89 protein-coding genes, 1 tRNA gene and 1 other RNA gene are annotated in these 97,026 nt (G+C 58.3%); 53 read left to right on the top strand and 38 right to left on the bottom strand.

All coding sequences use genetic code 11. The features are described from left to right. On the bottom strand, positions 1-247 hold a 247-nt coding region (locus tag B9Z45_RS09745; RefSeq protein WP_146180858.1), incomplete at its 3' end, for a transposase. 29 nt (positions 248-276) lie between these two features. Here B9Z45_RS09745 and B9Z45_RS09740 point away from each other — a divergent pair. The 3 genes from B9Z45_RS09740 to B9Z45_RS09730 all read left to right on the top strand — a co-directional run bounded on the left by B9Z45_RS09740 (position 277) and on the right by B9Z45_RS09730 (position 7,531). Beyond that, positions 277-4,041 (top strand): Ig-like domain-containing protein, encoded by a 3,765-nt coding sequence (locus B9Z45_RS09740; protein ID WP_199221877.1) that lies wholly within the window; start codon positions 277-279, stop codon positions 4,039-4,041. A gap of 635 nt (positions 4,042-4,676) precedes the next feature. Next, entirely contained in the window at positions 4,677-5,420 is a 744-nt protein-coding gene (locus B9Z45_RS17610; RefSeq protein ID WP_370445826.1) for an efflux RND transporter periplasmic adaptor subunit, read from the top strand. Between the two features lie 11 nt (positions 5,421-5,431). Then, positions 5,432-7,531, top strand: a complete 2,100-nt coding sequence (locus tag B9Z45_RS09730) for an HlyD family efflux transporter periplasmic adaptor subunit (protein ID WP_233252154.1) — start codon at positions 5,432-5,434, stop codon at positions 7,529-7,531. 11 nt (positions 7,532-7,542) lie between these two features. On the opposite strand, the gene B9Z45_RS09725 is transcribed toward B9Z45_RS09730, so the two are convergent. Then, a complete protein-coding gene (locus tag B9Z45_RS09725; RefSeq protein ID WP_108407016.1) occupies positions 7,543-8,481 on the bottom strand; it encodes an inositol monophosphatase family protein in 939 nt (312 codons plus the stop codon). Positions 8,482-8,629: 148 nt separating this feature from the next. Between B9Z45_RS09725 and B9Z45_RS09720 the strand changes: the two genes are divergently transcribed. Both B9Z45_RS09720 and cysE read left to right on the top strand, forming a co-directional pair. Continuing rightward, positions 8,630-9,361, top strand: a complete 732-nt coding sequence (locus B9Z45_RS09720) for an RNA methyltransferase (RefSeq protein WP_108407032.1) — start codon at positions 8,630-8,632, stop codon at positions 9,359-9,361. Positions 9,362-9,372: 11 nt separating this feature from the next. Next, positions 9,373-10,140, top strand: coding sequence for a serine O-acetyltransferase (cysE, locus tag B9Z45_RS09715; protein ID WP_108407015.1), 768 nt, complete (start codon positions 9,373-9,375; stop codon positions 10,138-10,140). Between the two features lie 3 nt (positions 10,141-10,143). On the opposite strand, the gene dnaG is transcribed toward cysE, so the two are convergent. Next, positions 10,144-12,252, bottom strand: a complete 2,109-nt coding sequence (gene dnaG, locus B9Z45_RS09710; RefSeq protein ID WP_108407031.1) for a DNA primase — start codon at positions 12,250-12,252, stop codon at positions 10,144-10,146. 147 nt (positions 12,253-12,399) lie between these two features. On the opposite strand from dnaG, the gene B9Z45_RS09705 reads away from it, so the two are divergent. Beyond that, positions 12,400-14,058 (top strand): acyl-CoA synthetase, encoded by a 1,659-nt coding sequence (locus B9Z45_RS09705; protein ID WP_108407030.1) that lies wholly within the window; start codon positions 12,400-12,402, stop codon positions 14,056-14,058. A gap of 45 nt (positions 14,059-14,103) precedes the next feature. On the opposite strand, the gene B9Z45_RS09700 is transcribed toward B9Z45_RS09705, so the two are convergent. From B9Z45_RS09700 to B9Z45_RS09690, 3 genes are all read right to left on the bottom strand, one after another. After that, complete coding sequence (locus B9Z45_RS09700) at positions 14,104-14,652, bottom strand: NUDIX hydrolase (protein ID WP_108407014.1); 549 nt, start codon at positions 14,650-14,652, stop codon at positions 14,104-14,106. A 120-nt stretch (positions 14,653-14,772) separates the two neighbouring features. Beyond that, the gene (locus B9Z45_RS09695; RefSeq protein WP_108407013.1) at positions 14,773-16,089 is read right to left on the bottom strand and encodes a TRAP transporter large permease; all 1,317 of its coding nucleotides are present in this window, start codon (positions 16,087-16,089) and stop codon (positions 14,773-14,775) included. After that, on the bottom strand, positions 16,086-16,514 hold the full coding sequence (locus tag B9Z45_RS09690; RefSeq protein ID WP_233252153.1) for a TRAP transporter small permease: 429 nt from the start codon (positions 16,512-16,514) through the stop codon (positions 16,086-16,088). The genes B9Z45_RS09695 and B9Z45_RS09690 overlap by 4 nt, the downstream gene beginning before the upstream one ends. Between B9Z45_RS09690 and B9Z45_RS17390 the strand changes: the two genes are divergently transcribed. Next, on the top strand, positions 16,513-16,692 hold the full coding sequence (locus B9Z45_RS17390) for a hypothetical protein (RefSeq protein ID WP_233252152.1): 180 nt from the start codon (positions 16,513-16,515) through the stop codon (positions 16,690-16,692). The two genes, B9Z45_RS09690 and B9Z45_RS17390, sit on opposite strands and share 2 nt — an antisense overlap. A 7-nt stretch (positions 16,693-16,699) precedes the next feature. Here B9Z45_RS17390 and B9Z45_RS09685 read toward each other — a convergent pair whose 3' ends face one another. Continuing rightward, the gene (locus tag B9Z45_RS09685) at positions 16,700-17,731 is read right to left on the bottom strand and encodes a TRAP transporter substrate-binding protein (RefSeq protein WP_108407029.1); all 1,032 of its coding nucleotides are present in this window, start codon (positions 17,729-17,731) and stop codon (positions 16,700-16,702) included. Positions 17,732-17,878: 147 nt separating this feature from the next. Further along, on the bottom strand, positions 17,879-18,574 hold the full coding sequence (locus B9Z45_RS09680; RefSeq protein WP_108407011.1) for a fumarylacetoacetate hydrolase family protein: 696 nt from the start codon (positions 18,572-18,574) through the stop codon (positions 17,879-17,881). A gap of 123 nt (positions 18,575-18,697) precedes the next feature. On the opposite strand from B9Z45_RS09680, the gene B9Z45_RS09675 reads away from it, so the two are divergent. Next, positions 18,698-19,135, top strand: coding sequence for a MarR family winged helix-turn-helix transcriptional regulator (locus tag B9Z45_RS09675; RefSeq protein ID WP_108407010.1), 438 nt, complete (start codon positions 18,698-18,700; stop codon positions 19,133-19,135). Between the two features lie 31 nt (positions 19,136-19,166). On the opposite strand, the gene B9Z45_RS09670 is transcribed toward B9Z45_RS09675, so the two are convergent. The 6 genes from B9Z45_RS09670 to trxA form a co-directional block, all read right to left on the bottom strand. Beyond that, positions 19,167-19,469 carry an antibiotic biosynthesis monooxygenase gene (locus B9Z45_RS09670; protein WP_108407009.1) on the bottom strand — a complete coding sequence of 101 codons (303 nt, stop codon included), beginning with the start codon at positions 19,467-19,469 and terminating at the stop codon, positions 19,167-19,169. 95 nt (positions 19,470-19,564) lie between these two features. Further along, complete coding sequence (locus B9Z45_RS09665) at positions 19,565-20,926, bottom strand: MATE family efflux transporter (protein WP_108407008.1); 1,362 nt, start codon at positions 20,924-20,926, stop codon at positions 19,565-19,567. 3 nt (positions 20,927-20,929) lie between these two features. Further along, a complete protein-coding gene (locus tag B9Z45_RS09660) occupies positions 20,930-22,672 on the bottom strand; it encodes a hypothetical protein (RefSeq protein WP_108407007.1) in 1,743 nt (580 codons plus the stop codon). A 156-nt stretch (positions 22,673-22,828) separates the two neighbouring features. Beyond that, on the bottom strand, positions 22,829-23,089 hold the full coding sequence (locus B9Z45_RS09655; RefSeq protein ID WP_108407006.1) for a type B 50S ribosomal protein L31: 261 nt from the start codon (positions 23,087-23,089) through the stop codon (positions 22,829-22,831). Positions 23,090-23,174: 85 nt separating this feature from the next. Beyond that, the gene (gene rho, locus B9Z45_RS09650) at positions 23,175-24,437 is read right to left on the bottom strand and encodes a transcription termination factor Rho (protein WP_108407005.1); all 1,263 of its coding nucleotides are present in this window, start codon (positions 24,435-24,437) and stop codon (positions 23,175-23,177) included. 245 nt (positions 24,438-24,682) lie between these two features. Continuing rightward, on the bottom strand, positions 24,683-25,015 hold the full coding sequence (gene trxA, locus B9Z45_RS09645) for a thioredoxin TrxA (protein ID WP_108407004.1): 333 nt from the start codon (positions 25,013-25,015) through the stop codon (positions 24,683-24,685). 104 nt (positions 25,016-25,119) lie between these two features. On the opposite strand from trxA, the gene B9Z45_RS09640 reads away from it, so the two are divergent. Both B9Z45_RS09640 and B9Z45_RS09635 read left to right on the top strand, forming a co-directional pair. After that, positions 25,120-26,436 (top strand): TIGR03862 family flavoprotein, encoded by a 1,317-nt coding sequence (locus B9Z45_RS09640; protein ID WP_108407003.1) that lies wholly within the window; start codon positions 25,120-25,122, stop codon positions 26,434-26,436. 86 nt (positions 26,437-26,522) lie between these two features. Then, positions 26,523-26,816 carry a hypothetical protein gene (locus B9Z45_RS09635; protein ID WP_108407002.1) on the top strand — a complete coding sequence of 98 codons (294 nt, stop codon included), beginning with the start codon at positions 26,523-26,525 and terminating at the stop codon, positions 26,814-26,816. Positions 26,817-26,894: 78 nt separating this feature from the next. Here the strand turns inward: B9Z45_RS09635 and ffs are convergent. Continuing rightward, positions 26,895-26,991: signal recognition particle sRNA small type (gene ffs, locus B9Z45_RS09630), an RNA gene on the bottom strand. A 140-nt stretch (positions 26,992-27,131) separates the two neighbouring features. Here ffs and dnaX point away from each other — a divergent pair. The 4 genes from dnaX (at position 27,132) to B9Z45_RS09610 (ending at position 31,324) form a co-directional block, all read left to right on the top strand. After that, entirely contained in the window at positions 27,132-29,120 is a 1,989-nt protein-coding gene (gene dnaX / locus B9Z45_RS09625) for a DNA polymerase III subunit gamma/tau (protein WP_108407001.1), read from the top strand. Between the two features lie 41 nt (positions 29,121-29,161). After that, entirely contained in the window at positions 29,162-29,485 is a 324-nt protein-coding gene (locus B9Z45_RS09620) for a YbaB/EbfC family nucleoid-associated protein (protein ID WP_108407000.1), read from the top strand. Between the two features lie 18 nt (positions 29,486-29,503). Next, the gene (recR, locus tag B9Z45_RS09615; protein ID WP_108406999.1) at positions 29,504-30,094 is read left to right on the top strand and encodes a recombination mediator RecR; all 591 of its coding nucleotides are present in this window, start codon (positions 29,504-29,506) and stop codon (positions 30,092-30,094) included. Positions 30,095-30,283: 189 nt separating this feature from the next. Continuing rightward, positions 30,284-31,324: an ABC transporter substrate-binding protein gene (locus B9Z45_RS09610; protein ID WP_233252151.1), complete on the top strand. Its 1,041-nt coding sequence runs from the start codon at positions 30,284-30,286 to the stop codon at positions 31,322-31,324. Positions 31,325-31,363: 39 nt separating this feature from the next. Here the strand turns inward: B9Z45_RS09610 and B9Z45_RS09605 are convergent, their stop codons facing one another. Continuing rightward, the gene (locus B9Z45_RS09605) at positions 31,364-32,950 is read right to left on the bottom strand and encodes a transglycosylase SLT domain-containing protein (protein ID WP_108407028.1); all 1,587 of its coding nucleotides are present in this window, start codon (positions 32,948-32,950) and stop codon (positions 31,364-31,366) included. Then, positions 32,950-33,720, bottom strand: coding sequence for a hydroxyacylglutathione hydrolase (gene gloB, locus B9Z45_RS09600; protein WP_108406997.1), 771 nt, complete (start codon positions 33,718-33,720; stop codon positions 32,950-32,952). Before gloB ends, B9Z45_RS09605 begins: the two co-directional genes overlap by 1 nt. On the opposite strand from gloB, the gene B9Z45_RS09595 reads away from it, so the two are divergent. From B9Z45_RS09595 to B9Z45_RS09580, 4 genes are all read left to right on the top strand, one after another. Continuing rightward, positions 33,719-34,549, top strand: a complete 831-nt coding sequence (locus B9Z45_RS09595; protein WP_108406996.1) for a class I SAM-dependent methyltransferase — start codon at positions 33,719-33,721, stop codon at positions 34,547-34,549. The two genes, gloB and B9Z45_RS09595, sit on opposite strands and share 2 nt — an antisense overlap. Then, positions 34,536-34,982 carry a ribonuclease HI gene (rnhA, locus tag B9Z45_RS09590; RefSeq protein WP_108407027.1) on the top strand — a complete coding sequence of 149 codons (447 nt, stop codon included), beginning with the start codon at positions 34,536-34,538 and terminating at the stop codon, positions 34,980-34,982. The genes B9Z45_RS09595 and rnhA overlap by 14 nt, the downstream gene beginning before the upstream one ends. 155 nt (positions 34,983-35,137) lie before the next feature. Then, positions 35,138-36,469 (top strand): efflux RND transporter periplasmic adaptor subunit, encoded by a 1,332-nt coding sequence (locus tag B9Z45_RS09585; protein WP_108406995.1) that lies wholly within the window; start codon positions 35,138-35,140, stop codon positions 36,467-36,469. After that, positions 36,456-39,536 (top strand): efflux RND transporter permease subunit, encoded by a 3,081-nt coding sequence (locus B9Z45_RS09580; RefSeq protein ID WP_108406994.1) that lies wholly within the window; start codon positions 36,456-36,458, stop codon positions 39,534-39,536. Before B9Z45_RS09585 ends, B9Z45_RS09580 begins: the two co-directional genes overlap by 14 nt. An 89-nt stretch (positions 39,537-39,625) precedes the next feature. Here the strand turns inward: B9Z45_RS09580 and glp are convergent, their stop codons facing one another. From glp to B9Z45_RS09555, 5 genes are all read right to left on the bottom strand, one after another. Continuing rightward, positions 39,626-40,924, bottom strand: a complete 1,299-nt coding sequence (gene glp, locus B9Z45_RS09575) for a gephyrin-like molybdotransferase Glp (RefSeq protein WP_108406993.1) — start codon at positions 40,922-40,924, stop codon at positions 39,626-39,628. Positions 40,925-40,977: 53 nt separating this feature from the next. Beyond that, positions 40,978-41,601, bottom strand: a complete 624-nt coding sequence (mobA, locus tag B9Z45_RS09570) for a molybdenum cofactor guanylyltransferase MobA (protein ID WP_108406992.1) — start codon at positions 41,599-41,601, stop codon at positions 40,978-40,980. Between the two features lie 5 nt (positions 41,602-41,606). Next, positions 41,607-42,749 (bottom strand): GTP 3',8-cyclase MoaA, encoded by a 1,143-nt coding sequence (gene moaA / locus B9Z45_RS09565; RefSeq protein ID WP_108407026.1) that lies wholly within the window; start codon positions 42,747-42,749, stop codon positions 41,607-41,609. Positions 42,750-42,836: 87 nt separating this feature from the next. Next, on the bottom strand, positions 42,837-44,270 hold the full coding sequence (locus tag B9Z45_RS09560; protein ID WP_108407025.1) for an aldehyde dehydrogenase family protein: 1,434 nt from the start codon (positions 44,268-44,270) through the stop codon (positions 42,837-42,839). 130 nt (positions 44,271-44,400) lie between these two features. Further along, positions 44,401-46,470 carry a sodium-translocating pyrophosphatase gene (locus B9Z45_RS09555; RefSeq protein ID WP_108406991.1) on the bottom strand — a complete coding sequence of 690 codons (2,070 nt, stop codon included), beginning with the start codon at positions 46,468-46,470 and terminating at the stop codon, positions 44,401-44,403. A 216-nt stretch (positions 46,471-46,686) separates the two neighbouring features. Here B9Z45_RS09555 and ppa point away from each other — a divergent pair, with 216 nt between their 5' ends. Continuing rightward, positions 46,687-47,223 (top strand): inorganic diphosphatase, encoded by a 537-nt coding sequence (gene ppa, locus B9Z45_RS09550; protein ID WP_108406990.1) that lies wholly within the window; start codon positions 46,687-46,689, stop codon positions 47,221-47,223. A 129-nt stretch (positions 47,224-47,352) separates the two neighbouring features. Here ppa and B9Z45_RS09545 read toward each other — a convergent pair whose 3' ends face one another. After that, entirely contained in the window at positions 47,353-48,552 is a 1,200-nt protein-coding gene (locus tag B9Z45_RS09545) for a GNAT family N-acetyltransferase (RefSeq protein ID WP_233252150.1), read from the bottom strand. A gap of 4 nt (positions 48,553-48,556) precedes the next feature. Between B9Z45_RS09545 and B9Z45_RS09540 the strand changes: the two genes are divergently transcribed. Together B9Z45_RS09540 and B9Z45_RS09535 are read left to right on the top strand one after the other, a co-directional pair. Beyond that, entirely contained in the window at positions 48,557-50,230 is a 1,674-nt protein-coding gene (locus B9Z45_RS09540) for an NAD+ synthase (RefSeq protein ID WP_108406989.1), read from the top strand. A gap of 35 nt (positions 50,231-50,265) precedes the next feature. After that, complete coding sequence (locus B9Z45_RS09535; protein ID WP_108406988.1) at positions 50,266-50,604, top strand: P-II family nitrogen regulator; 339 nt, start codon at positions 50,266-50,268, stop codon at positions 50,602-50,604. Between the two features lie 54 nt (positions 50,605-50,658). Here B9Z45_RS09535 and B9Z45_RS09530 read toward each other — a convergent pair whose 3' ends face one another. The 6 genes from B9Z45_RS09530 to B9Z45_RS09505 all read right to left on the bottom strand — a co-directional run bounded on the left by B9Z45_RS09530 (position 50,659) and on the right by B9Z45_RS09505 (position 53,953). Continuing rightward, positions 50,659-51,258, bottom strand: a complete 600-nt coding sequence (locus B9Z45_RS09530; protein WP_108407023.1) for a TIGR00730 family Rossman fold protein — start codon at positions 51,256-51,258, stop codon at positions 50,659-50,661. 5 nt (positions 51,259-51,263) lie between these two features. Beyond that, positions 51,264-51,668 carry a diacylglycerol kinase gene (locus tag B9Z45_RS09525; protein WP_108406987.1) on the bottom strand — a complete coding sequence of 135 codons (405 nt, stop codon included), beginning with the start codon at positions 51,666-51,668 and terminating at the stop codon, positions 51,264-51,266. Positions 51,669-51,690: 22 nt separating this feature from the next. Further along, complete coding sequence (locus B9Z45_RS09520; RefSeq protein WP_233252149.1) at positions 51,691-52,161, bottom strand: RDD family protein; 471 nt, start codon at positions 52,159-52,161, stop codon at positions 51,691-51,693. 62 nt (positions 52,162-52,223) lie between these two features. Next, positions 52,224-52,910 (bottom strand): DUF3106 domain-containing protein, encoded by a 687-nt coding sequence (locus B9Z45_RS09515; protein ID WP_233252148.1) that lies wholly within the window; start codon positions 52,908-52,910, stop codon positions 52,224-52,226. A 33-nt stretch (positions 52,911-52,943) separates the two neighbouring features. Next, a complete protein-coding gene (locus B9Z45_RS09510; protein ID WP_108406984.1) occupies positions 52,944-53,390 on the bottom strand; it encodes a DUF3619 family protein in 447 nt (148 codons plus the stop codon). Continuing rightward, positions 53,387-53,953, bottom strand: coding sequence for an RNA polymerase sigma factor (locus tag B9Z45_RS09505; RefSeq protein WP_108406983.1), 567 nt, complete (start codon positions 53,951-53,953; stop codon positions 53,387-53,389). Before B9Z45_RS09505 ends, B9Z45_RS09510 begins: the two co-directional genes overlap by 4 nt. Between B9Z45_RS09505 and B9Z45_RS17385 the strand changes: the two genes are divergently transcribed. The 7 genes from B9Z45_RS17385 (at position 53,947) to B9Z45_RS09470 (ending at position 61,476) form a co-directional block, all read left to right on the top strand. Next, positions 53,947-54,243, top strand: a complete 297-nt coding sequence (locus tag B9Z45_RS17385) for a hypothetical protein (protein ID WP_108406982.1) — start codon at positions 53,947-53,949, stop codon at positions 54,241-54,243. The genes B9Z45_RS09505 and B9Z45_RS17385 overlap by 7 nt on opposite strands. Positions 54,244-54,266: 23 nt before the next feature. After that, a complete protein-coding gene (locus tag B9Z45_RS09495; RefSeq protein ID WP_108406981.1) occupies positions 54,267-56,030 on the top strand; it encodes an acetolactate synthase 3 catalytic subunit in 1,764 nt (587 codons plus the stop codon). A gap of 2 nt (positions 56,031-56,032) precedes the next feature. Further along, on the top strand, positions 56,033-56,524 hold the full coding sequence (gene ilvN, locus B9Z45_RS09490) for an acetolactate synthase small subunit (protein ID WP_108406980.1): 492 nt from the start codon (positions 56,033-56,035) through the stop codon (positions 56,522-56,524). A 39-nt stretch (positions 56,525-56,563) separates the two neighbouring features. Then, a complete protein-coding gene (gene ilvC, locus B9Z45_RS09485; protein WP_108406979.1) occupies positions 56,564-57,580 on the top strand; it encodes a ketol-acid reductoisomerase in 1,017 nt (338 codons plus the stop codon). A 120-nt stretch (positions 57,581-57,700) separates the two neighbouring features. Next, a complete protein-coding gene (gene pssA / locus B9Z45_RS09480) occupies positions 57,701-58,516 on the top strand; it encodes a CDP-diacylglycerol--serine O-phosphatidyltransferase (RefSeq protein WP_108406978.1) in 816 nt (271 codons plus the stop codon). 198 nt (positions 58,517-58,714) lie between these two features. Further along, positions 58,715-60,253 carry a 2-isopropylmalate synthase gene (locus B9Z45_RS09475; RefSeq protein ID WP_108406977.1) on the top strand — a complete coding sequence of 513 codons (1,539 nt, stop codon included), beginning with the start codon at positions 58,715-58,717 and terminating at the stop codon, positions 60,251-60,253. Between the two features lie 125 nt (positions 60,254-60,378). Continuing rightward, a complete protein-coding gene (locus B9Z45_RS09470) occupies positions 60,379-61,476 on the top strand; it encodes a serine hydrolase (protein WP_108407022.1) in 1,098 nt (365 codons plus the stop codon). A gap of 56 nt (positions 61,477-61,532) precedes the next feature. Here the strand turns inward: B9Z45_RS09470 and B9Z45_RS09465 are convergent, their stop codons facing one another. The 3 genes from B9Z45_RS09465 to aat are packed head-to-tail and all read right to left on the bottom strand — an operon-like array spanning position 61,533 to position 63,863. After that, a complete protein-coding gene (locus B9Z45_RS09465) occupies positions 61,533-62,312 on the bottom strand; it encodes an IclR family transcriptional regulator (protein ID WP_108406976.1) in 780 nt (259 codons plus the stop codon). Positions 62,313-62,361: 49 nt separating this feature from the next. Further along, positions 62,362-63,099, bottom strand: coding sequence for an arginyltransferase (locus B9Z45_RS09460; RefSeq protein WP_108406975.1), 738 nt, complete (start codon positions 63,097-63,099; stop codon positions 62,362-62,364). After that, a complete protein-coding gene (gene aat / locus B9Z45_RS09455) occupies positions 63,096-63,863 on the bottom strand; it encodes a leucyl/phenylalanyl-tRNA--protein transferase (RefSeq protein ID WP_108406974.1) in 768 nt (255 codons plus the stop codon). The genes B9Z45_RS09460 and aat overlap by 4 nt, the downstream gene beginning before the upstream one ends. A gap of 136 nt (positions 63,864-63,999) precedes the next feature. Between aat and pgeF the strand changes: the two genes are divergently transcribed. The 4 genes from pgeF to phbB all read left to right on the top strand — a co-directional run bounded on the left by pgeF (position 64,000) and on the right by phbB (position 68,878). Further along, a complete protein-coding gene (pgeF, locus tag B9Z45_RS09450) occupies positions 64,000-64,788 on the top strand; it encodes a peptidoglycan editing factor PgeF (RefSeq protein ID WP_108406973.1) in 789 nt (262 codons plus the stop codon). 307 nt (positions 64,789-65,095) lie between these two features. Continuing rightward, positions 65,096-66,814 (top strand): alpha/beta hydrolase, encoded by a 1,719-nt coding sequence (locus B9Z45_RS09440; RefSeq protein WP_108406971.1) that lies wholly within the window; start codon positions 65,096-65,098, stop codon positions 66,812-66,814. A gap of 25 nt (positions 66,815-66,839) precedes the next feature. Beyond that, positions 66,840-68,021 carry an acetyl-CoA C-acetyltransferase gene (locus B9Z45_RS09435; RefSeq protein ID WP_108406970.1) on the top strand — a complete coding sequence of 394 codons (1,182 nt, stop codon included), beginning with the start codon at positions 66,840-66,842 and terminating at the stop codon, positions 68,019-68,021. 119 nt (positions 68,022-68,140) lie between these two features. Next, the gene (gene phbB / locus B9Z45_RS09430; protein WP_108406969.1) at positions 68,141-68,878 is read left to right on the top strand and encodes an acetoacetyl-CoA reductase; all 738 of its coding nucleotides are present in this window, start codon (positions 68,141-68,143) and stop codon (positions 68,876-68,878) included. A 108-nt stretch (positions 68,879-68,986) separates the two neighbouring features. Here phbB and B9Z45_RS09425 read toward each other — a convergent pair whose 3' ends face one another. Beyond that, positions 68,987-69,907: an SPFH domain-containing protein gene (locus B9Z45_RS09425; protein WP_108406968.1), complete on the bottom strand. Its 921-nt coding sequence runs from the start codon at positions 69,905-69,907 to the stop codon at positions 68,987-68,989. 36 nt (positions 69,908-69,943) lie between these two features. Then, complete coding sequence (locus B9Z45_RS09420; RefSeq protein WP_108406967.1) at positions 69,944-70,363, bottom strand: NfeD family protein; 420 nt, start codon at positions 70,361-70,363, stop codon at positions 69,944-69,946. Positions 70,364-70,475: 112 nt separating this feature from the next. Here B9Z45_RS09420 and dusA point away from each other — a divergent pair, with 112 nt between their 5' ends. After that, the gene (gene dusA / locus B9Z45_RS09415; RefSeq protein ID WP_108406966.1) at positions 70,476-71,477 is read left to right on the top strand and encodes a tRNA dihydrouridine(20/20a) synthase DusA; all 1,002 of its coding nucleotides are present in this window, start codon (positions 70,476-70,478) and stop codon (positions 71,475-71,477) included. 46 nt (positions 71,478-71,523) lie between these two features. Here the strand turns inward: dusA and B9Z45_RS09410 are convergent, their stop codons facing one another. Continuing rightward, positions 71,524-72,159: a GntR family transcriptional regulator gene (locus B9Z45_RS09410; protein ID WP_108406965.1), complete on the bottom strand. Its 636-nt coding sequence runs from the start codon at positions 72,157-72,159 to the stop codon at positions 71,524-71,526. Positions 72,160-72,347: 188 nt separating this feature from the next. On the opposite strand from B9Z45_RS09410, the gene scpA reads away from it, so the two are divergent. The 7 genes from scpA to B9Z45_RS09375 all read left to right on the top strand — a co-directional run bounded on the left by scpA (position 72,348) and on the right by B9Z45_RS09375 (position 81,783). Then, complete coding sequence (scpA, locus tag B9Z45_RS09405) at positions 72,348-74,525, top strand: methylmalonyl-CoA mutase (RefSeq protein ID WP_108406964.1); 2,178 nt, start codon at positions 72,348-72,350, stop codon at positions 74,523-74,525. Next, entirely contained in the window at positions 74,522-75,547 is a 1,026-nt protein-coding gene (gene meaB / locus B9Z45_RS09400; protein WP_233252147.1) for a methylmalonyl Co-A mutase-associated GTPase MeaB, read from the top strand. The genes scpA and meaB overlap by 4 nt, the downstream gene beginning before the upstream one ends. A gap of 33 nt (positions 75,548-75,580) precedes the next feature. Continuing rightward, positions 75,581-77,113: an acyl-CoA carboxylase subunit beta gene (locus B9Z45_RS09395; RefSeq protein WP_108406963.1), complete on the top strand. Its 1,533-nt coding sequence runs from the start codon at positions 75,581-75,583 to the stop codon at positions 77,111-77,113. Between the two features lie 20 nt (positions 77,114-77,133). Then, positions 77,134-79,182 carry an acetyl/propionyl/methylcrotonyl-CoA carboxylase subunit alpha gene (locus B9Z45_RS09390; protein WP_108407020.1) on the top strand — a complete coding sequence of 683 codons (2,049 nt, stop codon included), beginning with the start codon at positions 77,134-77,136 and terminating at the stop codon, positions 79,180-79,182. Beyond that, positions 79,183-79,659, top strand: coding sequence for a VOC family protein (locus B9Z45_RS09385; RefSeq protein ID WP_108406962.1), 477 nt, complete (start codon positions 79,183-79,185; stop codon positions 79,657-79,659). A 136-nt stretch (positions 79,660-79,795) separates the two neighbouring features. Next, positions 79,796-80,011, top strand: a complete 216-nt coding sequence (locus B9Z45_RS09380; protein WP_146180906.1) for a hypothetical protein — start codon at positions 79,796-79,798, stop codon at positions 80,009-80,011. Next, complete coding sequence (locus B9Z45_RS09375; protein ID WP_146180905.1) at positions 80,008-81,783, top strand: response regulator; 1,776 nt, start codon at positions 80,008-80,010, stop codon at positions 81,781-81,783. The genes B9Z45_RS09380 and B9Z45_RS09375 overlap by 4 nt, the downstream gene beginning before the upstream one ends. Before the next feature lie 65 nt (positions 81,784-81,848). On the opposite strand, the gene rsxB is transcribed toward B9Z45_RS09375, so the two are convergent. From rsxB to B9Z45_RS09360, 3 genes are all read right to left on the bottom strand, one after another. Then, on the bottom strand, positions 81,849-82,547 hold the full coding sequence (gene rsxB, locus B9Z45_RS09370) for an electron transport complex subunit RsxB (protein WP_108406959.1): 699 nt from the start codon (positions 82,545-82,547) through the stop codon (positions 81,849-81,851). A gap of 5 nt (positions 82,548-82,552) precedes the next feature. Continuing rightward, a complete protein-coding gene (locus tag B9Z45_RS09365; RefSeq protein ID WP_108406958.1) occupies positions 82,553-84,061 on the bottom strand; it encodes a polyhydroxyalkanoate depolymerase in 1,509 nt (502 codons plus the stop codon). Positions 84,062-84,220: 159 nt separating this feature from the next. Beyond that, entirely contained in the window at positions 84,221-85,417 is a 1,197-nt protein-coding gene (locus tag B9Z45_RS09360; RefSeq protein WP_108406957.1) for an amino acid aminotransferase, read from the bottom strand. A 117-nt stretch (positions 85,418-85,534) separates the two neighbouring features. On the opposite strand from B9Z45_RS09360, the gene uvrB reads away from it, so the two are divergent. The 13 genes from uvrB (at position 85,535) to B9Z45_RS09295 (ending at position 96,839) form a co-directional block, all read left to right on the top strand. Continuing rightward, positions 85,535-87,661 carry an excinuclease ABC subunit UvrB gene (gene uvrB, locus B9Z45_RS09355; protein WP_108406956.1) on the top strand — a complete coding sequence of 709 codons (2,127 nt, stop codon included), beginning with the start codon at positions 85,535-85,537 and terminating at the stop codon, positions 87,659-87,661. 113 nt (positions 87,662-87,774) lie between these two features. Next, positions 87,775-88,311: a Fe-S cluster assembly transcriptional regulator IscR gene (iscR, locus tag B9Z45_RS09350; protein ID WP_108406955.1), complete on the top strand. Its 537-nt coding sequence runs from the start codon at positions 87,775-87,777 to the stop codon at positions 88,309-88,311. Between the two features lie 19 nt (positions 88,312-88,330). Continuing rightward, positions 88,331-89,548 carry an IscS subfamily cysteine desulfurase gene (locus tag B9Z45_RS09345; protein ID WP_108406954.1) on the top strand — a complete coding sequence of 406 codons (1,218 nt, stop codon included), beginning with the start codon at positions 88,331-88,333 and terminating at the stop codon, positions 89,546-89,548. 62 nt (positions 89,549-89,610) lie between these two features. Beyond that, a complete protein-coding gene (gene iscU / locus B9Z45_RS09340; protein ID WP_019429402.1) occupies positions 89,611-89,997 on the top strand; it encodes a Fe-S cluster assembly scaffold IscU in 387 nt (128 codons plus the stop codon). A gap of 1 nt (position 89,998) precedes the next feature. After that, on the top strand, positions 89,999-90,322 hold the full coding sequence (iscA, locus tag B9Z45_RS09335; RefSeq protein WP_108352478.1) for an iron-sulfur cluster assembly protein IscA: 324 nt from the start codon (positions 89,999-90,001) through the stop codon (positions 90,320-90,322). Further along, the gene (gene hscB, locus B9Z45_RS09330; RefSeq protein ID WP_199221878.1) at positions 90,322-90,837 is read left to right on the top strand and encodes a Fe-S protein assembly co-chaperone HscB; all 516 of its coding nucleotides are present in this window, start codon (positions 90,322-90,324) and stop codon (positions 90,835-90,837) included. Before iscA ends, hscB begins: the two co-directional genes overlap by 1 nt. A gap of 16 nt (positions 90,838-90,853) precedes the next feature. Further along, a complete protein-coding gene (hscA, locus tag B9Z45_RS09325) occupies positions 90,854-92,719 on the top strand; it encodes a Fe-S protein assembly chaperone HscA (protein WP_108406952.1) in 1,866 nt (621 codons plus the stop codon). A gap of 33 nt (positions 92,720-92,752) precedes the next feature. Then, on the top strand, positions 92,753-93,091 hold the full coding sequence (fdx, locus tag B9Z45_RS09320; protein WP_108406951.1) for an ISC system 2Fe-2S type ferredoxin: 339 nt from the start codon (positions 92,753-92,755) through the stop codon (positions 93,089-93,091). Positions 93,092-93,110: 19 nt separating this feature from the next. After that, positions 93,111-93,827 carry a DNA polymerase III subunit epsilon gene (gene dnaQ, locus B9Z45_RS09315; protein WP_108406950.1) on the top strand — a complete coding sequence of 239 codons (717 nt, stop codon included), beginning with the start codon at positions 93,111-93,113 and terminating at the stop codon, positions 93,825-93,827. 77 nt (positions 93,828-93,904) lie between these two features. After that, positions 93,905-93,979: transfer RNA gene (locus B9Z45_RS09310), tRNA-Val, on the top strand. Positions 93,980-94,464: 485 nt separating this feature from the next. Beyond that, complete coding sequence (locus B9Z45_RS17605; protein WP_108406949.1) at positions 94,465-94,665, top strand: transposase; 201 nt, start codon at positions 94,465-94,467, stop codon at positions 94,663-94,665. A 167-nt stretch (positions 94,666-94,832) separates the two neighbouring features. Then, entirely contained in the window at positions 94,833-95,168 is a 336-nt protein-coding gene (gene tnpB, locus B9Z45_RS09300; RefSeq protein ID WP_146180904.1) for an IS66 family insertion sequence element accessory protein TnpB, read from the top strand. An 81-nt stretch (positions 95,169-95,249) separates the two neighbouring features. Continuing rightward, positions 95,250-96,839, top strand: a complete 1,590-nt coding sequence (locus tag B9Z45_RS09295; protein WP_108406947.1) for an IS66 family transposase — start codon at positions 95,250-95,252, stop codon at positions 96,837-96,839. Positions 96,840-97,026: the final 187 nt, after the last annotated feature.

Here is a 97,026-nt window from a genome sequence, read left to right as displayed (position 1 = left end):
CCTCGCAAGCCTCGTCGGCCAAGTTGAACCAGTGCTGCACAAAGTACATGCGCAACATACGCTCAAGTCCCACCGGCGGGCGACCATTGCCCGGCTTGGGGTAATGCGGCTCGATCACTTCGCATAGCGCATGCCACGGAACGATCTCATTCATTGTGGAGAGGAACACGTCGCGCCTGGTTGCGCGACGGTATTGTTCGAATCCGGCTCCTGCATCGGCCGCTAGGGCAAGGGTCTGTTGTTTCATCGACCTATAACGAAACAGCACCCAATGCGGTGGACTTATTCAGCGTAGCCCTAGACCAACTGGTGACCGTGCAGGTCGCCACGAGGCCGAGTATCACCATCAGCACGATTGCAGTCAATGATGTGATCAATGCCGGCGAGGCATCCAGCGTGGTCGCCATCAGTGGCACCACCAGCAACATCGAAAATGGGCGAACCGTGACGGTGACCGTAGACGGAAACACCTACACCACCACCGTGAGCAGCAATGCCTGGACACTCAACGTGCAGGTGCTTGATATTGCCAATTTTGAGGCCAGCGAGATGGTGACGGCTGACGTGAGCGATGTGGCAGGTACTCCAGCTACCCAGGCCACGCGCAGCATCGCAGTGGATACGACACGCCCCACGGCCACCATTGTGGTGGCTGATAACGCCTTGATTATCGGCGAGACCTCCCTGGTCACCATCACCTTCAGTGAAGCCGTCACCGGTTTTAACAACGCCGACTTGACGATCGCCAACGGAACCTTGTCCGCAGTGAGCTCCAGCGACGGTGGCGTCACCTGGACAGCCATGTTCACGCCGACTGCGGGCATTCAGGACGCCACTAACCTGATCACGATCGATAACACAGGAGTCTCTGATAGCGCGGGTAATGCCGGCACGGGAACAACAGACTCCAACAACTATGCGATAGACACCGTGCGCCCCACCGCCACCATTGTGGTGGCCGACAACGCACTGAAGATCGGCGATACCTCCCTGGTCGCCTTCACCTTCAGCGAAGTCGTCACCGGTTTTACCAACGCTGACTTGACGATTGCCAACGGAACCTTGACCAACGTGAGTTCAGGCGATGGCGGAATGACCTGGACAGCCACGTTCACGCCGACTGCGAGCATTGACGACACCACCAACCTCATCACGCTGAACAACACCGGGGTTACTGACGCGGCCGGCAATGCTGGCTCGGGCTCTACCAACTCCAACAACTACGCCATCGACACACTGCGGCCTACCGTCAGCATTGTGGTGGCTGATAACGCAATGAAGGTCGGTGAGACATCACTGGTCACCTTTACTTTCAGCGAGGCCGTTTCGGGCTTCAGCAACAGCGACTTGACGATCGCCAACGGTGCATTGACAGGCGTGAGCTCCGCCAACGGGGGGCTGACCTGGACGGCGACGTTCACCCCCACTGCGGGCATTGAGGACACCACCAACCTCATCACGCTGGAGAACACCGGGGTTGCTGACGCTGCGGGCAATGCTGGCACGGGTTCTACCAACTCCAACAACTACGCCGTCGACACACAGCGGCCTACCGTCAGCATTGTGGTGGCCGATAACGCAATGAAGGTCGGTGAGACATCACTGGTCACCTTTACTTTTAGCGAGGCCGTTTCGGGCTTCAGCAACAGCGACTTGACGATCGCCAACGGTGCATTGACAGGCGTGAGCTCCACCGACGGGGGACTGACCTGGACGGCGACGTTCACGCCCACTGCGGGCATTGAGGACACCACCAACCTCATCACGCTGGACAACACCGGGGTTGCTGACGCTGCGGGCAATGCCGGCACGGGTTCAACCAACTCCAACAACTACGACATCGATACACGGCGACCCACAATCTCGATTGCCAGCAGTAAAAGCAGCTTGATCAATGGCGAGACCGCTGTTTTGACCTTCACCTTGTCTGAGCCAGCGACAGACTTTTTGGAGGCTGATGTCACGGTGACCGGCGGGGCTTTGTCTGCCTGGACAGCAGTGAGTTCGTCGGTCTATACCGCCACATTCACGGCTGCGGGTGCCGCAGGCACCATCAGTGTGGCCGATACCCAATTCACTGACGCGGCAGGCAATGCCAATGCAGACGGAGTTGATGCCAACAACACGGTTAGCATCGGCTCAGACAATGTCCCCTCCACGATAGCGATCAGCAGCGACAAGGCCAGCCTCATAGCCGGTGAGACGGCGGTGCTGACGTTCACGCTGTCGGAGGCGGCCACGGACTTTATCGCGACGGATGTCACGGTGGCTGGCGGGGCACTGTCTGGCTGGACGGCAGTGAGCGGCACGGTGTACACGGCCACTTTTACGCCGGACGCCTCGAGCACGGCCAATGGCGTGGTGAGCGTGGCCAACACCAAGTTCAGCGATGCCGCGGGCAATGTGAACGCGGACGGCGCTGATGCCGACAACACGGTGACCATGACGGTCAATACCGTGATTATTTCGATCACAAATCTGACGGTGAACGAAGCCTCGCCTTACGGTGTATTCGAAGTCACCGGTGCAGCCAACCAGTTGACGAGTCTGGCACTGGCAGTGGGCACCAGCAACCCGGCCACAGCGGGTGGAACGGACTACAGCTTGGCCAGCGGGAGTGGCCTGAGCTACTCGACGGACAGCGGCGCGAACTGGACGAGCTACACCGGCGGCAACGTGGCACTCGATGCCAACGGCAAACTGCTGGTGCGCACGGCGCTTACCAACGATGGCACGAGCGACAACAACGAGACCTTCAAGCTGGTGGCGACCAGCACTGGCGGCACGGTTAGCACTGGCGGCGCGGCCACGATCAAGGACGATGGCACGGGTGCGATCTTCAAGAACGATGGCACCAATGACGCAACTGCTGTTCGCGATGACGACAGCCCCATCACCGTCACCGGCGGCAACTACAACGAAAACTCGCCCCGTGCCGTCTTCACGGTCAATGCCAACCCCGGCCAGTTGCTCACGCTGGACGTGCAAAACGCCGCGCAGGCTGGAAAAGCGCCGACAGGGGACAACGAGGGCAAGCCCAACGACTCGCTGGATACGGCGCCTATTTATTACTCGCTGGACGGCGGTGCCACCTGGCAGCTTTACACCGGGCCGGTGGCAGCGGGTACTGTGCCGGTCTTGGTGGCCATTGACATCACCAATGAGCGTGATGATGTGTATGAAGGCGAAGAGCAGCTCAAGCTGGTGGTGACTTCAGGTGGCCAGGCTACATCGGGCTTCTTGTCCATCTTTGACGATGGCACAGGCACGGTCACCAAGCCGATCACAGCCTTGTCCACCCTCGAGACGGGTGCGAATGATCTCGCTGTCACCAAAGACAATGACCAGCCCAAGCCCGCGCCGATTGTGTTGTCACCAGCAGCCACTGAGCCCAAGGCGGCTGCCGCTGCGGTCACGCCGTCAGATCAGTCCGAGTCAGCGACGCAGGTTTTCAGCTCAGAGCTTAAGCCCCTGGCACCCCGTTTGGTGCCCGTGGAGGCCCCTGTGCCCATTGGTGATATTTTGACCAGTTCGTCAGGCTTTCGCGTGGCGGTCAATGAAGCTGGATCACCAGGTCTGTTGCTGAACCGTGGCGTCACAGACCAGTTTGTCGAGGGCAATGGCAATTCAGCCAAGATATCACTGCCTTACGACGCGTTCATCCACTCCGACAAGGATGCGGTGATCAAGCTGGATGCCAAACAGGCTGACAATTCTCCGCTGCCGGGTTGGGTCCGCTTTGACCCGGCCACAGGCTCTTTTGAGGTGAACCCACCCAAGGACTTCAGGGGCAAGCTGGATTTGAAAGTGACCGCGATGGATGACGATGGCCGCGAGGCTGTGGCCCTGTTCCAGTTGTTTGTGGGTGACAAGCCCGCTGAACAAAAGCCACAAAGCCGCAACAGCCTGACCGAAAAGCTGCGTCTGGCAGGGCAGCGCCCCATCACCCTCATCAAGCTGGGTGGCGAGGTGACGACGCCTGCCCCGGCCCGTGAAGTGTCTGTGCGTGCCGCCGAAGTGCAAAGGGCCAAGGCTGGATGAGCAATACCCCGGTGGCAGTGACCGATGCTTGGGAGTCGTTGGCGCAAGTGTGGATCCTTTCACGCAGGGCGCGGCAGGCTGCCTCGGACCGTGAGTTGGCGTTCATGCTGGTCAACGACACGCAGGGTCTGGCGCACTACCGCCAAGCAGCCCTGTGGTTGCAGCAAGAGGGCGCTTACAGCTTGTCGGGTGTGGTTCAGATTGAGGCCAATGCGCCTTATGTGTTGTGGCTCGAGGCTGTCTGCACGCACCTCGCAGCGCAGGCCGGTGGGCCGAGCACCACGCTGACATCGGTCGATTTGCCGCCCCATTTGGCAGCGGAGTGGGCGCAGTGGTGGCCAACGCATGCTCTGTGGCTGCGCATGGACCGGCCGGGCAGCCCGGATGGCTCAGCTGGCTTGCTGCTGCTGCGCGATGAGCTTTGGCTTGATGCCGAGTTGTCTGTGCTGCGGGAATGGGTCGATGCGTGGTGGCACGCTTTCGAGGCCAAGCACAGCCCGCGCTTGAGAACCCTGCAGGCCTGGGGCGCAAGGGTTCGCCAGGTTTTTGAGCGCCAGCCCGGCAAGTCTTGGTGGCAACAAAACACCCTTCGCGCAGCGGGTTTTCTGCTGCTGGTGTTGCTGTTTCCGGTGCGCATGTCGGTGTTGGCGCCCGGTGAGTTGGTGCCTGCGAACCCCATGATCATGCGGTCACCTCTGGATGGGGTGATCGATGTTTTTCACGTGCAACCCAACCAGACTGTGCAAGCCGGGCAGCCCTTGTTCGGTTTTGACGAAGTCGTGATTCAGGCGCGGTTGGATGTGGCGCTGCAATCATTGGCCACTGCGGAAACCGATTACCGCCAGACCTCCCAAATGGCGCTTGCCGATGCCAAGTCCAAAAGCCAACTGGCGCTTTTGCAGGGCAAGGTGAACGAAAAACGCGCCGAGACCGATTACCTGAACGAACAACTGCAACGTGCCCGTGTGTTGTCGCCACAAGCCGGTGTGGTGTTGATGGATGACCCGGCCGAATGGATGGGCAAGCCAGTGGCGGTGGGCGAGCGCATTCTGCGCATTGCCGCCCTGGACGATGCCGAGGTCGAGGCTTGGTTGCCGCTGGCCGATGCGATCGATATGCAGCCGGGCGCCCCGCTCAGTCTGTATTTGAGCGCGAGCCCTTTGTCGCCGGTTTCGGCCACATTGCGCTACTTGGCCCACGATGCCGTGCAGCGCCCGGACGGCAATTTCGCTTACCGTGTGCGCGCCAGCCTGTCTGAGAAAACAAACCACCGTGTAGGGCTCAAGGGCACCGTCAAACTTCAGGGTGATTGGGTTCCGCTTTGCTATTGGGCCATGCGCCGCCCACTGGCCACTGCGCGTGCTTACCTGGGGCTTTGAGCAGCATGGGCTTGCCACGTTTGCGCGACGAGCTGGATTTGCTGCCAGGTGCCAGCCTGGCCGATGGCCAGCCAAGCTGGACTTTGCATGATCCGGTGCGACACCAGTTTTACAGAATCGACTGGCCCACGTTCGAAGTGCTGCAGCGCTGGGAACTGGACGCCCCGCAGGCCATTGCCGATGCGGTATCGCAGGCCACCACCCTGGCCTTGTCGGCCGAGGACGTGGTGGCGGTGGTCGATTTTTTGGTGGCGCATCAACTGGTGCAGCCTGAAGGTGCTGATGCGCCTGCCAAGATGGCGGCGCGCCTGGCCCAGATGCAGGGCACCCCGATGAACTGGCTGCTGCACCACTATCTGTTTTTTCGGGTGCCCTTGGTCAGGCCTGATGCATGGCTGAGCCGGTGGCTGCCTGTGGCCAATTTGTTTTTTACACGCAGCTTTGCCTGGATCACGGCGGCCGCCTTGGTGTGGGGCTTGTCACACGTGGTGCGTCGGCGGGAGAGTTTCAGTGCCTCGCTGGTGGACACCTTCAACCTGGATGGCTTGCTGGCTTATGGCGTGGCCCTGTTTTTGGTCAAGCTCTTGCACGAGTTGGGCCATGCCTTCACCGCCAAGCGTTTTGGTTGTCGGGTTCCGGCGATGGGCATTGCGTTTTTGGTGATGTGGCCGGTGGCTTACACCGACACCAACGAAACCTGGCGCCTGACCGACCGCATGCAGCGCCTGAAGGTGGCATCGGCTGGCATCCTGACCGAGTTGGTCATTGCGGCGTGGGCCACCCTGGCCTGGGCGCTGTTCCCTGAGGGGGGCATCAAGTCGGCCGCCTTTGTGTTGGCCACCACCAGTTGGATCGCCACACTGGCCATCAATGCCAGCCCCTTCATGCGCTTTGACGGTTATTTCATCTTGATGGATGCCCTGGACATGCCCAACCTGCACGGGCGCAGTTTTGCCATGGCCCGCTGGAAGCTGCGGGAATGGCTGTTTGGTTTGGGCGATGCGCCGCCGGAGCATTTCAAGCCCCTGCAGGCCAAGGCCTTGATTGCATTTGCATTGGGCACCTGGTTGTACCGATTGGTGCTGTTTCTGGGCATTGCGTTGTTGGTGTATTTTTACTTTTTCAAAGTCCTGGGCATCTTTTTGTTTCTGGTCGAAATCGTCTGGTTTGTCTGGTTCCCGATCCGGTCTGAGCTCAAGGTCTGGAAGGCGCGTTGGCCTGACATTCGACAGCAACCGAAGTCTAGGCAAACTGTCTGGGTGGTTTTGTTGGCACTGGTGCTCATGCTGGTTCCATGGCCTGGCCGGGTCACAGCCAGCGCGTTGCTGCGCCCCGCTGAGCAATGGCCCGTGTTTGCACCTTCTGGAGCCCGGATTGAGGCATTGCCATTCAAGGAAGGTGCCCGCGTGGGTGAGGGCGATCTGATCATGTCGCTGTATGTGCCGGACTTGGTGGTCAAGCGGGCCGCTTTGCAGGCCCGTCTGGATCAGCAACGCTGGCAGGCAGCGGCGTCTGGGCTGGATGAAGAATCGCGCAAGCGCCTGCTGGTGAACCAGGAAAGCCTGTACACCGCTCAGGCGGAATTGGCAGGTGCGGATGCCGAGGCTTTGCAATTTGCACCTCGTGCGCCCTATGCCGGAACGCTGAAAGACGTGAACCCTGATTTGCGAGTGGGGCAGTGGGTGTCGCGCAAGGAAAAACTGGGCACCTTGATCAAGGCCAACAGCCCTTGGCTGGTGGAGACCTGGCTGGACGAAGACGCCGTGCAGCGCGTGCGTGTAGGCGATGCGGCCTATTTTTACAAAGACAGTGCCAGCGGGGTCATGTTGCGCTTGACGGTGGCATCGGTCGATCAAGACGCTTCCAGGGTCTTGCCCAAACCAGAGCTGGCGGCGCAGTGGGGAGGCCACGTGTTGTCACGGGACAAAAACAACCAGCTCATTCCGGAGCGGGCCATTTACCGGGTGAGTCTGAAAGTCGAGGACGCACAGGCCCAAATTTTTGATCAGGCCGTGCGTGGCCAGATCACATTGCACGCCAGTTGGGAGGCGCCTGCATCGCGCTATTTCCGACAGGCCTTGTCGGTGTTGATGCAAGAGTCCGGGTTTTGAAAATGAGGCGCTTAAAACGGGGCGTCTTTGGGTTCTGAAGCCTGGACCTGGTCTGCAGTGACATCGGCCTCTTCGTTGGCTGAGCTGCGCTCGCGGCTCAGGGTCTCGACCGCGGCCTGCACGGCGGTTTTGTCGGCCACGCTGGCGAACTTGCTGAATTTGCCCAGGATGCTGACCAACTGGCCATAAATGCGGGGGGCACCGGCCAGGCATTCTTTTTGTTCCAGAAAGTCCGACTCGCCTGTGAAGTTGCCGATCAGGCCCCCGGCTTCGGTGACCAGCAACGAGCCCGCAGCCACATCCCAAGGGGACAGACCTGTCTCGAAAAATCCATCTGTAAACCCTGCAGCCACATAGGCCAGGTCGAGGGCGGCTGAGCCTGGACGACGAAGGCCTGCGGTGCGTTGCATCACATCGCCCATCATGCGCAGGTACTGGTTGAAGTTGTCACCCTTGCGGAAGGGGAAACCGGTGGAAATGATGCATTCCTGCAAGCGGATGCGCTTGCTCACGCGCAGGCGGCGGTCGTTCATGAAAGCGCCGCGGCCTTTGGTGGCGGTGAACAGGTCGTTGCGGGTGGGGTCGTAAATGACGGCTTGCTCGATCTTGCCGCGCACTTGCAGGGCAATGCTCACGCAATAAACCGGAAAGCCGTGGATGAAGTTGGTGGTGCCGTCCAGCGGGTCGATGATCCAGATGTGGTCAGCGAGCGGGTTGCCGAATTCGCGGCCCGACTCTTCGGCCAGGATGCCGTGGTCGGGGTAGGCGGTGAGCAGGGTCTCGATGATGATTTTTTCGCTCGCGTGGTCAACTTCGGTGACGAAATCGTTGACCTGCTTTTGCGAGATGCGAACCGCTTCAACGTCGAGCGCGGCGCGGTTGATGATGGCGCCAGCGGCGCGCGCAGCCTTGATGGCCACGTTGAGCATGGGGTGGAGATTGGACGACATAAATTGTGTGAAGAACCAGACAGACAGCCGCACGATCACGGTGGCGAAGGCAGCATTTTCTCATGAAACCAGGGGTGCCTTGTCGTTTTCGAGTCAGAGTTGCTGCAGGGTGCGCGATGCGGGTGGGTTCAGCATGGACAATCGGGGGATGAAAACGCGATTCATCCTGATAGAAACCAGCCATGCTGGCAATGTGGGTGCCGCTGCCCGTGCCATGAAAGTCATGGGCTTTGACGACCTGGTGCTGGTGGCACCGCGCTGGCCGAATGTGCTGCGCAAGGAAGAAACCATTCAGCGGGCCAGTGGGGCCAACGATGTGCTGGCCAAGGCCCGTGTGGTGGAAACGCTCGACGAAGCGCTGGACGGTGTGACCCATTTGTGCGCCACGGCGATGACGCCGCGTGACTTTGGCCCGCCCACCCGCACGCCGCGCGAGCATTTTGCCCAGTTGACCCAAGCCGGTGCGCCCGAGCAATGCGTGGCATTCTTGTTTGGCTGTGAGCGCTTTGGCATGAAAAACGAAGACGTTTACCGCTGCCATGTGGCGTTGTCGATCCCGACCAACCCCCAGTTTGGGTCGCTCAATTTGGGCTCGGCCATTCAGGTGCTGGCCTACGACTGGCGCGTGGCTTTGGGCGGGTTCCCGGTTCAAGACGGGGTCTTGCCCGCAGACAAGGCCGATGCGCAACAGGTCGCAGGCATGCTCAGCCATTGGGAGCAGGCATTGACCGACCTGGGTTTTCTGGACCCTGAAGCGCCCAAAAAACTGATGCCCCGATTGAACCAGTTGTTCAACCGGGCTGATCTGAGCCCCGAAGAAATCCACATCCTGCGCGGGGTGGCAAAAGCCATGATCCAGACGGCCAGCGCCAAGCGATAGACTCGGTGCTTATGTTTTCTCGTCTCCGCTCCGACATCCAATGCATCCTCGACCGAGACCCCGCCGCGCGCACCGCTTGGGAGGTCCTGACCTGTTACCCGGGCCTGCACGCTTTGGTGCTGCACCGCCGGGCGCATTGGTGCTGGCATCACGGGTTCAAGTGGCTGGGGCGCTTTATTTCGCATGTGTCGCGGGCTTTGACCGGCATCGAAATTCACCCGGGCGCCAAAATTGGCGAGCGCGTTTTCTTTGACCACGCCATGGGGGTGGTGGTGGGCGAGACCGCAGAAATCGGTGATGGCTGCACGATTTACCAAGGTGTGACGCTGGGCGGTACATCGCTCTACAAAGGGGCCAAGCGCCACCCGACACTGGGCCGCGATGTGGTGGTCAGCGCCGGCGCCAAGGTGCTGGGCGGCTTCGAGGTGGGCGATGGCGCCAAGATCGGCAGCAATGCCGTGGTGATCAAACCCGTGCCCGCCGGGGCCACAGCGGTGGGCATTCCTGCCCGAATCATCTTGTCCAAGGCAGGTGAGAGCGCCGATGTGGCGGGCACCGAGCGCAAGTTCAGCGCCTATGGCATCACGCAAGACGATGACCCGGTCAGCCAGGCTTTGGGGGGCTTGATCGACAACGCTGCAGGCCATGAGCACCAGATTGCCATGATCTGGCAAGCCCTAGAGCAGCTGTGCGCCCAGCAACAGGTGCAAATGCCCGGTGATGCCGCAACCCGCGAAACCTTTCAGGCGGCCCAGCTCAATCAGTTGCTGGGCAAGTGAAGTTCACTGTTCGGTTGACAAGGCGGCGGCTGCCTTGAGTTCTCGCCATCTTTTGTCCAGGCTGCTGTAACGCTGCAGTGCGTCCGGGTCTTCGCCGCTTTGGTGTTGCGCCAGGGCCTCGTTCTTGAGCTGCTGCAGCCTGTCAATCAACAGCAAATTCAACAGCCCGCGCAGCTCTTGTCGCGCTTCTTGCGGGTCGGGCGGGGTGGCGTCTTCGCTGCCTGCCACAGGGTTCAATTTGTCTTGCGACATCCAGAGGCTGGCTTCTTGTGCAAAAGGCTGGCTTTGCATTTCAGCCTGCAAAGTGGACCAGCCCAAAGCCCCTTGTTCGTGAAACTGCGATTCGAGCCAGGCAAACAAAGGCCCGTGGGGCGCAGGCAGAGCGCAGAGCATGGCGTGGTCTTCGCCAGCCAGCGTTTCCCACAGTGCCATGTTCCCCAACAGCAGGCGTGCGGCATGGTCTGCCCGGCTGGCAGGAACGGTGCGGGGGCCGGTGTAAACCGGGGGCTGCTCACGTTTGTAACGGCTGTTGCCGAATTTGCTGTTGGGCGTCCAGTTGGGGTTCTTGCGAGGCCAGTTGTTGCCGGATGCCCCTGGGTTTGCATAGCCGGCTTGCGCGCCATATGCCCCGTAACCAGCACCAGGCTCCGGGATTTGCCCGTGGCCGCCTGCCCAAGCAGAGGGCTCGCCGTAATGGGGCTCGTAGTTGGGGTATTCGTCGATGCTGGCTGCGGCCTGGTTGAAGGCGGCAGGGGCGTTTTGTGACGTTGGCACAGCGCTTCTTGCACCGGATGCAAAGCGCTGGTCGGTGGCCGCTTGCTGGCCCCACAGGCGCTCAAGGCCAGCCGTTTCGAGCTGAATCAGTTGGGCCAGCTCTGACAGCAGCTGTTGCTTGAGAGCGCCTTCGGGCAGCAGTTGCCACAAGGGGCGGGCCTGGCTGGACAAGCGGGCACGGCCTTCGGCGGTTTGCAGATCGCAGTCGACGCTGGCTGCTTCGATCAAAAAGCGCGACAGCGGCATGGCCTGCTTGATTTGCTCGGCAAACGCGTCTTGGCCGAACTCGCGCACATAGCTGTCGGGGTCGTGCTCGGCGGGCAAAAACAAAAACTTGATGCTGCGCACGTCGGTGGCGTAGGGCAGGGCGCCATCGAGTGCCTTGCGCGCGGCGCGGCGGCCTGCGCCATCGCCGTCAAAGCTGAAGACCACCGCGTCGGTGAATCTGAAAAGTTTTTGCACGTGGTCCGGGGTGCAGGCCGTACCCAGTGTGGCCACGGCGTTGGCAAAGCCCAGCTGGGCCAGAGCCACCACGTCCATGTAGCCTTCGGTCACCAACACGTAGCCGGCGCTGTGCAAGGCTTCGCGGGCTTCGTACAGGCCATACAACTCGCGGCCTTTGTGGAAGACCGGGGTTTCCGGAGAGTTGAGGTATTTGGGGGTGCCGCTGCCGATCACGCGCCCGCCAAAGCCGATGCACTCGCCCTTGATGTTGCGGATCGGGAACATGATGCGGTCGCGAAACCGGTCGTAGCGCTTGTCGTCTTCTTCATTGACGATGACCAGGCCCGACTCGGCTAGCAAAGGGTCGTCGTATTTGGGAAAAATACTGGCCAGAGAGCGCCAGCCTTCGGGGGCATAGCCCATGCCAAAGCGCTTGGCAATTTGCCCCGAAAGGCCCCGGCCCTTCAGGTACTCGACCGCGCGGGGCGTGATCTTGAGCTGCTCGCGGTAGGCATCCCCTGCTTTTTCCAACACATCGCTCAGGCTGTCTTGCTTGGCTTTTTGGGCCGCAGCGCGGGCGCGGTCTTCGGGCGATTGCTGCTCTTCGGGCACTTGCATGCCGGTTTGCTGGGCCAGGTCTTTGACGGCTTCGATGAAGGTCATGCCCGCGTGCTCCATCAGGAAACCGATGGCGTTGCCGTTTTTGCCACAGCCAAAGCAGTGAAAAAACTGCTTGGTGGGGCTGACGCTGAAGCTGGGGGATTTTTCGCCATGGAAGGGGCACAGGCCCATGAAATTGGCGCCACCTTTCTTGAGTTGCACGTATTTGCCCACCACCTCGACAACGTCGATGCGGGACAGCAACTCCTGAATGAATGACTGGGGGATGGCCATCGGGCTATTTTCGCTGATTGCGCGGGCCATTTTGGGCAGATACAGTGACTTGTTTTGGTGCAAACCAGCATGGATTTCTGTCCAAGCTCAGGCAAACTGATCGGCATTGGATCCACAGACGATCCACAGACGAAACGGAACGACCTCATGCAAGAAACCAAAGTCAGCATCTTCGACCAGGATTTGCCCCAGACCCCTGCCAACCATGCCCCTATTTCGCCCCTGAGCTTCATCGAGCGCACGGCCGAGGTGTACCCCACTCGCCTGGCCATCGTCCATGGCGATTTGCGCCAGGACTGGGCCACGACTTACCGACGCTGCCGTCAGCTGGCCAGCGCCCTCACGCAAGCGGGGATTGGCAAGAACGATACGGTGGCCGTGATGCTGCCCAACACCCCGCCCATGGTCGAGGCGCACTTTGGCATTCCCATGGCAGGCGCGGTGCTGAACGCCATCAACACCCGGCTGGACCCGGAAACAGTGGCCTTCATGCTGGACCATGGCGAGGCCAAGGTGGTGATCGTAGACCCGGAATTTTCTGGCGTCATGCAAAAAGCCCTGGCGCTGCGCCAGTCCACCAAGCCGTTGCTGGTGATCGATGTGGAGGATGCGCTTTACAAAGGCCCTGGCGAGGCCTTGGGCACTGTGAGCTACGAGGCTTTTGTCGCCCGGGGTGATGCAGACTTTGCATGGAATTTGCCCGGCGACGAGTGGGATGCGATTGCGCTGAACTACACCAGCGGCACCACGGGCAACCCCAAGGGCGTGGTCTACCACCATCGGGGGGCTGCGACCAATGCGATTTCCAACATTCTGGAATGGGACATGCCCAAGCATGCAGCTTACTTGTGGACGCTGCCCATGTTCCATTGCAATGGTTGGTGCTTTCCGTGGACGGTGGCGGCGCGGGCGGGTGTGAATGTGTGTTTGCGCAAAGTGGATGCCCAGACGATTTTTGACGCCATGCGGCAGCACGGGGTCTTGCATTACTGCGGTGCGCCCATCGTGCACGGCCTGTTGGTCAATGCGTCTGCCGAGATGAAGGCCGGTGTGCCGGCAGGCATCAAAGCCATGGTGGCCGGTGCTGCGCCCCCAGCGTCGATGATCGAGGGGATGGAAGAAATGGGTTTTGATTTGACCCATGTCTATGGCCTGACCGAGGTCTATGGCCCTGCGACCGTTTGCCCCAAGCACCCCGAGTGGGACGCCCTGCCCATTGGCGATCGCGCCCGGCTGAACGCCCGCCAAGGTGTGCGTTACCACCTGGAGCGCGATGTGCGTGTGCTCAACCCCGAAACCATGCAGCCGGTGCCGCAAGACGGCGAAACCATGGGTGAGATCATGTTCAAGGGCAACATCGCCATGAAGGGCTATCTCAAGAACCCCAAGGCCACGCAAGAAGCCTTTGCTGGGGGCTGGTTCCACAGTGGCGATCTGGCAGTGCAGTACCCCGATGGCTACATCAAGATCAAGGACCGCAGCAAGGACATCATCATCTCGGGCGGCGAGAACATTTCATCGATCGAGGTGGAAGATGTGCTGTATCGCCACCCTGCTGTGTTGGCAGCGGCCGTGGTGGCCAAGCCCGATGCCCGCTGGGGCGAAACGCCTTGCGCCTTTGTAGAACTGAAGGCAGGCGCCCAGGTCACGGCCGAGCAGATCGTGGCGCACTGCAAGCTGCATCTGGCGGGCTTCAAGGTGCCGCGTGCGGTGGTGTTTGGGGAGTTGCCCAAGACCAGCACCGGCAAAATTCAGAAGTTCGAGTTGCGCAAGCAGGCCGGGTCGGCACAGGCCATTGATGTGTGAAGTCTGGCCTTAAGCGTTTGAGCGTTTGAGGGCGGCGCTCAGGCCTCAGGCGATGTCGAAGGCATGGGTGCCAAAGTGCCCGGCTTGCCGGTCGGCAAAGTAATGTTCCAGCGTTTCTTTCACCGTCCTGAAGGCCAGTTCGTCCCAGGGAATGTCGGCTTCTGTGAACAGGCGTGCTTCCATGGTTTCGTGGCCGGGGTCGAACACGTCACTCGTCAGCCTTGCGCGGTAGTAGAGGTGCACTTGGCCCACCCTGGGCACGCTCATGACGGTGAACAGGTCTTCCATGATGAATTGGGCACCGGCTTCTTCGGTGGTCTCGCGGGCAGCCCCCTCGGAGGCGGACTCGCCCAGTTCCATGAAGCCCGCAGGCAGTGTCCATTTGCCTTTGCGGGGCTCGATGTTGCGCTTGCACAGCAAGATCTGATCGCCCCAGTGGGGCACGGTGCCCACCACATTCAGCGGGTTTTCGTAATGCACGGTGCTGCACGCTGTGCAGATGGCCCGTTCCTTGGTGTCGCCATCGTCGGGCAAGCGGCGTGCCACAAGGGCACCGCATTGGCGGCAATGTCGAATGGTGCGGTCAAACATCATGTAAGGGGCTCGAAGTGTGTGGATATCTTGACGGAGGTCACTGACAGAGTCTAACCATTTCGCCAAGAAAAAAGCCTCCGAAGTTGGCACTCAGGAGGCTTGGCAGAATAATTATCCAGATCAGGTCAGGTACTTGATCAGGAACAGTGAAATGCCTGGGAAGAAGAGCAGCAGCAAGGTGCGAATGGTATCGCTGATCAGGAAGGGCACGATGCCTTTATAGCTTTCGCTGAGCGGCACGTCTTTGGCCATGCCGTTGACCACATACACGTTCAGCCCCACCGGCGGGGCCAGCATGCCAAAACCTACCGTCATCAGCACCATGATGCCAAACCAGATGGCGGTGTGCTCAGGCGTCATGCCGAAGTCGAGTTTCATGATGATGGGGAAAAAGATCGGAATGGTCAGCAGCAGCATAGACAACTCGTCCATCACAGCGCCCAGCACCACGTAAAGCAACAAGATACCGGCTACCACCATCAGGGGGGCGAAGTTCATGGCGACCACCATTTCAGCCAACTGGGCGGGCACTTGGGTGCGCGCCAGTGCGGCGTTCATCACGTCTGCGCCCATGAAGATCATGAAGATCATGGCGGCACTCAGAGCTGTGGCGTGAAAGCAATGCAGGAATTTCTGCCAAGTCAGTTCGCGCTTGAGCAGTGCTGCCAAGAAGGTGGAGGTGGCCCCCACGGCTGCGCCTTCGGTGGGGGTGAAGAAGCCCGCATAGATGCCACCAAACACGATGATGAAGATGGTGGCGATGGGCACAATGCCCTTTAGCGATTCAAGGGTCAGTCTTTCACGGTCTTCCTGGTCAGGTGCTTGCCCGGGCACCACGCGCACATAAATGGCAATGGCGATCATGTAACCGACCATGGCAATAAGACCGGGCATCATGGCGGCCGCAAACAGTTTGGCAATGTTTTGCTCGGTCAGGATGGCGTAGATCACCAGGGGCACGGAGGGCGGTATCAAAATACCCAAAGTGCCACCGGCAGCCAGCGTACCTGTCGACAAACGGCCCGAATAACCATGCCGCTTCATCTCTGGCAAAGCCACGCCGGTGATGGTGGCAGCGGTGGCCACAGAGGAGCCGCAAATGGCCCCGAAAGCGCCGCACGCGAGCACCGCGCCCATGGCCAGACCGCCCTTGAAGCGGCCCATGACCACAGCAGCGAACTGGAACAACGCCTTGCTGATACCGCCTTGCGTGGCGAAGTGGCCCATCAGGATGAACAGAGGAATCACTGACAGGTCGTAATTGGCAAGGCGGGCAAAAGCGAGGTTGTTCAGGAAGTTCAGGTAAGGCTGAAAACCCGTTTGAAGGATGAACCCGACAGTGCCTGCAAGGAACATGGCGCCCGCGATCGGAACGCGGATCACCATCAGGCCCAGCATGATGAAGAAAATCGACAAAGCCAAGGTGATCGGGGTCATGACGCGGCCTTGTCGTTGGGGCTGAATGATGCGGCGGCTTGCGAGGCCGCAATGATGGCGGTGATGCCAAAGGGAATCGCCATGCTGGTGAACACGATCCAGTCAGGGAAACCCAGCAGCATGGAAGCTCCCATGGTGTCTACGGCGTTGATGGCCGCGGCCGTGCAGCGCCAGGCGAGCAATGCAAAAATAATCGCCATCAGCACATCGCCCAATCGGTCAAGCCTGTAATTGAAGGCCTCACTGCGGTTGGCAGTGAAGAAGTCCACGATGATGTTTTCGTGTTTGAGTTGGCACAAGGGCATGAACAGGGCAATGGCTGCGCCTGCGCCAACACCTGTCAGCTCAAAGTCGCCGATCAGGGCTGAGTCAAAAAGGTTGCGGCTGATCAGGCTGTAGCAGGTCATGAGCATCAGCGCTGTCATGACCAGCCCCCCCAAAATGCTGCAGAACCGTGCAATGCGGTCCAGTGAATTAGAAAACATCATGGTGGGTTTTGTGAGCAGTGAAAAAACAGGAATCGGCTTCTATTTCAAACCATGGAAACCGCACAAGAAAAAGAGCAGGGCGCTGCTTGGCGTCCCTGCTCTTTTGTGTGCATGACCAGCGCTTATTTGCTGTATTGCTTGATCAGGTCAGTGGCGGACTGCAACATGCCTTTTCCATCCATGCCTTTGCCGGTCATCTCTGCGACCCAGGCGTCGTCAAGCGGGTCAGTCGCTTTTTTCCATTTCTCCAGTTCAGCTTTGGAGATGATGCTGATTTTTTGGTTGGCAGAAGCTTCAAATATTTTTTTACCTGGAACGTCATGACCTGCCTGGGTTTTACCCATAAAAGCAGAGAATTCACGGCCGGAGTTTTTGTCGATCACAGCCTTCAGGTCGGCTGGCAGCGATTCGTACTTGGCCTTGTTCATGGGAACGACAAACACTGTGGTGTAAAGCGCGTTGTAGCTGCGGTCGGTTTCAGCTGTGAAGTTGGTCAGTTCGTTGACCTTCAGGCTGGGGGCCACTTCGTAGGGAATCACGGCTCCATCGATCACACCTTTGGAGAGGGCTTCGGGCACTTGCGGCACGGGCATGGCCACGGGTGTGGCACCCATCATGGCGATCATCTTGTTCACCTGGCGTGTCGGAGCGCGCACTTTCAGGCCCTTGAGGTCGGACATGGTGGTGACTGGTTTGGATTTGGTGTAAATGTTGCCTGGGCCATGCACATGGACAGCCAGCATCTTGACGTCCTTGAAGTCGTCTTGCGCATACTTTTGGGCGTAGTCCCAGGCGGCACGGCTGGTGGCTTCGGCGTTGGTCATCATGAAGGGCAGCTCGAACACTTCCAGCTTGGCCAGTTTCGGGGTGTAAGCCTGCAAAGTCCAAGCCACATCGACCACGCCATCGCGGGCCTGTTCGTACAACTGAACTGGAGTGCCACCGAGTTGCATGGATGGGAAGATTTCGCACTTCAGGCGGTCTTTGGAGTCCCTGGCAATGTTTCTGCACCAGTCACCCAGCATGGTGGTGTGCTGAATGGTTTGTGGTCCCAAAAAGTGGTGCACTTTCAAGGTGATGGTTTGGGCGTGCACGCCAAAGGCTGCGGCCAGAAGGCCGGCAGCCAATGCCGTTTGCTTGAGAATATTTTTCACGGGTTTGTCTCCTTCAGGTGGGTAAAAGTGGATCATAAACTAACCATATGGTCGGCTAATTGGATTTTTTATGAATTATATTGCAAGTTATTTGGGCTAAAATAAGGGTAGACGCGATGTATTTGTTGGTTCTTGCACTTTTATTCATTATTTAATGAGAATTCTGAGGCTGCCTAAGCCTGCCACTTCACCCTCTAGGAGATCGCCAGAGACCACGGCCGCCACACCTTCAGGCGTGCCCGTGTAGATCAGGTCGCCAGGTTGTAGCGCCCAGGCGGCAGACAAATGCTCGATGGTCTCAGCCACGTTCCAGATCAGTTTGGCCACGTTGCTTTGCTGGCGCTTGGCGCCGTTGACTTGCAGGCTGATGTTGGCGTTGTTCACATCGCCCGCTTGCCCAATGGGTGTGATGGGGCCGATGGGGGCCGAATGGTCAAAGGCCTTGCCAATGCACCAGGGACGGCCTTGTTTTTTCATCTCGTTTTGCAGGTCCCGGCGGGTCATGTCCAGTCCCACGGCATACCCGAAGATATGTTGAGCCGCATCGGCTGCCAAAATGTTGCGCCCGCCTTTGCCAATGGCCACCACCAGTTCGATCTCGTGGTGAAGGTTTTGCGTGAGACTGGGGTAGGGCATTTGCCCGGTTTGGCCGGTTTCTACCGCCACCAGGGTGTCGGCGGGTTTGAGAAAAAAGAAGGGCGGCTCACGCCCTGTGAAGCCCATTTCCTTGGCGTGCTCCTCGTAATTGCGGCCCACGCAATAAATGCGGTGCACCGGAAAATGGCTGGGTTGGCCCAGGACGGGTATTGAAACGGTGGGCATTGGCGGGAAAACAAAACTCATGAATCATTTTCGGAGAGGGGTGTGTTGGGCCACATCAAAAAACTTGCTAAGCGCGCTTACTATAGGAGCCTGCGCCAGGACAGAGATTGGTGATAACCCTGCATTGGATGGAGAGACCCCAAAATGAACCACGGCTTTGATTTTGCAGCCGCCCCTGGGCACTTGATCAGGCGGGCGCATCAGATTTCTGTGGCTTTGTTCAATGAACACCTTGCTGCAGTCGGGGTCACACCGGTTCAGTTCGCCATATTGAACGCTTTGCTGGACTCTCCCGGTGTGGATCAGATCACCTTGGCCAAGCGTGTGGCATTTGATCCGGCGACCTCGGGCTCGGTCATCGGTCGACTGGAAAGCAAGGGTTGGGTCGAGCGGTTCGCTGACGAGGTGGATCGCCGACGCAAACTGCTCGTGCTGACACCGCTGGGTTTGCAGGCTTTGGCGGGCATGAAGTCTGCGGTGGCAGATGTTCAGGCAGAAATTTTGTCGCCGCTTGAGCCGCAAGAGCAAGCGCAGTTCATGCACTTGCTCAGCCGTTTGGTGGCAGGCCATCCTGTGCCTTGATGCCACTGTCTTGGGGGGCTTGAGGTCTGATTTATGACGACTTGGTCGTCAACTCGAAGTGCTCAACATGGGGAGGTACGGCAAAGAACGGGCCGACGATGGCACGCCATTGTGTGAAGAGCTCGGATTCACGAAAGCCCACGGTGTGGTCTTCCAGCTTGTCCCAAAAGATTTGCAGCACATAGCGTTCGGGGCTTTCAATGCCACGGTTGACTTTGCCGCCCTGAAAACCTTTGGCTTTGCAAGCCACGGTGTTCAAGCCCAGTTCAATGGCTTTTTCAAATTCAGCTTGCTGTCCCGGATGGATGCGGATATCGGCGAGTTCGAGGATCATGGTGTGGTGAAGGTCAAAGTGAGTTGACCCTCCACCTTAACGCATCGTGGGCTTGGCTCGTTCGGGCTTTTGCGCTGCGCCTGTCACGACGTTCTTCAGGCGGGCTTTGTCTTGTCTTGGGTGGGGCGAGAGGCGTGCCACACCATGGCCGTGAAAAGCACCGACACCAAGGCCAGTGCGGCTGTACTGGTGATCCAGAAAGTGTCCACGCTGGCGCGCATGGGCCAGTCAGCCCACTCGATGCCTTGATAAGCCCACAGGTAGCCGCCATACAAGCCAATACCCCAGAGCAATGCGGCATAGATCAGCAATGGCATCAGCGTGATGCGGTAGCAGCGCAGCAAATACGCACACACAGCCTGCACTGCATCGGCCAGGTGGTACAGCGCCACCCAGCACAGCCAGACCGTGGCCGCTTGCACCACGCGCGGGTCGGTGCTGAACGCGTGGGCCAAGGCCTCGCGCGCCATGAACAAAAGGGCTGCCCCCAACAGGGCCGCGCCAACGGCCAGAACAATACCCAGCCCGGCAGCACGGCGGGCTTTGCTGGCTTGCCCGGCCCCAAGCCAGTAGCCTGTGCGTGCGCTGCTGGCAATTCCCAAAGCCAGAGGGACCATGTACAAAACGGCCGCCAGACTGGCTGCAATTTGGTGGCTGGCCAGAGCCACCGCACCCAAGCGCGCAATGAACAGGGCCATCAAGGTGAATGATGTGACTTCCACCATGATGGACAAACCGGCAGGCACACCCAGCGCCAAAAAGCGCCGAATCATGGGCCAATCAGGTTGTTCGGGGCGCCGCCACAAGCGATAGGGTTGGTAGATGTCTTGCGTGCGCAAAAGCCACAGCCCGGACAGCATCATGAGCGAGTTGACCATCAGCGTGGCCCAAGCGCATCCCACCACACCCAGACCTGCAAAACCGCCAACGCCAAACGTCAAGGCAAAAGACAGCGGTACTTTGACCAGCAAGGCGCCGGCCTGCAACCAGGTGACCAAGCGCGGATGGCCCAAACTTTGGTTCAGCGTTCCATACAGGCGAAACAGCAAAGACGGCACCAAAGCGACAGCCAGAATGCGCAAATATCCCCGCACATCGGGCCACAGCTCCTCGGGCACTTCGGTGGTTGACAGCCAGAGGTCCGGAAACCACAGCCCGCTGATGCCGATCACTGCGGCACCGCCAGCAATGTAAAGTGCTTGCCGGAACGAGCGACCGACCTCTGCCTGACGGCCCGCGCCGTGCAGCTCGGCCCAAACGGGCAGCAGGGCCTGAAGCAGCCCGTTCAGTGCGACATAAATGCTGATGTAGATGGACGAGGCCAGGGCCAAGACCGCCAATGCCTGAGGGCTGTAGCGGCCTGCAATCAAGGTGTCAGCAATACCAAAAGACATCACAGCCAGTTGGCCCACCAGCACGGTGCCTGCGTGGCGGGCAATGATGCGCAGCTCGGACATGGCTCAGCGCACGGGCTCTTCGGAGCGTGTCGGCGGCAGGTTTAGCGGGTTTGCGGGTCTGAACATCACCAAGGTTTCATCGTTGTCGGTGGGCCGTTTGATGGCGGCGTGTTCAACCCATCCCAGCGCACGGATTTTGGCCGACAGCAGGGACAAGTTGGCCCTGTCGATGATCAGCCATTGGCAGTCGGGTTGGGGCGCTTGCATGGGCATCAGCCTGGCCTGCCCGTGGTGCAACAAAGCCGCGCCTTGCGCCTTGCTGATGCCTGCGTATTGAAAACAAGCGTTCTGGTCTGTGATGCGGGTGATTTTTTGCACCAGTGCCGCATAGCTTCGAGCGTAGTTGAGCAGAGGCAGCCACAAAGTCGTCAGCAGCAACCAGCAAAGGACCGCACCGCCTGCGGGCAGCACCATGCTTTTCCAGATGGCTGCGCGGTGGTAACCGGTACGCCACCTCACGAGCGCCGCCCAGGCCAAGGTGGCTGAGACCGCCAGGACGAAAGCACCGATTGAAAATTCGGGCACAAACTCTGGTGCCAAGCGGGCCACGTTGCGAGCTGGTTTGGCGGGAATGCCGGTTTGCATGGCCACCCAGACCACCCACATGGCGAGCGCGCAGAAACTGAAAAACAGCAAGGTGAACCAGTCGATCAGTGCACCGAGGCTGCGTTTGAGTGTGGGCAGCGCCAAAGCCGCCAAAGTGGCAATGGCGGGCAGTGAACTCAGCAGCGCGCGGTCAGACAAACCCGTGAACCAGGTGGCTCCGATCGTGACCAGCGCAAACCACAGTGGCAGACCCAAGTGCGGGTAGCGCCAGACGTGCGACAGTTGCCCGCGCCATCGCCACAGTGCCCAAAGTGCCAGGGGCCATGCAGGCCAGGTGAACCAAACGATCAATTTGCCCAGTAAGTGCAAGTCGAACATGCTGTGAGGCACCACACGCCAGCGCCACAAGTCCAGCGCACCGGCTGTGGTCACGCAGAGCAGGCATATCAGCGCCAGCAGACCCACATCGAGCATGCTCAATCGGCGTTGAGCAGGATCGGGTTGTGCCGTAGCGCAAATGACAGTGCCCCCGATGCCGAGCCACAGCGCCAAAGTGGGTGCACCGGACAGCGTCAGGCCCAACATGCCCACAGAGACCGCCACTGCACTTTGAATGCGGTGGCGAGCCCATGTCGACAAGCCGAAAAACAGCAGGGCTGCAAAACACAATTGACTGAGTGCCGGTGTCGTTTCGTGTGACAACCGAGCCAAGCCCAGGCAGGCCAAGAGTGCCAGCAACCCCCCGTCGGCCATGGCGCGTGCATAGTCCGCCGGTTTGGCTTCGCCACCAAATGCAAAGGCCACGGGTTGTGCCGCAGGGTGGCGAGTCAGTGAATAGACCGCGTACCAGGTGGCTGCCAGGGTGGCACTCAACATGGCGATGAATGGCAGTCGGGCAAAGACGTCTTCCAGACCCTTGGGGGCCCATTGAATGGACAGGGCACCCAACCAATAAGGCAACAAGGCCAAGTTGCTGTCAGGGTTGTCCAGCAGCGTTGGCTTGAGCCAGCTGATGGCCTCGCTCATGCCGGGTTGCGCCAATTGCAGCATGTAGCCGAAGGCTTCGATGTCTTGCGCTTTCCAGGGTGCCCGGCCCCAAAAGCCCAGCAGGACATAGGCTACGCAAAGCAAAAGCAAGGCCAGACGCGGCAGTCTGCGCACGGCGCTTTGAGCAACGATGGCGGGGGTCAGATGGTTCACAGGTTCAGAAGATATCAGTTTGCAGGCGCTGGGACCAAGGGTACCGTTCAACCACGGGTGTAGGACATATTCAACGCCAAGCCCTTGGGCGTCCCTCAATACAAAAAGGGCAGGCCGGTGACCCGGGCTGCCCTTTGAGGGGTAACAAACAACAGATTATTTGGTGACGGTGGTTTTGCCGAAACGGTTGCGGAATTTCTCCACGCGGCCACCCATGTTGTCAACCGACTTTTGAGTGCCGGTGTAGAAGGGGTGCGACTCGCTGGTGGTGTCCAGCTTGTACCAAGGCAGCTCGCGGCCGTCTTCCATTTTGATCATCTCTTTGGTGTTGGCGCATGAACGGGTCACGAACTTGAAACCATTGGACATGTCTTGGAAGCAAACTTCACGGTAGTTGGGGTGAATGCCGTCTTTCATGGGGAAATCCTTTTATTTTCGCTACGGTAGCCACTCTTCAGCCTATCTGAGAGCACTTTCCGCAAAACCTGTCGATTATAGGGTATCAGCCACCGCGTCGCATCATGTCGAAGAACTCGGAGTTGTTCTTGGTCGCCTTCATGCTCTTCAAGACCATCTCCATGGCTTCGATTTCGTCCATGTTGTACATGAACTGACGCAAGATACGCGTTTTTTGCAGCACTTCAGCTTGCAACAGCAATTCTTCTCGGCGGGTGCCGCTGCGGTTGAGGTTGATGGCCGGGAACACCCGTTTTTCATACAAGCGCCGTTCCAGGTGGATTTCGCAGTTGCCGGTTCCCTTGAATTCTTCAAAGATCACCTCGTCCATGCGGCTGCCAGTGTCGACCAGGGCGGTGGCGATGATGGTCAGGCTGCCGCCTTCTTCCACGTTGCGGGCAGCACCAAAAAATCGCTTGGGGCGCTGTAAGGCATTGGCGTCCACACCACCCGACAACACTTTGCCCGATGAGGGCACCACGTTGTTGTAAGCACGGGCCAGGCGGGTGATCGAGTCCAACAGGATCACCACGTCTTTTTTGAGTTCAACCAGGCGCTTGGCACGTTCAATGACCATTTCAGCCACGTGGACGTGGCGCGATGCGGGTTCGTCAAAGGTGGAGGAGATGACCTCGCCACGCACGCTGCGCTGCATTTCGGTCACTTCTTCGGGGCGCTCATCGACCAGCAACACCATCAAATGCACATCGGGGTAATTCGCCGTGATGGCGTGCGCGATTTGCTGCATCATCACCGTCTTGCCCGACTTGGGTTGGGCTACGATCAGTGCCCGCTGGCCACGGCCCAACGGTGCAATGATGTCGATCACCCGGGAGGTGATGTTTTCTTCGCCTTTGATGTCACGCTCCAGACGCATCTGCTCAGTTGGGAACAGGGGCGTCAAGTTCTCGAACATGACTTTGTGTTTGTTGTTTTCAGGCAGATCGCCATTGACCTGATCGAGTTTGGTCAGGGCAAAGTAACGCTCGCCGTCTTTGGGGATGCGCACTTCACCTTCGATCATGTCGCCGGTGTGCAGGTTGAAGCGGCGCACCTGGCTGGGGCTGATGTAGATGTCGTCGGTACTGGCGGTGTAGCTCGAGTCGGGGCTGCGCAAGAAACCAAAACCATCGGGCAGGATTTCGAGCACACCATCGGCGAACACCTGTTCGCCCGCTTTGGCGCGTTTTTTGATGATGGCAAACATCAGCTCCTGTTTGCGCATGCGACCAGTATTCTCGATTTCGAGCGTGTCGGCTTGCTTCAGGAGTTCGGACACATGAAGTGCCTTGAGTTCATTCAAATGCATGGGAATTGGCCTGTGTCAAAACGGACCGTAAGGGGGCCGTTTTCAGATAAGCGGGTGGAAATGTTCTGAGCCGGATGCTGCCCGGGGTTAGGGGCTGGTGCTTCCGGCATTCAAGGCGTTGATCCCTGTTAGGGCTGCCTTGACGAAATTATGACAGGTTTTAAAACAGGTCAGAAAACAAAAAACCGGGCAGTCAGGCCCGGTTTTGGAAGGAGTGCCCGATGAGTTCGGGCACAAACCCTGCATCAAGCCAGTTGTTGGTCGATGAAAGCGGTCAATTGTGATTTGCTCATGGCACCCACTTTGGTGGCTGCCAATTGCCCATCCTTGAAGATCATCAAGGTGGGGATGCCGCGAATACCGAACTTGGCGGGAACGTCGCGGTTATCGTCCACATTCATCTTGGTGATCTGCAACTTGCCTTCGTAAGTGCCAGCCACTTCGTCCAGGATGGGGGCAATCATCTTGCAGGGGCCGCACCATTCGGCCCAGAAGTCAACCACCACCGGTTGGCTCGATTGGAGCACCTCGGCTTCGAAAGTGGCGTCGGTAATGTGTTTGATCAGATCGCTGGCCATGGCCTTTTCCTTGTGAACATTGAAGATGCGGCTAAAGTCAAAGCTATTTTGACAGAATCCCACTGCACCCGCCTGCTGAGTTGGCGTTGCCAATACATCCCTTCATGATTTTTCCCTCCGTTTCTTCTGTTCCTGACAATGCCCCCGTATTGGAGGTCGACGTGGCCATTGTGGGTGGCGGTCCTGCCGGCCTGATGGCCGCAGAGGTGCTTTCCAAGGCTGGCGTGTCCGTTCATCTCTTCGATGCCATGCCTTCCGTGGGCCGCAAATTTTTATTGGCAGGCAAGGGCGGCTTGAACCTCACGCACGCTGAGGCACCTGATTTGTTTCGCAGCCGTTATGGTGCCCAGCAAGATGCGGTGGGGCATTGGCTCGATCAGATGGGCGCTCAGGCCGTTCGCGATTGGGCCCAGGGCCTGGGCGTTGCAACCTTTGTAGGGACTTCCGGGCGTGTTTTCCCCGAGGAAATGAAAGCGGCGCCCTTGCTCAGGGCCTGGTTGCACCGCCTGAGGCACCCGGTTTCAGGGGTGCCGGTGCAGTTTCATATGCGCCATCGATGGCAAGGCTGGGCGGGTGATTGTTTGGTTTTCCAGCCCACCGGCCATGCGGGCGTGACAAAGGTGAGTGCCCGTGCCACCTTGTTGGCTTTGGGTGGGGCCAGTTGGCCCCGTTTGGGGTCGGACGGCGCCTGGGTTCCTTTGTTGGCAGACCAAGGCGTGAACATCACCCCCCTTCAGCCTGCCAATTGCGGTTTTGACGTCCTGGGGCGTGATGGCCAGGGCTGGACCGAACACTTTCGGCAACGCTATGCTGGCTACCCGCTCAAGTCGGTTTCACTGAGGGTCGACGCTGCTGCTGGAGTCCATGATGGGGCGATGGGTGAGCCCAGGTTCGCACGCAAAGGAGAATTCGTCATCACCGACACCGGTGTGGAAGGCAGTCTGATTTATGCCGCATCGGCCATGTTGCGCGATGACCTGACCCGAGGCGGAACTCATTTTGTTCTCGATTTAATATCTGATAAATCAATTGACCAGGTGCGAGAAGCGGTGCGCTGGCCGCGCGGTAGCCGGAGTTTGTCGAGCCATCTCAAAAGCCGTTTGGGCCTGGGTGGCGTCAAGATGGGACTCGTTTACGAGTTGTGCTCTGCCGAGACCCTCGCCGATCCCGAGGCGCTGGCGTTCAGCATCAAGAATTTGGTCGTGTCACTGAAAAATCACAGACCTGTGGATGAGGCGATCAGCACTGCAGGTGGCATCGACCTGACCGAGTTCAACCCTGGGGGCATGCTGATTCGGCGACCCGGCGTTTATTGCGCCGGTGAAATGCTGGACTGGGAAGCCCCGACCGGCGGCTACTTGTTGACGGCCTGTTTGGCCAGTGGTTGGCACGCTGGAAAAGGTATTTTGGCAAATTTCTAACAATTTCACACAAATGATGTATTCCAGACAGCAGGGTGCTGCGTTGTTGTCGGGTGAGTAACTTCATCCCTACAAACGAGGACGACATGACGCCAGAAGCTTCCCAGGAATACCAGCGCGCCGTTGAAGAGGCCGCCAACGCTTTCATGAAAGTGATGGCGTTGCGTGGTTTCAATGTTCGCGATTACCCCCAAAACTTTGTGGCTCAGATGGCGGGCCAGACACGTTTGGCCTTTGAGACCAACCGCGATGGCGCCCATAAGAATGCCAATGCCCTGGTGTCCGAACTGCTGCGCGCTGCCCCGGCTGCCCCGCAGGTGGTGACTTCGGCCAAAGTCAAATCCTTGCCTTTTCCTGCGCTGCGTCGGCATTTGGCCTGATTCGGGGTGGGGAATTTTCGATGCGCCAAGCGGTACTTGCCGGGTTGCAAGCGATCTTGGGCATCTTTAGAAATGTAAGTTGACGAGCCTTGACCCCGGCACTGGCTCCACAGTTAGGGCTGCTTGGTTCCCCACCTGACCCGGTTGGCCGCTTCACCATGCGGGAAGGCCCGTCAGGGTGGATTGTAGGACAGCTGGTCAAGGCTTTTCACTCAGCAGCTGTTTTTTCCTGATTTCCAAAAGGCCGATCACTCGGGTGGTTGATTGCTCCGCCCGCATCAAAGACCGCTCCGCCAGCCCGATAGAATCGGACCCATGTCTTACCTCGTCTTAGCGCGCAAATACCGCCCCCGCAACTTCACCGAAATGGTGGGCCAGGAGCACGTGGTTCAGGCTTTGACCAATGCCCTGGTGCAGCAACGCTTGCACCATGCTTATCTGTTCACAGGAACCCGGGGCGTAGGTAAAACCACGGTTTCCCGGATTTTGGCCAAATCGCTCAACTGCCAGGGTGCAGACGGGCAGGGAGGCATCACCGCCGAGCCGTGTGGCGTTTGCCAGGCGTGCCGGGACATTAATGCCGGTCGTTTTGTGGACTACACCGAACTCGATGCCGCATCCAACCGGGGTGTGGACGAAGTGCAAAGCTTGCTCGAACAGGCTGTTTACAAGCCGGTCCAAGGCCGCTTCAAGGTCTTCATGATCGACGAAGTGCACATGCTGACCAACACCGCGTTCAATGCGATGTTGAAGACGCTCGAAGAGCCTCCTGAATACTTGAAATTTGTGCTGGCCACGACCGACCCGCAAAAAGTGCCTGTCACGGTGCTGTCGCGTTGCCTGCAGTTCAATTTGCGTCCCATGGCCCCGGAGACCGTGTTTGAACACCTGACCCAGGTGCTGGCCGCTGAGAAACTGACGGCAGAACCCATGGCCTTGCGCCTGTTGGCCCGCGCAGCGCGGGGTTCCATGCGCGATGGCCTGAGTCTGACCGATCAGGCGATTGCCTTTGGCAACGGCCAAGTGCTTGAGGCTGGTGTGCGTCAAATGCTGGGCAGCGTGGACCGCAGCCATGTGCTGCAATTGATTTCTGCCTTGGCCAATGGAGATGGCGCCACGGTGGTGGCACAGGTCAATGCCCTGCGATTGCAAGGCGTTTCGGCTGCCGCCACCCTGGAAGACATGGCCATGTTGCTGCAACGTTTGGCAGTGATGCAGATGGTGCCCAGCATGGCGCAAGACGGCGATGACCCCGATAACCAGGGGCTGGCCGATCTGGCCCAAGCCATGCCCGCCGAAGAAACCCAATTGCTTTACAGCTTGTGCCTGCACGGGCGAAACGAGTTGGGCCTCGCCCCGGATGAATACACGGGCCTGACCATGGTTTTGCTGCGCTTGCTGGCCTTCAAACCCCAGGCGGGATCGGCTGAAAAAAAAAGTTCGCGAATCAGCCCCCAGCCCATAGCTGAAACATCCCCGCCCCCTGCGCTGCCAGCCGATACAGCCGCTGCCAGGTCTGAAAAGCCCACCCCTTCCGGACTGGCGCCCAAAAGTGCAATGCCTGAACCCCATGCGGTGCGTGCAGTGCATGCGGTGGCCGCAGGTTCATCTTCACCAGCGCAGCCACCTGCTCAACACGGCGATCAAACGAGCGGACAAGTGCCCGCTCAGCTCGTGCAGAAGCCCCAGGCAAGTCCTGTTCCGGCAGCGAATTCGCCAACCCCCGAGCCGCCTCCTTGGGAGGACTGGCCTGACACGACCGACTACACCGATGTTGCGCAGCAGGCGCCGCTGCAGACCGTCTCAGACTCCCCCGCACCCCAGGCGAGTTTGCGGTCCTTGCCTGTGCGAGAGGCCTCCGAGCCCTCGGTCCGGGTGGATGTGCCTCGCCAGCCCATTCCTGCGCAGTTGCAAGCCACCCCGGAAGGGAACATTTGGCTGGAAGTGGTGCAAGGCCTGATGGCGCAAGAGGCGATCACCGCCCTGGTGCGTGAATTGGCTTTGCAGTCTCAATTGCTAGGGCGAGATGAGGGCCAGTGGCAACTGCGTGTGGAGCGCGAGACGCTGAACCACCCGGCGAGCCGCGAACGTTTGCAGGCGGCTTTGCTCGCCGCAGGACATGGCGATGTCAAATTGCACATTGAAGTCGGCCCGGTCACCGACAGCCCCGCCAAGCGCCTTGCCGTTATAGTCGCCGAGAAAATGCTGGCAGCCCAGGCCTTGATTCAGAGCGACCCGCTGGTGCAGGCCATGGTGCGTGACTTTGGCGCCAAAATTGTGCCTGGCAGCATCCAGTTGATTTGATTTTTCCTCCCCCTGTTCAAACCCCTTCAAAGGAAACACCCATGTTCAACAAAGGACAACTCGCTGGCTTGATGAAACAGGCCCAAGCCATGCAGGACAACCTCAAAAAGGCGCAAGACGAACTGGCTTTTGTCGAGGTGGAAGGTCAAGCCGGTTCGGGCATGGTCAAGGTGCTGATGACTTGCAAGCACAGCGTGCGCCGCGTGACCATCGACCCCAGCTTGCTGGCCGATGACAAAGACATGCTGGAAGACCTGGTGGCGGCCGCCTTCAATGACGCCGTGCGTCAGGCCGAAGAGGTGTCGCAGCAAAAAATGGGCAAGCTGACGGCTGGTCTGCCCCCTGGCATGAAAATGCCTTTCTGACCGACCGAAACACACGTTATGGCCGATACGCACGCTCTTGCCACTTTGGTTCAGGCCCTCAAGGGTCTGCCGGGGGTGGGCATCAAGTCGGCTCAGCGCATGGCATTTCAGTTGTTGCAAAACGACCGGGCCACGGCTCGGCAACTGGCTGCTGCGCTGGACAATGCGGTCGAGAAAATTCGGCATTGCGAGTGTTGCCACACCTTCACCGAAGCGGAACTGTGTGACACCTGCCTGGACTTGATGCGCGACCGCACCCAGCTGTGCGTGATCGAAACCCCGGCGGATCAATCGGCCATTGAGCGCACCGGAACCTACCGCGGGTTGTACTTTGTGTTGATGGGCAAGCTCAGCCCGCTCGACGGCATCGGCCCGCACGACATTGGCCTGGCCAAGCTCAAGAAGCGCGTGGCCGATGGTGTGCTGACTGAGGTAATTTTGGCGACCAACTTCACGGCTGAGGGTGAGGCGACTGCCCACGTGATCTCTGAAATGATCCGGCAGCAAGGCTTGAAAGTGACGCGCCTGGCGCGGGGCGTGCCTGCAGGCAGCGAGTTGGAATATGTGGACCTGGGCACCATTGCCCATGCCTTGGTCGACCGGCGCTGAAATTCTGCTTTGGCCTTCTTTGGCCGCGCTTGTCCACGGGCTGCGTTCCGGTGTCAGCCGATCGGCAGCTGTATTGAATGCTGGCCATCCATTACGTGGAAACCCGCTCGGGATCAATCCTGATGCGTTATTTTCTCCTTTTGCCTATGCTCGACATATCGAATATCCGATCTCGACGGGAGCCCGCTAGTGTCTGATGCCCATTGGCAACGACGTTCCATTTTGTTGTCCGCCATGGGCGCCTTGGTGGGGTCGTCAGCGTCCCTGGCTGCCGTGGAGACTTTGCGTGGGGCGCACCGGGTCACGCTTGCCTTGGCAGCCCGGCAAAGTCTGTACCACTTGCCGCTGACTTTGGCAGATCAATTGGGGTTTTTCAGGCAAGCAGGCATTTCTGTCGAGTGGGCGGCCCATGAGTCCGGGGCCAAGGCATTGGCCAGTGTCGTGCAAGGGCAGGCCGATGTGTTGGCGGGTGCGTTTGACCATTTGTTCGGGTTACACCACAAAGGCTTGAATTACCAGGCCTTCGTCCAGATGGGGCGAACACCCCAAGTCAGCCTCGGCGTGGCCTCGCGGCTTGAACTGCGCTCCGTGATGGCGCTCAAAGGTGCTCGGCTCGGGGTCACATCGCTGAATTCCAGCACCCACTGGATGGCATGCCAATGGCTTTTGCAAAACGGCTTGCTGCCGGAAGATGTGGTTTTTGTCGAGGTGGGCTCTTCACCGCTGGTCGTGGATGCCTTGCGCGGTGGCGCGATCGATGCCTTGTGCAACCCCGATCCGGTCATGCATTGGCTGGAGCAAAAAAACGAAATTCGGGTGATGGGGGAAGCCCGCTCACTGATGGCCACCCGAAAGCTAATGGGGGGGCAAGTCCCCGGGGCCTGCTTGTTGGCGCGGGCTGATTTTTTGCAGCGCCATCCCGACGTGGCGCAGGCTTTGAGCGATGCGGTGGTTCATGCCCTGAAGTGGTTGCAAACAGCGGGTTTGACCGATATTTTGAAGACTGTTCCTGCGCAATACTGGTTGGGTGACCGGGCCATTTACCTGGGCGCTTTCGAGAAGTTGCGCGAGTCGTATGCGCTCGATGGCTTGATCGCGGGTGATGCCGTGCTGAATGCCTGGCGTGCCCATGCCCGTTTGCCGGGCCGCTTGACCAGCGCCCGGCTGTCTGTGGGGCAGACGTACACCAACACGTTTGCCATGAAATCCAAAAACCGCTTTGCCGCTTGAGTTTGCTTGGATGCTCAGCGCCACGGATGCCTGCGCTTTTCAGCGGTTGGCGGCAGGTTTCTTTGCTTTCTTGGCAGGTTGAGCAGGCGATTTCTGGCTGGCTGACTTGTTGGGTGTCGACCGGCTTACCCGGCGAGACGCTTGTGAAGGCACCAAAATGGTCAGGCTTTGACCGGCGGTCACCCGTGCATTGGTTTTCAGCTGGTTCCAGGCGGCCATGTTGGCTTCGGAAACGCCATGCCGTGCCGCAAGGCTGGCCAAAGAGTCGCCCTTGCGCGCTTTGACGGCAATTCTTTTGAGCACCACCTCAGGGGCGAGTCCGAGCTGGCCGTTGTCTGCCAGGTGTTCAGTGACGTCGCTATCCAGTCGGCCTTTGCGGTGCACCAGCAAAGTGGAGCCGGCCGTGATCATCATTCGGGGGGGTATGCCATTGACTGAACGCAGTTCGTTAACGGGCATGTCCAGCTGCTGCGCCACATCTTCGGGCTTCATGGTCCGAGGGGCCTGCCATGCCGTCCATGTGGCCAAGGGCCGGTTGGCGTGGGCTTGCAGGTTTCGCTCAAAAACAGTGGCATTGTCCCAAGGCAGCAAGATTTGGGGTGTACCTGCCGCCAAAATTACAGGGCGGTTCATCGACGGGTTGAGGGCCTTGAAGTCTTCCAGTTTGACTGCGGCCAATTTGACCGCCACGGCCACGTCGATGTCTCTCTCAATCGGAACGCTCTTGAAGTAGGGGTGATTCTGGATGAGGGGCAATTGGGTATTGAAGGCCTCTGGCTGGGCCACGATGTTTTTGACCGCTTGCAACTTGGGCACGTAGTAGCGTGTCTCATTGGGCATGTTCAGATCGCTGTAGGTCAATGGTTTGCCCTGGGTTTTATTGCGAGCCAGCGCACGGCCAACACTGCCTTCCCCCCAGTTGTAAGCCGCCAGGGCCAGATGCCAATCGCCAAACATGCCGTAGAGTTTTTGCAGATAGTCCAGCGCCGCGCGCGTGGATTCCAGGACATCCCGCCGGTCGTCGCGAAACAGGTTTTGCTTCAGATCGAAATACTTGCCGGTGGCCGGCATGAACTGCCACATGCCTGCCGCTTTGGCGCTGGACACCGCCTGGGGGTTGAAGGCCGATTCGATGAAGGGCAGCAAGGCCAACTCGGTCGGCATGTTGCGCCGTTCCAGTTCCTCGACCACATGAAACAGGTAAGGGCGTGAGCGCTCGGTCATGCGCAGCATGTAGTCGGGTCGGCTGGAATACCATTGTTCGCGGTTGCGCACCAGGTCGTTGTCCAGATCGGGCATGGCAAAGCCACGGCGAATGCGTTCCCACACATCGGTGGGAGGTATCAGCCCCAGGTTGCTGCGGGGCTTGAGCAAAACAAAGCTTTGTTCGGCCTGCGCAGGGAGGATGGCGGCCGCTGGCGCTGGCGATGGCTTGCTGTCCGGTTCGGCGGCGGGAACGGCCGCTGCAGGGGCTGACGGGGGGGGCATGCCCGGTGTCGAAGAGGGCGCTGTGGCGCACGCGCCCAACAACAGGGTCAGGCCCAAACAAACTGCAGCAGTCAAACGCTTGGTGGCGACTCGACCGGAATCGGTTTGATCGTTGGCAGGCTGGACAAATGCGTTCATCAAAATTCGTTCTTCCATTGGCGAAGCGCAGCAAAGGTCGTGACGTCGTCCAGCGCACGGGCATCGCGCTGCCTGACGGCGTTGCTGACTGCGGCGCTGCGGCTTCGTAAAAAAGGGTTGATTGCTCGCTCGGTCGCCAAGGGCACGGGCAGGGTGGGTTGATTGTGCTGGCGAAGATCGGCACAGATCTTGGCGTAGCTGCGAAGGGACTGGTTGTCCGGATCGACTGCTAGGGCGAATTTCAAATTTGACAGGGTGTATTCGTGGGCGCAGCAAACACGGGTGTCATCTGGCAGGGCGGCCAAACGGTCCAGCGAGCTGAGCATTTGTGCTGGCGTACCTTCAAAGAGCCGACCGCAACCCGCTGAAAAGAGGGTGTCGCCGCAAAAAAGAACAGGGGCTTGGTTAACAGCTTGTGCCCAAAAAGCGATGTGGCCCAGGGTGTGACCGGGCACCTCGTGCACCTCAAAGCGCAAGCCATGCCAGTCCAGCCGGTCGCCTTGCACCAGGCCTTGTGCCTCGACGGGCATTTTTTCCATCGCCGGGCCCACCACCCGAGCACCGGTGCGGTCCACCAGGTCGGTCAGGCCGCCTGTGTGGTCTGCGTGGTGGTGCGTGACTAGAATCATGTCCAGTTGCACACTAGGGTGTTGCTGCAACCAGGTCAATACAGGCGCACTGTCACCGGGGTCCACCACCAGTGCGTGGTGGTCATCGTGCAACAACCAGATGTAGTTGTCAGAGAAGGCGGGCAATGCAATGAGTTTCATGGAGAGTCAGATTATAGAAAGCAAGCGTTCAGGAGATACCTGGCTGGCAGATTTGGGCCAGCCGGTGGCGTCACGCTTGCTGGCTTGGGAGCAGCAGCAGGCCGATGCGCTGCTGGCCGACGTGTTTGGCTACCATGCTGTACAACTGGGCTGGCCCGATCTGCAGGCCTTGCGCAGCAACCGAATGCCTCACCGCTGGCTGGCGCAGGCTGAATTTGAAACCTGTTTCACAACGCCCGACCTGACTGCGGGGGGGCTGCCCGATTTGTGTCTGGACAGCCAGGCTTGGCCTTGGCCTGCAGACAGCCTGGATCTGGTGGTTTTGCCCCACGCGTTGGAGCGATCAGCCGATCCCCATGCCTGTTTGCGAGAGGTCGAGCGCGTGCTGATTCCGGAGGGCCAGGTCTTGATTACCGGGCTGAACCCCTGGAGTTGGTGGGGGTGGCAACAAGCCCGGGGTCAGCAGAGCAAGGTTCGGATGGACAACACCTCTGCGGCCTTGATTGGCTATCGCCGTTTGCGGGACTGGTTGCGCTTGCTGGGTTTTGAGGTCCAAGTCAGTCGGTTCGCGGGCTGGACCCCCGCCTTGGGCAGTGAGCGCTGGATGCAGCGCCTTGGCTGGATGGACACACTGGGGGGGCGCTGGTGGCCCATCCTGGGGGGTGTTTACCTTCTGATGGCCACCAAAAGAGTGCCTGCTGGACGCCTGATCGATGGCCGGCGCTGGCGCACGGTACGATCAACCGCTCCCGCGACAGTTCCTGCTGCCCGCTCCGAAACCTTCATGGGCCAACAGCCTGATGCAAAAGACATTGTTGAACCACGTTGAAATTCACACCGATGGCGCTTGCAAAGGCAATCCCGGGCCAGGCGGCTGGGGCGTTCGCCTGCAATCGGGCCAGCATGTGCAGGAACTGTTTGGTGGAGAGCTCAACACCACCAACAACCGGATGGAGATGACGGCCGTCATCGAGGGCTTGATGGCCCTGAAGCGCCCCTGTCAGGTCACCCTCTATCTGGACAGCGAGTACGTGCGCAAAGGGATCACCGAGTGGATTCATGGCTGGAAAGTCCGGGGATGGCGCACTGCCGCCAAGCAACCCGTCAAAAATGCCGATTTGTGGCAAAAACTCGACGCCGTGGTGTCCACTTCGGGACATCAGATCGATTGGCGCTGGGTCAAGGGGCACAACGGCGATCCGGGCAATGAGCGGGCCGATGCGCTGGCCAATCAAGGCGTGGACAAAGCCCTGGGACGCTGATGCCCACCTGCGCCAGCAAGCAAATTGGACTGGCCAGCGCCACCAAATACACCCAAAAGGGCAGAAACGCACCCTGGCTTGACCCATTGGGCAAATCGGACAGCGCTGTTACATTCTGTCAGTCTTGGTGAATTCAACCTGCGAGAGATCTTTGAATGGCTTACAAGAAAAAATATGCCGTGATGGCATTGGTGGGTATTTGCGTCGCATCCGGTGTGGCGTGGTGGCTTCAAAACAAAACCAGCGCATCGGGTGATGCCACCAAACCCGCTGTTTCGGCGCCCACTGGGGCTGGGGCAGGCAAAGCCCCCGCCGTCGAGGTGGCCAAAGTTGAAACCATGACGCTGGTGGATGAAACCCAGGCCGTGGGCAGCCTGCGGTCTCTTCAGGGTGTGATGCTTCGGCCTGAAGTGGGCGGACGGGTCAAGCAAATTTTCTTCAATGATGGCCAGCGGGTGCGCAAGGGTCAGGTGATGGTCCAGTTTGAAGACCAGCTGCAGGTGGCCCAGTTGTCTCAGGCCAAGGCCGAGCTGTCGATTTCAGAGGCCAATCACAAGCGCAACCAGGAATTGGTGACGCAAAACTTCATCAGCAAACGTTCGCTGGACGAAAGTGGCGCAGCCCTTGAGGTCTCGCGTGCCAAACTGGCCTTGGCCGATGCCACTTTGCAGCGCCTGAAAGTGCTGGCGCCTTTCGATGGCATCACAGGCCTCAGACAGGTCAATGTGGGCGACTACCTCAAAGACGGTGCGGACATGGTCAACGTGGAAGACATGGACGCTGTATTGCTGGATTTCCGTTTGCCTGAGCGCTTCCAGGCCAAGATTCGCGCCGGACAAAAAGCACAACTGACAGTCGACGCTTTGCCGGGCCGCCCGTTCACCGCCATCGTGCAAGCGGTAGACCCGCTGATCGAGGCCAGTGGCCGATCGGTGGGGGTGCGTGGCTGCATCGACAACCGCCAACAACAACTGCGCCCGGGTATGTTTGCACGTGTCAATGCCGTGTTCGGGGCGCGTGAAAACGCCTTGGTGATCCCTGAAGAGGCCATCATCCCGCAGGGTGGGCGTGCCTTTGTGGTCAAGGTGGTTGCGGGTGACAAACCCGACACCCTGGTTTCCGAGCGTGTGGCCGTGAAAGTCGGCTTGCGCCAGCCCGGCAAGGTGGAAATTATTGAAGGTCTTGCCGCAGGGGACACCGTGGACACCGCCGGCCATCAGCGTTTGCAAAAAGACGGGACGGCCGTGCGCGTGGTGGACCTGTCTCAGCCCGGTGGTGGCGGAAAGCCTGCTGCAGGTCCAGGCGTTGCGGGTGCACCAGCACCAGGGGCCGCTGCCGCAGGCGGGGCAGCGCCCACGCCTGCCGCAGGGCCTCAGGGTGCCCAAGAAGCCGCTGGAAAGTCCAAACCAGGACAAGGCGCTCCCGCGGGCAAAGTGGCCATGTCGGGGCCCAACCCTTGCCTGAGGGGTGCAGATGCAACTCGCTGAAGTTTCCATTCGCCGGCCAGTCCTGGCCGTCGTCATGTCCTTGCTGATTTTGCTCATTGGCGCGGTCAGCTTCAAAAGCCTGTCACTTCGCGAATACCCCAAGATCGATGAGCCGACCGTCACGGTGACCACCCGCTACGTAGGCGCATCAGCTGAGGTGATCGAATCACAGGTCACCAAACCCCTGGAAGACTCAATTGCGGGCATTGACGCAGTGGATGTGATCACCTCGATCAGCCGTGCCGAGCAGTCGCAGATCACGGTGCGGTTTCGCCTTGAAAAAGACGCCGATACAGCGGCTGCAGAAGTGCGTGACCGCACCTCTCGCGTGCGCAACCGTCTGCCTCAGGCCATTGAAGAGCCGGTCATCGCCAAGGTCGAAGCCGATGCCTTTCCAGTGATCTGGCTGGCTTTTTCCAGCGATACCTTGAATCCCTTGCAGATCAACGACCTGGTCAATCGGGTGGTCAAGCCCCGGCTCCAAACCGTGACCGGTGTGGCCGATGTGCGAATTTTTGGTGAGCGCAAATACGCCATGTTGGTCTCCCTGGACCACGCACGCTTGTCGTCCTTCAAACTCACACCGCAAGACGTTGAAGACGCCATCAGGCGCAGCAACCTGGAATTGCCTGCTGGCCGCATCGAATCCCGCACCCGCGAGTTCAGCGTTTCATCGCAGACCGACCTGACCCGTCCGTCGCAATTTGGTGAGATCGTGATCCGAACAGTGAATGGTTTTCCCGTCAAGCTGCGCGATGTGGCCCAAATCAAGGAAGATGCTGCCAATGACCGCAGCATGGTGCGCCTGAATGGGCAGCCCGCGATTTCTGCGGGCGTGATCCGTCAGGCCACGGCCAACCCGCTGGAGTTGTCCAAGGGTGTACGGGAGATGATTCCTCGCCTGAAAGCCGATTTGCCGGGTGACATGGAGATCAATGTGGCCAATGACAACTCGGTGTTCATTGACCGCTCCATCAAGAACGTGTTTCAAACCATCATCGAGGCCGTGGCGCTGGTGGCCTTGGTGATTTTTGTCTTTTTGCGCACCATTCGAGCCTCGATCATTCCGATCATCACCATCCCCGTCAGCCTGATTGGCGCTTTTGCCATGATGGCTTTGGCGGGCTTCACCATCAACACCCTGACCTTGCTGGCGCTGGTGCTGGCCATTGGTCTGGTGGTCGACGATGCGATCGTGGTGCTGGAGAACATCTACCGCCACATCGAAGAAGGCCTCGACCCGTTTTCTGCCGCCATCAAAGGGGTGCGTGAAATCAGTTTCGCGGTGGTCGCCATGACCATGACACTGGCGGCCGTGTTCGCGCCCCTGGCCTTCACCCCCGGGCGCACGGGCAAGCTGTTTGGCGAGTTCGCTCTGGCGCTGGCCGGGGCTGTGGTGGTTTCAGGTTTTGTCGCGCTGACCTTGTCGCCCATGCTCAGTTCAAAGCTCTTGCGCCACAACCCCAACCCCGGTTGGTTTGACCGCAGCATGGAGCGCTGGCTCACAGCGCTGGCCAGTGGCTATGAAAACTTGTTGCGCCTGATTTTGACCCGTGCCCGCTGGGCAGTGGTGCTGGTCATGCTCGGTTCGGGTGTGGGCATTGCGCTGATTTACCCCACCATGAAGCAAGAACTCGCTCCGCTGGAGGATCGGGGCACAATTTTGGCCACGGTCAATGCGCCCGATGGCTCCACATTGGAATACACCGACCGCTATGCCCGGTCGCTGGAAAAATTTGGCCAAGCCTACCCGGAATTCGACCGTATTTTTGCCAACATGGGCAACCCCACAGTGGGGCAGGGCACGGTGGTCTACCGGGCCGTGGACTGGGATGAGCGCAAGCGCACCACGCTCGAAATTGCCCGCGAACTGGGCGCCAAGTTCAACAGCTTGCCGGGCGTGAATGCTTTTCCGATCACCCCGCCATCTCTGGGTCAAGGTTTCCGTGAGCGCCCCTTGAACTTCGTTATCCAGACCTCGGACAGTTACCAGAATTTGAACCTGCTGACCCGGCAGATGATGGATGAAATCGCCAAGAACCCGGGCATCTTGTCGCCCGATGTGGACTTGCGTTTGAACAAGCCCGAACTGCGTGTGGAGGTGGACCGCGTCAAGGCCGCCGAGTTGGGGGTGAGCGTCGAGGTGGTGGCTAAAACCATCGAAACCATGCTGGGCGGTCGCGTGGTGACGCGCTACAAGCGCGATGCCGAGCAGTACGACGTGATTGTGCAAACCCTGGCTTCAGCCCGCAACACGCCTGACGACATCGACGTGATCCAGGTACGCGGCCGCAACGACACCATGATTCCGCTGTCGAGCCTGGTCAAAGTCCGTGAAAGTGTGTCTCCCCGGGAGTTGAACCACTTCGGTCAGCGTCGCTCGGTGTCCATCACTGCCAACTTGGCCCCCGACTATTCTTTGGGTGAAGCCCTCAAATTCATGGACGAAACCGCTGCAAAGATCCTCAAGCCCGGTTACACAACCGAGCTGAATGGCACCTCGCGGGAATTCAAGAACTCTCAAGGCGCTTTGGTGATCGTCTTTGTACTGGCGCTGTTCTTCATCTTTTTGGTGTTGGCCGCTCAGTTTGAAAGTTTCATTGACCCCTTGGTGATCATGTTGTCGGTGCCCTTGTCCATGATCGGGGCCTTGCTGGCGCTCAAGTTCACAGGCGGATCGCTCAATGTGTATTCGCAAATCGGCTTGATCACCCTGGTAGGCCTGATCACCAAGCACGGCATTCTGATCGTCGAGTTCACCAACCAGTTGCGCGAGCAGGGACTGGCCACGCAAGACGCATTGATCAAGGCTTCGGGCCAGCGTTTGCGCCCGATCCTGATGACCACGGGTGCCATGGTGCTGGGGGCGGTGCCGCTGGCGCTGGCCACCGGGGCGGGGGCTGAGAGCCGCACGCAAATCGGCTGGGTGATTGTGGGCGGGATGAGTCTGGGCACTTTGCTGGCCATCTTTGTAGTGCCCACCATGTACTCGCTGTTGGCCCGCAAGGCGGTGCCCGGCCCGAACAAGGCTATTGCGCTGGAAGATCCTTCAGCTGTGAGTCACTGATTGACCCATTGAGTGCCACATCGTTGGGCCTCACCACGAAAAAAGCGGCTGATGCCGCTTTTTTCGTGGAAGTTGGAGAGGCTTGTGTTTCACAGATGCCCGTCAAACATCATCACGTCCACCGCGTCCCCCACGGCCACGTTGCCCTGGGCGTGGCCCAACACGATCAGGCCGTTGGCCTGCACCATCGAGCTGAGCACGCCGGAACCCTGGTTGCCAGTGATGCTGACTTGCAGTTCACCCAATGCGTTGGTGCTGACGATGCCCCGCTGGTATTCGGTGCGGCCGGGTTTTTTGCGCAGGGCTTCAGTGCTTTTGGCTTTGAGCATCGGCAGGGCAGGCGCTCGCCAGCCCATGAGCTGCTGCAGGGCCGGGCGCACAAAAGCGGCAAAGGTCACCATCACGGCCACAGGGTTGCCTGGCAAACCAAACAGCACCGCTGAGCGATCACCTTGGCGAATGCGTCCCACGGCCATGGGCCGGCCGGGTCGCATGGCGATGCGCCAAAAGGCCACGTCACCCAGCTTTTTCATCATGGCTTTGGTGTAATCGGCCTCGCCCACGCTCACGCCACCGCTGGTGATGATGGCGTCGGCCTGCGCGGCGGCCTCTTTGAAGGCTTGTTCCAGGGCTGCTGGTTCGTCGCGCACAACGCCCATGTCGATCAGCTCGCAACCCAGGGCTTGCACCATGCCGGCCACGGTGTAGCGGTTGCTGTCGTACACGGCGCCCTCACGAGGGGCTTCTCCCAGACTCAAAATTTCGTCACCGGTCGAAAAATAGGCCACTTTCGGACGGCGCCAGACCGGCACGGTGGGCAGCCCCAGGCTGGCCAGCAGGCCGCAGGCTGCAGGGCTCAGGCGGGTGCCGCCCTGCAAGGCGGGCTGGCCGGCCATCAGGTCTTCGCCCAACAGACGTCGGTTGTCACCGGTCTTCAGCAAGCCAGGGGGTATCTGCAAGGTTTCGCCATTCACCTGGACAAGCTCTTGGGGGGCTACGGTGTCCAGCCCGGCAGGCATGATGGCTCCGGTCATGATGCGCACACATTCGCCGCTTTGTACATGGCCCTGCCAAGCTGCACCCGCAAAAGCTGTCCCCACTGATTTCAGCGTGGTGGGTTCATTGGCCAGCAGGTCAGAGCCGCGCAGTGCATAGCCGTCCATGGCCGAGTTGTCGTGCGCTGGCACGCTGATGGGCGAGACCACGTCTTGCGCCAGGATGCGGCCATGAGCCTGCATCAGGGGCACGATTTCGTGCTCGCGCACCGGCTGAACCAGTTGGGCCAGAAAGTCGTTCACAAGTTGGGCCGACAAAGCCTGCGGGTCGTAGCCTTGCAGGCGCTCGGCGATCTCGTCAAGGGAAAGCTTTGGAGACATGGGCGTGGTCATGGTCTGAGCTGCCAGAGATTGGCAAGGGGAGGTCAAGAGAGGGGCAGCGGGAATCAGAGCGCTTCGAGTTGCTGAAGTTCGGTCAGCGTATTGGCGTTGGCGAAAGCATGGGCGCTGTCGCCGGGCTGGTCAAAGGGCACGATGACGCAGCGGTGCTGGCTGGTCCAGGCATCGATCTTTCGGCCTCCGGTTTGTGTGAACTTCACCAGGCTTTCGAGCAAGTCGATTTTGAGCAGACAAAACACGGGTTGCGGGCGCACCGCACCATCGGCTTCGGGTGCTGCGGCCATGGCCATGTCGGCGTCTTGCGCGCTCATGGCTTCGTACAGACGCTGCACCAGGTCGAGTGGAAACAGGGGGGTGTCGCATGGCACCGTCATCAGCAAGGGCGTTTCGCAGCGTTCAAGGCCCGTGAGAAAGCCGGCCAGCGGTCCGGCAAAGCCATCGATGCTGTCGGGCCAGACGGGCGCGCCTAGCGCTTCGTAGGCGGACAGGTTGCGGTTGGCGTTGATCAGCACTTCTTGCAGCGGCAGGCTTTGCAATTGCAGGCGCATCAGGGTTTGCAGCGCCAGAGGCAGGCCGCGAAAATTTTGCAGGCCTTTGTCGACGCCACCCATGCGGGAACCACGCCCACCCGCCAAAATCAAACCGGTGATCCCTACTGCGTTGATGTTCATGGCGTTCAGCCTCCGATGTAGCTCATTTCCACCCGGCGGCCAGGGCCACTGGGGGTGTCCGGGCCGCGCAGGCTGCGCAGCACCGAGTATTGGTCGGTTCGTCCCCGCCAGATGGCGTCCACGGTGGCGGCCAGCGTGGTGTCGGTTTGGCTGGGGTCGCGCAACAGCTGTCGCAAGTCGTAGCCCTGGCTGGCAAACAGGCAAAGGTACAGGCGCCCTTCGGTAGACAGACGGGCCCGGTTGCAGTCGCCGCAAAAGGCTTGGGTCACGCTGCTGATCACGCCGACTTCGCCCAAAGCCGGGTCATGCATCCCCTGGGCATTGGCGTAGCCCCACCGCTCGGCCGTTTCACCCGGGGCGGAAGGGGTGAGTTGCACCAGCGGCAACTCGTTTTGCAACAGGCGGATCACCTCGGCGCTGGGCATGACCTCGTCCATGCACCAGCCGTTGGTGGCACCCACGTCCATGTATTCGATGAAGCGCAGCACGATGCCGGTGCCCCGGAAATGCCGGGCCATGGGCAATATTTCATGTTCGTTGGTGCCGCGCTTGACCACCATGTTGACCTTGATCGGTCCCAGGCCCACTGCTCGGGCCGCTTCGATGCCGGCCAGCACATCCGCGACGGGAAAGTCCACATCGTTCATTTGCCGGAATACAGCATCGTCCAGCCCGTCCAGGCTTACCGTGATGCGTTGCAGGCCAGCATCTTTCAGGCTCTGGGCCTTGCGGGCCAGTAGCGAGCCATTGGTGGTCAGCGTCAAATCGAGCGGCTGGCCGTCCGGCGTGCGCAGGGCGGCCAGTTGTTCGATGAGGATCTCAATGTTTTTGCGCAGCAGCGGCTCGCCCCCGGTCAGGCGTATCTTGCGCACCCCGCGGCCCACGAAGACACGGGCAGTGCGGGTGATTTCCTCAAAGCTCAGCAAGTGGCTGTGGGGCAGGTAGGCGTAGTCCTTGTCAAAGACCTCCTTGGGCATGCAGTAGCTGCATCGGAAGTTGCACCGGTCGGTCACGCTGATGCGCAAATCGGTGAGCGGGCGGTGCAGGCCATCCAACGGCAATGCGCTCAGGTCTTGCCCCTGGGCCGTCGAAGGCAAGGGAAGGCTTGGATGGCGCTGGTCAACCAGCGGAATGACGCGTTCAGACATGGGGATCGATTGTGCCCGAGCCATCACGCCTCTGGCGCAGCAGGGTCAAGTTTGAAGGCTGCAAGCCAGGTGGCCGATTTGACAGTTTCAACCGTGGGCAATGGCCACGGTTTTGAGGGTGGTGAAGCCCAGCAGGGCTTCAAAGCCTTTTTCACGTCCGTAGCCGGAAGATTTGACGCCGCCAAATGGCAACTCCACGCCGCCGCCTGCGCCGTAGTTGTTGATGAACACCTGGCCGCTGCGCACCCGTTTGGCCATGCGGAATTGGCGTCCGCCATCGCGTGTCCAGATCCCTGCCACCAAGCCAAACTCGGTGGCGTTGGCCAACTCGACCGCATGGTCTTCGTCTTTGAAGGCCATGGCCGACAGGACCGGACCAAACACTTCTTCTTGTGCCAGGCGGTGCATCACGGGCACATCGCGCAGCAAGGTGGGGGCCTGGTAAAAGCCACCCGCAGGCACGCCCTTGGCAATCTGGCCCTGCGCGACAGTGGCGATGCCATCGGCTTTGGCTTGGTCCAGAAAACCGCTGACGCGCTCGAGCTGGCTGGCGCGAATCAGCGGACCCAGATCCAGGTTCATGCTGGCCGAGCCGGCTTGCAGGCGGCTGAACGCCTCGCCCAGACGCTTCAAAAGCGGCTCGTAAATGGCCTGCTGGATCAGCACGCGCGAACCTGCGCTGCAGGTCTGGCCCGAGTTCTGCACGATGGCGTTGACCACCACTGGAATGGCGGCGTCCAGATCGGCGTCTTCAAAAATGATCTGCGGGCTTTTGCCCCCCAACTCCAGTGTGACGGGGCAATGTCGCTCGGCCGCCACTTGCTGGATCAGGGTGCCCACACGTGGGCTACCCGTGAAGCTGATGTGGTCAATGCCGGGGTGCCGCGCCAGCGCATCGCCCACTTCGTGGCCATAACCGGTGACGATGTTGATGGCCCCGGGCGGAAAGCCCACTTCGGCGGCCAGTTGTGCCACCCGGATCAGTGAAAGGCAAGCGTCCTCGGCCGGTTTGACCACGCAGGCATTGCCTGCAGCCAAGGCACCCCCCACGCTGCGCCCGAAAATCTGCATCGGGTAGTTCCAGGGAATTACATGGCCCGTCACGCCGTGCGGCTCACGCCAGGTCAGCACGCTGTAGCCGTTTTGGTAGGGCAGGGTTTCGCCGTGCAGTTTGTCGCATGAGCCGGCATAAAACTCGAAATACCGCGCCAGCGCGACCGAGTCTGCAGCCGCCTGCTTGGTGGGTTTGCCGCAGTCGCGTTGTTCCAGTGCTGCCAGTTCAGCTGCGTGCTCCCCCACTTTTTGCGACAACTTCATCAAGAGACGCCCACGTTCCATGGCGCTGAGCTTGCCCCAAGGGCCATTGAAGGCGGCGCGGGCGGCTTGAACGGCCTGGTCGATGTCGGCAGCTTGGCTGCGAGGAATCTGATCAAACACCTGACCATCTGAAGGGTCAAGCACATCAATGGTTTGCCCAGCCAGGGCGGGAACGGAGAGGTTGGCGATGAAATTCTGTTGCATGGCGCCATTGTGAACCTGTGGCACATTTTGAAAATCACCCATGGGACATGGGTTGGTGTCATGCATCCCAAATTGGCCAAGCACCACGAAAAAGGCCCGCAGTTGCGGGCCTTAGAAGGGTTGGTTCGGTTTATCCCCCGTGAAACTTCATCACCAGCGGAACGATCAAAAGCGCCACGATGTTGATGATCTTGATCAGCGGGTTGATGGCCGGGCCTGCAGTGTCCTTGTAGGGGTCTCCCACGGTGTCACCGGTCACAGCCGCTTTGTGCGCCTCGGAGCCTTTGCCACCGTGGTGGCCGTCTTCGATGTACTTTTTGGCGTTGTCCCAAGCACCGCCACCGGTACACATCGAGATGGCCACAAACAAGCCGGTGATGATGGTGCCCATCAGCAAACCGCCCAGCGCCTTGGGGCCGAGAATCAAGCCGACCAATACAGGGACGACGACCGGCAGCAAGCTCGGGATGATCATTTCCTTGATGGCGGCGCTGGTCAGCATGTCCACAGCCTTGCCGTATTCGGGCTTGGCGGTGCCTTCCATGATGCCGGGGATCTCCTTGAACTGGCGACGCACCTCGACCACCACGCTGCCTGCAGCGCGGCCCACGGCTTCCATGGCCATGGCGCCGAACAGGTAAGGAATCAGGCCGCCAATGAACAGGCCGATGATCACCAGCGGGTCGGACAGGTCAAAGCTGATGGCTTTGCCATACGACTCCAGCTTGTGGGTGTAGTCGGCAAACAGCACCAGAGAGGCCAGGCCGGCCGAACCGATGGCATAGCCCTTGGTCACGGCCTTGGTGGTGTTGCCCACCGCGTCCAGTGGGTCGGTGATGGCGCGCACACTGCTGGGCAGTTCGGCCATTTCGGCAATGCCGCCGGCGTTGTCGGTGATGGGGCCATAGGCGTCCAAGGCCACCACAATGCCTGCCATGGACAGCATGGACGTGGCCGCCACAGCGATCCCGTACAAACCTGCCAGTGCATACGCTGTCCAGATGGCCAGGCACACGAACATCACGGGCCAGGCGGTGGAGCGCATGGACACGCCCAGGCCGGCAATGATGTTGGTGCCATGACCGGTGGTGGAGGCTTGGGCGATGTGCTGCACCGGGGCGTACTGCGTGCCGGTGTAGAACTCGGTGATCCAGACCAGGGCAGCGGTGAGCACCAGACCGACGGCGCAGGCACCAAACAGCTTCATTTGTGCGCCCGTTCCGCCCAGGGCGTTGTCGGGCATGAGCCAAGTGGTGACAAAGTAAAACGCGACCAGTGAGAGCGCGCCCGCGATGGCCAGGCCTTTGTAAAGTGCGGGCATGACGTTGGTCATGCCGGGCGAGGCTTTGACAAAGAAACAGCCAATGATGGAGGCAATGATGGACACCGCGCCCAGAGCCAGCGGGTACAGCACGGCTTGGCCCGGAGCCGCCGAGATCAGCAGGGCGCCCAGCACCATGGTGGCGATCAGGGTCACGGCATAGGTCTCGAACAAGTCGGCCGCCATGCCGGCGCAGTCGCCCACGTTGTCGCCCACGTTGTCGGCGATCACGGCAGGGTTGCGCGGGTCGTCTTCAGGGATGCCTGCCTCTACCTTGCCCACCAGGTCGGCACCCACGTCGGCACCTTTGGTGAAAATGCCGCCGCCCAGACGCGCAAAGATCGATATCAGTGACGAGCCAAAAGCAAAACCAATCAAGGGGTTGAGCAAGGTAGCGAGATTTTTGTCGGGTGTCAGATTGCCATTGCCCACCAAAAACCAGTAAAAACCGGAGACTCCCAAAAGGCCCAGTCCGACCACCAGCATGCCGGTGATGGCGCCACCCCTAAAGGCCACATCCAGCGCCGGGCCAATGCCCTTTGTTGCAGCTTGCGCGGTGCGCACGTTGGCCCGCACAGACACGTTCATGCCGATGAAACCGCAAGCGCCCGATAGGACGGCGCCAATCACAAAACCGACGGCAGTGATGCCATCCAGAAAAAGCCCCATGAGAATGGTCAGTACCACGCCGACGATGGCGATGGTTTTGTACTGGCGGGCCAAATAAGCGGCGGCACCTGCCTGGATGGCGGCTGAGATTTCCTGCATCCGGGCATTGCCGGCATCTTGGGAAAGGATCCACCCTCGGGCCCAAATGCCGTAAGCCACGGCAATCAGACCACAGACGAGCGCCAGAATAAGCGCAGAATTTCCTGTCATCGTTGAACTCCTCGATGGTTGTCGCTGAACAGAGGTGCAACGCGCTGGAGGCACCTCCACGGCGTTGCTTCCTCGACCGCCGAAACCGGAGAACGATTGGCCAACCGTTCATTAAAGGGGCAGAGCCGGGCCATGCGCAAGGCCTGTGAAAGTAAAATCGGGGTTAATCCCTAGCAATTTGCGATTTTCTTAACTTTTTACAAAGAGACCCGAAAGATGTCCCTCGACAACGTCACCCCAGGCAAGAAAGTGCCCGAATCCTTCAACGTGATCATTGAGATCCCGATGAATGCCGACCCGATCAAGTACGAAGTGGACAAGGAAACCGGTGCCATTTTTGTCGACCGATTCATGGGCACCGCCATGCATTACCCCACCAACTACGGGTATGTGCCCAAAACCATCGCCGGCGATGGCGACCCTGTGGATGTGCTGGTGATCACGCCGTTCCCATTGATTCCAGGGGTCGTTGTACCCTGCCGCGCCATTGGCATCTTGCTGATGGAAGACGAGGGCGGGCAAGACGGCAAAGTGCTGGCTGTGCCGATCGACAAGATCCTGCCGATCTACACCCACTGGCAAAAACCTGAAGACATGAACAAGTTGCGCCTGTCGCAGATCGCCCACTTTTTTGAGCACTACAAAGACCTTGAGCCCGGCAAATGGGTCAAGATTGTGGGTTGGGAGGGCAAGGACGCTGCGCACAAGGAAATTCTGGACGGCATCGCCAAATACAACGAAGCCAAGGCCTGACTTCCCGGGCAGGTCGCACAGACCAGCCCGACGCAAATGCCAAGACATTTGCAAAGCAACAGCGCCCACTGACAGGGTTTTTGAGGCAACGACACGCCTGCCTGGTTTGCGCCAGACAGGCGTTTTTGTTCAGGGCGCTGATGTGTGAGGGGTTTTCAAGGGGGAGTGCTGGTGCAGCGCTTCAAGGTAGTTGTCAACACCTGCCTTTTCACGCTCAAGAAACCGGGCCACGGCTTCTGAAAAAGCCGGGTGTGCCAGCCAATGGGCACTGTGCGTGGGTGTGGGCAGCAAAGCCCGGGCCATTTTGTGCTCGCCCTGCGCGCCACCTTCAAAACGTTTCAGGCCATGTTGAATGCACCATTCAATCGGCTGGTAGTAGCAGGCTTCAAAGTGCAGGCAATCCACCCGTTCAAGCGCCCCCCAGTAACGGCCATAAGCCACTTCGGGCTGGCCTTGGGCGTCAAGGTGCAAGCCGATCAGGCTGATGGCGATGGGCTGGCCCTCGCGTTCGGCCACAAAGAGCAACCAGTTGCCCGGCATGCCCATGCGCATGGCGTTAAAAAACGCCGGCGTCAGGTAGGGCGCGTTGCCGTGTTCCCAATAGGTTTGCTGGTAGCAGCGCAACAGCAGGGCCCAGTCTTCGTCGGTCATGTCGGTGCCTCGAACGGCGCGAAACGTGACGCCTGCTTCGTGCACCTTGCGGCGCTCTTGGCGGATTTTTTTGCGTTTTTCCTGGGTCAGGCTGCCCAAAAAATCATCGAAGTCGCGCCATCCCTGGTTTTGCCAGTGGAACTGCACCTGGCTGCGCTGCTGTAGGCCCGCCTGTTCGCAGGCTTGCAGGTCTTGCGGACTGGCAAACAGAATGTGCAGAGAGGGAATTTCTTCCGTCTGGCAAAGCGCCAGCAAATTTTCCAGCAGGGCTTGCCGTGCCGCGTGAGATTCGGCCAGCAAGCGGCTGCCGGGCACTGGGGTGAAGGGCGAGGCCACCAGGGCCTTGGGGTAATAGGCCAGACCATGGCGCTCATAGGCATCGGCCCAGGCGTGGTCAAACACGTATTCGCCGCGTGAATTGGTCTTGATGTACAAGGGGCAGGCTGCCGCCAGAGTCGGGCCCTCGGGGGTGCCCCGCCACAAGCTGACCACCTGCAAGGTCCATCCGGTCTCGGGCGCAGCCGATCCGCTGGTCTGCATGGCCGACAAATAGGCATGCTGCATGAAGGGGGATGGCGCATCCTGCCTCGCGAGCAGATCGTCCCAGGCTTTGGGCTCGATGGCACTCAGGTCATCCAGCACCCGGGTGACATAATCAACGCTCACATTTTCTTGCACCTGTATGACTCTCCAAATTTGTGTGGCCCAGCTCAATTTCGTCGTCGGCGACATGCCGGGCAATGCCCGCAAAATCATCGATGCCGCCGCTCAGGCCTATGCCGAGGGTGCGCGCCTGGTGATCACGCCAGAGTTGTCCATTTGCGGCTATGCGGCCGAAGACTTGTTGCTGCGCCCTGCCTTCATTGACGCCTGTGATGATGCCTTGAAAACAGTGGCCCGAGAACTGGCTGGGTTAAAAGGCTTGCACGTGGTGGTGGGGCACCCCGAAGGTGGTGGCCTGCGCACCCGCAGTGTGGCGGTGACCCGTCGCCACAACCGTGCTTCGGTGTTGTGCGAAGGGCAGGTGGTGGCCCATTACGACAAACGTGAGCTGCCCAATTACCAGGTGTTTGACGAGCGCCGCTACTTCACACCCGGCGAAGGCGTGGGTGTCTTCGAGGTCGAAGGTGTCCAGGTTGGCTTGCTGATTTGTGAAGATGCCTGGTTTGAAGAGCCTGCCCGTCTTGTGCGCGACGCTGGGGCGCAGTTGCTGGCGGTGCTGAATGCCTCGCCTTTCCATGCGGGCAAAGGCGCTGAGCGTGAACAGCGCATGCGCGAGCGCGTGGCCGACTGCGGGTTGCCGCTGATTTACGCGCACTTGGTGGGTGGGCAAGACGAGGTGATTTTTGAAGGCCGGTCTTTTGCCTTGAGCTCCCAAGGGCAAGTGGTGGCCAGGGCAGAAGGTTTTCGCGAAGCACGCCTCAGTGTGCAGGCTCAGAGCGGCCCGAGTGGCGTGGATTTGACCGCTGCGGGCGATGCCTTGGTGCCTTTGGCCACTGCCGATGCCGAGTTGTGGGACGCTTTGGTACTGGGGGTGCGCGATTATTTGGGTAAAAACGGCTTCAAGCAGGCCATTTTGGGTTTGTCGGGCGGCATTGACTCTGCCTTGGTGCTGGCCATCGCGGTGGACGCGATCGGCGCCGACAAAATCCACGCGGTGATGATGCCATCGCCCTATACGGCCGACATCAGTTGGATCGATTCGCGGGACATGGTCAAACGTTTGAATGTCCGCTACGACGAAATCGCCATCGCCCCGCTGTTCGATGGCTTCAGGCAAGCCTTGTCAAGCCAGTTTGCCGGCCTGAAAGAGGACGCGACCGAAGAGAACATCCAGGCCCGCATTCGCGGCACGCTGCTGATGGCGCTGTCCAACAAGACCGGCGCCATTGTTTTGACAACGGGCAATAAGAGCGAAATGGCCACCGGCTATTGCACGCTGTATGGTGACATGGCGGGCGGTTTCGCGGTCATCAAAGATGTGGTCAAAACCCGGGTTTTTGATTTGACACGCTGGCGCAATCTGAATGACCCTTATGGCACGGGCAAGCAGCCGATTCCCGAACGCATCATCACCCGACCTCCCAGTGCCGAGTTGCGACCCGACCAGAAAGACCAGGACAGCTTGCCTGAATACGAGGTGCTGGACGCGATCATTGCCCGCTACATGGAAAACGACGAAGGCGTCGAAGCCTTGATCGCTGACGGCTTTGAGCGGGCCGATGTGGAGAAGGTGACCCGTCAGATCAAGCTCAACGAGTACAAACGCCGGCAATCCCCAGTGGGCATTCGCGTGACCCACCGCAGTTTTGGCAAGGATTGGCGTTATCCTATGACCAACAAATTTCGCGCCTGAATTTGGCGCGCCATCATCTTTTGAGGATTTAAGCCATGAAACAGATCACCGCCGTCATCAAGCCTTTCAAACTGGAAGAAGTTCGTGAAGGTCTGGCTGAATGCGGCGTGACGGGTCTCACGGTGACCGAAGTCAAGGGCTTTGGCCGTCAAAAGGGCCACACCGAGCTGTACCGAGGTGCCGAGTACGTGGTCGATTTTTTGCCGAAAGTAAAGGTGGAGGTCGTGGTCAAGAACGAGGATGTGGACAGTTGTGTGGACGCCATCGTCAAGGCAGCCCGCACAGGCAAGATCGGTGACGGCAAGATTTTTGTGACTTCGGTCGAGCGCGTGGTGCGCATCCGGACTGGCGAACAGGACGAAACCGCCATTTAAGTACTGTCCATTGGTTTGGCCTTGACTGGCCAAACCGCACCCTGTGGGTGCCAGTCAGAGCAAATCCACCTTGGCGGCCGGTGCAAAGCCCGCTGTTTCCACCAAGCGCTGCAATAGAGGTTCCGGTTCGTCACCTACAACGACCAGTTCGGTTTGCCAATCGGCCATGAACCCTGCTTGAACCACTTGGCCAATGAAAGCCATCAGGCCATCGTAGTAGCCTTGGCTGTTGAGGATGCCGACAGGCTTGTCGTGATAACCCAGTTGGCGCCAGGTCCAGACTTCGAACAACTCTTCAAAGGTGCCGATGCCCCCGGGTAAGGCCAAAAACGCATCGGCTTTTTCGGCCATCATTTGCTTGCGTTCATGCATGGTGTCCACCACATGCAGTTCAGTGCAGCCATGGTTTGCCCATTCTTTTTCAACCAGGGCTTTGGGGATGATGCCCACCACCGTGCCTCCGGCTGCCATGGTGGCTTCGGCCACCAGACCCATCAGGCCATTGCGACCACCGCCATAAACCAGCTGGCCACCGTGTGAGCCGATCCAGGTGCCAACCTGCAGGGCAAGTTGGGCAAATTCTGGCTTGTTGCCGGGTTTGGAGCCGCAGTAGACGCAGATCGAAAACGCTGGGGCAGATTTTTCTGAGCGCATGTCCATCAGGCGAATCGATGCCAGACGGCGCTTAGCCAAATTCCGGCGCACAGCAGCAAACTGAGCAGCACAGCAGCACTGCCCATGTCCTTGGCACGCTTGGACAAGTCGTGCCACTCGGGGCCGATGCGGTCGATGGCCGATTCCACAGAGGTGTTGAGCAGTTCGACGACCATGACCATCAAGACCGAACCGGCCAGCAAGGCGGTTTCAACCCAGTTCTGACCCAGCCAAAATGACAATGGCACCAGAAAAGTTGCCAGGATGGCCTCTTGGCGAAAGGCAGTTTCGTGCCAGCCCGCGCGCAGGCCTTCGATGGAGTACCCGCCCGCATGCAGGATGCGGTCCAGGCCTTTGCGCGATTTTTGCGGGTTGACTTCCGGGGGTTCTTGTTGGGGCTGGTTTTGCATGTTGGCGCGATCGGGTGGGGGGTCAGCGCATTGAAATCAGCCGTGTTCCGGCCAAAACATCATGCAAAAACTGCTTTTGCGGATGGAGGCGACTGAGCAGGGCCCAAACGGCCACCCAGCCCAGGGTCAGCATGGAGAGCTCAATGGCTGACGGGTGCAGCGCCGCAGAGGCCGCGAAAGGAGGGATAAACCACAGCCAGCTGGCCACGTAGCGCTTGAATGCGATCTTGCGACTGATGGGGCGCCCCTCTTTGTCCACGATGCCGATGCGCCAGGTTTTCATGGCCAGTGTTTGTCCGCGGTGCCACATCCAGGTGAAATACAAGCCCAGCACAAAAAAACTGATGGCTTGCAGGCCAGACTTCAGTTGTGGATGGATATTCATGTCGCCGGGCGCCAAGCCTGTCAGCCAATAAGCGGCTATGAAATAGGCCAGTCCGGATGAAACCATCACCCCGAACAGGAGCATCCCTTCGTAAAGCCAGCAAGCCATGCGGCGATTCAATGAGGGGGCGCAGAGATCCGGGGAGGCTGAAATGCCCTTGCCTGTTGTCGTCATGAAGGAGCGGTTTCTGTGGCTTGACGTGCTGTGTCCGGGGATCCCGGTTGCGTCGGGGTTGGCGGCGTGAGTGTTGGGGTAGCCAAGGCAGGCGGGCGAGGCAAAAGGGTTTTGCGATCAATGGATGTGGGCAAGTTCTGCTGACCAGAGGCAGGCCGAGATGGCGTCTGGACTTGACGATGAGCATCCAGAGGCTTTGCCGTGGGGGCTGCACTGTTGGTAAGGGGGGCGGATCCAGCGGTAAGCAAACGTCTTTCCTCTGTGGAAAGGGCTTGATAAGCCTCCCATTTGGCTTTTTTATCTTCTTTTGGCAGATTTTGCAGCTTATTGAAGTTCAATCGCGCCAGATTTCGCTGCTGCGGACTCAGGCTCACCCAGTTAGCCATTCGGGCGTGCATCGTGACTTGGTCGGACACAGGTAGTTGGGTGAAATTTGTGGAAATTGCCAACCATTTGTTTTGCTGCTGCGACGTCAGGGCGCCCCATTGGGCACCGAGTGGGGCCAAGGCTTGTTTTTGTTTGGGGGTCAGTTGCTGCCATGCTTTCGACGGCGGTACCGATTGACCATCAGAGGTGCTGACGACGGTCTGTGCATGCTTGGAGGCTTCGGGCGGGAGTGTTTGGGCACCAATGGAGGCTAATAAGACCGTCAGTAGCCATCCGCAGGCCATTTTCAGGGCCACGGTTGAACAGGATTGACAGCGGATTGCCATTTTTTAATTGTCCTTGGTGTTGGCGCTGAGACCCAGCTTCAAAAACTGCGAAAAACCTGCGTCGGTGTAGGCATCCGGCGGCAATTCGTCGGTGAGCAAGGCCGAATCGGTTGCAGCGATTTCAGAGATGATGCTGTCTTGTTGGACCCACTGGATTGCCATCAAACCGAAAACCAGAGCCAATATGGGCAGCGACGATGCCAGGATATTCAATAAATTCAGGCCGTCATCAGCGGGGCCGGTCAGTGTGCTGTTGCTGTTTAACTGGGCTATTTGGGACAGTCGTGACAACACCATGGGCTTGCGTTGGGCCAATGCCAGTTGGCGCGCGACCCGCAGTCGTTCGGAAATGTCGTGGGATAAGTCCGAGGTGGCCAGTGTCAATTGATGCGAAAAATACTGACCTTGGCGATCGATATCTTGAGAAATGGTTGGATTGGTGTTCTTCATGGTCTGATTCCTTGTGTTCCCAAGTTTTTGCTCAAGGCTTGAATGGCCCGAGAACAATGGGTTTTGACGCTGCCTTCTGAGCAGCCCATCACTGCAGCTGTCTCTGCAACATCCAGCTCTTCCCAGTAACGCAGCAGGAAGGCTTCTCGTTGACGCGCAGGCAAAGCCATAACAGCTGTTTCGATTTGCTCAAGGGTCTGAAGGCGGCCCACCCATTCCTCTGCACTTTCTGAGCTCGACTTGTCCGCAGCGTTGCCAGCCACTTCCAGCAGGTCAAACTCGCCATCGTCATTGCCAGAACCGAAATCGCTCAGGTTGGTAAATAGAGCGTTTTTGGTTTTTTGTCGTCTAAACCAGTCCAGCATGGTGTTGGAAAGGATGCGCTGAAACAGCAATGGAAGTTCAGCTACAGGTTTGTCTGCGTAGTTGGTACACAGCTTGATCATGCTGTCTTGCAGAATATCCAGGGCCGCATCCTCATTTCTGACATGGTAGTAGGCGCGTTTAAACGCCTTTTTTTCCATGTTTTTCAGAAATTCCGAGAGTTCAGAGTCAGATGCCAACTTTTTTCAGCGATCGCGTCAACGATGCTTTTGATGATGTTGAAAAAGGGGGGCGCACTTTCCAGCCAGTCGTATTGAGTCTGTGGGGATTGGATTATGGCACCAGCAAAATGCCCGGACTTGATTTTTGGAAGTGCCTTTCAAAATGCGATAATGAAAGATTGCAATTGAAAAAAAGCAAACGGATCACCGTCCGGCACTTTTACAGTTTGGTGCCCATGTCTGTGGTCTTAAGTCCCAAAGCCACTTCAAAAGAGTCGAGCCCAGGGGCACCCAAGGTTTTTCGTTAGAGAAATTCACAAAGGTTGAATGTATGGAAATGAACAAAGCCGAAAAGGCAACGGGTTCCGCTGGGGCTCAGGAATTGCGTGGCGCAGAAATTCTCGTCAAGGCTCTTCAGGCCGAAAACGTACAGTACGTTTGGGGTTACCCCGGCGGTGCGGTGCTTCACATTTATGACGCTTTTTACAAGCAAGACACCATTCAGCACGTGCTGGTGCGGCACGAGCAAGCAGCGGTACACGCTGCCGATGGCTTTGCCCGGGCAACGGGGGAAGTGGGTGTGGCACTGGTCACTTCGGGGCCAGGCCTGACCAACGCGGTCACCGGCATTGCCACCGCTTACATGGACAGCATCCCCATGGTGATCATCAGTGGGCAAGTTCCTACTGCCGCCATCGGCTTGGATGCATTTCAGGAATGCGACACGGTGGGCATCACACGTCCTATCGTCAAGCACAATTTTCTGGTCAAAGACGCCAAAGACATGGCTGACATCATGAAAAAGGCCTTTCACATTGCTCGCAGCGGCCGCCCCGGCCCTGTGGTCGTGGATGTGCCCAAAGATGTGTCATTCAACAAGGCGCTTTTTTCGGGCTATCCCGATTCGATTTCAATGCGTTCTTACAACCCCGTGCGTAAAGGCCATGGCGGCCAGATCCGCAAGGCTTTGCAACTGTTGATGTCGGCCAAACGCCCTTACATCTACACGGGCGGCGGCGTCCTGCTAAGCAACGCCAGTCCTGAATTGCGCGCTTTGGTGGACATGCTCAATGTGCCCGTCACGAACACCTTGATGGGCTTGGGTGCTTTCCCCGCCACCGACCGCCGTTTTCTCGGCATGTTGGGTATGCACGGCACGCTAGAGGCCAACAATGCCATGCAAAACTGCGATGTGTTGCTTGCAGTCGGCGCCCGTTTCGATGATCGGGTGATAGGCAACCCCAAGCACTTTGCTTCGGTAGACCGCAAAATCATTCACATCGACATCGATCCGTCGAGCATTTCCAAGCGCGTCAAGGTGGATGTGCCGATCGTCGGCGACGTGAAAGACGTTTTGACCGAACTGATGGGCATGATCCGTGAATCTGGCCTCAAGCCTGATCCGCAGGCCTTGGGGCAATGGTGGGAGACCATCGAAGGCTGGCGCAGCCGCGATTGCATGAAGTATGACAACAGCAATTCTGAGGTCATCAAACCGCAAAAGGTCATTGAGACCTTGTGGGACATGACCAAGGATGTGGATGCTTACATCACTTCCGATGTCGGCCAGCACCAGATGTGGGCGGCCCAGTACTACAAGTTCAACGAACCACGCCGCTGGATCAACTCTGGCGGGCTGGGCACCATGGGCGTGGGCATCCCCTACGCCATGGGCATCAAACTGGCCAAGCCGGACAGTGAAGTTTTTTGCGTGACGGGCGAGGGTTCGGTACAGATGTGCATTCAGGAACTGTCAACCTGCCTGCAGTACAACACGCCCATCAAGATCGTGGCTTTGAACAACCGCTATCTGGGCATGGTTCGCCAATGGCAGGAGATCGAGTATTCGGGGCGTTACAGCCACAGCTATATGGATGCGCTGCCTGATTTTGTGAAACTGGCTGAAGCTTATGGGCACGTGGGCATGCTCATTGAGCGGCCAGAAGATGTTGAACCTGCGTTGCGCGAAGCGCGCAGGCTCAAGGACCGTACGGTGTTCATGGATTTCCGCACGGACCCCACCGAAAACGTGTTCCCCATGGTGCAGGCTGGCAAGGGCATTACCGAAATGCTCATGGGTGTGGAGGATTTGTAATCATGAAACACATCATTGCTGTACTGATTGAAAACGAAGCGGGGGCTTTGTCCCGCGTGGTGGGGCTGTTTTCTGCCCGTGGCTACAACATCGAGTCCCTGACTGTTGCCCCCACTGAAGACCCCAGTCTTTCGCGCATGACCATCCAGACGGCTGGTTCTGACGATGTGATCGAGCAGATCACCAAGCACCTGAATCGCCTGATTGAGGTGGTGAAGGTTGTGGACCTGACCGAAGGCTCTTATACCGAACGCGAGTTGATGCTCGTCAAGGTACGTGCCGTGGGCAAGGAGCGCGAAGAAATGAAACGCATGGCCGATATATTTCGTGGCCGTGTGATCGATGTCACCGACAAGAGCTACACCATTGAGCTGACCGGTGACCAGACCAAGAACGACGCCTTTCTGGAGGCGATCGACCGCAGCGCTATTTTGGAGACCGTGCGCACGGGTGCATGCGGTATCGGGCGAGGCGAGCGCATCCTGCGCGTTTAAGCCCACTCATCGAACCTGTTTATTCCTAAGGAGAACCCTGTGAAAGTTTTTTACGACAAAGATTGTGATCTGAGCGTCATCAAGGGCAAGACTGTTGCCATCATTGGTTACGGCTCACAAGGCCACGCACATGCCCAGAACCTGAACGACAGCGGCGTAAAAGTCGTGGTCGGTCTGCGCAAAGGCGGAGCATCTTGGGACAAAGTCGGCAAAGCCGGTTTGACCGTGATGGAAGTCAACGATGCGGTCAAAGCCGCTGACGTGGTCATGATCTTGTTGCCCGACGAAATGATCGCCGAGGTCTACGCCAACAACGTGGCCCCCCATATCAAGCAAGGCGCTTCGTTGGCCTTCGCCCACGGCTTCAACGTGCATTACAACCAAGTCGTTCCACGCGACGACCTGGACGTCTGGATGGTTGCGCCCAAGGCCCCTGGCCACACTGTGCGCAATACCTACACCCAAGGTGGTGGCGTGCCCCACTTGGTGGCGATCCACCAGGACAAGAGTGGCAAGGCCCGTGCACTGGCCCTGAGCTATGCCATGGCCAACGGTGGTGGCAAGGCCGGCATCATTGAGACCAACTTCAAAGAAGAGACCGAGACCGATTTGTTTGGCGAGCAAGCCGTTTTGTGCGGTGGTGCTGTTGAACTGATCAAGATGGGTTATGAAACATTGGTGGAGGCCGGTTACGCTCCCGAGATGGCCTATTTCGAGTGCTTGCACGAGTTGAAGCTGATCGTTGACCTGATCTACGAGGGTGGCATTGGCAACATGAACTACTCGATCTCGAACAACGCTGAATACGGCGAGTACGTGACAGGTCCTGAGATCATCAACGAGCAAAGCCGTGAAGCCATGCGCAATGCCTTGAAGCGCATTCAGACCGGTGAATACGCCAAGATGTTCATTTTGGAAGGCCGTACCAATTACCCGAGCATGACGGCCCGACGTCGCTTGACTTCCGAGCACTCCATCGAAGTCGTGGGCGCTCAGCTGCGCGCCATGATGCCCTGGATTGCAAAGAACAAACTGGTCGACAAGACCCGCAACTGATCTTGTCTGAAAGTCGATTTTGAAAAGGCCACTGCGGTGGCCTTTTTCAATGGGCAATCATGGTGGCTTAAACTTGTACACACGGGGTTGGATCATTGAAACCCCTTACAGGAACAGACAATGAACAACCGTACTGATAAATCCGAAGAAACGGAATCGCCAGCGCCAGCACGCAAGCCTTCCAAAGGCATCTACATGCTGCCCAATATGATCACCCTGGCTGCCTTGTTTGCGGGTTTTTATGCGGTGGTCATGGCGATCAACGGCCGCTTTGACCTTGCCACGGTGGGCATATTCAGTGCCATGGTGCTGGACAGCCTGGATGGGCGTGTCGCACGCATGACGAACACCCAAAGCGCTTTTGGTGAGCAGATGGACTCTCTTTCCGACATGGTGTCCTTTGGTGCTGCGCCTGCGCTGATCGCTTATGTCTGGACCCTGAAAGAGCTGGGTCGTTGGGGCTGGATTGCAGCTTTCGTTTATTGCGCTTGTGCCGCTTTGCGCCTGGCCCGCTTCAACGTCAACACCGGCGTGGTGGACAAGCGTTACTTTCAGGGACTGCCATCGCCAGCGGCTGCGGCGTTGGTGATGGGCTTCGTGTGGATCATGTTTGAAAACGCTGTGCCTGCGAAAACGGTGGCCTGGGGCATGTTTGCGGTGTGCTTGTTCTCAGGCCTGACCATGGTAACCAATGTGCCGTTTTACAGTTTCAAGGACATGCACATGAAAAAGAGCGTGCCCTTTGCAACCCTGGTGTTGGTGGCCTTGGGCATTGCGGTCGTCAACATCGATCCGCCCACAGTCTTGTTTGCCTTGTTTGTGGGCTATGGTCTGAGTGGGTATGTGATCTATATCTGGCGCAAGGCCAAAGGGCAACCCACGAGCATGATCAGCACCTCGACCGATGAGCCTGAAGAGCGTGGATTGCACCAATGATGTCAACTGCAAGACAGTCCGGCTTTTTGAACTGTGCTAAAGTCATCTCATGAATTTTTCTCTGCATGCTCTACTGCTACTGCCCTACGGGCGGGATGTGTAGCGCACGCAAACATTTTCCCAAAAGGCCCGTATGCCATCCGCAACGGGCCTTTTGCATTTTTTCTTGGACTTGCGGGTTATTGACCAGGAGTGAACATGGCTGACAAACTGATAATTTTCGACACCACCTTGCGCGATGGCGAGCAATCGCCCGGCGCCTCCATGACACGTGATGAGAAGCTGCGCATTGCACGGCAACTGGAGCGTCTGCGCGTGGATGTGATCGAAGCCGGTTTTGCGGCCAGTTCGAATGGTGATTTTGAAGCAGTCAAAACCATCGCTGATTCGATCAGAGAATCCACCATTTGCTCTTTGTCACGCGCCAATGACCGTGACATTTCACGTGCGGCCGAAGCCCTGAAAGGGGCTAACAGCGGGCGCATTCATACCTTCATCGCTACGTCCCCGTTGCACATGGAAAAGAAGCTTCGCATGACGCCGGACCAGGTATTCGAGCAGGCCAAGCAATCGGTCCGTTTTGCCCGTAATCTGGTGGGGGACGTTGAGTTCAGTCCCGAAGACGGCTATCGAAGCGATATGGACTTTCTGTGTCGCGTCCTTGAGGCCGTGATCACTGAAGGCGCCACCACCATCAACGTGCCCGACACGGTGGGCTACGCCGTGCCCGAGTTGTATGGCGAATTCATCCGCACCTTGCGTGAGCGCATCCCCAACTCCGACAAGGCCATCTGGTCAGTGCATTGCCATAACGACCTAGGTATGGCGGTGGCCAATTCCTTGGCAGGGGTCAAGATCGGTGGTGCCCGCCAGGTCGAGTGCACGATCAACGGCCTGGGTGAACGGGCGGGTAACTGCTCGCTGGAAGAGGTGGTCATGGCCGTCAAGACACGGCGCGACTATTTCGGTCTGGACATCGGCATTGACACCAGCCACATCGTGGCCGCCAGTCGCATGGTCAGCCAGACCACTGGTTTTGTGGTTCAGCCCAACAAGGCGGTGGTCGGGGCCAACGCCTTTGCACATGCCTCGGGCATTCACCAGGATGGCGTGCTCAAGGCGCGGGACACTTACGAAATCATGCGCGCTGAAGACGTGGGTTGGACCACCAACAAGATTGTTTTGGGCAAACTCAGTGGCCGGAACGCCTTCAAGCAGCGCTTGAATGATTTGGGCGTGACCTTGGACAGCGAAACCGAAATCAACAACGCGTTTGCCAAGTTCAAGGAACTGGCCGACCGAAAGAGTGAAATTTTTGACGAAGACATCTTGGCCTTGGTGGGCGATGAGAGCGTCACCGCTGAGAAGGAGCAATACGGTTTTGTTTCCATGGCTCAACACAGTGAGACTGGCGAACGACCCCATGCTTCAGTGGTCTTCACGGTGCAAGGCAAGGAAGTCCATGCAGAGTCAGATGGCAATGGCCCTGTGGATGCTTCATTGAAGGCCATTGAGTCGCACGTCAAGAGTGGCGCCGAAATGGTGCTTTATTCGGTCAATGCCATCAGCGGTTCGACGGAAAGTCAGGCCGAAGTCACCGTGCGTTTGCAAAACAGTGGCCGCGTGGTCAATGGCGTCGGTTCGGACCCGGATATTGTGGTGGCCTCTGCCAAGGCCTACCTCAGCGCACTCAATAAATTACAAAGCAAAGCCGATCGGGTCGCTGCGCAGGGTTAAAAATAACCCTTTAGAGGTATTATCTGGCTTCAATAAAGTCACGCAAGTCTTTGTTCTTGCCTGACTTTTTTTATTTGAGTACACTCGGCGACAATTAGCTAATTCATTGATTCAAGATGTTCCTGATGCGATTCATTTCACCGATATCCCTGCATGTCTCCGGCCGATGGGCGCAAGGACTGGCGACAGCTTTCATGACCGCGGTTTTGGTCGTGTTGGCCACCCTGCCCACGGTGACGCTGGCGCAGGAGAAAAAAGGAACAGACAAGAAGCGTCCAGTGGCGGTGGCCCAAAAAGTCAATAAAAAGCCTGCTGCCAGCGCCAATAAAGCCAATAAAGCCAATAAAGCCAAGAAACGGCCGGACGCATCCGCCCGAAAAATGGGCGTTGTGCGTGCATCGTTCGGGCAAAAAGCGGGTCTTCACGCCGCATCTGACCCCTTGGATTTGAACTCCAGTGTGGCCCTTGTTATTGACCAGGAAACCCGTGAAGTACTGTTTCGTAAAAATGACCATGCCGTGCTGCCCATCGCTTCGTTGACGAAGTTGATGACTGGTTTGGTGATCTCTGAGGCCCAATTGCCCATGGCCGAATTGATCGCCATTACCCAGGCGGATGTGGACACTGAAAAAGGCAGTTCATCCCGCTTGGCTGTGGGCACAGTCCTCAGTCGCGGAGATTTGCTTCATTTGGCCATGATGTCCAGCGAGAACCGCGCTGCACATGCTTTGGGGCGCAGCTTTCCCGGTGGCGTTGAAACTTTTGTGTCGCGCATGAATGCGCGGGCGAAAGCTCTGGGCATGTCTGACACGCGCTACGTGGAGCCAACAGGCTTGTCCAGTCGCAATCAATCCAGTGCCAGTGATTTGGCTGTTCTGGTTGGCGCTGCCTACAAGGAGCCAGCCTTGCGCGAGTTGTCAACTTCACATGGTCGCGAGATTGAAGTGGGACACCGTACCTTGCAATACAACAACACCAACCGGTTGGTGAAAAGTGCGAAGTGGGATATTGGTTTGCAAAAAACGGGCTACATCTCTGAAGCCGGTCAATGCCTTGTCATGCAGGCCCAAGTGGCTGGGCGCAAATTGATCATGGTATTTTTGGACTCTACGGGCAAACTCAGCCGCATTGCTGACGCAGAGCGTGTCCGGCGTTGGCTTGAGAAATCATCGGGTTCCACCGGCATTCGGCATTCCGCTTTGGTGGAAAATCTGCCCGGTTAATTTGCTGCCAACGTCAAAAAGGCCTCTTTGAGGCCTTTTTTTCTGGGCACTGTCTTTTATGGATTGCCGTGATGGCCTAGAGTGCGCGAGATGCTGTTTGCCGTGGCCTGAAGCTTGGGCAGCCAGCCCTCGTCAAGGCGGTCGGCAGGTGCTGAAATGGACAAGCCCGCCAACAATTTACCTTGATCATCGTAGATGCCTGCAGCAATGCAGCGCACACCCATTTCCAGTTCTTCATTGTCTCTGGCAATGCCGTATTGGTTGACACGTGCCAACTCTCTTTCAAGAACCTGCAACTGCGTGATGCTGTTGCGTGTCTGACCCAGCAACCCGGTGCGGGTGGCATAAGACCGAACGCGCAAAGGGTCATCAGCAGCCAAAAACAGCTTGCCTACCGATGTCAAGTGCAATGGCGCCCTCCCGCCAATGGCTCGAACCACTTGCATGCCCGAACGTTCGCTGTAAGCACGTTCGATGTAAACGATCTCATCGCCTTGTCGCATGCTGAGGTTCACGGGCTGCTGGATGAGTTTGTGCAGTTCCCGCATGGGGGTCAGCGCGGCATCACGCACGTTCAGACGGCCTTTGACCAAGTTGCCCAGTTCCAAAAGCCGCATGCCCAAGCGGTAATTGCCGGCTTCGGGCCGGTCTACAAATCGGCCTGTGGCCAAGTCGTTCAGGATGCGGTGTGCTGTGGATGGGTGCAAACCCGTTTTTTCACTGATTTCTTTCAGGGAGATCGCTTCCTCGCGGGAGGCCAGAACATCGATCAGCGAAAACATGCGCTCAATGACCTGGACCGTAGGTGTCGGCGTGAGGGTGGGGTCTTTTTTCATGGTGCTTCGTTACAGTATTTGAATCTTACACTGTGAAAAATACCGGCGTTCACCTCAAAGCCTGCCATTCCCCCTGAACCCTAATTTCGCACGGCCTGTATTGGGATTTGTAGTTCATTTTGGGGCTGCTCTCGATCCAGTATCCCAAGTAGACATAGGGCAACTGAAGTTGTGCTGCTTGATCAATTTGCCACAACACCCCGTAAGTGCCGTAGCTCGCGCGGTCTTCGGGTTCATAAAAAGTGTAGACAGCCGACATGCCGTGGTTCAGGACATCCACGATGCAGATCATTTTCAGAAGGCCCAAAGAGCCTGTTTCAGCAGGCATTCTGAACTCGACAATGCGTGAGTTGACCCTGCTTTGAAGCAAAAACTGGTTGTATTGGTCCACGCTGTCATGGTCCATGCCACCGCCTGGATGACGGCTTGTTTGGTAGCGCAAATACAAGGCGTAGTGGTCGGGATCGAACTGCAAGTCGAGCACCCTTACTTGCAGGTTCTGGTGGGTGCGCCAGGCTCTGCGTTGGCTGCGGTCTGGCTTGAAATCTTTGACCAGCACACGCAGGGGTTGACAAGCCTGACAACCGTCGCAGTAGGGGCGGTAGGTGAACATGCCACTGCGGCGAAAGCCCTGTTCCACCAAGTCGGAGTACACCTCGTTCTGAATCAGATGGCTGGGTGTCGCAACTTGAGAGCGTGCAGAACGATCAGCCAGATAACTGCATGCATAAGGCGCAGTGGCATAAAACTGCAAAGCCTGGATGGGAAGTTCTTTGAGATGGGTCACGACTGGGTGTCCATGGACGTCAATGCATGCCAGTATAAAGTTTGCGTGCGCCAGTCGATGGGGGGCTTTTGGCGTCCGTGCTGGACCAGCGCGAGAAAGTCATCACGGGGCATTTCTTGTGCGCCCAATGAGGCCAAATGCCGGGTGTTTTGTTGACAATCGATGGCCGAAACGCCGTGGGTGCGGCAAACGCTGACCAGACTGGCCAAGGCCATTTTGGAGCCATCGTTTACCGTTGTGAACATGGACTCCCCGAACACAGCATGGCCCAAGGCCACAAAGTAAAGGCCAGCGACGAGCTCACCGTCGAGCCAGACTTCGGCGCTGTGTGCAAACCCCTCGCGGTGCAGATCTACATATGCCGCCACCATGGCTGGAACGATCCAGGTTCCGTTTTGTCCCGCTCTGGGTGCTGAACTGCACCGTTGAATGACTTGGCTGAAGTCACGGTCAAAAGTCAGTTCAAAGCCGGGGTGAAGCAGCCAGTGTTTCAATGTTTGACGAAGGGATCGGCTGAACCGGAAATTTTCAACACGCAGCACCATCCTGGGATCCGGGCTCCACCACAGCACGGGTTGACCGGCACTGAACCATGGAAAAACGCCCTGGCTGTAAGACTCCATAAGCCTTGCTGCCGACAGGTCGCGGCTGGCAGCCAGTAAGCCGGGGGCGAGCGATTCTGCACCCCAGGCAAGCTGTGGCTGGGGCAATGCTTCATCAACTTCAATCCAGCTTAATTCAGGCGTTTGGGCGGCTCGTGGCATGGGTTGATTACACAATAAAAGACCCATTTGACATGTCGCAATCAGTTGTCAGCTTGTATTTTTTCGGTTTATCCTCTACCGCATGACATTGACGCCACTTTTCTTCAGCGTTCTTTGAAGGCGAATGCCACTTCCCATGACCTCTTTTTCTGACAATTGGCTGCGACCTGACTGGCCAGCGCCAGAGCATGTCCGCGCCCTGATGACCGATCGGCATGGTGGTGTGTCTGTTGCGCCCTGGGACAGCATGAATCTGGGTGACCATGTGGGGGACTCGCTGAACTGCACGCAAGTCAATCGGCAGCGCTTGCAAGAGAGCATGGGCACGCGGCCAGTTTTCTTAAAGCAAGTTCATGGTGTCGATGCCGTGGTGCTGGATGCGTCCAGCAGGGATGGCACAGAAGCTGATGCCTGCATGACCGGTGAGGCCGGTGTGGCGTGCACCATCATGGTGGCCGATTGTTTGCCGGTGTTGATGTGCGACACCGATGGGCGCTGGGTGGCGGCTGCGCACGCGGGCTGGCGGGGGCTTGCCGGCGATGAAGGCGTCGGGGTGCTGGAGGCCTTGCTGGACGCTTGCGCCCTGCGCGGCACGCTGCCCGAAAACATTTTGGTGTGGCTTGGTCCCTGTATTGGCCCAGAGGCTTTTGAAGTGGGGGCCGATGTGAAGGCCGCTTTTTGTGCCGTCGATCCCGCTGCGGCCGTATTTTTCAAGCCTTGGACTGATGAAAAGTGGCTGGCTGATTTGGCAGGACTGGCCCGGTTGCGGTTACAGCGCAGAGGGGTGAGCCGTGTTTTTGGCAATGACAGCCAGCCTGCTTGGTGCACCTTCACCCAGGCCTCAAAGTTCTTTTCGCACCGGCGTGACAGCCGCGTCCTCGGGCAATCCGGCCGCATGGTCGCTTGCGTTTGGCTCGACGCCTGACGCCTGAACCGCTGGCTGCTTTGGCGCTTGTTCCAAAGCTTGCAGCCTGGCTTTGCGGCGCATAGGCGTTCCCATGATGTACACCACCAAAGCCATGGGCAGTGCGCCATACAAAAGGAAAGTGATGATGGCGCCCAGTATACTTCCTTGGGTACTAAAGGCTTCAGCCAGGCCCATAAGCAAGATGACATAGAGCCAGGCAATAACGATCAGGTACATTATTTTGTCTTTGTAATTTAGGTGACAACAAATTGACAGATACTCAAATAGTCAGGCATCAAAAAAACGATTCTTCAGGAGACAAGGCATGAGTGCATCCACGCCGGAATTTTGGACCCAAATGAGCGAGGGTTTTCAGCAAAACCTGTCCAAAAGCTGGGGGCAGGCGATGCAGCATTTTCAGACCATCGACTTGGGGGGTCTCAAGTCGGGCCCTGATGCGGCTGTGCCACAACTTAAATTCTCACCCGAAAAGCTGCAAACGCTTCAGGGACAGTATTTCAAAGACGCCTCTGATCTGTGGAATCAAAGTCTGCAAAAAAGCCTGCAGGTCAAGGACCGCCGATTTTCGGGCGATGCATGGGCAAGCAATCCGGCCGCCACCTTCAATGCGGCCACTTATTTGCTCAATGCCCGCACCCTCATGGGTCTGGCCGATGCCGTAGATGCCGATGAAAAAACCCGCACCCGCATCCGTTTTGCCATCGAGCAATGGGTCGCGGCTGCCGCTCCAAGCAACTTTTTGGCCTTCAATGCAGAGGCGCAAAAGAAAGCCATCGACACCCAAGGAGAAAGCATTGCCAAGGGCGTGAAAAACCTCATGCACGATATGCAGCAGGGCCATGTGTCGATGACCGACGAGAGCCTGTTTGAGGTGGGCAAAAATGTGGCCACCACCGAAGGCGCCGTGGTCTTTGAAAACGAGTTTTTCCAGCTGATTGAATACAAACCCCTGACCGCCAAAGTCTTCGAAAAGCCTTTTTTGTTGATCCCACCTTGTATCAACAAGTTTTACATTCTCGACTTGCAACCCGAGAACTCCTTTATTCGCTACGCGGTCAGCCAAGGCCACCGCACCTTCGTGGTCAGCTGGCGCAATCCCGACGAGTCCATGGCTCAGAAAACCTGGGACGACTACATCGAAAATGCTGCCGTCAAGGCGATCAGCACAGTGCAAGCCATCACGGGTGCCCCCAAGATCAATGCGCTGGGTTTTTGTGTGGGCGGCACCATCTTGTCCACGGCATTGGCTGTGCTGGCTGCACGGGGCGAAAAGCCGGTGGCCAGTGCCACCTTCCTGACCACGCTGATCAACTTCACCGACACCGGTATTCTGGATGTCTTCATCGACGACAACTTCGTCAAGTACCGTGAAATGCAAATGGGTCAAGGGGGTCTGCTCAAGGGCCAGGACCTGGCATCCACCTTCAGCTTTCTGCGTCCCAATGACCTGGTCTGGAACTATGTGGTGGGCAACTACCTCAAGGGCGAAACGCCGCCGCCATTTGACCTGCTCTACTGGAACAGCGACTCGACCAATTTGCCCGGGCCTTTTTACGCCTGGTACCTGCGCAACACCTACCTGGAAAACAACTTGGTCAAACCCGGCAAAGTGACCGTGTGCGGGGAAAGCATCGACTTGGGCAAAGTGGACTTGCCTGTTTATATTTACGGCTCACGGGAAGACCACATCGTGCCAATAGGGGGCGCCTATGCCAGCACCAAAGTGCTGCCGGGCAAAAAGCGTTTTGTGATGGGGGCTTCGGGGCACATTGCCGGCGTGATCAACCCGCCAGCCGCCAAAAAGCGCAACCATTGGTTGCGCGAAGATGGCAAATTTCCCGCAGATGTCAATGATTGGATGGCGGGCGCTAAAGAAACTCCCGGCAGTTGGTGGACTGATTGGTCGGACTGGCTCAAGAGCCATGCAGGTAAGCCAATCGCTGCCCCCAAAACCTATGGCAAAGGCAGCCAATTCAAAGCCATCGAGGCGGCTCCAGGCCGCTATGTCAAAGCCAAAGCCTGATTTTCAATCGACTGGAGACTCCTAAATGGAAGATATCGTTATCGTTGCAGCCGCCCGCACAGCCGTGGGTAAATTTGGCGGATCCCTTGCCAAGACACCCGCTACCGAGCTGGGCAGCATTGTCATCAAGGCTTTGCTCGAGCGCAGCGGCTTGCCCGTTGATGCCATTGGCGAAGTCATCATGGGCCAGGTTCTGGCCGCAGGTGTGGGCCAGAACCCGGCCCGCCAAGCCATGATGAAAGCCGGCGTGGCCAAGGAAACCCCCGCGCTCACCATCAATGCCGTGTGCGGCTCTGGCCTGAAAGCCGTGATGCTGGCCGCGCAAGCCGTGGCTTGGGGCGACAGCGAAATCGTGATCGCTGGTGGTCAGGAAAACATGAGCGCCAGCCCGCACGTGCTCAACGGCAGCCGTGATGGCCAGCGCATGGGCGACTGGAAGATGACCGACACCATGATCGTGGACGGCCTTTGGGACGTTTACAACCAGTACCACATGGGCATCACCGCAGAGAACGTGGCCAAGGCCCATGGCATCACCCGTGAAATGCAGGATGCCCTGGCGGCAGGCAGTCAGAGCAAGGCAGCCGCCGCGCAAGAGGCGGGCAAGTTCAAAGACGAAATCGTGGATGTGTTGATTCCCCAGCGCAAGGGTGACACGCTGGTGTTCAACACCGACGAGTTCATCAACAAGAAAACGAGTGCCGAAGTGTTGGCCGGTTTGCGCCCAGCCTTTGACAAGGCCGGCAGTGTCACTGCGGGCAACGCTTCAGGCATCAATGATGGCGCCGCTGCGGTGGTGGTCATGACCGCCAAGAAGGCTGCTGCTTTGGGCCTCAAGCCCTTGGCCCGTATTGCGGCCTTTGGCACCAGCGGTCTTGACCCAGCCCACATGGGCATGGGCCCTGTGCCTGCATCGCAAAAAGCACTGGCCCGCGCTGGCTGGAAAGCAGCCGATGTGGACCTGTTCGAGCTGAATGAAGCTTTTGCTGCACAAGCTTGCGCTGTCAACCAGGCGCTGGACATCGATCCGGCCAAGGTCAACGTCAACGGTGGCGCGATCGCCATTGGTCACCCCATCGGCGCGTCCGGCTGCCGCATTCTGGTGACTTTGCTGCATGAAATGCAACGCACTCAGGCGAAAAAGGGTTTGGCTGCACTGTGCATCGGCGGCGGCATGGGCGTGTCCCTGGCCATTGAACGCTATTGAATCCCTGCGCCGATCAGGTTGCGTGGGTTGGCACACTGCTCAATTGATAAGAGCAGACAACCATGGCAGTTTGATCGGACTTCGATGATTTCACCTCACTCATAACAAAGGAGACAAACATGAGTCAAAAAGTAGCTTACGTCACAGGGGGCATGGGCGGTATTGGTACCGCTATCTGCCAGCGCCTTCATCAGGAAGGCTTCAAAGTCATTGCGGGCTGTGGTCCGACCCGTGACTTCAACAAATGGCTGGATGAGCAAAAAGCCCTGGGCTACACCTTCCATGCCAGCGTTGGTAACGTGGGCGATTGGGACTCCACGGTGGAAGCTTTCACCAAGACCAAGGCACAGCATGGCAACATTGATGTGCTGGTCAACAACGCCGGCATCACCAAGGACCGCATGTTCCTGAAGATGTCCCGAGATGACTGGGACGCCGTGATGAACACCAACCTGGACTCCATGTTCAACGTGACCAAGCAAGTGGTCGCCGACATGGTGGAAAAAGGCTGGGGCCGCATCATCAACATCAGTTCTGTGAACGGTGAAAAAGGCCAGGCTGGCCAGACCAACTACTCGGCCGCCAAAGCCGGAATGCATGGGTTTTCGATGGCATTGGCGCAAGAGCTGGCCACCAAAGGCGTCACGGTCAACACCGTGAGCCCCGGTTACATCGGCACCGACATGGTCAACGCCATCCGTCCGGATGTGCTGGAAAAGATCGTGGCCACCGTCCCGGTCAAGCGCTTGGGCAAGCCCAGCGAAATCGCCTCCATCATCGCCTGGCTGGCCAGCGAAGAGGGCGGTTATGCCACCGGCGCTGACTTCTCGGTGAATGGTGGTCTGCACATGGGTTGATGCACTTGTCTTTCCTGGCTTGGAAATACCAAGCTGGGTAAGGTCAAGCGAGCAGCACCCACAAAAAAACCCGCCTCGGCGGGTTTTTTTGCGTCAGCCAACAGGCGTTCAACTACTCGCTTGCTTGCCCGTGGACAACATTTGCATGGCCGATGCGATCAGGCCTGAGACTTCGGTCATGTTGCCAGGCACGATCAGCGTGGTCTTGGCGTCTTGCGCCACCTTGGCATAGGCCTGCACGGCTTGTTCGGCCACTTTGAGTTGCACGGCTTGTTCGCCCCCGGGCTGACGGATGGCGCTGGCGATACGCTCGATGGCTTGGGCCGTGGCATTGGCCATTTCGGTGATGGCGGCCGCATCGCCTTGTGCCTTGTTGATGGCCGCTTGCTTTTCACCCTCCGAGCGGGCAATGAAGGCCTCCCGCTCGCCGGTGGCGATGTTGATCTGCTCCTGGCGGCGGCCCTCAGATGCCGCGATCAGTGCACGTTTTTCACGCTCAGCGGTAATCTGTGATTGCATGGCTAGCAAAATTTCTTTGGGTGGCGTCAAGTCTTTGATCTCGTAACGCAACACTTTCACGCCCCAGTTGAGCGCTGCCTCATCGATGGCTGCCACCACTTGCGCGTTGATGATGGTGCGCTCTTCAAAGGTTTTGTCCAACTCCAGTTTGCCGATCACGCTGCGCAAGCTGGTTTGGGCCAGCTGTGTCACGGCAATGATGTAGTTGGACGAGCCATAGCTGGCCAGCTTGGGGTCGGTGACTTGAAAGTACAAAATGCCGTCGACCTGCAGCTGCGTGTTATCGCGCGTGATGCAAATCTGGCTGGGCACATCGAGCGGGATTTCTTTCAGGCTGTGCTTTTGTATCACGTTGTCCACAAAGGGCACCACAAAGTTCAGGCCCGGGGCCAGACTGGCGTGGAATTTGCCCAGCCTTTCGACCACCCAGGCCTCTTGTTGTGGCACGACTTTGACGGTCTTGACGATGAACAGGATCGCGATGATCACGAGGATGGCAGCGACTTCCATGGTTTTTCTCCCTTTTCGGTGTTTCGAGCGGTGTGCTCAGATTTTCTCGAGGACCAAGCGGTTGCCCGCCATGGCTTGAATGCGGTAAACGCCCGGTGTGGCGGTTTGGCCCGGGGCCAGCACCGCGGTCCAGGCTGCGCCCCGGTGTTTGACTTGAGCGGTTCCTTGGGCATCCCACACCTCGACCTGCACCGTGGCGCCCAGGTCCAGGTGTTGGTCTTGCGCTTCTTGTCGGGTGGTGGGTTGGCGCTTGCGCCATTGGGCCAGCAGCACAGCCCCCAGGCCGCCGACAATGGCCGCAGCCACCAGTTGGGTGATCAGGCCATAGCCGGCCAATGCGGCCAGCGCCGCCGCTACAGACCCGAGACCCAGCATCAGCAGGTAAAAAGTGCCCGTCACCAACTCCAGTGCCACCAGCGCGCCGGTCAGCACCCACCACATCGTTGCATTGCTCATTTCGCCTCCTGCAGCTTGCCCCCCGCATTGTCGGGTTTGAACTTCTGTCTTTATACGCCGTCCATCCAGAGTCATGGTCAAGTCCGCTCCAAGCCAAGGATAATCAGCCCCCATGCATTTCCCAGAACCCCAACGCTGGCGCTTGTCGGTCGCCCCCATGATGGATTGGACTGACCGGCATTGCCGATTTTTCCACCGCCTACTGACCCGCCACACCTTGCTTTATTCCGAGATGGTGACCACCGGTGCCTTGCGCCACGGCAGTGTGCAGCGGCACCTGCGCTTCAATGCCGAAGAGCATCCCGTGGCCTTGCAACTGGGGGGCAGTGATGCGGCCGATCTGGCCCATGCCGCCAAGCTGGGGCAGGACTGGGGTTACGACGAAATCAATTTGAACTGCGGCTGCCCTTCAGACCGGGTGCAGCGCGGTGCGTTTGGCGCCTGCCTCATGAACGAGCCGCGCACCGTGGCCGATGGCGTCAAGGCGATGCTGGATGTGGTCGATGTGCCGGTGACGGTGAAGCACCGCATTGGCATAGACAGGATTGAAAGCTATGACTTTGTGCGCGATTTTGTGGGCACTGTCAGCGAAGCTGGTTGCAAAGTGTTCACGGTGCATGCCCGCAATGCTTGGCTCGATGGCTTGAGTCCGAAAGAAAACCGCGAGATCCCCCCGTTGCGTTATGAGTTGGCTTACCAGCTCAAAAAGGACTTCCCGGGGCTGGTCATTTCGGTGAACGGTGGCATCAAGACCAATGAAGAGATCGCTGCGCATTTGCTGCATGCCGATGGGGTGATGGTCGGACGTGAGGCCTATTACAACCCCTGGCTGTTGGGCACTTGGGACGCTACGTTTTATGGCGATGCCCATGATGTGCCCAGCCGTGAAACTGTGGAAGAGGCCATGGTCGCTTACATGGAGCGGGCCCATGCTGAAGACGGATGCCCTTGGTATGCCATTGCCCGCCACATGCTGGGCCTGTACCACGGGCAACGCGGTGGGCGTTTGTGGCGTCAGGTCTGGAGCGACCACAAGCTCAAGCCGCTGGCGCCACGAGAAGTCTGGCTGCAGGCAAGGTCAGCGCTGGCGCGGGGCGCCGTGGTGACCGATTAAAGGGGGCAATTGTCCAAAGCGTCTAAAGCAGTGCTTCGGTTGGCGCTCATTGCGCCGCTTGCAAGCCATTCATGAAGTGCGCGGTCATGCGCTCGGCCGCTTGCTCGGGCTGGCGTTTGGTCAGGGCCTGCACAATGGCCCGGTGTTCGGCCAGGGATTGCTCAATGCGCCCCTCTTTGAGCAGTGAGCTGTGGCGGTTCAGCTTCATCACCTTGCGCAGATCGGCCACCATTTGGTCGCGCCAGCGGTTGTCGGCCAATTCCAGCAGGAGCATGTGAAAGGCCTCGTTGATCTGGAAGAAGTGGTCACGGTCATGTATGGCTTTTTCCAGGTCCTGGTGCAAAGCGCTGACCTTGGCCATTTGCTCGGCGCTGGCAGTTTGGGCGACCACCCGCGCGGCATCAGATTCCAGCAAGGCCAACAGGTGGTAGACGTCGCGCAGGTCTTTTTCGCTGACTTCAGTCACATAAGCGCCGCGGCGGACCTTCATCGTGACCAGGCCTTCTGCAGCCAGAACTTTCAGAGCTTCCCGCATGGGGGTTCGGCTGATGCCGAGCGCTTCAGCGATGCGCAACTCGTCGATCCAGCTGCCGGGCTCTAGCTCGCGCGCAAAGATACGCTGCCGCAAGAGTTCGGCAACTTCTTCGTAAAGGGCGCGGGGGGCGAGTGACAAGGCGGACATGGGCTGTTTAAGAGGGGGGCTGCTGTTTGGGCGTGGCCGAGCGGTTTTTCAGGCGTTTCAGATGCTGAATTGTAAGCCGGTTAAAATATTCTGCATCAATAATTATAAATCACAGCATTTGTAAGCCGGTCAGCAGACACAAGCTGCCAAAATCTGAATCGGTCATTTTTGTCTCGAAAGCCCGCGCCATGACGTCCAAATCCTTTGAATTCACTGCCTCCAACCTAGAAGCCTGGCAGAAAGCAGCAGCCAAGTCGGCTCCCGGTGGCGATGTCAATGCCCTGAACTGGAAGACGCCAGACGGCATCGTGGTCAAGCCCTTGTACACGGCTGCAGACACGGCCGTGCTGCCCTACGCCAACACCCTGCCGGGTTTTGAGCCTTTTTTGCGGGGCCCACAGGCCACCATGTACGCAGTGCGACCTTGGACCATTCGCCAGTACGCCGGTTTTTCTACGGCTGAAGAGTCCAACGCTTTTTACCGCAAGGCACTGGCTGCGGGGGGGCAGGGCGTTTCGGTGGCCTTTGACCTGGCCACCCACCGGGGCTATGACTCCGATCATCCGCGTGTCACGGGCGATGTGGGCAAGGCCGGTGTGGCGATTGATTCGGTCGAGGACATGAAGATCTTGTTCAACGAAATTCCGTTGGACAAAGTCAGCGTTTCCATGACCATGAACGGCGCTGTGCTGCCAGTGTTGGCAGGCTATGTGGTGGCCGCCGAAGAACAGGGCGTCTCGCAAGACAAACTGTCGGGAACCATTCAGAACGACATTCTGAAAGAGTTCATGGTGCGCAACACCTACATCTACCCCCCTGAGCCATCGATGAAGATCATTGGTGACATCATCGAGTACACGGCCAAGAACATGCCGAAGTTCAACTCGATATCGATTTCTGGTTACCACATGCAAGAAGCCGGTGCCAATCAGGCACTCGAGTTGGCCTTCACCCTGGCCGACGGCAAGGAATACGTGAAAACAGCCATCGCCAAAGGCATGGACGTGGATGAGTTTGCCGGTCGCCTGTCTTTTTTCTGGGCGGTGGGCATGAACTTCTACCTCGAGATCGCCAAGATGCGTGCCGCCCGCTTGCTGTGGTGCCGCATCATGAAAGGCTTTGACGCCAAGAACCCCAAGAGCCTGATGCTGCGCACGCACAGCCAGACTTCGGGCTGGTCGCTCACCGAGCAAGACCCCTACAACAACGTGGTGCGGACCACCATCGAGGCCATGGCGGCCGTGTTTGGCGGCACCCAGTCGCTGCACACCAATTCGTTCGACGAAGCGATTGCCTTGCCCACCGAGTTCAGTTCGCGCATTGCGCGCAACACCCAACTCATCATTCAGGAAGAAACCCACATCACCCACGTGATTGATCCCTGGGCGGGTTCTTACATGATGGAGTCACTCACACAAGAGATGGCCGACAAGGCCTGGACCATCATCGAGGAAGTCGAGGCCATGGGGGGGATGACCAAGGCCGTGGGCAGTGGTTGGGCCAAGTTGAAGATCGAGGCAGCGGCCGCTGAAAAGCAGGCCCGCATCGACTCTGGCAAGGACGTGATTGTTGGCGTGAACAAGTACAAGCTGGCCAAGGAAGACCCGATCGAGACCTTGTCGATTGACAACGTGCGTGTGCGCGATGGCCAGATTGAGCGGCTGAAAAAAATCCGCGCCACCCGTGACAGCGCCAAGGTGCAGGCAGCGCTGGCTGCCCTGAGCGCATCGGCCGAGTCGGGCCAGGGCAACTTGCTGGACCTGTCGATCCAGGCGGTGCGTTTGCGCGCCACGGTAGGTGAAATTTCTGACGCGCTGGAGACCGCATTCGGTCGTCACCGTGCCGACACGCAAAAGGTGACGGGCGTGTACGCCGCTGCCTACGACAACGGCGAGAACGTGGGAGACACCATGGAATACTGGAACCAGCTCAAGGCAGACATTGCCGCCTTTGCCGAAGCGCAAGGCCGTCGTCCCCGCGTGATGATTTCAAAGTTGGGCCAAGACGGTCACGACCGGGGTGCCAAGGTTGTGGCCACCGCCTTTGCCGACCTGGGCTTCGACGTGGACATGGGACCGCTGTTCCAAACACCCGAAGAGTGCGCCCGCCAGGCGATTGAAAACGATGTGCATGCCGTAGGCGTGTCGACTTTGGCTGCTGGTCATAAGACCCTCGTGCCCGCCATCATTGCCGAGCTGAAAAAGCAAGGGGCAGACGACATCATTGTGTTTGTCGGGGGTGTGATTCCGCGTCAGGACTACGACTTTTTGTACGAAGCCGGTGTCAAGGGCATCTATGGCCCCGGTACACCGATCCCGGTCAGCGCCAAAGACGTGCTGGAGCAAATCAAGAAGGCGATCGGGTGAACCCTGTGCACTTGCTTGATGGCTTGCTGCACGGCAACGCTGCCGAGCAGCGTCGTGCCATGGCCAAAGCCATCACGCTGCTTGAATCCACCCGCTTGGACCACCGTGCGCTGGCCGATGAACTGCTCACGGCCATGCTGCCGCACACCGGGAAATCCTTTCGTCTCGGCATCAGTGGGGTGCCAGGTGTTGGCAAATCGACTTTCATTGAAGCGCTGGGCTTGTTCTTGATTGGCCAAGGACACCGCGTGGCGGTGCTGGCGGTGGACCCGTCGAGCACCGTATCTGGCGGATCCATTCTGGGCGACAAGACCCGCATGGAGTTGCTCAGCGTGCAGAGCCAAGCCTACATTCGCCCCAGCCCAAGCAGCGGCACCTTGGGTGGCGTGGCCGAAAAAACCCGTGAATCCATGCTGGTGTGCGAAGCCGCCGGCTATAACATCGTGATTGTCGAGACGGTGGGTGTGGGCCAGTCAGAGACGGCTGTGGCCAACATGACCGACATGTTTGTGCTGATGCAGCTGCCCAATGCGGGCGATGACCTGCAAGCCATCAAAAAAGGCGTGATGGAGTTGGCCGATCTGGTCGTCATCAACAAGGCCGACATCGATGCGATCGCTGCCACCCGTGCCCAACTGCAGATCACCAGCGCCTTGCAATTGCTGGGCATGCATGGCGGCTCGGGTCACGCACATGCTGACACCACGCTGTGGCACCCCAAGGTGGTGCAGTTGAGCGCCTTGCTGAATCAGGGCGTCGACAATTTCTGGGCTGCCGTCAGTGAGTTCAAGGACCTGCAAACCCGCAATGGCCGATTTGCCCTTCGCCGCCAAAATCAAGCCTTGTCGTGGATGTGGGAGCGCATCGACGCGGGCCTCAAACAAAACTTTCGGACGCAAGCGCGAGTGCAAGCGTTGCTGCCCCAACTCAGCCAACAAGTTGCAGCAGGCCAATTGGCCGCTTCGACGGCTGCCCGTAAATTGCTCAGCGCCTATGAAACGAAAAGTCAAAGCGCAGAGTGAATGAACAATCTTCCTGGAGAAAAGAGAGCCACCATGCAAGACATCAACGAACAATTGGAAAAAAAGCGCGCTGCGGCCCGCTTGGGCGGCGGACAAAAGCGCATTGACGCGCAGCACGCCAAAGGCAAACTCACGGCACGCGAGCGCATTGAGGTCTTGCTGGACGAAGGCACTTTTGAAGAGTGGGACATGTTCGTGGAGCACCGTTGCACCGACTTCGGTATGCAGGACAACAAGATTCCTGGCGACGGCGTGGTAACCGGCTACGGCATGATCAATGGCCGTCTTGTGTTTGTGTTCAGCCAGGACTTCACCGTTTACGGTGGCGCATTGTCTGAAACGCATGCCGAGAAGATCTGCAAGATCATGGACCAGGCCATGAAGGTCGGCGCGCCGGTGATTGGCCTGAACGATTCAGGTGGCGCCCGCATTCAGGAAGGTGTGGCCTCTCTTGGCGGTTATGCCGACGTTTTCCAGCGCAATGTCATGGCCAGTGGTGTCGTGCCGCAGATCAGCATGATCATGGGGCCATCCGCTGGTGGCGCCGTTTATTCCCCCGCGTTGACCGACTTCATCTTCATGGTCAAGGACACGTCCTACATGTTTGTGACGGGCCCCGAAGTGGTCAAGACCGTGACCCATGAAGAAGTCACAGCCGAAGAATTGGGTGGCGCCCTCACGCACACCACCAAGAGCGGTGTCGCTGACATGGCGTTTGAGAACGACGTCGAAGCTTTGCTGATGTTGCGGCGCCTGTACAACTACCTGCCGCTTAACAACCGCGAAAAAGCACCTGTGCGCCCCAGTGGTGACCCGGCGGGCCGTCTGGACATGAGCCTGGACACCCTGGTGCCCGAGAACCCCAACAAAGCGTACGACATGAGGGAACTCATCGTCAAAACCGTGGACGATGGCGATTTCTTTGAACTGCAACCCGACTACGCCAAGAACATCCTCATCGGTTTCGCACGCATGGAAGGCCAGACGGTCGGTATCGTGGCCAACCAACCCTTGGTGCTGGCCGGTTGTCTGGACATCAAAAGCTCCATCAAGGCGGCCCGCTTTGTACGCTTTTGCGATGCGTTCAACATTCCCGTCATCACTTTCGTGGACGTGCCTGGTTTCATGCCTGGCACTTCTCAAGAATTCGGCGGCATCATCAAGCACGGTGCCAAGCTGCTGTATGCGTTCGCCGAGTGCACCGTGCCGAAAATCACCGTCATCACACGCAAGGCCTACGGCGGCGCCTACGACGTGATGGCCTCCAAGCATTTGCGCGGTGATGTGAACTTCGCCTGGCCCAACGCCGAAATCGCGGTCATGGGTGCCAAGGGCGCTGTTGAGATCATCTTCCGTGAAGACAAGGGCGACCCGGAAAAACTGGCCGCCAAAGAAGCCGAATACAAAGCCCGCTTTGCCAACCCCTTTGTGGCGGGCGCACGCGGGTTTATCGACGATGTGATCCAGCCGCACGAAACACGCAAACGCATTTGCCGTTCGCTGGTCATGTTGAAAGACAAGAAAATTGAAAACCCATGGCGCAAGCACGGGAACATTCCACTGTGATTGCCAAGGAGAAGAACAAGATGTTTACCAAAATCCTGATTGCCAACCGTGGCGAAATCGCTTGCCGCGTGATCGCCACCGCCCAAAAAATGGGCATCAAAACTGTGGCCGTTTACTCTGAAGCCGACAAGGAAGCACGGCACGTTCTGCTGGCCGATGAAGCTGTACTGATTGGGCCTGCCGCATCGCGCGAGTCGTATCTGGTCGCTGACAAAATCATCGCCGCAGCCAAGGCTACCGGCGCGCAAGCGATTCACCCCGGCTATGGTTTTCTGAGCGAGAACGCCGAGTTCTCCAAGCGCTGCGAAGACGAGGGCATTGCCTTCATTGGTCCGCGCCACTTCTCGATTGCCGCCATGGGCGACAAGATCGAATCCAAAAAGCTGGCGGGTGCTGCCGGCGTGAACTGCATTCCCGGTGTCAACGATGCCATTCAAACCGCAGAAAAAGCTGTCGAAATTGCCCAGAGCATTGGCTACCCCGTGATGATCAAGGCATCGGCTGGTGGCGGGGGCAAAGGCCTGCGCGTGGCCTTCAATGACAAGGAGGCCTTTGAAGGTTTCACTTCTTGCCGCAACGAAGCGCGCAACAGCTTTGGCGACGACCGCGTGTTCATTGAAAAGTTCGTCGAAGAGCCTCGACACATCGAAATTCAGGTGCTGGGCGACAGCCATGGCAACGTGATTTATTTGAACGAGCGCGAGTGCTCGATCCAGCGTCGCCATCAAAAGGTGATCGAAGAGGCGCCATCGCCTTTCATCTCCGAAGCCACCCGCAAAGCCATGGGTGAGCAGGCCGTTCAATTGGCCAAGGCCGTGAAATACCAATCGGCCGGTACGGTGGAGTTTGTGGTCGGAAAAGACCAAAGTTTTTACTTTCTGGAGATGAACACCCGATTGCAGGTGGAGCACCCGGTCACCGAAGCCATCACGGGCCTCGATTTGGTCGAGTTGATGATCCGTGTGGCCGCTGGCGAGAAATTGCCTATCGCGCAAAAAGACGTTCAGCGCAATGGCTGGGCCATCGAGTGCCGAATCAACGCAGAAGATCCGTTCCGCAGCTTTTTGCCGTCCACCGGCCGTTTGGTCCGCTTTCAGCCGCCCAAGCAAACCATGTTTCAGGGCAACACCGTTGACCTGTATGGCGTGCGTGTCGATACCGGGGTGCAGGATGGCGGTGAAATTCCGATGTTCTATGACTCGATGATCGCCAAATTGATCGTGCACGGCAAAGACCGCAACGACGCGATTGCCAAGATGCGCGAAGCGCTGAATGGATTTGTCATTCGGGGCATCAGCTCCAACATCCCTTTCCAGGCCGCCTTGCTGGCGCACCCCCGCTTTGTATCGGGTGACTTCAACACCGGGTTCATCGCCGAGCAATACAGCAAGGGTTTCCGTGCTGAAGATGTACCACATGACGACCACGACTTCTTGGCTGCACTGGCTGCTTTTGTGCGCCGTAAGTCACGCCAGCGCGCCGCCAACCTGAGCGGTCAGTTGCCGGGGTACGACGTCAAAATCGGCCAGGACTATGCTGTGGTCGAACTGGGGCAGGGTGGGCAAAACCGTTACGTGCAAGTGCATGTGGACGAATTCACGGGCAAGCCCGGTGTGGCGCAAATCACAGTCAACGGCAAAACCTACGCCATTGAAAGCAACTCCCGCTTGAACGACATCCGCATTGAAGGCACTTGTAACGGCAAGCATTTCACGGCACAGATAGAGCGCGGCACTCTGAAGAACCCGCTGGCGCTGCAGGTCCAGCACAACGGAACCCGCATTGAAGCCCTGGTGATGTCGCCTCGCATGGCTGAGTTGCACAAGCTCATGCCCTACAAGGCCCCGCCTGACCTGAGCCGCTTTGTGTTGTCACCCATGCCCGGCCTGTTGGTTGAGGTGTCGGTGCAGCCGGGCCAAAAAGTGCAAGCCGGTGAGCGTGTGGCCGTGATTGAAGCCATGAAGATGGAAAATGTTCTCTTCGCCACGCAAGACGGGGTGGTCAAAAATGTGGTCGCCGTCCAAGGCGAATCGCTCACAGTAGACCAGATGATTGTGGAGTTTGAATAAATGACACGTCCCTTCAAGGTTTTGGGTGTTCAGCAAATCGCCATTGGTGGCCCTGACAAGGGCCGTCTGCAAAAGCTCTGGGTCGACATGTTCGGACTGCAAGTGACCGGCACCTACAAAAGTGAACGCGAAAATGTGGACGAAGACATTTGCGCCCTTGGTAGCGGCCCGTTCAAGGTCGAAGTCGATCTGATGCAACCGCTGGACCCAGAAAAAAAGCCCGCCGTGCACACCACGCCGCTGAATCACATCGGCTTGTGGATCGATGATTTGCCTGTGGCCGTGGAATGGCTCACAGCACAAGGCGTGCGCTTTGCACCGGGAGGCATTCGCAAGGGGGCCGCCGGTTTCGACATCACGTTTTTGCACCCCAAAGCGAACGAGGAGTTTCCGATTGGTGGCGAAGGCGTGCTGGTTGAGTTGGTGCAAGCGCCGCCTGAAGTTGTCAGTGCTTTCGAGAAGCTGAGCCAGGGTTGATGTCAATTCAATGGGAGTGGACGCGGGCTGCACCAACAGGGCATGCATTTTTATACTAAAAAAATTAATGCGTATGATCTGCCTGGCTTCGAAGTGGACTTATTTTGTGTTCCAGCCAATTTTGACAGGTCAGCGCATGCCTTTATTGTCCTTGGATGCATTCACTTTGAGCGTGCGGACCGTACGTATCACGCAAACCATCAGCCAGCCAACCGATGCAGGTTCTTCGGTGCGTAGCCACCGGTGGGCGCTGGGCATGGTCTGGGCTTGGGCTACTTACGTCACATTCTGGTTGGGGCTGTTTGCACATGGGTCGCCTACCCTGCTGGATGTGTGCCGGGCTGTGCCATGAGCCGGTTCGCAAGCGTGTTTACTGAGGGCCAGGAGGATGCCTACCTGAAGCCCTATCGGGAAACGGCTGACCTGATCATGGTCTGGACCAACCTGTTCATGACCTTGGTATGTCTTGGCTTGGCCGCCGTCAGTGGCTCATGGGCAGCATTTTTGCTGGTTGGTGTCCCCACCTCGCTTTTGTCGTATGTCTTGTGGCGGATTCAGCCTGGCCAATTGCTGACCCGTTTGTACATGGCTTGTGCCTTCATGGTCTACACAAGTTTGCTCATCCATCAATCTGAGGGTGACATTGAGGCGCATTTTTCCGCTTTTGGCCTGATTGGTGTGCTGCTTTACTACAGGGATTGGCGGACCATTGCCGTGGCGACCTTGTTCATTTACTTGCAGCATCTGGTGGGTGGCTATGCACAGACGCTCGGGTTTCCGATTTATGTGTTTGACACCCCTCAGTTCTGGTCGACGTTTTGGCTGCATGTGGCGTATTTTTTACCGTTCGTGAGCATGATGGGCTTTCTGTCAATTTGGCTCAAAAAAGAGGGCGTAGAGCAGCAGCGCATCATTCAAAAAGGTCTCGAAAAAGAGCAGGCTCTGAGGGATGCGACTGATCGGTCCGAGGTGGCCAATCGTCTTAAGAGTCAGTTTCTGGCCAATATGAGTCATGAGATCCGAACGCCCCTGAACGGGGTGGGAGGGATGATTCAGTTGGCTCTGGGCACAGCGATAACGCCAGAGCAGAGGCAGTACCTGAGTGTGGCTCAAGAGTCATCCGAGCATTTACTGTTGCTGCTCAACGATATCCTGGATTTTTCGAAAATCGAGTCAGGCTCGCTGGAACTGACGTCTGAACCTTTTGACCTTAGGCAGATGTGCTTTTCATTGCGAGCGACATTCCATCCCTTGGCACTCAAGCGGCAGTTGCAATTGGACGTGGTGTGCGATGACTCTGTGCCTGCCTTGATCCTGACGGATTCCACACGCGTGCGCCAAATTTGCATCAACCTGATCAACAACGCATTGAAATATACACAGCAAGGAGGGGTTCGGTGCACCCTTTGGGTGCCACTGTATGCTGGGGGTAGCGATGGATCTTTGCAAATAGAGGTTCGTGATTCGGGTGAAGGATTTGCGCCTGAGTTGGCTGAGTCGCTTTTTTCGCCTTTTGTGCAGGCTGACAACTCTTCGACCCGAACGCACGGCGGTGTGGGTTTGGGTTTGGCCATCACCCGCAGCCTGGTTTTATTGCTGGGAGGAAACATACAGGCCGCAGGGAACCCTGGCAAAGGGGCTTGTTTCACAGTGACTTTGCCGCTGCAGGTGGTCACCGATAAGCTGCAGGTCATGCAGGTGGATGCTTCAAGGCCACCGGTCAGCAGCGCATTGCACATTTTGGTGGCTGAAGATCATCCGGTGAACCAGCAAGTCATGCGCCTGATGCTCAACAAGTTAGGGCACCAAGTCGTGATGGCCAGTGACGGTCAGATTGCACTGGACAGGATGCAGAGCGAAACTTTTGACATCATCCTTTTGGATGTGATGATGCCAGGCAAGGATGGTTTGGACGTGTTGGCCCAGTGGCGCGAGCATGAGCGCCTTCAAGGCGGCCATACCCCCATCGTGATGGTGACAGCGCACGCGATGCTGGGGGATGCAGAAAAGATGATCGCAGCCGGCGCAGACGCTTATTTGGCCAAGCCCATCAGCATGGAGGGTTTGGCTGCCGTCATTGCCAAAGTGGCCCGCCCATCCGGACGGGGATCGGTCAAGCCATAAGCCTTGCGATCAGTCCCGCAAAGGACGACGAAGGTATGGCACCCCATTGCCCTTGGTGCTGGCACTCAGGCCGGGCCCTTGCGTGCCTTGGCTTTGGCCAGCGCGGCTTCGAGGATTGCGCGCTTGCGGTCGATTTCGGTTTGGGCGCCTGGTCCTGAGTCGATCTTGGTGTGGGTGGGCAGATCGGCCAGTTTCATTTCGACCTGGGCCTGCTGGTGTGCGTTGTGCGCCTGCAGCTCAGTTTGCATGCGCGATTTGCGGTCTTGGTAGCGCTGGCGGGCCGTTTCGGCTTCTGCTGGAGACCAGGCTGCCCAGCCTGTGCTTTTGCCGGTCACGTTTTCCAATGAAATGCAGTCTACCGGGCATACCGGGATGCACAGCTCGCAACCTGTGCACCAAGGCTCGATCACGGTGTGCATCAGCTTGTTGGCACCTAATATCGCGTCGGTCGGGCAGGCCTTGATGCACAGCGTGCAACCGATGCACCAAGCCTCGTCGATGATGGCCATCCGGCGCGGGCCTTCGGTGCCGTGTTCGGAATTGAGGGGGATGACCGGGTGACCCGTCAGCGCTGCAAGCCGCTCAATGCCCGTTTGGCCGCCGGGTGGGCATTGGTTGATGGAAGCTTGCCCTTCCGCCATGGCGAGGGCGTAACTGGCGCAGTCAGGGAAGCCGCAACGTGTGCACTGCGTCTGAGGCAGTGCGTCGTTGAGCAATAGAAAAAGCGCCCGGGTTTCAGGCGCTGATCTTGTCGAAGCGGGCATGAACCTCAGGCTTTTTTCTTCGGCTCGATCCAAGTGGTCTTGACCGATGCCTTGGGCTTGCTCGCTGCAGTGACCTTGCTGGCGGCCTTTGCAGGGACTTTGACCACAACCGCTTTGGCGGCGGGCTTTTTGCTGGCCTTGGCCGCTGGTGTGCTTGCTGCTTGCGCTGATTTGGTGGTCTTCAGGGCCGCAGACTTGGGTGCTGCAACCGGTGTCAACTTGACAATCGAGGCTGTTTTGCGCGACGGTTGGGCTTCATGGCTCTTGATGAACTTGACCAGTTGGGGGTACACAATATCGCGCCAGCGACGTCCGCTGAAGATGCCGTAGTGGCCAGAGCCTTCCACTTCCAAGTGTTGGCGTTCGCTGGCCGGCACGCTACTGCACAGGTCTTGGGCAGCACGTGTCTGGCCAGAGCCTGAGATGTCGTCCAGCTCACCTTCGACGGTCAGCAAGGCTGTGTGCTTGATGTCTTGGGGGCGCACACGCTCCACGCGGCCATCCACACCCTTGACGTCCCAGGTGCCGTTGACCAGCTTGAAGTCCTGGAACACGGTCTGGATGGTTTCCAGGTAGTAATCGGCGTCCATGTCGAGCACAGCGTTGTACTCATCGTAGAACTTGCGGTGGGCTTCGGTGCTGGCGTCGTCGCCCTTGATCAGGTCTTTGAAGTAGTCGTAATGGCTGGTGGCGTGGCGGTCGGGGTTCATGGCCACAAAGCCGGTGTACTGCAAGAAGCCAGGGTAAACGCGACGCCCTGCACCCGGAAAATTGGCCGGTACTCGGTAGATCACATTGTTTTCAAACCAGGAAAAGCTTTTGTTGGTGGCCAGGTTGTTCACCGAGGTGGGCGATTTGCGCGCATCGATCGGACCACCCATCATGGTCATGGTCAGCGGGGTCTTTTCGCCACGGCCGGCCATCAGAGACACTGCAGCCAGTACGGGCACGGTGGGCTGGCAAACGCTCACCACATGACATTGGCCATAAGTGGCCTGCAGGTGGCGGATGAATTCTTGTACGTAGTTGATGTAGTCGTCCAGGTGAAATTCACCTTCGGACATGGGAACCAAGCGGGCATTTTTCCAGTCGGTGATGTAGACCTTGTGGTCTTGCAGCATGGTTTTGACGGTGTCGCGCAACAAGGTGGCGTAGTGACCTGACAGGGGGGCAACGATGAGCACGACAGGCTGGGCCTTGAGCAGGGTCAGGGTGGCCGAATCGTCCGAAAAACGCTTGAAGCGGCGCAGTTCGCAAAAGGGCTTGTCAATCTCTATGCGCTCGTGAATCGCCACGTCGGTCTTGTTGATCTTGACGGTCCGAATGCCGAACTCTGGTTTGACATAGTCTTTGCCCAGGCGGTGCATCAGGGCGTACCCGGCGGATACACGTTGCGCCAAAGGCGTTTGAGCGATGGGGTTCAGGGGGTTGCTGTACAGCTTGGCCGCAGCCTGTGCCAGATCGGAAAAAGGTTCCATGATCGAGCGTTGTGTTTCGAAGATCTGGTAAAGCATGTGGCAGTTTCCGTGGGGTGCAATATGGTGCGGTGCAGCAATACTACAGGACTCAAGTGCTTATTTTTGGAGTACCAACCCTAATCGGGAGTCACATTCCGGACCGACCAAAAAGAAACCGCCCCGTTTGGGGCGGCTGCAAGCTTGATGTCAGTCAAGTCAAACCACTTTGGCAATCGAGGCGCAGACGTAGTCAATGTTTTTGCTGTTCAGCGCAGCCACGCACATGCGGCCTGAGTCGGTGCCATACACACCGAATTCGTTGCGCAGACGCACCATCTGGTCTTTGGTGAGGCCGGAATAGCTGAACATGCCGATCTGGCGGGTGATGAAACCCATGTCCTGCGTCACGCCAGCGGCTTTGAGGCCGTCCACGAGCTTTTGGCGCATGGCCTTGATGCGAACACGCATCTCGCCCAGTTCTTTTTCCCAAAGTGCACGCAATTCGGGGTTGGTCAGCACGGCGGCGACCACTGCGCCACCGTGGATGGGCGGGTTGGAGTAGTTGGTGCGAATCGCAATTTTGAGCTGCGACAGCACGCGGGAAGCCTCTTCCTTGTCAGAGGCGACCACTGAAAGGGCGCCTACGCGCTCACCGTACAGGCTGAAGCTCTTGGAAAACGAGGTAGAGACAAAAATGTTCAGCCCCGCAGCCACAAATTTGCCGATCACGGCGCCGTCTTCGGCAATGCCATGCCCGAAGCCCTGGTAGGCCATGTCCAGAAAAGGGGTCAGGTTACGGTCTTTGACCACGGCAATGACCTGGTCCCACTGCGCATCGGTGATGTCGTAACCGGTCGGGTTGTGGCAGCAGGCGTGCAGCACGACGATGGTGCCCGGGGCTGCGGCACTCAGGCTGGCCAGCATGCCCTCGAAGTTCACGCCGCGCTTGGCGGCATCGTAGTAGGCATAGGTGTCCACTTTGAAACCGGCATTCATGAAAATGGCGCGGTGGTTTTCCCAGCTTGGGTCAGAAATCAGGACCGTGGCGTTGGGGCTGATTTTTTTCAGGAAGTCGGCGCCAACCTTCAGGCCACCAGTTCCGCCAATGGCCTGCACGGTGGACACGCGACCGGACTTGACCACGTCGGATTCGGCACCAAACACCAGCGCCTTGACAGCGTTGTCATAAGCCACGATGCCGTCGATCGGCAGGTAGCCACGCGCAGAGGGGCTGGCCATCATGGCTTTTTCTGCGGTTTGCACGCATTCCAGCAAAGGCAGTTTGCCGTTGTCGTCGTAGTAAACGCCCACGCCCAGATTCACTTTTTTGGGGTTGGTGTCGGCGTTGAACTGTTCGTTCAGGCCCAAAATCGGATCGCGTGGGGCCATTTCGACGGCGGAAAACAGAGACATGGAAAGTCCTCGGATTGTTCATGGGTGGCAGGAATCCCGATCCTCGGTTAGGCTTTCGGGTTGTCCCTGATTTTAACGGTCTGCCCGCCGGGTTTGACCAGAGGTTGTTTACCCAAGATGTCCAATGTGTCCAAAGTCTCAGTTGTTGAATCTGTGTCTGAAGCTGATCCATATGCCGAGGGACAGTTTTTAAGCTATCCCGATTCGCCATTCGAGCTGTTTCAGCCCTACCCGCCAGCGGGCGACCAGCCGGCGGCCATCGATCAACTGGTGGAAGGCGTTCACGACGGCGAGGTGTTTCAAACCCTGTTGGGTGTGACTGGTTCGGGCAAGACATTCACCATGGCCAATGTGATTGCCCGTCTGGGGCGCCCCGCCATTGTTTTTGCACCCAACAAGACGCTTGCCGCCCAGCTGTACAGCGAATTTCGGGAGTTTTTCCCCAAGAATGCGGTCGAATATTTCGTCAGTTACTACGACTATTACCAGCCTGAGGCCTATGTACCCCAGCGCGATCTGTTCATTGAAAAAGACAGCGCTATCAACGAGCACATTGAACAGATGCGCTTGAGTTGCACCAAAAGCATCATGGAGCGCCGTGACGTGGTGATCGTGGCCACAGTGTCGGCCATTTACGGTATTGGTGAGCCCGAAAGTTACCACCGCATGATCATGACGCTGCGCACCGGCGACAAGCTGGGCCAACGCGATGTGATCACACAGCTGATCCGAATGCAGTATCAGCGCAACGACATGGAGTTCAGCCGCGGAAAATTCCGGGTGCGGGGTGACACGATCGATGTTTTCCCGGCAGAGCACTCCGAACTGGCGATCCGCATTGAACTGTTTGACGACGAAATCGAAAGTCTGCAACTGTTCGACCCACTCACCGGGCGCATCCGCCAGAAAATCCCTCGCTTTACGATCTACCCGTCCAGCCATTATGTCACCCCGCGAGACAAGGTGCTGGCTGCGGTTGAAACCATCAAGTTGGAACTGGCTCAGCGCCTGAAAGAGCTGGTGGGCATGGGCAAGCTCGTGGAGGCTCAGCGCCTGGAGCAGCGCACGCGGTTTGATTTGGAAATGCTCTCCGAAGTGGGTCACTGCAAGGGCATTGAAAACTACACCCGCCATCTGTCGGGCGCGGCACCAGGCGATCCGCCCAGCACGCTGACCGATTACATGCCTGCAGACGCCATCATGTTTTTGGACGAGAGCCACCAGATGATTGGCCAGCTCAATGCCATGTACAACGGCGACAAGGCGCGCAAAACCACGCTGGTGGAGTACGGCTTCAGGCTGCCCAGCGCGCTCGACAACCGCCCGCTCAAATTTGAAGAGTTTGAAAAGCGCATGCGCCAGTGCATTTTTGTGTCTGCCACGCCTGCCGATTACGAAAAGACCCATTCCGGCAAAGTCGTCGAGCAGGTGGTGCGCCCCACGGGGCTGGTCGATCCGCAGGTTGAGGTTCGTCCGGCCACGCACCAGGTGGACGATGTGCTGCAGGAAATCCGCATCCGCGCCGAGAAACACGAGCGTGTGCTGATCACCACCCTGACCAAGCGCATGGCCGAACAGCTGACCGATTACCTGAGTGACAACGGCGTCAAGGTTCGCTATTTGCACAGCGACATCGACACGGTCGAGCGGGTTGAAATTTTGCGCGATCTGCGCTTGGGCGCTTTCGATGTGCTGGTGGGCATCAACTTGTTAAGAGAAGGCCTGGATATTCCCGAGGTCTCGCTGGTGGCGATTCTGGATGCCGACAAAGAGGGGTTTTTGCGCGCCGAGCGCAGCCTGATCCAGACCATCGGCCGGGCGGCTCGGAACATCAATGGCCGTGCCATTTTGTACGCTGATCGCATCACCGAGTCGATGAAAAAAGCCATGGGTGAGACCGAACGTCGCCGCATCAAGCAAATCGAGCACAACAAGCTACACGGCATCACGCCGAAAAGCATCGTCAAAAAGGTCAAGGATTTGATTGACGGTGTTTACAGCGAAAAGTCTGGCAATGAGGCCGAACGCCTGGAGCAGGCTGCCCTGCAAAAGGCCAAGATAGAGGACATGAGCGAAAAAGACATCGCCAGGGCCATCAAGCAACTTGAAAAGCAAATGATGGAGCACGCCCGCAATCTGGAATTTGAAAAAGCCGCTCAGGTGCGCGACCAACTGGGAATCTTGAAAGAGCAGGCTTTCGGTGCTGTTGGGGGCGACAACATCGTGCCCTTGATCCGGGCCTGAATAACCCCTTTACTTGACTGATTTAATCGGGATTGATTTATACTTGAGTTGTTTAGTCGGGAACCTGTTCAAGCAGGTGAACGATCAAGTTTCATCTACTTCAGGAGTCTGCCATGCGTTTAACCACCAAAGGCCGTTTCGCCGTTACCGCCATGATCGACCTGGCTTTGCGCCAGGACGCGGGTCCAGTGACATTGGCCGCCATCAGCCAGCGCCAACAGATTTCATTGTCTTACCTCGAGCAGCTGTTCGGTAAGCTTCGTCGCCACAACCTGGTCGAGTCCACCCGAGGCCCTGGCGGTGGCTATACCTTGGGCCGCAAATCCACCGAGATCACCGTTGCTGACATCATCTTGTCGGTGGACGAGCCCATTGACGCCACCCATTGCGGCGGCAAGGAAAACTGTCATGGCGGCGAAGGTCGTTGCATGACACATGACTTGTGGGCTTCGCTCAATTCCAAAATGGTGGAATTTCTTGACTCGGTTTCGCTGCAAAAGCTGGTGGATGACCAACTGGCCAAAGGCCTGGTGGTCGAGCAAAAGCCCAGCTTGCGCCGCGCCATCTCCCCCATGCCGATCAGCAAGCCCATACGCCTGACAGGCCCCAATTCAGTGTTCGACCTGGGCAACGTGTTTGCCAAATCCTGATTCAAAAGCAGTACTTACCATGACCACTCCTCACTTCCCCATTTATCTTGATTACGGCGCCACCAACCCCTGCGACCCTCGGGTAGTGGACGCCATCGTTCCTTGGTTGCGGGAACACTTTGGCAACCCCGCATCACGCACCCACGCCTGGGGCTGGGAGGCCGAAGCAGCCGTCGAAAAAGCCCGTGAAAACGTGGCTGAGCTGATCGGTGCCGATTCCCGTGAAATTGTCTGGACCAGCGGTGCCACCGAGTCCAACAATTTGGCCATCAAGGGCGCAGCGCATTTTTACAAATCACGCGGCAAACACCTGATCACCGTCAAGACCGAGCACAAGGCTGTGCTCGACACCATGCGAGAGCTGGAGCGCCAAGGCTTTGAAGTCACCTACATGGATGTGCAGGCCGATGGTCTGCTCAATATGGACGCGCTCAAGGCGGCGATTCGCCCGGACACCATTTTGATCAGCGTGATGTTCGTGAACAATGAAATCGGCGTGATTCAGGATGTGACCGCTATTGGCAATCTGTGCCGTGAAAAAGGCATCATTTTTCACGTCGATGCCGCGCAAGCCACGGGCAAGATCGAGATCGACATGACCCAGTTGCCCATCGACCTGATGAGCCTGGCCTCGCACAAAACCTATGGCCCCAAAGGCATTGGCGCGCTGTACGTGCGCCGCAAGCCCCGTGTGCGCCTGGAAGCGCAAATGCACGGTGGAGGCCATGAGCGCGGCATGCGCTCGGGCACCCTGCCTACACACCAGTGCGTGGGCATGGGCGAGGCCTTTCGCATTGCCAAGCTGGAAATGGCCCAGGACAACGCCAAGGCCCGCGCCTTGCATGACCGACTGATCAACGGACTGAGTGACATGGAGCAGGTGTTTCTGAACGGTCACGCCACCCAGCGTGTGCCGCACAACGTCAACATGAGCTTCAATTTCGTCGAGGGCGAGTCGCTGATCATGGGCATCAAGGGTCTGGCTGTGTCGTCGGGTTCGGCCTGTACCTCGGCCAGCCTCGAGCCAAGCTATGTGCTGCGCGCCTTGGGCCGCAGCGATGAGTTGGCGCACAGCAGCTTGCGCATGACGATTGGCCGATGGACTTCCGAAGAAGACATCGACTACGCGATCAAAACCATCCGCGAGAACGTAGCCAAACTGCGCGAGCTGAGCCCTTTGTGGGAAATGCACCAGGACGGCATCGATTTGAGCACCATTCAGTGGGCAGCCCATTGAATGGACGACTTTGCGGGACAGATTTTTGACGCTGTTCCCATCTGACTTAAGGAGAAAACACCATGGCATATTCTGAAAAAGTGGTTGATCACTACGAAAACCCCCGCAATGTCGGCTCTTTTGATAAGGGCGACGACAGCGTCGGCACGGGCATGGTCGGTGCGCCCGCATGCGGCGACGTGATGAAGCTGCAGATCAAGGTCAACCCGCAAACCGGCGTGATCGAAGATGCTCGTTTCAAGACCTACGGCTGCGGCTCGGCCATTGCGTCCAGCTCGCTGGTCACTGAATGGGTCAAGGGCAAGACCCTCGACGAAGCGGCGGCTCTCAAAAACAGCCAGATCGCCGAAGAGCTGGCACTGCCGCCCGTCAAGATCCACTGCTCCATCCTGGCCGAAGATGCCATCAAGGCCGCTGTGGATGACTACAAAAAGAAACACCTGAACTGACATGGCCATCTCACTGTCTGCTGCCGCAGCCCGGCATGTGACCCGCTACCTTGCCAAGCGTGGCTCGGGTGTCGGTGTGCGCCTTGGGGTCAAGACCACTGGGTGCTCTGGACTGGCTTACAAGCTGGAGTATGTGGACGACATCGCCCCTGAAGACGTGGTCTTTGAAGGCCATGGCGTCAAGGTGCTGGTCGACCCGAAAAGTTTGGCCTACATCGATGGCACCGAACTCGACTTCGTGCGTGAAGGCTTGAATGAGGGGTTTCGCTTCAACAACCCCAACGAACGTGACCGCTGTGGTTGCGGCGAATCGTTTCGCGTGTGATCAGCCTGCAAGCCAACGATTTCGAGCTGTTTGATGTGCCTGTGCAGTTTGCCCAGGATCGGGCACTGCTTGATACCCGCTGGAAGCTGCTTCAGCGTGAAGCCCACCCTGACCGCTTTGCCGCCGAAGGCGCTGCCGCCCAGCGTGTGGCCATGCAGTGGTCGGTGCGCATCAATGAGGCTTACCAGAGACTGAAAGATCCGCTCAAACGCGCAGCTTATTTGTGCGAGCTGCAAGGCGCTCCTGTGCAGGCTGAAAACAATACCGCCATGCCAGCTGCTTTTTTGATGCAGCAAATGGCTTGGCGTGAAGACCTGGAAGACACCGAAAGTGCGGAGGGTTTGGAAGCCCTGGCGGATCAGGTCAGCGCCGAGCAGCACCGGGTTGAGCTGGAACTGGCCGACCTGCTTGACCAGGCCAAAAAACCCGAACTGGCCGTGGGGCAGGTGAGGGCACTGATGTTCATTGACCGTTTCATGCATGAAGTGAACGATAAACTTGACCGATTGAATTGACCTGAACCGACAGAACATGGCGTTATTGCAAATTTCCGAACCGGGCCAGTCGCCCGATCCTCATCAACGCCGCATTGCCGTGGGCATTGATCTTGGCACCACGCATTCCTTGGTGGCCTCGGTGCGCAGTGGGGTGGCCGAGTGTTTGCCGGACGACGATGGCCGTGTGATCCTGCCTTCGGTCGTGCGCTTCATGCCCGGACAGGGCCGACAGATCGGGTTCGATGCGGTGCAGGCCGCAGCCACCGACCCGGTCAATACCATCGCTTCTGTCAAGCGCTTCATGGGGCGTGGCCTCAAGGATATCGCAGACCGCAGCAAATTACCCTACCAGTTCACAGACAGTGATACGGGCATGCTGAGCATACAGACCGTGCAAGGTCCCAAATCACCAGTGGAAGTCAGCGCCGAAATTCTGGCCACCTTACGCTACCGTGCCGAAGACACGTTCAACGACGACCTTTACGGCGCGGTCATCACCGTCCCCGCTTACTTTGACGACGCCCAGCGCCAAGCCACTAAAGACGCCGCTCAACTCGCGGGCCTGAATGTCTTGCGCCTCATCAACGAGCCCACTGCCGCTGCCATTGCATACGGTCTGGACAATGCAAGCGAAGGCGTTTACGCCGTGTTCGACCTGGGTGGTGGCACGTTCGACATCTCCGTTTTGCGCCTCACACAAGGCGTGTTCGAGGTGCTGGCCACGGGCGGCGATTCTGCTTTGGGTGGTGACGACTACGATCAAGCTCTGGCCGATGCTGCGCTGGCGCTTCAGCCTGGATTGTTGGCAGTGACTGCAGAAGATAAAACGCTGCTTAAGGCGGCTTCTCGTGCGACCAAAGAGGCTTTGACAAACGCCGATGCGGCTTCGCTGGATGTGCCCTTGTCGGCAGGCAAGTTGTCTGTGCACATGAGCCGAGCAGACTTCGAGTTAGCGACACAATCCCTCACGGCCCGCTGCATCACCGCTGTGCGAAAAGCGCTGCGTGATGCCCAACTGACCAAAGAAGAAATTCAAGGCGTGGTCATGGTTGGCGGCTCCACACGCATGCCGCAAATTCAGCAGGCTGTAGCCAACTTTTTTGGCCAGGCCCCGCTGAACAACCTCAACCCCGACGAAGTCGTGGCCCTGGGCGCTGCCATCCAGGCCAACCAGTTGGCAGGCAACAACGCTGCTGGCGAAATGCTTTTGTTGGATGTGATCCCGTTGTCACTGGGCATCGAGACCATGGGTGGACTGGTCGAGCGCATCATCCCGCGCAACCAGACCATCCCCACCGCCATGGCGCAAGACTTCACCACCTACCAGGACGGTCAGACCGCGCTGGCCCTGCATGTGGTGCAAGGGGAGCGCGATCTGGTGCAAGACTGCCGCAGTCTGGCCCGTTTTGAGTTGCGTGGCATTCCGCCCATGGCCGCTGGCGCCGCCCGTATCCGCGTGACCTTCACGGTGGACGCTGACGGTCTGTTGAGCGTGGGCGCCAAAGAGCAACTCAGTGGCGTGGAAGCGCACATCGATGTCAAGCCCTCCTATGGCTTGAGCGACGATCAGATCGCCACCATGCTGCAAGAAAGCTTCACCACAGCACAAGCCGACATGAAGGCCAGAGCGTTGGTTGAGGCGCGGGTGGACGCCGACCGCATGCTGCTGGCCTCGCGCAGCGCTCTCCAATCAGATGGCCACTTGCTGCAAGCCGATGAGCGCAGCGCCATTGACGCCCTGATGGCCACTTTGCAAGCCGCGGTACAAATCGAGCAAGACGCCCAAGCTTTGGAAGACCTCACCCAGGCCTTGGCCAAAGGCACAGAAGCCTTTGCCGCAGAGCGCATGAACCACGGCATCCGAAAAGCTTTGGCTGGCCAAAATATCCAGGCCTTGTAAAAGCCTGACCTGACTCGATTTCAAAAGACATCTATGCCCGTTATCAAAATTCTTCCTCACCCAGAATACTGCCCCAGCGGTGCAGAAATTACCGCGCCTGCAGGCACCAGCATTTGCGAAGCACTGCTGGACAACAAAATAAACATTGAGCACGCCTGCGACATGAGCGCGGCTTGCACCACTTGCCATGTGGTCGTGCGCGAGGGCTTCAAAAGCCTGAACGAAATGCAAGAGACAGAAGAAGACCTGCTTGACCGTGCGTGGGGCCTTGAGCCCAACTCTCGCCTGAGTTGCCAGGCCTTTGTGGCCAAGCAGGATCTGGTGATCGAGATTCCGCGTTACACCATCAACCACGCCAAAGAACTTCACTGAACTGCGAAGCAATAAGACCATGCGTCAAATCGTTTTAGATACCGAAACCACAGGCCTGTCAGCCGAAGGTGGCGACCGCATCATCGAACTCGGTTGCGTTGAACTGTATGCCCGCAAGCTCACGGGTAATAACCTGCATTTTTACTTCAACCCAGAGCGCGACAGCCACGAAGATGCCCTCAAGGTGCACGGTATCAGCAATGAATTTTTGCGTGATAAACCCAAATTTTCCGAGCTGACTGAAGAAATTTTGAACTACCTCAGTGACGCCGAAATCATCATCCACAACGCTGCGTTTGACATCGGTTTTCTGAACAAGGAACTCGAGCGAGTAGGCAAGAAGCCGCTTAAGGCTTATGTGGACAACGTGATTGACACCTTGGCCATGGCCAAGGAAATGTTCCCAGGCAAGCGCAACAGCCTGGATGCTCTGTGTGATCGTCTGGAGGTCGACAACTCGGGTCGCACCCTGCACGGCGCATTGTTGGATGCCGAGTTGCTGGCCGATGTGTACATCAACATGACGCGCGGCCAGGAAGCCCTGCTGATTGACGCGGGCGACGCCCCCAGCGATTCGCAAACTGTGACGGTCCAAGTTGACCTGAGCCAATTCACCTTGCCGATCATTTTGGCCAACGCGCAAGAACTTGCTGTCCATGAAGATGTTTTGACCCAACTCGACAAATCCAGCGGTGGGCAAACTGTCTGGCGCCAAACCCAAGTTGCGTCAGCTTGAGGCGTCAATTCTTGCTTGCCAGGCGCCAGTTATTCATATTTTTCATGCAATAATGTTGGTCTTCGCTGAGAGGCGTTGGGCGATTAGCTCAGGGGTAGAGCACTGCATTCACACTGCAGGGGTCGCAAGTTCGAAACTTGCATCGCCCACCACAAAATTCCCAATGAAATCAAGCACTTAGAGGAAACTCAAGGTGCTTTTTTCTTTGTGGTGTCCTAAAAGTGTCCTAAACGCCTGATTTCGGATCTCCAAAAGGTTTCACTTTTACGGTGGTGAAAACGCCAGATTTGAAGTTCCTTGCCCCCAACTGTTTTGGGGCTCTTCAGAGATTTTTGAGGATTGAGTGCTGTGGCCTCCTCATGGGCTGACGCTCTACTTGGGAAGCATGGGTTAGCTATAGCGAGTGCTGGACTTGGATGCTCAACCGGCGCCTTCCGAATTTCCAGCCCAGGCTGACTCCACCGTACCCCCACCCCCACCCCCAAATCCAGGGCAGGGACTCCTTTGTCCCTTGTACAGTATTTCGAACGTTTGATTGCCCTTAGATCGATGCTGAAACGTATCCGTCCGGCGAACCCATCTTGAGCCCACCCGATGAAGCGGGCATCGTGTACATGATTGGAGGATCGTGGAGACGATGGAACAGTTTTCAAACGATGGCCGGCCTCGCCGGCGTGAGTGCAGCAAGCCTTTGAAGGCGCAGGTTGTCGCTCAGTGCATGCAGCCTGGCGCCAGCGTCGGCGGTGTTGCTTTGGCCCATGGGCTGCACTCGAACATGGTGCATCGCTGGATTCGGGAGGCGCGGCAGGACCAGGCTTTCAGGCTCAGCGTCAGCTAGGGCGAGCCAGCCGCATTTGTTGCAGTACCGCTGCCGGTAGGCACTGCGGGCGACCAGGCTGGTGGCGCGCAGACGCTGCTGCAAATCCGACTTGAGCGTGCGGACTGGGTGGTCAACTTTCGGTGCCCGGCGCCTGAGTGTGCGGCCCTGCTGCGTGAGCTACTGCGGTGATTCGCATTGACGCGATCTGGATGTCCACCGAGCCGCTGGACTTGCGCGCGGGCTTTGACAAAGCCCTGGCGCGGGTGGTGCAGGTCTTTGGCGCGGCTCACCCCCACCACGCCTACTTGTTTGCCAACGCCCGCAGCAACCGCATGAAGGTGCTGGTGCACGCTGGCTTTGGCCTGTGGCTGGCGGCCCGGCGGCTCAACCGGGGTCGCTTTGCCTGGGGTGACTCAACGCACGGCGCGCGGGCCACACTGAGCGCCGAGCAGCTGCAGGCGCTGCTCATCGGCCTGCCCTGGCAAGGGCTGGGGCCGAGCGCAGTGATCACCATGGTGTGAATCTTGAAGGCGCACGCACGGCTGTTCAATGCGTGAATGCGCCAATGGGCAAGAGCGCGGCGATGAGCGACGATCATGGCAATGTCTGAATCGCTCGATCTGCACAACCTGGACGCCACAGCGCGTCAAGTGGTGCAGGAGCTGCTTGAGAGGCTCGCGCAACAGACTGCGCTGGCGCAGCAGCAGGCCATCGTCCTGGAGCGCCAGGCCCGCGAGCTCAAACACAAGACGGCCCTGCTGGACAAGCTCACCTACGAGATGGCCGTTCTCAAGCGGCTGAAGTTTGCCGCCAAGACCGAGGCACTGAACGCCGAGCAGCGCAGCCTGCTTCAAGAATCGCTGGAGGAAGACCTGCAAGCGGTAGGTCAAGAGATCGAGCAGCTGCGAGCGCCGGCCGAACGCGCCGAGGGCACCGAGAAGCGCCAGCCCAAACGCCTGCCGCTGCCAGAGCATCTGCCGCGCCAGGAGTTTGTGCACGAGCTCGAGAACACCGAGTGCTGCGGCCAGCCCATGACCCGCATGGGCGAGGAAGCCAGCGAGAAGCTCGACTATCAGCCCGGCGTGTTCACGGTACACCGCCATGTGCGCGGCAAATGGGTCTGCGCCTGCTGCAGCACACTCAAGCAACAGCCGGTCGATGCGCACATCATCGACAAAGGCCTGGCCACCACCGGTTTGTTGGCCCAAGTATTGGTGGCCAAGTACGCCGATCACCTGCCCCTGTACCGCCAAGAGGGCATCTACGCCCGCGCCGGGGTGCCGATCCTGCGCTCGACGCTGGCGCAGTGGGTGGGCAACTGCGGCGTGCAGTTGCAGCCGCTGGTCGATGCGCTGCGCCTGGCGGTACTTGGCCACCGCGTCATCCATGCCGACGAGACGCCGGCGCAAATGCTCAAGCCGGCCAGCCAGCGCAACGGCAAGACCCATCGGGCTTACCTGTGGGCCTACACGCCCAGCCAGCACGAAGAGCTCAAGGCGGTGGTCTACAACTTCTGCGAAAGCCGCGCCGGCAGTCACGCCAAGGCCTTCCTTGAGGACTGGCAAGGCACGCTGGTGGTCGACGACTACTCCGGCTACAAGCAACTGATGGGTGAGCGCATCACCGAGGCAGGCTGCTGGGCCCACGCCAGGCGCAAATTCTTCGAACTGCGCGCGGCCAGCAAGAGCCAGATTGCCGAACAAGCGCTGCTGCTCATCGGGCAGCTCTACGAAATCGAACGGCAGGGGCACAGCGCAAGTGCCGATGAGAGGTTGCGCATACGCCAGCAGCAAAGCCGGCCCGTCATTGACAAGCTCTACAACTGGCTGACCGAGCACCGCGCCAAGGTGCCCGAGGGCTCGGCCACGGCCAAAGCGATGGACTACAGCCTTCGGCGCTGGCAGGCGCTCACGCGCTTCCTGGACGATGGGCAATTACCGATCGACAACAACTGGATCGAGAACCAAATCCGGCCAGTCGCCCTGGGCCGCAAGAACTGGCTGTTCGCAGGCTCACTGCGCGCCGGCCAGCGCGCTGCCGCGGTGATGAGCCTGATCCAGTCGGCCAAGCTCAATGGCCACGATCCCCACGCCTACCTCAAGGACGTGATGGACAAGCTGCCGACCTGGCCCAACAGCCGCATCGACGAGCTGCTGCCGCAGCACTGGATGCCAGCGGGCATCAGCGCCTGATCGCCACCCCCTGAAGTGGACCCCGAATTTGGGACAGGTGTTTAAGTGGGACACTATCCAAAAAAAACGGGTTACCAATGACTGAATCAAAAAAACGCAGAGTTCATCCGCCGGAGTTCAAGGCCAAGGTGGGGCTGGAGGCGCTCGGCGGGATGAAGACCATCAATCAAATCGCCCAGGAGTATGG

It is taken from the genome of Limnohabitans sp. 2KL-17, from assembly GCF_003063415.1.
Classification (GTDB): domain Bacteria; phylum Pseudomonadota; class Gammaproteobacteria; order Burkholderiales; family Burkholderiaceae_C; genus Limnohabitans_A.
Note: the sequence above shows the minus strand (reverse complement) of the source record. Positions and strands in the feature narration are given on the sequence as shown.

Bases quoted from the DNA above. Each gene is read 5' to 3' on its own strand.
- B9Z45_RS17610 (WP_370445826.1), top strand. From the start codon at position 4,677: ATGTCGGTGTTGGCGCCCGGTGAGTTGGTGCCTGCGAACCCCATGATC.
- B9Z45_RS09725 (WP_108407016.1), bottom strand. From the start codon at position 8,481: ATGTCGTCCAATCTCCACCCCATGCTCAACGTGGCCATCAAGGCTGCG.
- B9Z45_RS09720 (WP_108407032.1), top strand. From the start codon at position 8,630: ATGAAAACGCGATTCATCCTGATAGAAACCAGCCATGCTGGCAATGTG.
- cysE (WP_108407015.1), top strand. From the start codon at position 9,373: ATGTTTTCTCGTCTCCGCTCCGACATCCAATGCATCCTCGACCGAGAC.
- dnaG (WP_108407031.1), bottom strand. From the start codon at position 12,252: ATGGCCATCCCCCAGTCATTCATTCAGGAGTTGCTGTCCCGCATCGAC.
- B9Z45_RS09705 (WP_108407030.1), top strand. From the start codon at position 12,400: ATGCAAGAAACCAAAGTCAGCATCTTCGACCAGGATTTGCCCCAGACC.
- B9Z45_RS09700 (WP_108407014.1), bottom strand. From the start codon at position 14,652: ATGATGTTTGACCGCACCATTCGACATTGCCGCCAATGCGGTGCCCTT.
- B9Z45_RS09695 (WP_108407013.1), bottom strand. From the start codon at position 16,089: ATGACCCCGATCACCTTGGCTTTGTCGATTTTCTTCATCATGCTGGGC.
- B9Z45_RS17390 (WP_233252152.1), top strand. From the start codon at position 16,513: ATGACCAGCCCCCCCAAAATGCTGCAGAACCGTGCAATGCGGTCCAGT.
- B9Z45_RS09690 (WP_233252153.1), bottom strand. From the start codon at position 16,514: ATGACAGCGCTGATGCTCATGACCTGCTACAGCCTGATCAGCCGCAAC.
- B9Z45_RS09680 (WP_108407011.1), bottom strand. From the start codon at position 18,574: ATGAGTTTTGTTTTCCCGCCAATGCCCACCGTTTCAATACCCGTCCTG.
- B9Z45_RS09675 (WP_108407010.1), top strand. From the start codon at position 18,698: ATGAACCACGGCTTTGATTTTGCAGCCGCCCCTGGGCACTTGATCAGG.
- B9Z45_RS09670 (WP_108407009.1), bottom strand. From the start codon at position 19,469: ATGATCCTCGAACTCGCCGATATCCGCATCCATCCGGGACAGCAAGCT.
- B9Z45_RS09665 (WP_108407008.1), bottom strand. From the start codon at position 20,926: ATGTCCGAGCTGCGCATCATTGCCCGCCACGCAGGCACCGTGCTGGTG.
- B9Z45_RS09655 (WP_108407006.1), bottom strand. From the start codon at position 23,089: ATGAAAGACGGCATTCACCCCAACTACCGTGAAGTTTGCTTCCAAGAC.
- rho (WP_108407005.1), bottom strand. From the start codon at position 24,437: ATGCATTTGAATGAACTCAAGGCACTTCATGTGTCCGAACTCCTGAAG.
- trxA (WP_108407004.1), bottom strand. From the start codon at position 25,015: ATGGCCAGCGATCTGATCAAACACATTACCGACGCCACTTTCGAAGCC.
- B9Z45_RS09640 (WP_108407003.1), top strand. From the start codon at position 25,120: ATGATTTTTCCCTCCGTTTCTTCTGTTCCTGACAATGCCCCCGTATTG.
- B9Z45_RS09635 (WP_108407002.1), top strand. From the start codon at position 26,523: ATGACGCCAGAAGCTTCCCAGGAATACCAGCGCGCCGTTGAAGAGGCC.
- dnaX (WP_108407001.1), top strand. From the start codon at position 27,132: ATGTCTTACCTCGTCTTAGCGCGCAAATACCGCCCCCGCAACTTCACC.
- B9Z45_RS09620 (WP_108407000.1), top strand. From the start codon at position 29,162: ATGTTCAACAAAGGACAACTCGCTGGCTTGATGAAACAGGCCCAAGCC.
- recR (WP_108406999.1), top strand. From the start codon at position 29,504: ATGGCCGATACGCACGCTCTTGCCACTTTGGTTCAGGCCCTCAAGGGT.
- B9Z45_RS09605 (WP_108407028.1), bottom strand. From the start codon at position 32,950: ATGAACGCATTTGTCCAGCCTGCCAACGATCAAACCGATTCCGGTCGA.
- B9Z45_RS09595 (WP_108406996.1), top strand. From the start codon at position 33,719: ATGGAGAGTCAGATTATAGAAAGCAAGCGTTCAGGAGATACCTGGCTG.
- gloB (WP_108406997.1), bottom strand. From the start codon at position 33,720: ATGAAACTCATTGCATTGCCCGCCTTCTCTGACAACTACATCTGGTTG.
- B9Z45_RS09585 (WP_108406995.1), top strand. From the start codon at position 35,138: ATGGCTTACAAGAAAAAATATGCCGTGATGGCATTGGTGGGTATTTGC.
- B9Z45_RS09580 (WP_108406994.1), top strand. From the start codon at position 36,456: ATGCAACTCGCTGAAGTTTCCATTCGCCGGCCAGTCCTGGCCGTCGTC.
- glp (WP_108406993.1), bottom strand. From the start codon at position 40,924: ATGACCACGCCCATGTCTCCAAAGCTTTCCCTTGACGAGATCGCCGAG.
- mobA (WP_108406992.1), bottom strand. From the start codon at position 41,601: ATGAACATCAACGCAGTAGGGATCACCGGTTTGATTTTGGCGGGTGGG.
- moaA (WP_108407026.1), bottom strand. From the start codon at position 42,749: ATGTCTGAACGCGTCATTCCGCTGGTTGACCAGCGCCATCCAAGCCTT.
- B9Z45_RS09560 (WP_108407025.1), bottom strand. From the start codon at position 44,270: ATGCAACAGAATTTCATCGCCAACCTCTCCGTTCCCGCCCTGGCTGGG.
- B9Z45_RS09555 (WP_108406991.1), bottom strand. From the start codon at position 46,470: ATGACAGGAAATTCTGCGCTTATTCTGGCGCTCGTCTGTGGTCTGATT.
- ppa (WP_108406990.1), top strand. From the start codon at position 46,687: ATGTCCCTCGACAACGTCACCCCAGGCAAGAAAGTGCCCGAATCCTTC.
- B9Z45_RS09540 (WP_108406989.1), top strand. From the start codon at position 48,557: ATGACTCTCCAAATTTGTGTGGCCCAGCTCAATTTCGTCGTCGGCGAC.
- B9Z45_RS09535 (WP_108406988.1), top strand. From the start codon at position 50,266: ATGAAACAGATCACCGCCGTCATCAAGCCTTTCAAACTGGAAGAAGTT.
- B9Z45_RS09530 (WP_108407023.1), bottom strand. From the start codon at position 51,258: ATGCGCTCAGAAAAATCTGCCCCAGCGTTTTCGATCTGCGTCTACTGC.
- B9Z45_RS09525 (WP_108406987.1), bottom strand. From the start codon at position 51,668: ATGCAAAACCAGCCCCAACAAGAACCCCCGGAAGTCAACCCGCAAAAA.
- B9Z45_RS09520 (WP_233252149.1), bottom strand. From the start codon at position 52,161: ATGGCTTGCTGGCTTTACGAAGGGATGCTCCTGTTCGGGGTGATGGTT.
- B9Z45_RS09510 (WP_108406984.1), bottom strand. From the start codon at position 53,390: ATGAAGAACACCAATCCAACCATTTCTCAAGATATCGATCGCCAAGGT.
- B9Z45_RS17385 (WP_108406982.1), top strand. From the start codon at position 53,947: ATGCCAACTTTTTTCAGCGATCGCGTCAACGATGCTTTTGATGATGTT.
- B9Z45_RS09495 (WP_108406981.1), top strand. From the start codon at position 54,267: ATGGAAATGAACAAAGCCGAAAAGGCAACGGGTTCCGCTGGGGCTCAG.
- ilvN (WP_108406980.1), top strand. From the start codon at position 56,033: ATGAAACACATCATTGCTGTACTGATTGAAAACGAAGCGGGGGCTTTG.
- pssA (WP_108406978.1), top strand. From the start codon at position 57,701: ATGAACAACCGTACTGATAAATCCGAAGAAACGGAATCGCCAGCGCCA.
- B9Z45_RS09475 (WP_108406977.1), top strand. From the start codon at position 58,715: ATGGCTGACAAACTGATAATTTTCGACACCACCTTGCGCGATGGCGAG.
- B9Z45_RS09470 (WP_108407022.1), top strand. From the start codon at position 60,379: ATGCGATTCATTTCACCGATATCCCTGCATGTCTCCGGCCGATGGGCG.
- B9Z45_RS09465 (WP_108406976.1), bottom strand. From the start codon at position 62,312: ATGAAAAAAGACCCCACCCTCACGCCGACACCTACGGTCCAGGTCATT.
- aat (WP_108406974.1), bottom strand. From the start codon at position 63,863: ATGCCACGAGCCGCCCAAACGCCTGAATTAAGCTGGATTGAAGTTGAT.
- pgeF (WP_108406973.1), top strand. From the start codon at position 64,000: ATGACCTCTTTTTCTGACAATTGGCTGCGACCTGACTGGCCAGCGCCA.
- B9Z45_RS09440 (WP_108406971.1), top strand. From the start codon at position 65,096: ATGAGTGCATCCACGCCGGAATTTTGGACCCAAATGAGCGAGGGTTTT.
- B9Z45_RS09435 (WP_108406970.1), top strand. From the start codon at position 66,840: ATGGAAGATATCGTTATCGTTGCAGCCGCCCGCACAGCCGTGGGTAAA.
- phbB (WP_108406969.1), top strand. From the start codon at position 68,141: ATGAGTCAAAAAGTAGCTTACGTCACAGGGGGCATGGGCGGTATTGGT.
- B9Z45_RS09425 (WP_108406968.1), bottom strand. From the start codon at position 69,907: ATGGAAGTCGCTGCCATCCTCGTGATCATCGCGATCCTGTTCATCGTC.
- B9Z45_RS09420 (WP_108406967.1), bottom strand. From the start codon at position 70,363: ATGAGCAATGCAACGATGTGGTGGGTGCTGACCGGCGCGCTGGTGGCA.
- dusA (WP_108406966.1), top strand. From the start codon at position 70,476: ATGCATTTCCCAGAACCCCAACGCTGGCGCTTGTCGGTCGCCCCCATG.
- B9Z45_RS09410 (WP_108406965.1), bottom strand. From the start codon at position 72,159: ATGTCCGCCTTGTCACTCGCCCCCCGCGCCCTTTACGAAGAAGTTGCC.
- scpA (WP_108406964.1), top strand. From the start codon at position 72,348: ATGACGTCCAAATCCTTTGAATTCACTGCCTCCAACCTAGAAGCCTGG.
- B9Z45_RS09395 (WP_108406963.1), top strand. From the start codon at position 75,581: ATGCAAGACATCAACGAACAATTGGAAAAAAAGCGCGCTGCGGCCCGC.
- B9Z45_RS09390 (WP_108407020.1), top strand. From the start codon at position 77,134: ATGTTTACCAAAATCCTGATTGCCAACCGTGGCGAAATCGCTTGCCGC.
- B9Z45_RS09385 (WP_108406962.1), top strand. From the start codon at position 79,183: ATGACACGTCCCTTCAAGGTTTTGGGTGTTCAGCAAATCGCCATTGGT.
- B9Z45_RS09380 (WP_146180906.1), top strand. From the start codon at position 79,796: ATGCCTTTATTGTCCTTGGATGCATTCACTTTGAGCGTGCGGACCGTA.
- B9Z45_RS09375 (WP_146180905.1), top strand. From the start codon at position 80,008: ATGAGCCGGTTCGCAAGCGTGTTTACTGAGGGCCAGGAGGATGCCTAC.
- rsxB (WP_108406959.1), bottom strand. From the start codon at position 82,547: ATGCCCGCTTCGACAAGATCAGCGCCTGAAACCCGGGCGCTTTTTCTA.
- B9Z45_RS09365 (WP_108406958.1), bottom strand. From the start codon at position 84,061: ATGCTTTACCAGATCTTCGAAACACAACGCTCGATCATGGAACCTTTT.
- B9Z45_RS09360 (WP_108406957.1), bottom strand. From the start codon at position 85,417: ATGTCTCTGTTTTCCGCCGTCGAAATGGCCCCACGCGATCCGATTTTG.
- uvrB (WP_108406956.1), top strand. From the start codon at position 85,535: ATGTCCAATGTGTCCAAAGTCTCAGTTGTTGAATCTGTGTCTGAAGCT.
- iscR (WP_108406955.1), top strand. From the start codon at position 87,775: ATGCGTTTAACCACCAAAGGCCGTTTCGCCGTTACCGCCATGATCGAC.
- B9Z45_RS09345 (WP_108406954.1), top strand. From the start codon at position 88,331: ATGACCACTCCTCACTTCCCCATTTATCTTGATTACGGCGCCACCAAC.
- iscU (WP_019429402.1), top strand. From the start codon at position 89,611: ATGGCATATTCTGAAAAAGTGGTTGATCACTACGAAAACCCCCGCAAT.
- iscA (WP_108352478.1), top strand. From the start codon at position 89,999: ATGGCCATCTCACTGTCTGCTGCCGCAGCCCGGCATGTGACCCGCTAC.
- hscA (WP_108406952.1), top strand. From the start codon at position 90,854: ATGGCGTTATTGCAAATTTCCGAACCGGGCCAGTCGCCCGATCCTCAT.
- fdx (WP_108406951.1), top strand. From the start codon at position 92,753: ATGCCCGTTATCAAAATTCTTCCTCACCCAGAATACTGCCCCAGCGGT.
- dnaQ (WP_108406950.1), top strand. From the start codon at position 93,111: ATGCGTCAAATCGTTTTAGATACCGAAACCACAGGCCTGTCAGCCGAA.
- B9Z45_RS17605 (WP_108406949.1), top strand. From the start codon at position 94,465: ATGGAACAGTTTTCAAACGATGGCCGGCCTCGCCGGCGTGAGTGCAGC.
- B9Z45_RS09295 (WP_108406947.1), top strand. From the start codon at position 95,250: ATGTCTGAATCGCTCGATCTGCACAACCTGGACGCCACAGCGCGTCAA.